Here is a 115,343-nt window from a genome sequence, read left to right as displayed (position 1 = left end):
CACCACCAGCCGCGGCGACGCGATGGGAAGCGGCGTCACCGCGGTGGAGAAGGTATCGCCGAGGCGGGCGAAGCGGTTGTCGAAGGCGAGTTCGCTCAGGCGTTTCACGACTGTCCTCCGGCGCTGCCTGGGTCAGCTCACCATAGCACGCGCGCCGCCGGAGTCACGCCTTGCCCGCCGGTTCGGGCCGCACCGTCTTGTCCGCGGCGGCGCCGAGGGCCGCCTGGACCTCGTCGCTCTCGAGCAGTTGCTCCTGGCCCTTGGCGTTCTTGACGAACACGTCGACCTGGCGGAAGGCGATGTCGATGTGGTTCTCGCGGAACAACTCGTCGATGCGCCGGTTGATCTCGTCGGTGGCACGGCCGCGGTCGCCCAGTTCGCGCACGTAGATGATCAGGTCGTGATCCAGGGTGCTGTCGCCGAAGGTCTGGAACAACACCAGCGGCGGCGGTTCGCGCAGTACCCTGGGGTTCTCGTTGGCCGCCTGGTAGAGCAGTTCGCGCACCCGATTCAGGTTCGAGCCGTAGCCGACGCCGACCTTGAGTACCAGGCGGGTGATGGTATCGGTCAGGGTCCAGTTGATGAGTTGGCTGGTGATGAAGGTCTTGTTCGGCACCACCACCATCTTGCGGTCGGAATCGACGATATGGGTGGCGCGGATATGGATGCGGTTCACCGAGCCGCTGATTCCGCCCACCGTCACCGTGTCGCCGATACGTATCGGACGCTCGAAGAGGATGATCAGGCCGGAAATGAAGTTGGCGATGATCTCCTGCATGCCGAAGCCGATGCCCACCGAGAGCGCTGCGACCAGCCATTGCAGCTTGTCCCAGCTGACCCCGAGGATGGACAGCGCGGTGACCAGGCCGAAGCCGTAGATGGTGTAGGAGAGCAGGGTGGTGGTGGCGTAGGCGCTGCCCTGGGCCAGTTTCAGGCGCGAGAGCACCAGCATTTCCAGCAGGCCCGGCAGGTTGCGCGCCAGGACCACGGTGATCCCGCCGATCAGCAGGGCGGCGAGCAGGTCGCGCAGGCTGATCGGCACCAGGCTGGCGGTGGCGCCGGTGCCTCCGGTGAATTCGTAGAGCACGATGTTGTCGAGGTAGTCGACCACCGTGATCAGGTCGGCCCAGACCCAGTACAGGGTGGTCAGCAGCAGACCGAACAGGGCCAGGCGGATCAGTCGCAGCGACTGCTGGTTGACCTGCTCGATGTCGAGCACCGGCTCCTCCGTCGTCTCGCCGGTCTCGCTGCCTTCCGCCGCGGTGGCCTGGCGCTTGGCCAACGCGCGCTGGTAGGCCAGCCGGCGCGCCGCGACCGACAGTCCACGCACCACGGTGGCCTCGATCAGCGCCCAGAACAGCAGCACGTAGAGGGTCTGCACCAGGCGGTCGCTGAGCCGCAGGGCGGTGTAGTAATAGCCGAGCACCAGACCGAGGATCAGTCCGACCGGCAGCAGGGTGAACAGCAGGCCGATCAGCAGGTTGATCGGCGAGGCGTTCTGGCTGGCCGGGCCGCGTAGCAGGAGCTTGCCCAGCAGCCAGGCCATCAGCACGTAACCGGAAAGCAGGACGAGGATGCCGAGCACGTCGTCGTCCAGCGCGCCCGGCTGGTTGCGGGCGAAGCCGACCACCCCGACCAGGGCCAGCACCACGATGGTGAAGCGACGCATCTGCTTGCGCAGGAAGGCGACCTGTGGCCGGGCCCAGCCGAAGTGCAGTTCGGCCACGCCGCCGGGAGCGAGGATCTTGTAGGTGCTGTAAAGCATCAGCCAGGCCAGCGCCATGTCGTTCAGCGCGATGCCCAGGTAGGGGTTCTGGCCACGCGCGTCCATCTGCAGGGTGTAGCCGCAGAGGGCGAGGAACAGGGTGCCGGGCATCGCCAGCAGCAGGTTGAAGAGCAGCGCCAGCGGGGTATGCCGCTGGCTGTCGCGGCGGTAGTGGCCGATGTCGGCGTGCAACGCGTCGAGCTTGCGGGTGATGGCCCCGCGCTGCCAGAGCAGCACGCCGATCAGCAGCAGCAGCGGCAGGAAGACCCAGGGGCGCTGGATCAGGCCGGAGCCCAGGTCTTTGAGGATGGTCGTCCAGGACGTGCCGGTGACCTGCTCCTGGAGGCGCTGCGGCGCCTCCTTCAGCCAGTCCACATCGAGCGGCTTGTTGCTGGGAATCCAGAACAGTTGCTCTTCCAGGGTGGCGCCCATCTTCTCGGCGGTGTCGAGCAACTGCTTCTGGTTCAACTGCAGGGTGATTTCCTCGTTGAGCAGCGCGTTGAGTTCGTGATCGAGCCGCTCGATCAGCTCGGCGCGGCTTTTCACCAGCGCCAGCAAATCGTTGCGCATCGCCGGATCGGCCGGCGCTTCCCCTTCGGCTACCTGTTTGGCCAGCAACTCGTCGACGTAGGCCTCGGGATCGGTGACCTTGCCGCGCGTCTGGCTGAGTTCGAACTGGTAAAGGCGGATGTCGGCGATTTCGTCGGCGAGGCGGCCGTCGATCTGCACCTGGGGCAGGGCGAGCTTCTGCTGGAAGAGAATCTTGGCCAGCAGCAGGCTGCCGCGCAGGACCTCGATCTGCTCCTCCAGGGTCTGCTCGTTCTGGCTGAGGTTGTCCAGGGTGTGCTTGGTTTCCAGGTTCTGCCGGGTGCGCTCGTTGAGGCGGTCGGTGGTGCGCAGCAGGGTATCGGACAGCTTCAGGTTGGCTGCGGTCTCCTTGGCCAGCAGGCTGTCGGAGCCGGCCGCGCTGGCATCGCGCGAAAGCTCGGCGAAGGTCTCTTCGGACATCGCCTTGCGCTTTTCATTGATCGTCGCCTGCAGGTCGGCGATTTCCGTGGCCAGGCGCTGGATGCGTTCCTGCATCAGGTCTCGCTGGCTGGTGCCCAGCTCCAGGAGCTGGCTATTGCCCGCCAGTTCTTGGCGGCGCAGGGCGGTCTTGGCTTCCAGGGCGGCCAGTTCGGCCTCCAGCAGGCCGCGGCCTTCCACGCTCAGCGGCTTGCCGCCCTGCTTGCCGCTTTTGAGGAGGGCGTTGATTTCCAGGATGCGGGTCTGGTTCGCGGCGATTTCCGTCTGCGCCCGCTCCGGACGGGTCTGCGAGCTGACCAGCAGGCTGTTGGCCTCGTTCAGCGCCTGCTGCCAGTCGGCCATCTGATTGTTGCGGGTGGTCAACTGGTCCATCAGGCGTGGCAGCGAAGTGTTGCCGTTCGGCTGGGCCACTGGCTTCTGCGCGGCCTCCTTGAGGCTCTCCAGCTCGCGCTGGGCGGACTTGATCTGCTGAGGCGCGGCGGCCAGGCGGCGCTTGAGTTCCTCCATGGCCTTCCCGCTCTCCTGAAGGAGATCGAGCTGGAGCAGGGTGTCTTCGAGCTGCTGCTTGATGACCGCTTGCTCGGCTTCCGGCAGCTTGCGTCCGGCCAGGTTGTCCAGGCTGGACTGCACGGCCTTGCGGCTGGGCGGTTCGGCGGCTTGAAGGGCGGGAATGTGGAGGCAAAGCGCGAGAAGAAGAACGCTGAACAGGGAACGCGAAACAGTCATGGCGTCTGGGTCTTTCGGCTGAAAAAGGCCCCAGTTTAACAAACGGAACCGTTTTCGCACCCCTGTCCGACGAACACGTTCAGATGAGCAAAATAGGTGCCGAACGGCTGCCATCCTCTGGAAACTTCAGGCCGACCTTGCGCACCCGGTCGCCTTCGGTGGCCGCCACGGTCCAGGTCATGCCGTTCCATTCCACCTGATCACCGACCACCGGATGGCCGCCGATCAGCCCGGCGATGAAACGGCCGAGCGACTGGTTGCCGTCGATGCCGTCGAGCTTCAGGCCGTAGAGCGCCGCCAGGGCGGCCAGCTCGGCATCGCCTTCGAGCACGAAGTCGCCGAAGAAGCGCAGATCCTGGCCGGTCTTGGGCGGCTGGCTGAACAGCTTGCCGAGACTCGGCAGATCCTCCTCGTGGCCGATCACACAGAGCAGGTCGCCAATCTCCAGGCGGGTACTGCCGGACGGATGGAGCAGTTGCCGGCCGCGGAACAGGGCGGCGATGCGCGTGCCGTCGGGCATCTTCAGGTCGCGCAGGGCGGCGCCGATGCACCACTTGTTGGCGCTCAGGCGGTAGATGAACAGTTCCCAGCGGCTGGTGGGGTGGATCTGCAGGCCGGTCCGCGAGATCGGCGTGGGCGAAGGCGGCACCTCGACCCTGGCCTTGCGCGCCGCCCAGCCGAGGGTGGTGCCCTGCAGCAGCAGCGACACCAGCACGATGAAGAAGGCCACGTTGAAGTAGAGGTTCGCCTGCGGCAGCCCGGCCATCAGCGGAAAGACCGCGAGGATCACCGGTACCGCGCCGCGCAGGCCGACCCAGGAGATGAACAGCCGCTCGCGCAGGTGGAAGTTGCGAAACGGCAGGAGGCCGAGGAACACCGACAGCGGGCGGGCGACGAGGATCATCCACAACGACAGGGCCAGTGCCGGCGCGGCGATGGGCAGCAACTGGCTGGGCGTGAGCAACAGACCGAGGGCCAGGAACATGCCGATCTGGCTGAGCCAGGCCAGGCCGTCGAACATGTGCAGGATGCCGTGGCGATTGCGAATCGGCCGGTTGCCCATCAGCAGGCCGCAGACGTAGACGGCGAGGATGCCGCTGCCGCCGATCGCGCCGGCGATGGCGTAGATCATGATGCCGCCGCTGACCGCCAGCAGTGGATAGAGGCCGTCGGCCACGTCGAGGTTATTGATCAGTTTCAGCAGCAGCCAGCCGCCGGCGAGGCCGAGAGCGATGCCGATGCCGAACTGCTGCAGCAGGCTGACCAGCACGCCCCAGCCGAAATCGCCCCGGCCGGAGGCGAGCATGTCGATCAGGGTCACGGTGAGGAACACCGCCATCGGGTCGTTGCTGCCCGATTCGATTTCCAGGGTGGCGCCGACCCGTTCGTTGAGCCCCTTGCCGTTGAGCAGGTTGAACACCACCGCGGCGTCGGTGGAGCCGACGATGGAGCCGATCAGCAGGCCCTGCATCAGGCTGAGATCGAACAGCCAGGCTGCGGCCAGCCCGGTCAGACCGGAGGTGACCGCCACGCCTAGGGTGGCCAGCGACATCGCCGGCCAGAGCGCCACGCGGAAGGTGGCCACGCGGGTGCGCATGCCGCCGTCGAGCAGGATGATCGCCAGGGCCAGGTTGCTGACCAGGAAGGCCAGGGAGTAGTCGTTGAAGACGATGCCGCCGATGCCGTCGACTCCGGCGAGCATGCCCACGCCGAGGAAGATCACCAGGATCGGGATGCCGAGCCTGGTGGACAGGGAGCTGAGCAGGATACTGGAGCCCACCAGCAGCGCGCCGATCAGGAACAGGGTGTTGATGGTGGCTGCATCCAAAGCGGGGGATCTCCAAGGCGGCCGGCGGAAGCATTCGTGCTTGCTATATATGCATCGGTCGTGCCAAGGGATTAAAGCCGCTGGCTTGGCCAACTGTCAAAAGATAATGTTCGCCGGTTCGGAGGGCGCGCATGGCGACCGGCGGCCAGCCGTTTCCGAGTTCGCGAAGAGGAGCCCGGAGCTGTCTGCGGCAGGGGCCGGCGGGCTATTCGCGAGACCGCCGGCGAGTCTTGCGGGGGTCAGTTCGGCTGCTGTTTTTCGCTGCGCCGGCGTTCGGTGACCGGGATGCCGCCGATACCCCAGTTGTCGGTGTCCACCTCGTCGATCACCACCACGGTGGTGGCCGGGTTCTTGCCCAGTACCTCGACCAGCAAGCGGGTGGCGCCTTCGATGAGGCGGCGTTTCTGTTCGGCGGTCGCGCCTTCGCGGGTGATCTTGATATTCACGTAGGGCATTGCTGGATTTCCTTGTGCGGGGTACGGATGGGGATCAGCCAGGTCCAGGCGAGCGCCCAGAGCAGGGCGCCGGCACCGAGGGCGAAGCTCTGCGTCAGGCTGCCGCCCTGGGCGACCCACAGCCCGGCCAGCCAGGGGCCGAGCAACTGGGCGCCGCCGTACAGGGCGATCAGCGCGGCCGACAGGCGCGGTCCCTGGTGCGGCTGCAGGCTGCGGGCCAGACGTTGGGTCAGCAGCACGCTGCCGACGAAGGTCCCGCCCACCAGCACGGCGCAGAGCAGCACGCCGGTGGCGCCCGGCCAGAGCAGCGGCGCGGCGGCGCCGAGGGCCTGCAAGGCGTAGCTGGCGAGCAGCGCGCGGCGGTCGCCCAGGCGGGTGCCCAGGTGGTTCCACAGCGGAATCGACAGCAGGCAGGCGATGGCGGTCCAGCGCCAGGCGCCTTCGAGCAGCGGATCGCCGGCCGGCAACTGCTCGCGGGCCAGGGTCGGCAGGAAGGTCATCGGCAGGATGTAGCCGAGACCGGCGCCGGCATAGGCGAGAAACAGCGGCGTGCTGGCGCGGTCGAACAATGACGTGGCGGGCGTCGCGCCGTTTCCGGCACTGTCGGTCTGGCGCGGCGACAGGCGCAGGCGGGCGAGCAGCCAGGCGCCGAGCAGGGCCAGCGGTACGGCCAGGGCGGCCATCGGCAGCCAGCGCCGGGGGCCGGCGAGCGACTCGGCCGGCCAGTTGGCCAGGCCGTTGGAGAGCAGAAGGCCGGCGGCGAAGCCGAGGTAGACCAGGCCGCTGAGCCCGGCGCGCTGCCGGCTGGCCAGCCATTCGAGGACCAGCGCCGGGGCGAGGACGAACACCACGCCGTTGCTGATGCCGTTGGCCAGGCGCAGGAGCAGCAGCAGCGCGTAGTCGCTGGCGAAGCACTGCGCCAGGGTCAGCAGGGCATTCGACAGCAGCGCTAGGATCAGGCCCGGATGCAGCCGCGCCGGGCTGTGGAGAGCCAAGGCGAGCAGGGCGCCGAGCAGATAGCCGACGTAGTTCCAGGTCGCCAGTCGCGAGGCCTGCTGCAGATCGAACAGGCCGTCGGCGAGAAAGTGCGGCAGCAGCGGGGTGAAGGCGAAGCGGCCGAGGGCGTGGACCACCACCAGCGCGGCGCTGCCGCCCAGCAGGGCGAGGAGGATCTGACGGGGCGGTGCGTTCATGGGCGGGGCTCTCTTTTTTCATCTACCTTAGCGATTGCCCGGCAAATACTTCCAGTGAAAAATACTGAAGCCGATTTTCACTTTTGATGTTGTCGAGGTGCCCATGTCCTCCTGGGAGCGATTCAATCCCCAACTGCTGCGCCATTTCCTCGCGGTCAGCCGCGCCGGTTCGCTGATCGGCGCGGCCCGGGAACTGCACTGCGTGCCCTCGAACGTCTCCGCGCGGCTGCGCCAACTGGAGGACCAGCTCGGCGTCGCGCTGTTCCAGCGCCAGGCCCAGCGTCTGCGCCTGACCCCGGCGGGCGTCCGCCTGCTGCCCCATGCCGAGCAACTGGAGCAGCTCTGTCTGGCGGCCTGGAGCTGCGTCCAGGAAGACCCGTGGGCCGGCGAATTGCGCCTGGGCGCCATGGAGACCACCGCCGCCGTGCGCCTGCCCGAGGTGCTGGCGGCCTTTCACCGGGAGGCGCCGCGCCTCGATCTGAGCCTGGTGACCGGCACCAGCGGCCACCTGCTCGGCGAAGTGCTCGCCGGGCGGCTGGACGCCGCGCTGATCGGCGGTCCCCATGAGGACCCCCGGTTGTACGGCGAGCCGATCTGGCACGAGGAATTGGTGCTGGTGCTGCCGGCGGGGAAAACCTCGGCGGAACTGTCGCAGGCGCCGGTGACCCTGCTCGGCTTTCCCTGCGGTTGCCATTACCGCGAACGGCTGGAGCGCTGGAGCGAGCGCCGCCGCCTGCAGATCGGCGCGCGGCAGAGCTATGGCTCGATAGACGCGATCCTCGGCGCCGCCGCCGCCGGGATGGGCGTCGGCCTGCTGCCGCGCAGTCTGGTGGAGCTGCATCCGCGCGGGAAGCTGGTCCGCTGGCAGCCGATCGAGGCCGACCTGGCGGCGGCGCCGACACTTCTGATGCGCCGCCGCGACGCGCCGGCGCACGCCGCGCTGGAGCGCCTGATCGAACTGCTGCGGAGCCTGCCCGCGCAACCGTCTGCTTGAGGCACGGCAAGCGGGTAAACTGTGCGGCCCGAGGAGTCCGCCCGCCATGAATTACCGCCATGCCTTCCACGCCGGCAACCATGCCGATGTCCTGAAACACCTGACCCTGGCCCGCCTGATCGCCCTGCTGGCGCGCAAGGAGAGCCCCTTCGCCTACCTCGACAGTCACGCCGGCGTCGGCCTGTACGACCTCGGAGGCGACGCGGCCAGCCGTACCGGCGAGTGGCGCGAGGGTATCGCCCGCCTGTGGGACGCGGCGGACCTGCCGGAGCCTGCCGCCGACTACCTGCGCGTGGTGCGCGAACTGAACGCCGACGGTGCGCTGCGCCACTACCCCGGCTCGCCCGAGCTGGCGCGCCGCCTGAGCCGTCCGCAGGATCGCCTGCTGCTCAACGAGAAGCACCCCGAGGACGGTCGCCTGCTCAAGGAAAACATGGCCGGTGACCGGCGCGTCGCTGTGCATCTGGGCGAGGGCTGGCATATTCCGCGGGCCCTGTTGCCGGTGGCGGAGAAGCGTGCCCTGCTGCTGATCGACCCGCCCTTCGAACAGCCCGACGAACTGGAGCGCTGCGCCCAGGCGCTGCAGGAGGCCATCGGGCGCATGCGCCAGACGGTGGTGGCGATCTGGTATCCGATCAAGGACTCGCGCCAGCTCGGACGTTTCTACCGGGACCTGCAGAAGAGCGGCGCGCCCAAGCTGCTGCGCGTCGAACTCCACGTGCATCCGGCCAGCGATGCGCAGCGCCTGAACGGCTCGGGCTTGGCGATCGCCAACCCGCCGTGGGGGCTGGAGGAAGAACTGCGCCAACTGCTGCCCTGGCTGGCCGAGCGCCTGGCGCAGACCCAGGGCGACTGGCGGCTGGACTGGCTGATCGAGGAACAGCCGGTCGTCGCCAGGCACGCCACCCCAGCGGCCGGACGCAAGGGGCGCAGGCCGCAGGGCAGGTGAAACCCGCCGACTCCGGTGCGGCTCGACAGCGCGGGTGGCCGGGCTTCCGGCTGCCTCCGGCAGGTCGCGACGGATGGTCGCCCCGCGGATAGCCGCCCCACGGATGGCCGTCCCACGGATGGCCGTCCCGATGATCCGCTCCCAGGAGCGCCACCTTGCAACGCCGGGCGTCCGGCACTTTCCCCGTGGCAGCGAATTCATTCGCGACCCGCGCCGACGGCGCGGCAAACGGAGGCTGGCCGTAGGGCGAGTGAAACACCCCAACCGTGGCAATGGCTCGCGCCCGAGCCGAAACCCGCCGAATTATGCCGATGGAGCGCACCCAATATCGGCGGATTGCATCCGCCCCACGATTTGCGGCGGCGATGGACGCTCGGGGCGCTTTTGTTGAGAAATATTCCTATTTTATAATCCGCGCCTTCCGGTGCCGCCGCCATCGGTGCCCGCACACAAGGGATTTTCCCGTGGCCGATGATCTCGATCGCTTGTTTCGCCTCTACCACCGTGAACTGCGGCAACTCGCCTATCGCCGGCTGGGCGATCCCGAAACGGCGGCGGATCTGGCGCAGGACGCTTTCGTGCGCTATGCCGGACTGATCCGCAAACACCCTCGCCAGGCCATTGCCAACCCGCAATATTTTCTCTGGCGCATCCTGCGCAACCTGATCATCGACCTGCGGCGCGGCCAGGCGCGGCGCGGCGAGCAGACTTCGCTGGACGAGGCGGAAAGCGAGCTGCACGACCAGCGGCCGGGGCCGGAACGCCTGCTGGAACTGCGCCAGCAACTGCAATTGCTCCACCGTGCGTTCGAAGAACTGCCCCCGGCCTGCCGCGACGCCCTGCTGCTCAATCGGGTCGAAGGCCTCAGCCACGCGGCCATCGCCGAACGCCTGGGCGTATCGCCGAGCATGGTCTGCAAATACATCATGCGCGCCCTGCGCCACTGCATCCGACGCCTGGGTCTGGCCGACGGAGCGAACTGACCGCCATGCCCGCACTTCCGGACGACGAACTCGACCAGCCGCTGCCGCCCCTGATCGAGGAGGCGCTGCAATGGCTGGTGCGCCTGCATGCCGGCGATGCCGCCGACAACGACTGGCTCGCCTACGAGCAGTGGTGCCGGAGCAGCCCCGAGCACCGGTCCGCGGCCCTGGTGGCCGAACGCCTGTGGCAGGAGCTGGGCAGCGTCCTGCGCCGCCCACCCCGGCGCATCGTCCCGATCGTGGGCGCGCTGCTGGCCCTGGGACTCGGCCTGGTCCTGTCCTGGCAAGGACACGAACGGGGCTGGATGGCCGATTACCGAACCGCCATGGGCGAACATCGGCACCTGGAACTGGCCGACGGTTCGCAACTGGAACTGGCGCCGGAGACGCGCCTCGACCTGGATTTCGACGCCCGGCGGCGCACTCTGCGCCTGTATACCGGGGAACTGTACGTACGGGTGGCGAGCGACCCCGCTCGGCCTTTCCTGGTCGAAGCGGCGGATGGCAGCATCCGCGCCTTGGGCACCGGTTTCGACGTGCGCCGCGATGGCTCGCGGGTACGCCTGGTGGTGACCGAACATGCCGTGCGCGTGAGCCGGGGCGACGAGCGGATCGACGTGCAGGCCGGGCAGAGCCTGGAATACGGCGAGCACGGACTGTCCGCGCCCGTGGCGGTGGACATCGACAGCGCCACAGCTTGGCGTCGCCACCGTCTGCTGTTCGATGGCCAGCCGCTGGGCGAAGTGCTCGATGCGCTATCGCGCTACCAGCCCGGCCTGCTGCTGGTGCGCGACGAGCGGCTGCGCCGGCTGCCGGTGACCGGCCTGTTCGACACCCGCGATCCCGATGCCCTGCTGGAACTGCTGGAGCGCTCGCTGCCGATCCGCGTCCGTCGTCTGCCCTGGGTGACCCTGATAGAGCCGGACGACAGCCGGCCTTGAGCCCGTCCGCGTTTCTCCAGCCACTCCGGCGCGGCGCGATTCACCTATTCGCCAGGGTCTTCGCGCCTTGCCGGTCGCCGCTAAAAAGACCAGAATTAAGTCCTTAAAAAGGAGTCTTTATCATGCAAAACGTATTGGCCGACAAGGCCGTCAGCGTGTCCGAACTGAAAAAGAATCCGTCTGCCGTGATCGGCAGCGCCCAAGGTGGGCCGGTAGCGGTGCTGAATCACAACCGGGTGATGGGTTACATGGTGCCGGCGGCGGTATTCGAAGCGATGATCGAGCGCTTGGAGGACTTGGAGCTGGCCGAACTGGCTCGTGCCCGCGCCAATGAAAAGCCCGTGCCGGTGAGCCTGGATGACCTATAGCCTGGAATTCCTGCCGTCCGCGCTGAAGGAGTGGGAGGGGCTGGGCCACACGTTGCGCGAGCAGTTGAAGAAGAAACTGCGCGAGCGTCTGGAGTTGCCCAGGGTACCGGCCGATGCCCTGCGCGACATGCCGAATCACTACAAGATCGAACTGCGCGCCGCGGGCTATCGCCTGGTGTACCGGGTAGAGGACGAGCGCGTGGTGGTGGTCGTGGTCGCTGTGGGCAAGCGCGAACGCAGCGCGGCCTATGAGAAGGCTAAAGGACGGTAGAAAGGGCTCCGGTATATCGGTGAACGGACAGTGAGGCGGGAAGAGGCACAAGCCTCCGCCAGGAGCCGGGGCCGTCCGGGATCGGCTGCGAACAAGGTATCGACCGGGATCGGGCTCGACCCTCGATTTGCCGAGCGTGTTGCGCGCCGCTGGCTTTGGTTGGCAGGCACGGGGGAGTCGAATCCTGCGCGAGCGTTGCGCGATGTAATTTTCAGGGCAGCCCGACTCCCTTCATGACGCCTGCGCTCGACGAAAAGGCTGCCTGCCAAGCTCGCAGCGGCCTGTCTGAAAAAAATTTCGCTCCCGCTGTCAGGTTTTCGCTCGCTGTCGTCTTCCCTGATTGAGATTAATTTTCAATTCGCTGATTTCAGCAGGGGGAGACACCATGCGGCGAGCATTCAGACGTACCCGCCTTTATCTGGCTCTGGCGACGGCCAGTGGCATCCTGATGGGCAACAGCCTTCCACTCCATGCCGTCGAACAGACGCAACCGGGCAGCCGGCACTTCGATATCGCCCCCGGGCCGCTGGGCCAGGCGCTGACTCGCTTCAGCGACCAGAGCGGCTTGCGCCTGATCGTCGCCAGCCAATTGCTCGCCGGTCACCGGAGCCCCGGACTGCAGGGCGAATACGATATCCAGCAGGGTTTGCGGCAACTGCTGGCCGGCAGCGGCCTGGTCGGTACGGTGAGCGGGGATACCCTGTTGATCGAGAAGGCCGCCCAGGGCGACGCCATGAGCCTGGATATCATGCGGGTGGAAGACAACGCGCTCGGCACCATCACCGAGCAGACCAAGTCCTATACGCCCGGTACCATTGCAACTGCTACTCGATTGGTACTGACCCCTCGCGAGACACCGCAGACCGTCACGGTCGTCACTCGCCAGCATATGGACGACTTCAATCTCACCAATATCAACAAGGTGATGGATCACACGCCAGGTATCACGCGGCATGGCACGGATAACTATCGATCCTATTACTATGCCCGTGGCTACGAGATTCGAAACTTCCAATACGATGGTATCCCTATCTTGTCTGATGGCGTCATTTTCTCGGGCGAGACCGCGAGTGATATGATCCAATACGACCGCGTGGAGGTCATCAAGGGGGCTAGTGGTTTGACCACTGGAGCGGGTAGTCCTGGTGCCACCATCAACCTTGTGCGCAAGAAACCTACCCATGAGTTTTCCGGACACGCCACGGCCGAATATGGTCGCTGGGATAACTACCGTACCGAATGGGATGTGGGTGGTCCCTTAGTCGAAAGCGGGAGTATTCGCGGTCGTTTTGCTACCGCCTTCCAGGATCAACAATCCTATATGGACCATTTCAAGGAGCAGAGGCGAGCACTATATGGCATCTTGGAAGTGGATTTGTCCCCCAAGACGATGCTGACATTCGGTGGCAACTACGACAAGACAACACCGACTGGTAGCAGTTGGGGCGGAACACCTTTTTTTGATAGCCATAACAATGAAGTTAATATATCCCGGTCTTTCAATCCTGGCGCAAGTTGGAGCCGTGCCGAGCAATTCAGTCATGCCTTCTTTAGTCAGCTTGACCATGAGTTCGATAATGGCTGGAGCGGTCGAGTCTATTACACTTTCCAGAGAAACGCATCCGATGGAAACTTGGGAAGCATTAAATATACCCCAGATGGTGATACTGGCAGCTCCGAATTGCTTAGTGGCCAATACAGGTACAAAACGAGAAGTCAGGCATTGGAGGCTTATGCCCGTGGTCCTTTCGAATTATTCGGCCGTACCCACGAACTGGCCGTAGGGGTCAGTGGCTATCATAACCATCTCAAGGGATCAGGACACAATGTTATTAGAGTGCCTGTTAATAATATCTGGGAGTGGAATGGACATGCAGAGCGACCGGACTGGGGCGGCATCCTTTACCGTGCCGAAGATCGCATCGACCAACGTGCCTACTACGCCAGTGGCCGCTTCAGCCTGACCGATGACCTCGCCGTGATTCTGGGCGGTCGGGTGACCAATTATCGCCGGGGTGGCGACAGCAATATGCGCGAAACGGGCGAGCTGGTTCCTTTCGCGGGTATCACCTACGACCTGAACGACAATTTTTCGCTGTATGCCAGCTACACCAAGATATTCCGGCCGCAAAGTGCTCGGGATGAAAGTTATGCCGTACTCGATCCGGACGAAGGCGATAGCTATGAGGGTGGACTCAAGGGCGAATGGTTCAATGGCCGGTTGAATGCCAGCCTGGCCTATTTCGAAATCCGCCAGGACAACCGTGCCGAGTTGCTGGGCTGGAATAGCGAACGAAACTACAGCATGTATGAGGGAAGGAAAGCCAAGACCAAGGGTATCGAACTGGAAATCAGTGGCGAATTGATGCCTGGCTGGAATATCCAGGCGGGCTTTACTCACCAAGTCATCCGGGACGATGAAACCAACGAGAAGCTGACGACTCAGGAGCCGGAAAACCAGTTCAAACTCTATACGACCTACCGGCTACCTGGCAGATTGAGTAAAATAACCATCGGTGGTGGCGGTACTTACCAGGGCACGACTTGGCGAGATGGTACGGATGCTCTGGGTAATGAACATCAATTCAAGAATGAAGCCTACTGGTTAGTTAACCTGATGGGTAGATATCAGATTACCGATAACCTTTCGGCTACACTGAATATCAATAACCTGTTTGATAAATATTACTACTCAAATTACGGGGAGCGCTGGACTGGCGTAGCCACCAAGACCTATGGCGAACCACGTAACATGATGCTGACGACACGCTGGGACTTTTAATCGTCGCTCTTTTCAACGTCGGTGGCTGTTGGATATCGAGTTCGACACAATCGCAGGCTTGAATCAAACACAACGGATACGATGCCATTGTTCGATCGGATATTCGAAGCCGAGGCTTTTGCACGGCCCGAGCGACTCCGTGCCGGCCGAGGTTACTTGACGAGCCGATCCGGATAATGGCAGCGTTCGTTGCTGCCGGGCTCCTGTCAATGTCGCGCAGCGGGGCGCTCAGGAAACTCGATATCGAATAGCTGCCAGACCTCAGGACATATGCCATGCATATCAATCCCGACAACTTTCTTGAAACTCCCGAAGGCCGAGTCGTTACGCCCGGGCGAAACCGGCTTGCCTGGCAGCAGTGCCATGCGGCACTGGAGAAGGCACTGGCAACGGCATCGGGCGAAAAGCACCTGTTCGTTCTCGTCGGACCTCAAGGCGCCGGTAAAACCACATGGGCCAGGGCGCTGCTTGCCCGGCTACCGGATGCCATCGTCTTCGATGCGATCCTGGTAAAGCGAACCGAAAGAGCCCCCTTGCTACGGGCCGCGAGGAAACACGGCGCGAGAACCACCGCTGTACTGTTCGAGACGACCCTGGAGGCGTGCATCGCCCGCAACGCCGGACGTCCGAGCGATCAGGTGGTGCCGGAACGGGCCATACGAAATGTGCATGCCGCGCTCGAGCGGCCGAGTCTTGAAGAGGGTTTCGGCGAACTGGTCGTTGTCGCCGGGCAGGAAGGCCACGATCCCCGCGCATGAGGCTTTCATTCCCATTCCGGCCGGTCGCATGCCTGGATACGACTATTGTGCTCGGTCACCAGTCGGTCCTCGTGCACGCGAGCCACGATCGTCGGTGAGGTCGGAGCATGAGAACGAGTTCGTCTCCGCCATCGGCTTGGTTCTTCCGGCCCGTCGATCGGGAAAACCTGCGAGTTTTTGAAAGGGCATGGTACCCGCGCGTTCATTCGACTCGACTCCGTCACGAGGCTCGGCTTGACTGAAGCCTCGAACAACACGGGAGGGCGGCGAATGGATCTTCTGGTCAATATCGACGTCGACGATCTCGAGAAGGCGGTTCGTTTCTACGGCACTGCCTTCGGGTTGAGTATCGGCCGTCGCTTCGGGGGCCTTGGCGTGGAAATGATCGGAGGCTCGGCCCCCATCTACCTGCTTGCCAAGGCGGCGGGGACGCCGGTATCGGATCTGACTTCGCAGGTTCGAAACTATGCGCGCCACTGGACGCCGACCCATCTGGATTTCGTCGTCGAAGAGATCGAGGGCGCCGTCGAAAGAGCGGTTCGGGCGGGCGCGCGGCTCGAGAGGCCCGTCGCGACGCATGAATGGGGCAGGCTGGCGCTCATGAGCGACCCATTCGGTCACGGGTTCTGTTTCGTGCAGTTCCTCGGCCGTGGCTACGACGAAATTGCGGACTGATGGGCATGGACCGAGGCTGCACAGGCCGCGTCGACGCACGACGCGGCATATATGAGTGACCCGCCAGGGGGACCGCACGCCCATCGCCGGCCTCAGGCCGGCGGCAGGCACACCCCGGTGCCGCCCAGTCCGCAGTAGCCGCCGGGGTTCTTCGCCAGGTACTGCTGGTGGTAGTCCTCGGCATAGTAGAAGGGCGGGGCATCGGCGATTTCCGTGGTGACCGGACCGTAGCCGGCTTTCGCCAGTTCCGCCTGGAAGCGTTCCCGGCTGGCTTCGGCGCTGGCGCGCTGGCTGGCGTCGAAGCAGTAGATCGCCGAGCGGTACTGGGTGCCGATGTCGTTGCCCTGGCGCATGCCCTGGGTCGGATCGTGGATTTCCCAGAAGACCTTCAGCAGCGTCCGGTAATCCGTTTCCTGCGGATCGAACACCACCAGCACCACTTCGGTGTGCCCGGTCAGACCGGAGCAGACCTCCTCGTAGGTCGGGTTCGGCGTGAGGCCGCCGGCATAGCCGACCGCCGTGGTCCACACGCCGGGCTGCTGCCAGAAGCGCCGCTCGGCGCCCCAGAAGCAGCCGAGACCGAACAGCGCCTGCCGCATTCCGGCCGGGAAGGGTGGTTTCAGGGGATGGCCGTTGACGTAGTGGGCCGCCGGCACCGGCATGGCTTCGGCGCGTCCGGGCAGGGCCCGGGCGGGATCGGGCAGGGCCAGTTCGTGGGCGGGAATCTGCGAGCGCAGCACCATGTGGGGAGTCTCCTTGGCTGGGCGACGAGGCGTCGTGGTTGTCCTGGGGCCGTTGAGGCACAGTTTTAGCACCGGGCCCGCGCCGATAGAATCTTTTCCGACCAGGACACCCGTCCCGCCTGCCTCGCGGCCTTGGGCACGGCCACGAGGGGGCCTGTCCGAACCAGCGGCGCAGCGGTGCGCGGGTCATGCCTTGGCGCGTGGTTCGCGCACCAGCAGCGTGTCGCAGGGGAGCCAGTCGAGCAGCTTGGCGGCGGTGCTGCCCAGCAGCAGGCTCATGATCCGGCTGCCGCCGTGGCTGCCCAGCGCCACCAGTTCGATCTCGTGCTCGCGCACGTAGCGCGTCAGCGTGCTTTCGACGGGGCCGTATTCGATCACGGGACGCACCTTCACGCCCGCGGGGAGCGCACTGGCGGCCAGGAAGGCGGCGCATTCGCTTTCCTTGGCGACGATGCCGTCGCCGGGGGACGGTGGAGCGTCGGCCAGTCCGGCCAGCGGGCTCGCATAGGCGTGGTACAGGATCAACTCGCGCCCCGGGAAGAGGCGGGCGGTGGTCAGCAGGGCATGGCGGGACGACTCCGAGAAATCGCTGGCCACGAGGATTCGCCGGTAGGCTTGGCGCGCCCGGTCGTGCACCACCAGCAGGGGCTGCGGGAGCGAGCGCGCCAGGTTTTCGACGGTCGAGCCCAGCAGCAGCCGCCCCAGCGCTTCGCTGCACGATACGCCGGTGATGACCAGGTCGGCCTGGATGGCTGTCGCGGTGTCGCGGATGGCGGCCGCCGCATCGCTGCCATGGACGATGCGCAGGGTCGCCGGAACGGGCATCGCCGCCAGATCGCGGGCAAGCTGCTTGCGGGCCATGTGCAGGAGCTGTTCTTCGTTCTCCCCGCTGGCCCAGGCCAACGCCTGGTCCGGAGCGGTGGGGGCGAGGACGTTCAGCGCGACCAGTTCTGCCTGCCATTCGCCGGTCAGTTGGGCGGCCCGGTCCAGGGCCCGGTCGCAACGCGCGCTGAAGTCGGTGGCCAGCAGGAGGTGACGGGGCGTGGCGTCGGTCGAGGAGGTTGCGGTCATGGCGATCTTTCCTTGGACGATTGAGATCTCACGCCTGATTCAGGCGTGAGGCCAGGCGGGTGCGCCGGATGACGAACTTTTCCAGTTCGGCCACGCAGAACACCAGCAAGCCGGCGGCCAGCACCTTGCCCCACTCCAGCGCCGTCAGGTCGGTCGAGCCGAAGATGGCCTGCATGACCGGCGTGTGGGTGAAGGCGATCTGCAGCGGGATGCAGGCGGCGATGGCCAGCAGGACGTAGCGGTTGCCCGTCAGTCCCTCCAGGCTGGCGACCGGCGAGAGGATGAAGCGGCTGTTGAGCAGGTAGAACATTTCCGATACGACCACGGCGTTGACGGCCATCGTGCGGGCGGTCTCGATGCCCGTGCCGCCGTTCAGCTCCCAGAGGAAAAGCCCCAGCGCGCCGGCCATCATCAGCAGCGAGACCATCAGCACCCGCCAGACGAAGAAGCCGGACAGCAAGGGTTCGCCGGGCGGCCGCGGACGGCGGTTCATGATGCCGCGCTCGGCCGGCTCGAAGGCCAGTGCCAGGCCGAGCGTGCTGGAGGTGACCATGTTGATCCACAGCACCTGGGCCGGCGTCAGCGGCAGGGTCAGCTCGAAGAGGATGGCGGCGATCACCACCAGCGCCTCGCCGCCGTTGGTGGGGAGCATGAACAGGATGAATTTCTTCAGGTTGTCGTAGACGGCCCGGCCTTCGCGCACGGCGGCGGCGATGGTGGCGAAGTTGTCGTCGGCCAGCACCATGTCGGACGCTTCCTTGGCGGCCTCGGTGCCTTTCATGCCCATCGCCACGCCCACGTCGGCGCGTTTCAGGGCCGGCGCGTCGTTCACCCCGTCGCCGGTCATCGCCACCACCTGGCCGTTGTCCTGGAGCGCCTGCACCAGGCGCAGCTTGTGTTCCGGGCTGGCCCGCGCGAAGACGTCCACTTCCAGCGCCACGCGGCGCAGGGCGGCATCGTCCATCATGGCCACTTCCGCACCCGTGATCGCGGGCTTGCCGACGCCGATGGCGAGTTGGGCGCCGATGGCGCGCGCCGTCTCGGCATGGTCGCCGGTGATCATCTTGACCCGGATGCCGGCGCGGTGGCATTCGCCCACGGCGTGCATGGCTTCCTCGCGGGGCGGGTCGATGATGCCGACCAGGGCCAGCAGCACATAGCCCGATTCCGTGTCGGCGAAGCTCAGGCCGCCGTCGAGCGGGGCCGCCTGCTTGCAGGCCAGGGCCAGCAGACGCAGGCCCTGGGCCGCTGTGTCGGTCGCCATGCGCCGCCAGTAATCGACCTCCAGCGGCCGCTCGCCATCGTGGTTCAACTGCGCGACGCACATGTCGAGAATGCGCTCCGGGGCACCCTTGATGAAGATCCACGGCGCGTCGTCGGCGTCCCGGTGATAGGTGGCCATGAAGCGGTGCTGTGACTCGAAGGGGATGGAGTCGAGCCGCGGCCATGCCTCGTCGCCCAGGCGCTGGGTGAAACCGGTCTTGCCGCCCAGCACCAGCAGGGCACCCTCCGTGGGATCGCCCTCGACCTGCCACAGGCCGCTCTCCTCGCGCAGGCGGGCGTCGTTGCACAGCACGCCGGCGCGGATGGCCAGCGCCAGCGCCGGGTAGTGCTCGGCCTCGACGATCCGCCCGTCGATGCTCAGGTCGCCCACCGGGGCGTAGCCCACGCCGCCGACGTCGAATACGTGTCCGGCGCAGACCATGCGTTGCACGGTCATTTCGTTGCGGGTCAGCGTGCCGGTCTTGTCCGAGCAGATCACCGTCACCGAGCCCAGGGCTTCCACCGCCGGCAGGCGGCGGATGATGGCATTGCGCCTGGCCATGCTCTGCACGCCGAGGGCCAGCGTCACGGTCATGATCGCCGGCAGTCCCTCGGGAATCGCCGAAGCGGCCAGGGCCACCACCATCATGAACATTTCCGAGGGCGCGTGGCCGCGCCACAGGGTCCCGAGCGCGAAGGTCGCGGCCGACACGCCGAGGATGGCCAGGGCCAGCACCCGGCCGAAACGGTCCACCTGGCGCAGCAGCGGCGTGGTCAGGCTCTGGATGCCCGCCAGCATCTGGTTGATCTTGCCGATTTCGGTGGCCGTGCCGGTCGTCACGACTATTCCGCAGGCCTGTCCGTAGACCACCAGCGTGCCCGAGTAGGCCATGCAGTAACGGTCGCCCAACGGGGCATCGGCGGCCACGGCTTCGTCATGCTTTTCGACGGGCAGGGATTCGCCGGTCAGGGCCGCCTCTTCGACGCGCAGGTCCTTGATCGCGACCAGGCGCAGATCGGCGGGTACCCGGTCGCCGGAGGCGACTACCACCAGATCGCCCGGCACCAGATCGGCTGCATCGATCTCGCGGTGGACACCGTCGCGGATCACGGTCGCATGCGTGGAGAGCATGGCGCGGATCGCATCGAGCGCCGATTCGGCCTTGCCCTCCTGGATGAAGCCGATGATGGCGTTGATGACCACCGCCATCAGCAGCACCCCCGTGTCGATCCAGTGCCCGAGCAGGGCGGTGATGACGGCCGCGCCCATCATCACGTACAGCAGGATGTTGTGGAATTGCATCAGCAGCCGTATCAGCGGCCCACGCCGTTTTGGTGGCGCCAAGCGGTTCGGTCCGTACTGGGCCAGGCGGCGGCGGGCTTCCGCTTCCGGCAGACCGCCCGTTCCGGTCCGCAGCATCTGCTCGATCCGTTCTTGCGACAGCGTATGCCAGTCGGCTGGTTGAGGCGTTTCCTGGGGAGCGGTGGTCGAGCGGTCGGTCATCGATACGGCCTGTCCGTGGTCTTGGTGGAGTGATGGTTGCAAGGTGTCGGATTGCGGAGTCTAGAAGAAGAATGCCAGGGACTCCGGCCGGTCATGGGCAGAGCGTCCGGGCCATCGGAACTTCCGGGGTGGGCGCTTGTCGGTGCGGGCCCATATGTCCTCCAGCGTGCGGCGGTGGCGCGGGCGATTGCAATGGCCGGTGGTTAACAAATTGTGTAAGGAGGGTGGGCGTGCGCAGGCCCGAGTCGCGGTTTCCTGGCGAGGGGCTGCCGCGAATGCTCCGCGAAACGCCCATCCGGCGGGCCCGCGACAGCCTGGCGAGGACGGCGCCGGGACACGAGTTCCAGGCGAGGTGTGCGGCGTTCGGTCCCAGCCGGCCGCTGGCGCGGACGGGCATAAAAAAGCCCCGCCACGAAGGGCGGGGCCGAAGATTAAAGAGCGTGGCGGGCTCGCTCTTTAAGGGAAGCTCACAGCAGGATGGCGCGGATATCCGCCAGCAGGTCGCCGAGACGCTTGGTGAAGCGCGCCGCGGCGGCGCCGTTGATCACCCGGTGATCGTAGGACAGCGACAGCGGCAGCATCAGGCGCGGCTGGAAGGCCTTGCCGTCCCATACCGGCTGCATGCTGGCCTTGGACACGCCGAGGATCGCCACTTCCGGGGCGTTGACGATCGGCGTGAAGGCCGTGCCGCCGATGTGGCCGAGGCTGGAGATGGTGAAGCAGGCACCCTGCATGGCGTCGGCGCCGAGCTTCTTGCTGCGCGCCTTCTCCGCCAGTTCGGCGGCCTCGGCGGCCAGTTGCAGCAGGCTCTTCTGGTCGACGTTGCGGATTACCGGCACCAGCAGGCCGTCCGGGGTGTCCACGGCGAAGCCGATGTGCACGTACTTCTTGCGGATCAGCGCCTGGCCGCTGGGTGCCAGGGAGCTGTTGAAGTCCGGCAGCTCCTTGAGCAGGTAGGCGCAGGCCTTGAGCAGCAGCGGCAGCACGGTCAGCTTGACCCCGGCCTTCTCGGCGACGGCCTTCTGCGCGACGCGGAAGGCTTCCAGCTCGGTGATATCGGCCGACTCGAACTGGGTCACGTGCGGCACGTTCAGCCAACTGCGGTGCAGGTTGGTCGCGCCGATCTGCATCAGGCGAGTCATCGGCACTTCTTCGATTTCGCCGTACTTGGCGAAGTCGACCGGCGGAATCGGCGGGATGCCGGCGCCGCTGGCCGCGCCGGCGGCCGGCGCCTCCTTGGCCTTCTGCATCATCGCCTTGACGTAGGCCTGCACGTCCTCCTTGAGGATGCGCCCGCGCGGACCGGTGCTGTTGATCGCCGCCAGTTCGACGCCGAACTCGCGGGCCAGTTGGCGCACGGCGGGGCCGGCATGCACCTTGGCGCCGTTGCGGCTCGGTGCGCCGACCGGGGCCGGAGCCGGGGCAGCGGCCGCCGGAGCGGCGGCCGGCTTGGCCGGGGCTGCCGCGGGCGCGGGGGCCGCTGCCGGCGCGGCGCCGGCGACGCGCAGGGTGAGGATCTGATCGCCGGTGCCGACCTCGGCGTTCAACTGGACGGCGACGCTTTCCACCACCCCGGCGGCCGGGGAGGGGATCTCCATGCTGGCCTTGTCGGATTCCAGCACGATCAGCGACTGTTCGGCCTGGACCTGGTCGCCGGCCTTGACCAGCACCTCGATGACCCGTGCCTTGCCGGCCGAGCCGATGTCCGGGACCTTGACTTCCTGGGGACCGGCGGCGGCCGGAGCCAGCGGAGCGGGTGCCGGGCTCGCGGCCGCGGCCGCGGCGGGCGCCGTAGGCTGGGCCTGGGCGCCGGTGGTGCGCAGGGTGAGGATCAGGTCGCCGGTGCCGACCTCGGCGTTCAACTGGATGGCGACGCTTTCCACCACTCCGGAAGCCGGGGAGGGGATCTCCATGCTGGCCTTGTCGGACTCCAGCACGATCAGCGACTGCTCGGCCTGGACCTGGTCGCCGGCCTTGACCAGCACCTCGATGACCCGTGCCTTGCCGGCCGAGCCGATGTCGGGAACCCGGACCTCCTGGCTGGCGGCGGCCGGCGCGGGCGTGGCGGAGGCGCCGGGAGAGGGCGCCTCGGCCTCGTCGACGGCCTGGGTCGGCGCGGCGGGCACGGCCGCCGCTTCGGCAGGTGCCGCCGCGGCACCGGCGGCAGGTTCCAGCTCGATGATCGCGTCGCCTTCCTTGAGCTTGTCGCCCAGCTTGACGCTCACGCTCTTGACCACTCCGGCCTTGGGACTGGGAACTTCCATGCTCGCCTTGGCGGACTCCAGCACCACCAGCCCCTGCTCGACCTCGATGAGGTCGCCGGTCTTGACCAGCAATTCGATGACTTCCCCATCGCCGCCGATATCGGGTACGCGGATGATTTCGCTCACGATGGCTCTCCTCAGCAGTCCAGGGGGTTGCGCTTGTCGGGATCGATGCCGAACTTGGCGATGGCTTCGGCCACCACCTTGGCTTCGATGTCGCCACGATCGGCCAGCGCTTCCAGCGCGGCCAGCACAACCCAGTAGCGGTCCACTTCGAAGAAATGACGCAGCTTCTTGCGGGTATCGCTGCGGCCGAAGCCATCGGTGCCGAGCACCTTGTACTCGCGGCTCGGGACCCACTGGCGGATCTGGTCGGCGAACAGCTTCATGTAGTCTGTGGAGGCCACCACCGGGCCCTTGCGGCCGTTCAGGCACTGCTCGACGTAGCTCTGCTCCGGCTTCTGTTCCGGGTGCAGGCGGTTGCGGCGTTCCACGGCCAGGCCGTTGCGGCGCAGTTCGTTGAAGCTGGTCACGCTCCACACGTCGGCGGCGACGTTGTAGTCCTCGCGGAGGATCTTCGCCGCTTCGCGCACTTCGCGCAGGATGGTGCCGCTGCCGAGCAACTGGACATGGTGCGCGGCGTCGCGCTTGTCTTCCTCGAGCAGGTACATGCCCTTGACGATGCCTGCCTCGGCCCCTTCCGGCATGGCCGGCTGGGTGTAGGCCTCGTTCATCGCGGTGATGTAGTAGAAGACGTTCTGCTGCTCCTCGGTCATCTGGCGGATGCCTTCGCGGATGATCACCGCCATCTCATAGGCATAGGTCGGATCGTAGGTGCGACAGTTCGGGATGGTCGAGGCGAGGATGTGGCTGTGGCCGTCCTCGTGCTGCAGGCCTTCGCCGTTGAGCGTGGTGCGGCCGGCGGTACCGCCGATCAGGAAGCCGCGCGCCTGGCTGTCGCCGGCCGCCCAGGCGAGGTCGCCGATGCGTTGGAAGCCGAACATCGAATAGAACACGTAGAACGGCAGCATCGGCTGGTTGTGGTTGCTGTACGCGGTCGCCGCGGAGATCCAACTGGACATGGCGCCGGCTTCGTTGATGCCTTCCTCGAGGATCTGGCCCTTCTTGTCCTCGCGATAGAACATCACCTGGTCCTTGTCCACCGGCTCGTAGAGCTGGCCGACCGAGGAGTAGATGCCGAGCTGGCGGAACATGCCTTCCATGCCGAAGGTGCGCGCCTCGTCGGGGATGATCGGCACGATGCGCGAGCCCAGCTCCTTGTCCTTGACCAGTTGCGCGAGGATTCGCACGAAGGCCATGGTGGTGGAGATTTCGCGGTCGCCGGTGCCGTCGAGGATCGCCTTGAGGCTGTCCAGCGGCGGGGTCGGGATGCTGATGCTCTTCCTGCGGCGCTGCGGCACGAAGCCGCCCAGGGCCTCGCGGCGGCTGCGCAGGTACTTCATCTCCGGGCTGTTCTCGTCCGGCCGGTAGAACGGCAGGTCTTCCAGCTCCTCGTCCTTCAGCGGGACGTCGAACTTGTCGCGGAACAGCTTGAGGCTCTCGACATCGACCTTCTTCACGTTGTGGGCGATGTTCTTCGCCTCGCCGGCGCCGGTGCCGTAGCCCTTGATGGTCTTGGCGAGGATCACGCTCGGCTGGCCCTGGTGGTTGACCGCCTGGTGATAGGCTGCGTAGACCTTGTAGGGGTCGTGGCCGCCACGGTTGAGCTTCCAGATGTCCTCGTCGGACATGTCCTTGACCAACTCCAGCAGCTCGGGGCGCGCGCCGAAGAAATGCTTGCGTACGAAGGCTCCGTCCTTGGCCTTGTAGTTCTGGTAGTCGCCGTCGACCACCTCGTCCATGCGCTGCTGCAGCAGGCCGGCATGGTCCTTGGCGAACAGCGGGTCCCAGAAGCGGCCCCAGACCACCTTGTTGACGTTCCACTGGGCGCCGCGGAACACCCCTTCGAGTTCCTGGATGATCTTGCCGTTACCGCGGACCGGGCCGTCGAGGCGCTGCAGGTTGCAGTTGATGACGAAGATCAGGTTGTCCAGCTTCTCGCGGCCGGCCAGGGAGATGGCGCCGAGGGATTCCGGCTCGTCGCATTCGCCGTCGCCCATGAAGCACCAGACCTTCTGCTTGCCGGCGGGAATGAAGCCGCGGTGCTCCAGGTACTTCATGAAGCGCGCCTGGTAGATCGCCTGGATCGGGCCCAGCCCCATGGAAACGGTGGGGAACTGCCAGAAGTCCGGCATCAGGTGCGGGTGCGGATAGGAGGACAGGCCGTCGCCGTCGACTTCCTGCCGGAACTGCTGCAGTTGCGCTTCGCTGATGCGGCCTTCGAGGAAGGCGCGGGCGTAGACGCCGGGAGCGGCGTGGCCCTGGAAGTAGATCAGGTCGCCGCCGTGTTCTGCCGTGGGCGCCTGGAAGAAATAGTTGAAGCCGATATCGTAGAGCGTGGCGCTGGAGGCGAAGGTGGAGATGTGTCCACCCAGGTCCGGGTCCTTCTTGTTCGCCCGCATGACCGTGGCCAGCGCATTCCAGCGCACCAGGGAGCGGATGCGGCGTTCCATGAACAGGTCGCCGGGCATGTGCGCTTCGTGGGTCACCGGAATGGTGTTGCGATAGGGGGTGGTGATCGCATAGGGCAGTTGGGTGCCCGTGCGAGTGGCCAGTTCGCCCATCCGGGTCAGCAGATAATGGGCGCGCTCTTCGCCTTCGTGGTCGAGGACTGATTCGAGCGAGTCCAGCCACTCCTGGGTCTCGATGGGGTCAAGGTCTTGCATGTCTTGCATGTCTTGCTCCATAGCGGAAGGCATCCCTGAGTTGGGAGCCCGGATACACAGCCGGCCTTATGGGCGGCTGCGGGATTGTTGTTAGTGGTCGGCGGGTGATCCGACTGTCTTGTAGTTTTACTACAAAACAATGGCGCTTTCAGCCCCCCTCCGAGGATTTTTGTAAAATTACCCCACGGGTCGGGCTCAACCGCTTTGGAAAGTCTGGCCGATATCAGGACACGAGCATGAGCCTACCTACGCTGATCGACCTTCCCCCCGCGCTGGAGACCCTGGGCAATCAGGCCCTGCAACGCTTCGGGGAGGCCGCCGGCACGCTCGGCGACAGTCCGGCGACGCCCTTTGCCGACTGGCCGCCGGCGCGGCGCGCGGCCTTCGCACGGGTCTGCGCGAACAGCGGGTTCGTCCTCGAACGGGCGCTGCGCGATCCGGCCATGCTGCTGCAACTGGCCGGCGACGGCAGCCTCGAGCGTTCCCTGGCGCCGGACGAGTTGTGCGGGCAGCTCGCCGCGCTGCTCGCCGACTGCGCGCAGGAGGAGGAGCTGGGGCGGCGGCTGCGGCGCTTCCGCCATCGCCAGCAAGTGCGCATCGTCTGGCGCGACATCATGCGCCAGGCGGATCTGGCCGAGACCTGCCGCGACCTCTCCGAACTCGCCGACGCCTGCATCGACCTGGCCTGCGACTGGCTGTACGAGCGCCTGCGCGCACGCTTCGGCACACCGCTCGGGCGTCGCTCCGGGCGGCCGCAGCGGCTGGTGGTGCTCGGCATGGGCAAGCTGGGCGCCGGCGAACTGAACCTGTCCTCGGACATCGATCTGATCTTCGCCTATCCCGAAGGCGGCGAGACGGACGGCGAGCGACGCAGCCTGGACAACCAGGAGTTCTTCGTCCGCCTCGGGCAGAAGCTGATCGGGGCGCTGGACGCCATCACCGTGGACGGCCAGGCGTTCCGTGTCGACATGCGCCTGCGCCCCTACGGCTCCAGCGGGCCGCTGGTCCACAGCTTCGGCGCCATGGAACAGTATTACCAGGACCAGGGACGCGACTGGGAACGCTACGCGATGATCAAGGCGCGGGTGGTCGGCGGCGACCGCGAGGCCGGGCGCCAGCTCCTGGAGCTGCTGCGGCCGTTCGTCTACCGGCGCTACCTGGATTTCTCCGCGATCGAGGCGCTGCGCGACATGAAGCAACTGATCCGCCAGGAGGTGCGCCGCAAGGGCATGGCGGACAACGTCAAGCTGGGCGCCGGCGGTATCCGCGAGGTGGAGTTCGTCGCCCAGGTGTTCCAGTTGATTCACGGCGGCCGCGACCGCAGCCTGCAGCGGCGGTCGCTGCTCGAGGTACTGGCGACCCTCGAGGGGCAGGGCTACCTGCCGCCGGCGGCGGTGGCCGAGCTGCGCGAGGGCTATGAATTCCTGCGCTACACCGAGCATGCCCTGCAGGCCATCGCCGATCGTCAGACGCAGATGCTGCCGGATAACGAACTCGACCGGGCGCGGGTCGCCTGCATGCTCGGCTGCGCCGGCTGGGAGGCGTTTCTCGGCCGACTGGCGCACTGGCGCGAGCGTATCGACTCGCATTTCCGCCAGGTGATCGCCGTGCCCGGCGAGGACGAGGCATCCGAGGGGCGGCCGGTCGACGCCCAGTGGCTGCCGTTATGGGAGAACGGCGGGGACGAGGCGGCGGTCTGCCGGCAACTGGTCGAGGCCGGCTTCGCCGATCCGCAGCAGGTCCGCCAGCGCCTCGCGGCACTGCGCGGCGGCAGCCAGGTGCGCGGCATGCAGCGCCTCGGTCGCGAGCGCCTCGATGCCTTCATCCCGCAACTGCTGGCCCGGGTGGTGGAGCAGGACGCTCCCGACCTGGTGCTGGAGCGGGTGCTGCCGCTGGTCGAGGCGGTGGCGCGGCGTTCCGCCTACCTGGTGCTGCTCACGGAGAATCCCGGCGCCCTGCGGCGTCTGCTCAGCCTCTGTGCCGCCAGTCCGTGGATCGCCGAGCAGATCGCCCGCTTTCCCTTGCTGCTCGACCAGTTGCTCAACGAGGATCGCCTGTACAGTCCGCCGCAGGAGGCGGAACTGGTCGCCGAACTGCGCGAACTGCTGCTGCGCATTCCCGAGGACGATCTGGAGCAGCAGATGGAAGCGTTGCGCCATTTCAAGCTGGCCCACCGGCTGCGCGTCGCCGCCTCGGAGATCGCCGGCACCCTGCCGTTGATGAAGGTCAGCGACTATCTGACCTGGCTGGCCGAGGCGATCCTCGACCAGGCGCTGAGGCTCGCCTGGCGGCAGATGGTGGTTCGTCACGGCAATCCCAGGCGCAGCGACGGCAGCCCCTGCGAGCTGGATTTTCTCATCGTCGGCTACGGCAAGGTCGGCGGCATCGAGCTGGGGCACGGTTCGGACCTGGATCTGGTGTTCATCCACGACGGCAATCCGCAGGCCGAAACCGACGGCGCCAAGCCGATCGACGGCGCGCAGTTCTTCACCCGCCTGGGGCAGCGCATCGTCCACCTGCTCACCGCGCAGACCCCCTCCGGGCAGCTCTACGAGGTCGACATGCGCCTGCGCCCGAGCGGCAACGCCGGGCTTCTGGTCAGTTCGCTCGGCGCCTTCCGCCGCTATCAGGAGCACGAAGCCTGGACCTGGGAGCACCAGGCGCTGGTGCGCGCCCGCGCGCTGGTCGGCAGCCCGCGGCTGGCGGCGGCCTTCGCCGAGGTGCGCGCGCAGGTGCTGGGCCGGCCGCGCGACCTGGCGGTCCTGCGCCGCGAGGTCGGCGACATGCGCGCGAAGATGCGCGCCAGCCTGGGCACCTCGAGCACGGCCGCCGGCACGGCGGAGAACGCTTTCGAGGCGACGGTCTCCTTCAACCTAAAGCAGGATGCCGGCGGTATCGTCGATATCGAATTTATGGTGCAATATGCGGCCCTCGCCTGGTCGCACCAGCATCCCGAGCTGTTGCGCTACACCGACAACATCCGGATTCTGGACGGCCTCGCGCAGGCTGGCCTGCTGCCGTGCGACGAGGTTCGCCTGCTGCAGGAGGCCTACAAGACCTATCGCGCAGCCGCTCACCGCCTGGCCCTGCAGAAGCAGCCGGGCGTGGTGGGCGGCGATCGGTTCCGGGACGAACGTCGTGCGGTGATGCGAATCTGGCGGGAGCTGGGATTGAGCTGAGCGGGGCGCCTGCGGGGGCCTGCCGAAGGGGTGGCGCCGGGGCGCCGCCCGATCTGGGTGTATTAGGTATCGAATTCTTGAGGAGCAGGCTAATTATGTCGATGGCCGACCGTGATGGTGTGATCTGGTACGACGGCGAGCTGGTGCAGTGGCGCGAGGCGACCACCCATGTGCTGACCCACAGCCTGCACTATGGGATGGGCGTGTTCGAGGGCGTGCGCGCCTACAACACGCCGCAGGGCACGGCGATCTTCCGCCTGCAGGCGCACACCGACCGCCTGTTCGATTCGGCACACATCATGGGCATGAAGATCCCCTTCACCAGGGAGGAGATCAACGAGGCGACCCGCGCCGCGGTACGCGAGAACAAGTTGGACAGCGCCTACATCCGCCCGCTGGCCTTCTACGGCTCGGAAGGCATGGGCCTGCGCGCCAGCGGCCTGCGGGTCCGCGTCATCGTCGCCGCTTGGCACTGGGGCGCCTACATGGGCGAGGACGCGCTGGAGCAGGGCATCAAGATCCGCACCAGTTCCTTCACCCGCCACCATGTGAACATCACCATGACCCGCGCCAAGTCCAGCGGCGCCTACGTCAACTCCATGCTGGCCCTGCAGGAGGCGATCTCCGGCGGCGCCGACGAGGCCCTGCTGCTCGATCCGGAAGGCTACGTGGCCGAGGGTTCGGGGGAGAACGTCTTCATCGTCAAGGACGGCGTGATCTACACCCCGGAAGTCACCGCCTGCCTGAACGGCATCACTCGCGGCACGGTGCTGACCCTGGCCCGCGAGCTGGGCATCCCGTACGTCGAGAAGCGCATCACCCGCGACGAGGTGTACATCGCCGACGAGGCCTTCTTCACCGGCACCGCCGCCGAGGTCACCCCGATCCGCGAGGTGGACGGCCGGCAGATCGGCATCGGCCGCCGCGGCCCGGTCACCGAGAAGCTGCAGCGTGCCTACTTCGACCTGGTCACCGGCAAGACCGACGCCCATCCCGAGTGGCGTACCCTGGTCAAGTGACGAGGCGCAGGGTGGGGCGGGCCGTGACCCACCATCCGGCCCCAATGGGGCCGGCCGATGCGACATCGACGGCGGCTCGCGCCGCCATCGCGGCCAACCCGTCCTGCAGTCCGGCTTTCCGTTCATGAATATTCTGATCATCGGCCCGAGCTGGGTCGGCGACATGGTGATGGCGCAGACCCTGTTCGTCTGCCTGAAGCAGCGCCATCCCGACTGCGCGATCGACGTGCTGGCGCCCGACTGGAGCCGGCCGATCCTCGAGCGCATGCCCGAGGTGCGCCGCGCGCTGAGCTTCCCGTTCGGCCACGGCGTGCTCGACCTCGCCGGCCGCCGCCGCATCGGCAGGTCGCTGGCCGGGCAGTACGACCAGGCGATCCTGTTGCCCAACTCGCTGAAGTCGGCCCTGGTGCCGTTCTTCGCCGGTATCCCCAGGCGCACCGGCTGGCGCGGCGAGATGCGCTACGTCCTGCTCAACGACATCCGCCGGCTGGACAAGAAGCGCTATCCGCTGATGATCGAGCGCTTCATGGCCCTGGCTTTCGCGCCGGGCACCGAGCTGCCGCGCCCCTATCCGCGCCCGGCCCTGCGCATCGAGCCGCAGAGCCGGGCGGCGGCGCTGCGGAAATTCGGCCTGCGCCTCGGCCGGCCGCTGCTGGCGCTCTGTCCCGGCGCCGAATTCGGCGAGGCCAAGCGCTGGCCGGCCGAGCACTACGCCGCGGTGGCCGAGGCCAAGCTGCGCGCCGGCTGGCAGGTCTGGCTGTTCGGCTCGAAGAACGACCATCCGGTCGGCGAGGCGATCCGCTCGGCCCTGGCGCCCGGGCTGCAGGAGGCGGTGGCCAATCTGGCCGGGGAAACCAGCCTCGCCGAGGCGCTCGACCTCTTGTCCTGCGCCGACGCGGTGGTGTCCAACGATTCCGGGCTGATGCACGTGGCCGCCGCGCTGGGCCGTCCGCTGGTGGCGGTGTACGGCTCCACCTCGCCGCAGTTCACCCCGCCGCTGGCCGAGCAGGTGGAGATCGTCCGCCTGGGCCTGGACTGCAGTCCCTGTTTCGAGCGCACCTGCCGCTTCGGCCACTACGACTGCCTGCGCCAGTTGGCGCCCCGGGCAGTGCTGGACGCCCTCCAGCGTCTCGCCGGCGATCCTCTGCCCGCCCCCCGGCCGCAGGAGCACTGAGTGCGCGTACTGCTGATCAAGACCTCCTCGCTGGGCGATGTCATCCATACCCTGCCGGCCCTGACCGACGCGGCGCGGGCGCTGCCCGGCATCCGTTTCGACTGGGTGGTGGAGGAGGGCTTCGCCGAGATTCCCGCCTGGCATCCGGCCGTGGAGCGGGTGATTCCCGTGGCCATCCGCCGCTGGCGCCGGAGTCCCTGGCAGGCGACCACCCGTGACGAATGGCGGCGCTTTCGCCAGACCCTGGGAGAGGGCCGCTACGACCTGGTGATCGATGCCCAGGGGCTGTTGAAAAGCGCCTGGCTGACCCGCTTCGGCGGCGCGCCGGTGGCCGGGCTGGATCGCCGTTCGGCGCGCGAGCCGCTGGCCAGTCTCCTCTATGGGCGGCGCTATCCCGTGCCTTGGGGACAGCACGCGGTGGAGCGGGTGCGCCAGTTGTTCGCCCAGGCGCTGGGCTATCCGCCGCCGACGGCGGTCGGCGACTACGGACTGGACCGCCACCGCTTGGCCGTGCCGGACGGCGCGCCCTACCTGCTGTTCCTGCACGGCACCACCTGGGACAGCAAGCACTGGCCGGAAAGCTACTGGCGCGAGCTGGCCGAACGCATGGGCAGTGCGGGCTGGGCGGTGCGCCTGCCCTGGGGCAATGCGGTGGAGCGGGACCGCGCCGGGCGCATCGCCGAGGGGCTGGCGTCGGTCGAGGTGCTGCCCCGGATCAACCTCGCCGGCATCGCCGGGATTCTCGCCGGGGCCAGCGCCTGCGTGGCGGTGGACACCGGCCTCGGCCACCTGGCGGCGGCGCTGGATGTGCCGACTGTCTCCCTCTACGGCCCGACCGATCCGCGCCTGACCGGCGCCTACGGTCGTCACCAGCGCCGCCTGACCAGCGACTACCCGGCCTGCGTGCCCTGCCTGCGCAAGACCTGCGGCTACCGGCCGACCGAGGAGGACCGCCGCCGGCTGGATTTGAGCCGCGAGCAGCCGGTGTGCTTCAGTCGCATCGATCCGCGGCGGGTGGCCGGCGCCTTGCAGGCGCTGCTGGACGAGGCGGCCTGCCGATGCTGAGCGGGCCGGCTCCTCGCGTCGCGCCCGCGCGCCCGGCGCCGATCCATGTTTCCATCGACAGGACTCGCTGATGCAGCTGGCCTTCATCCTCTACAAGTACTTTCCCTTCGGCGGGCTGCAGCGCGACTTCATGCGCATCGCCCTGGAATGCCAGAAGCGCGGACACGCCATCCGTGTCTACAGCATGTCCTGGGAGGGCGAGACCCCGCCGGGCTTCGAGGTGCTGATCGCGCCGATCAGGGCGTTGTTCAACCACCGCCGCAACGAGAAGTTCACCGCCTGGGTGCGGGCCGACCTGGCGCGGCGTCCCGTGGACCGGGTGGTCGGCTTCAACAAGATGCCCGGGCTGGACGTCTACTACGCCGCCGACCCCTGCTACGAGGACAAGGCGCAGACCCTGCGCAACCCGCTCTATCGCCTGTGGGGGCGCTACCGGCATTTCGCCGGCTACGAGCGCGCGGTGTTCGCGCCGCAGGCGAAGACACGCATATTGATGATCTCCGAAGTGCAGCAACCATTGTTCGTCAAGCATTACGGCACGCCGGCGGAGCGTTTCCACCTGCTGCCTCCGGGCATCTCCGCCGACCGCCGCGCGCCGCCCGATGCGGACGTGATCCGCGCCGACTTCCGCCGCGAGTTCGGCCTGGCCGGGGACGACCTGCTGCTGGTGCAGATCGGCTCCGGCTTCAAGACCAAGGGGCTGGACCGCAGCCTCAAGGCGCTCGCCGCGCTGCCCGGCGCCCTGAAGAAGCGCACCCGGCTGATCGCCATCGGCCAGGACGATCCGCGCCCCTTCCAGTTGCAGATCAAGGCGCTCGGCCTGTCCGGGCGGGTCGAGATTCTCAAGGGGCGCAGCGACATCCCGCGCTTTCTGCTCGGCGCCGATCTGCTGATCCACCCGGCCTACAACGAGAACACCGGTACCGTGCTGCTCGAGGCGCTGGTCGCCGGACTGCCGGTGCTGGTCACCGATGTCTGCGGCTATGCCCACTACATCGCCGAGGCGGGTTGCGGGCAGGTGCTGCCCAGCCCCTTCGAGCAGGAGCGCCTGAACCGGACGCTCGCCGCGATGCTCGAAGACGATGGGCAGCGAGCGCTCTATCGGCGCAACGGCCTGGCCTACGCCGGAACCGCCGACCTCTATTCCATGCCGCAGCGGGCCGCCGATCTGATCCTGACGGAGCAGGGCGCGTGAAACCTTCGTCCGATCGCGGGGCCAGCGCGCTGGCGGTGGCATGGTGCGCTGCGGATCGCCGGCAAGCTGGCTCCTACAGGGATGTATATCCATGCAGTTGATTCTTTCCGAGCCCTTCGAGTCCCTCTGGGCCGGGCGCGATGCCTTCGTCGAGGTCGAGCGTCTGCAGGGCCGGGTCTACCGCGAACTGGAGGCTCGTCGCACCCTGCGCGTCGAGGTGGCCGGGCGCGGCTACTTCGTCAAGATCCACCGCGGCACCGGCTGGGGCGAGATCCTCAAGAACCTGCTGACCGCCAAGGCACCGGTGCTCGGCGCCGCCCAGGAGTGGACGGCGCTCCGGCGCTTGGCCGAGGCGGGGGTGCCGAGCATGACGCCGGTGGCCTTCGGCGAGCGCGGCGGCAACCCGGCGTGCCGGCACTCCTTCCTTATCACCGAGGAACTGGCGCCGACCGTCAGCCTGGAGGATTTCTGCCTCGACTGGCCGAGCCGGCCGCCGGCACCGCGCCTGAAGCACGCGCTGATCGCCGAGGTGGCGCGGATGACCGCCGACATGCACCGCGCCGGGGTGAACCATCGCGACTGCTATATCTGCCACTTCCTGCTGCACACCGACCGGCCGATCGAGCCCGGCAGCCTGCGTCTGTCGCTGATCGACCTGCACCGCGCGCAGACCCGGGCGCGCACGCCGCGGCGCTGGCGCGACAAGGATCTGGCCGCCCTGTATTTCTCGGCGCTGGACATCGGCCTGACCCGGCGCGACAAGCTGCGTTTTCTGCGCGGCTATTTCCGCCGGCCGCTGCGCCAGGTGCTGCGCGAGGAGGCCAGCCTGATCGCCCGCCTGGAAGTCCGGGCCGGGCGGCTGCTGGCGCGTTTCCGGCGCAAGGCGGCGGAGGGCAATCCGCTATGAGCGCCTGGCAACTGGACCCCGCTCTGGAGCCCGCGGCGGCCGCGGCCTTCGCCAACCTGGACGCGGTCTTCGCCCTGGAGGGCGAGCGGGTTTCGAAAGATCCCTTGTCCGACGTGATCCGCGTCGAAGTCGCCGGCGTGCGCTATTACGTCAAGCGTTACCGTTCGGCGGGCAAGGGGCTGCGCCGCTACCTGGGGCGGCCGCGGGTCAAGGCCGAATGGCAGAACCTCAAGCGTTTCGCCAAGTGGGGCATTCCGGCCGCCTCCCCGGCCGCCTGGGGGCTGGAGCGCGACGGCGGGGGGGCCTTTCTGCGTGGCGCCCTGATCACCCGCGAGCTGCCGGACACCCGGGATCTGGCCCGGCTAGCCAGGGACAAGGACCCGCGCCTGGCCGATCCGCGCTGGGTGGATATCGTCAGCCGCCAACTGGCCAGGGCGACCCGGACCATGCACGACCACCACTTCGTCCACAACGACCTGAAGTGGCGCAACCTGCTGGTCGACGACGAGGGCCGGCTGTTTCTCATCGACTGCCCGATGGGCGGCTTCTGGTGGGGCCACTGGCTGTGCTGGCGGATCGTCAAGGACCTGGCCTGCCTGGACAAGGTGGCCAAGTACGAGCTGTCGCGCACCCAGCGCCTGCGCTTCTATCTGCAGTATCGCCGGTGCCGCCGGCTGGCCGATGGGGACAAGGCGCGCATCCGGCAGATCCTGAAGTATTTCGAGGGGCGCGAATGAGCGAGCGTAGCGCCTTCGCGCCGGACCGGGGACAGGGAAGGCTGTCGGGGCGACAGCATGGAAAGGAGTATCACGCATGAATCTGCGCCAGTTGAGAAAGGCCGGCCGCCAGCCGGAGCTGCCACTGTTCGTCGAATTGGCCGACGCCGCCGGACCGGCCGACTTGCGTCTGGACAGCCTGCTGCGCGTGCTGCCGGGACAACGCTATGTCGGTCGCGGCGAGTGGCGCGGCCAGCGGGTGCTGGCCAAGCTTTTGGTCGGCGACAAGGCGTCGCGGCATTTCCAGCGCGAGCTGAAGGGTGTGCACCTGCTCGCCGCCCAGCGGCAGGCCACGCCGCGCCTGCTCGCCGAGGGGCTGGCCGAGGGCGAGGGCGGCTGGCTGCTGTTCGAGTATCTCGAAGAGGCCCAGGGCCTGAACGAGGCCTGGCAACGGGTGGAGGACGAGCCGCTGCTGTCCGACGGCCAGCGGGCGGTACTCGGCGAGGCTCTGGCCGCCATCGCCGGCCTGCACGCCGCGGGACTCTGGCAGGCCGACATGCACCTGGACAACCTGCTGCGCCACGCGGGCCGGCTGTACGTGGTCGACGGCGCTGCGGTGCAGGCACAGACGCCCGGCAGGCCGCTGTCGCGCGAGCGGGTGCTGGAGAACCTCGGCGCCTTCTTCGCCCAGTTCCCGGCCGAGCTCGAGCCCTTCATCGAGGAACTGCTGGTGCACTACCTGCTGGTCAACGGCGAGCACGCCCTGCCGCTGGAGGCGCTGCTCAAGGAGGTTGCCAGGGTGCGCCGCTGGCGCCTGCGCGACTTCCTCGCCAAGCTCGGCCGCGACTGCACCCTGTTCAGCGTGCAGCGCGGGCCCATGGGGCTGCGCGCGGTGCGCCGCGACAGCGAGGCCCTGCTGCGCCCGCTGCTGGCCGCCCCGGATGCGCTCATCGAGCGGGGACACATCTACAAGACCGGCGGGGCCGCCACCGTGGCACGGATCGAATCGTGCGGCCGGACCCTGGTCGTCAAGCGCTACAACATCAAGGGCTTCGCCCACTGGCTCAAACGCTTCTGGCGGCCCAGCCGTGGCTGGCGCAGTTGGGTCGCGGGCAATCGCCTGGCTTTTCTCGGCATCCCCACGCCGCGCCCGCTGGCGGTGCTCGAACGGCGCTTCTGCGGGCTGCGCGGGCGCGCCTACCTGATTGCCGAATATTGCGGCGGGCAGGATATACTCGCGCGCTTTCGGCCGTACCTGGACGGCGCGCCGCCGGAAGAGGAGCTGCTGGCGCTGGAGCGGCTGTTCGCCGCCCTGCTGCGCGAGCGCATCAGCCACGGCGATCTGAAGGGCAACAACCTGCTCTGGCAGGACGGCCGCTGGCTGCTGATCGACTTGGATGCGCTGGAACAGCATCAGGGCGGCGCCCGCTTCGAGCGCGCCTTCGCCGAGGACCGTGCACGCTTTCTGCGCAACTGGCCGACCGATTCGGCCCTGCACCGGCTGCTCGACCAACGCTTACCTCGGGCAGCGGATGCCCGCACCACCGAAGAGTAAAGAGGCTAGACCCTGTGGCACTGACGATTCTCGGCCTTTCCGGCGCCCTCAGTCACGATCCTTCCGCCGCCCTGTACATCGACGGCAGGCTGGTCGCGGCCGCCGAAGAAGAGCGCTTCGTGCGCGACAAGCACGCGAAGAACCGCATGCCCTACGAGTCGGCCCGGTTCTGCCTGGAACAGGCCGGGGTCAAGCCCGCCGATGTGGACGTGGTGGCCATTCCCTTCGCGCCGATCAGCCTGTTCGACAAGGCCCGCTGGCACTACGCCAGGCGCTACTGGTACGCCCCGGACCGGGCGCTGGACGCCATCCTGATGGGCAACCGCCGCTACAGGCGCTACCGCACGCGCATCCAGTGGTGCTTGCAGCAGCTCGGCTTCGACCTGAAGAAAGTGCGGATCGAGGCGGTCGAGCACCACCTGGCGCACGCTTCCAGCGCCTACCATTGTTCGGGCTTCGAGGAAAAGACCGCGATCCTCGGCATCGACGGCAAGGGCGAGTACGCCACCACCTTCTTCGGCTGGGGCGAGAACGGCCGAATCCACAAGATCAAGGAGTTCTACGACCCGGATTCGCTCGGTGGGCTGTACGGCGCGATCACCGAGTACCTCGGCTTCGAGATGCTCGACGGCGAGTTCAAGGTGATGGGCATGGCGCCCTACGGCGATGCGGCCCGCTACGATTTCTCGCGGCTGGCCAAGTTCGAGAACGGCGAACTGAGCATCAACACCGATTACGCCAACGTCATCGGCTTTCGCCGCTACAAGGACAAGGGCAAGGGCTACTATTTCTCGCCGAAGCTGATCGAGTGGCTCGGCCCCAGGCGCGAGGGCGACGTCGCCGACGAGCCCTACGTCCACTACGCCGCGAGCATGCAGGCGCTGTTCGAGAACCTGGCGCTGCAGATGATGGATCACTACCTCGGCGACATCATCCGCGAGACCGGACGGATCGCCTTCTCCGGCGGCTGCGCGCTGAACGTCAAGCTGAACCAGAAGATCATCGCCCGCCCGGAGGTGAAGGAGCTGTTCGTCCAGCCGGCCTCCGGCGATGCCGGCACCGCGGTCGGCGCCGCCGCCTACGTCTCGGTCCAGCGCGGCGTGCCGGTGGAGAAGATGGAGCACGTCTACCTCGGCCCGTCCTACTCCAATGAGGAGGTGATCGCCGCCTGCGCGCGGCACCCGCAGAAGCCGCTCTGGAAGAAGATCGACAACGTCGAGCAGCGCATCGCGAAGATCATGGTCGACGGCCATCCGGTGGCCTGGTTCCAGGGCCGCATGGAGTTCGGCCCGCGCGCCCTCGGCGGGCGTTCGATCATCGGCTGTCCGAGTGTGCCGGGCGTCGCCGACCGGATCAACGAGCAGATCAAGTTCCGCGAGCGCTGGCGGCCGTTCTGCCCGTCGATGCTCGACAGCGTCGCGCCGCAGATGCTCAAGGTCGACCACCCGTCGCCGTTCATGACCTTCACCTTCGAAGTCCACGAGGAATGGAAGAGCCGCGTGCCGGAAGTGGTCCACGAGGACGGTACCTCCCGCGCCCAGGTGCTGGAGCGCCGCCACAACCCGCGCTGGTACGACCTGATGAAGGAGCTGGAGAAGCTCACCGGCAACGGCGTGTCGCTCAACACCTCGCTGAACCGCCGTGGCGAACCCATGATCTGCTCGCCGACCGACGCCCTGAACATGTTCTATGGATCGGACCTGCGCTACCTGATCATGGAGGACATCCTGGTGGTCAAGGAGGGGATGGACTGGTATGACGCCGTCTGAGGAAGGGAGCGGTCGCCCATGAGCGAAAGGGATGCGGGGCGGGGCGCACGGCCCGTGGCGGGCGGGCCGGAGGGCGCCGGGCAGCGTGGCCATTCGCCCGCGCAGCCATGGGTGCTGCAGTTCTGCCATGGCTACGACGGCCCCTTCCTCGACTGCGCCCGGCAGTACGCGCGACTGTTCGCCGGCACGCCGTACAGGGTCGCCACCGTCTACCTGACCGGCGAGCCATCCAGCGAGGCGGAGCTGGGCAGCGCCTCGGACGAGGTGATCTTCCTCGGCCATTCGAGCCGGGAGGTGCGCGGCCTCAAGCTCGCCGCCATCCGCGAGCTGAGGCGCATCCTGCGCGGGCGCGATTTCCGCCTGTGCATCGCCCACCGCTTCAAGCCGGCCTACGTCGCCCTGCTGGCCGGCAGCCTGCCGGTGATCGCCGTGCACCATGCCTTCGACGACTACCGGCGGCTGTCGCGCCGGCTGTTCGCCGCCTGCTTCCGTCGGCGCCTGAGCCTGCTCGGCGTCTCGGACTCGGTGCGCGACGATATGCGCGCCTGCCTGCCGGCCTGGCCGGCCGAGCGCATCGAAACCCTCTACAACCGCATCGACGTGCAGGCCTTGCAGGCCACGCAACCGGATCGCCGGACGGCTCGCCAGGCGCTGGGGCTGCCGGAGGGCGCCTGGATCGTCGGCAACGTCGGCCGGCTGCATCCGGACAAGGACCAAGCCACCCTGCTGCGCGGCTTCGCCGAGGCGCTGCCGCGACTGCCCGCGGGCAGCCTGCTGGCGATCCTCGGCAGCGGCCGGCTCGAAGCCGAACTGAAGGCCCTGGCCGGCACGCTGGGCATCGACCGCCAGGTGCGCTTTCTCGGCCAGATTCCCGAGGCGCGGCGCTACTTCAGGGCCTTCGACGTCTTCGCCCTGAGTTCCGACCACGAGCCCTTCGGCATGGTGCTGCTGGAGGCGATGGCCGCCGGCGTGCCGCTGATCGCCACCGACTGCGGCGGCGGGCGGGAAGTGGTCGAGGGTGTCGGCAGGCTCTTTCCGCTGGGCGATGCCGCGGCGCTGGCGGCCGCGCTGGCGCAGCTCGCCGGCCTCGACGAATCCGCTCGCGACGCCTGTGTGCAGGCGATGGCGCGACGTCTCGAGGAGCGTTTCTCCGACCGGGCGGTGGCCCGGCGCTTCTGGGCGCTGCCGATGATCGCTCCCTTCCTGGCGAACTGACCTCATGGCCGATTCCATCCGCATCGAGTCGCCGGCCGAGGGCGCCTGGGCGCGCAAGGCCCGCGCGCTGGATCGCTACCGCTGGCGGCTGCTGCGCGAGCGGCACGCCTGGCCGGGCGCCGCGCTGCGCTTCTGCCGCGAGGCGCTGCTCGATCTGGCGTTCGGCATCCGGGCGCGCCTGGGGCTGGCCAGGGCTCGCGGTGAAAGCGAGTCCTGCGACTTCCTGCTGCTGCAGGGCGCGCCCAAGGTGATCCCGCTGCAGCGCAAGAAGCACCTGATCGAGGCTTTGCGCGGCGCCGGCCACCGCCTGCTGGAAACCGCCCAGGAAGAGCCGCGGGCGGTCATCGCCGGATGCATGCTGGCACGTCCGCCGCAGGCGGTGCCGCTGCGCTATTTCGGCTATGCCGCCTACGCCGAATGGCTGGTCGGGCGCTACGGGCCTCGCCTGCTGATCAACGACCGCAACGGCAGCCTGTACAGCCCCTTCCTGCGCCTGTCGCTCAACCGGCGCGGCCGTCCGCTGGTGCACCTGGCCCATGCCACCACCCTGGAAAGTTCCCGGCGCCTGGGCATGACCGACTACGACTATTACTTCCTGTTCGGCCAGAGTTCGCTGGATGCGCTGCGCGCTCGGCCCCTGCGTTTCGGCGACACCCGGGCGGTGCTCTCCGGCTCGCACATGATCGACCGCGCCTACGACCTGCCGCCGGCCGATGCGGCGTTGCGCACCCTGCTGGTCCTGGGCGTCGGTCCCGACAAGGAGAAGGAGGCCGGCTACCGGCGCACCTATGCGCTGCTCAGGGACTGGGCCGCGGGCAATCCGCAGTACCGGGTGCTGGTCAAGGCCCATCCGCGCAGCAAGGTGCCGTTCTGGCGGGAAGCGGCCGCGCAGCATGGACACATCGAGGTGCTGCCGGCCGATTGCAGCCTGGCCGAGGCTCTCGGGCGGGCCAGCGTGGTGGTCAACATCATGTCCAACGCGGTGGTCGAGGCGGCGCTGGCGCGGCGGCCTATCATCTATGTCAACGCCGGCGACGACCATGACATCTTCGCTCAGGAGCGCTTCTTCGGCGGGCGGATCGATTCCGTCGCGGAATTGACGGCGCGCGTTTCGTGGGCTGAGAATCATTATCATCTTTGCCTCGAAAAGGCGCGTGAATTCGCCGAATATCACCTGGCCCATGGGGTGCGCGGCATGGAGCAGACCATCGAACTACTTGGCCGCCTCCTGCGCGGGGAGGCCGTTCCGGGGCAGCCGCTCGGCGGCTCCGTTTCATGACCGGACTTTATCGAGGATCACACAGTGAGCTGGCCGTTTGACTTCGCCTGCGTCATCAATCTGGACAGCAGGCCGGACCGTTGGGCTCGCATGGAGGACTCCTTCCGCGACATGGGGGTGCGGGCCGAGCGTTTTTCCGCGGTTTCCCTGCACGAGCTGGGCGACGACCAGCCGTCTCCGGCCCTGTGCGAGTTCCTGCTGCGCGTCGATGGCGAGCATCCCGGCTTCGAGCGCAAGCTGCTGGGTACCTGGGCCTGCATGCGCAGTCATCTGGGGGTGATCGCCCATGCCAGGGACAACGGCTGGCCGGCGGTACTGATCATGGAGGACGACTGCGAGTTCGAGCCCTATACGCTGGCCGTGCTCGAGCGCGTGGCGTCCCAGTTGCAGGGCCTGGACTGGGACCTGCTGTACCTGGGCGGTACTTTCAAGAAGGGCGGAGAGAAGCGCAAGGTCGCGCCGAACCTGCTGTCGGTGACGCGCATGCGCCTGACCCACGCCTACATGGTCAGGGCGGCGCTTTACGAGCGGATTCTCGCCGAGGCGCCCCTGTCGGGGCTGCCGCTCGACTGGTACTACTCCGAGGTGCTGCTGCCGCAGGTCCGGGGACTGATGGTGAAGCCCACCCTGGCGCGCCAGCGGCTCATGGACCCGAGCGACATCGAGCAGGTGATGCGCAAGCCCAGGTTCAAGTCCCGCCAGTTTCTGGAGCGCCTGTTCGCCAGGCTTCGCTATGGTGCGTTTTGAAAACCGGGTCGCTCTTCCCGGCATCGTCGTGCCGGATGCTCGCCGCCTGTTCCAGAGCCCGTTCCGTCGGCGGCTCGGGAAAAGATGCTCCCTTCGATCCGGCGGGTCGATGCGGAGCTTCGGGCCGATTGCTCGCGGCCATTAATCAAAGTCTTTCCGGCGCTCCGTCCGGACTGCTTGCGTGAATTCAGAGGTAACGGAAAGTCATGTCCGACACCGCCACAAGAAACTCGGATGTCCTGCATATCGCTTTCGGGGTGGACGAAAACTATTTGCGCCCCATGGGAATCACCATCGTCTCGATCATCGAGAACAATCCCGGGCTGGAGCTGGTCTTCCATGTGTTCATTTCCAGCATCTCATCGGCCAGTCGTGTGCGCCTGGACCGCTTGGAGCGGATGTTCGCGAGGCCGGTCAACCTGCATCTGGTCGATGAAATGCTGGACGTCAAGGACCCGGCTTCGGGCAAGGGGCAGGCCCATATCTCGAAGGCGGCCTACATCCGGCTGCTGATTCCCGAGGCACTCAGGGACTTCACGGACCGGGTGCTCTATCTCGACGCGGACATCCTGTGCGTCGGCGATATTTCCGGGCTGCTGCACCTGGATATCGATGGGCGGACCGCCGCCGTGATCCGCGACGCCGGCGCGGAGTCCAAGCGGGCCGGATTGGTCAAGAAAGGGCAGACGCTGGACAACTATTTCAATTCCGGGGTCTTGTATATCGACATCCCGCGCTGGATCGAGCGGGCCGTGACGAGCCGGGCCCTGGAAAAGATCGCCGATCCGGTCCTGGACCTCCGCTATTCCGATCAGGATGCCCTCAACCTGGTGCTCGATGGCGACGTGCGCTTCATCGACAAGGGCTGGAATCATCAGTACGGTCTGACTGGCAAGCTGAAAAAGGGCAGGGTCGGCATGGATGTTCCGTCGGATACCAAGTTCGTCCATTTCATCGGGCCGATGAAGCCCTGGCGCAGTTGGAACCCTCATCAGTCGAAAGAACTGTTCCTCAGGTACCAGGCCCTGTCGCCCTGGGCCGGGGAGGCGCTGGACGACAATTTCTCCCCTCGGGAGATCTACGTCTATTCGCGCTTCATGTACCGATCGATGTTCCAGCAGGGACGCTGGCTGAGCGGGCTGATCTGGTACGGTAAATTCCTGCACAGGAAGCACAAGGAGGGCTGACCGGTGCAGTGGCATCCGTTTCCCGCGCCTGGCTTTTCCCGGCGCTGGATGCCGGGGAAATCCGAGCCTACCTTTTATCGAGCGTCGGCATCCTGGAATCCTGAGTTCGACCGCTTCGGGAACCGATGCCGCCCAGGCTCGGGTCGATCTCGTTGCTCGTGAATGGCGATCGATCGTGACGAAAAAAGTATTGGTGACCGGCGGTGCCGGCTATATCGGCTCGCATGCGGTCCTGGCCTTGCTGGAGGCCGGTTTCGATGTCGTGGTGCTGGACAATCTGCGCAACGGCTCGGCCGAGTCCCTGGCCCGGGTTGCCGCTATCTGCGGCAGGGCGCCCGGGTTCATCGAGGGCGACGTTCGCGATGCCCGGTTGCTGGATCGGCTGTTCGCCGCTCACGAAATAATCGCCGTATTGCATTTCGCCGGGCTCAAGGCCGTCGGGGAAAGCGTGCGCGAACCGCTGGACTATTACGAAAACAATGTGGCCGGCAGCCTGAGCCTGTGCCGGGCCATGGAGCGCGCCGGCGTCTTTCGCCTGGTATTCAGCTCTTCCGCGACCGTTTACGGCGAGCCGGCCGAACTGCCGCTTTCCGAGGACAGTCCGATCGGTTTGCCGAGCAGCCCGTATGGCCGTTCGAAGCTGATGGTCGAGGAGGTGCTGCGCGACCTGGTGGTTTCCGATCCGCGCTGGAGCGTCGCCGTGCTGCGTTACTTCAACCCGGCGGGGGCGCATCGGAGCGGTCTGATCGGGGAGGACCCCCGCGGCGTTCCCAACAATCTGCTGCCCTATATCGGCCAGGTAGCCATCGGCAGGCTCGGCGAGCTGGCCGTGTTCGGGGGGGATTATCCCACCCCGGACGGGACGGGCGTGCGCGATTACATCCATGTGCTCGATCTGGTGGACGGCCATCTGGAGGCGCTGCGCGCGATCGGACGGCAGACCGGTCTGCGGGTCTGGAACCTCGGTACCGGCAAGGGATACAGCGTACTGGAAGTGATCCGGGCCTTCGAGCGGGCCAGCGGTCGCCCCATTCCCTACCGCATCGCGGCGCGTCGGCCGGGAGATATTCCAGCCTGCTGGGCCGACCCCGCCAGGGCGGAGCGGGAACTGGGCTGGCGGGCGAAGCGGAGCCTGGCCGACATGATGGCCGATACCTGGCGCTGGCTGTCGGCGAACCCGCAGGGATACGATCCGGCACCGTATTCGCTCCGACCGCCATCGGGCTCGCTGGAAAACGATTTCGAATGACTATGAATGGAGTCGCCGTGATTCACGTTCGATGGTCGGGCTTCCTGTCCCGGCTTTCCCGGTACTGGCCGTATATCCTCGGCGCCGGTGTGCTGGTGCAACTGACCGGCCTGCTGTTCAACAACGATGGCAGCCGTTACGCCACCCAGCTCTATCTGCTGCTGTTCGCCCCCGCGCTCCTTCTGCTGCTGTCGCGGCGTCTGTCCGTGGAAACCTGGCGCCAGTTGCCGGCGTGCCTGCTACTGGGGCTGTGCGCCTGGGTGCTGCTCTGCGGCTGGCTGCATCCGGGCGTCGCCAAGGGCGTCGGCTACTGGTTCAAGATCACCGGCCTGCTGCTGCTCTACGTGTTCGCCGTGGCCAGCCTGGTCCGGCAGCCGCGGGTCTTCGTGGGCGTGCTGACCGCCGCCATGGCCATGGCGGTCCTGTTCGCCTGGCTGACGCTCTATTACCAGTTCGGCGTGCTCGACAAACCGTTGGACTATCAGGCCATGCGTTTCGCCGGCCGCCTGAGCGAACTGGGCTGGAACGGTTTCGCCAATCTGAAGCACCCCATAGTCGCCGGCCTGTACTACGGCGTCTTCGCCACGCTGGCGATCGGGCTGCTGGCCGGTTTCCCGCTGCGCACCTGGCAGGCGGCCCTGCTGGCTGCGGGCATATGCGGGCTGTTCGCCTATATCCTGCTCACCTTCTCCCGCGGCGCCTGGTTCTCCACGGCGACCGGCTGTCTGGCCATGCTCCTGCTGTTTCCCTCGCGCCGGTCGAGGCTCCTGCTGGGCGCCGGGGCTCTGCTGCTGCTGGTCGCCCTGTTCGTCTTCTGGCCGGAAATCCGGCACGAACGCCAGGTGGGATTGAGCAGCCGTGGCCTGATCTGGGATGAATGGGCCAGGCGCTTTCCCGTCTTCTGGCTGACCGGGGCCGGAGCCGGAGCGAATTTCGCCTTCACCTTCCCGCCGCCTTTCGACTGGAGCGTCAAGCATGCGCACAGCCTCTATCTGCAGCTCTGGTACGAATACGGCATCGTCGGCATCCTGCTGTTCGTCGCCCTGCTCGCGAGCCTGCTGTGGAAGGGCTGGACGTGCAGGACGGAGCCGCTGGCCCGCGTCGGGCTGGCGCTGCTGGCGTTCGCCATGGTGGCGATGATTTCGGACGTCTACGCCATCTTCCATCGCCCCAGTCCCTACTGGGTGGTGTTCTGGCTACCGGTCGGCATCCTGCTCGGCGTGCGGAAACCGTCGTCCGCGAGGGAAACGGCTTGAAGCCGTTCGCAATGGCCGGCTACTTCGCCTTGCCCGATGTCGCGAGGGCGTCGGGGCCGTGCTGGCCGTGGGCCGGATGGCCGTAGAGTTCGTACAGCGCGTCGAAGGGAAAGTCCGTCAGCTTGCGCCGTTCCAGATAGCGGCGCAGATGGGCGAAGTTGCGCTTGACCTGCCAGGCGCCGAGCGCGCCCTGCCGGCAGCGCAGGTCGAGGATGTCGATCAGGCCGAATTGGCCGTCGGGCATGCGGATGATGTTGCCCAGGTGCAGCGAGCGGAAGTAGACCCCGTGCTCGTGCAGGCAGCGGATGAAATCCGCCAGGGCCGGCAGCAGCTCGGCGATCTTCTGCGGTTCCTGGCGGTACAACTGCTCCACGGAGATTCCCGGAAGCGGCTGGTAGAGGCAGCCGCTCAGTCCCGTCTCGCGGTCCAGCCAGAAGAGGTCGACGACCCGCGGCGCGCGGATGCCGCGCTGCGCGAGTCGTTCGGCATTGCCAAAGAAGCGCCGGGCGGCGGGCCGCAGGCGGGCGAGCAGAGGATGGCGACGGGTGTGGAAGATCTTCAGGAAGCGGCCGTCGTCCAGGGCGACGACCTTGGGGCCGCGCCCATCCTTTTCCAGGACCCGGCCGTTTCCCAGCCATTTTTCCAACTGCTGCGCTGATACAATCCGCATCCTGTTCCTCAATCGATGTTCGAGGCTCGCCATATGGCCAACCCTGTTCAGCAATCCAGCCTGAAAGTCTATTTGCGATTGCTGAGGTACGTCCTGCCCTATGCGAAGGCTTTCATCCTGAGCATCGTGGGCTTCCTGCTGTTCGCATCGAGCCAGCCGATGCTGGCGGAAATGCTCAAGTACTTCCTGGACGGGCTGGAGGGGGCGGGTGGGGCCAGGCTGCTGGGCGTGCCGTTGCTGCATGGCGTGCCGCTGCTGATTGTACTCATTGCCCTTTACCAGGGCATAGGCTCCTTTCTCGGCAACTACTACCTGGCGAAGGTCGCCCGCGGCGTGGTGCACGACCTGCGCTGCGCGCTGTTCGACAACCTGCTGACGCTGCCCAACCGCTATTTCGACACCCACAATTCGGGCCACCTGATCTCCCGCATCACCTACAACGTGACCATGGTGACGGGAGCTGCGACCGACGCGGTCAAGGTGGTGATCCGCGAGGGCCTCACCGTCCTCTTCCTGTTCGGCTACCTGCTGCTCAGCAACTGGCGGCTGACCCTGTTGCTGGTGGTGCTGCTGCCGATCATCGCGCTGATGGTGACCGCGGCCAGCAGGCGCTTTCGCAAGCAGAGCCGGAAGATCCAGGATGCCATGGGCGATGTCACCCATGTCGCTTCGGAAACCATCCAGGGCTACCGGGTGGTGCGCAGCTTCGGCGGCGAAACCTACGAGCAGGAGCGCTTCCACAAGGCCAGCGCGCTCAACATGAACCGCAGCCTGAGCATGACCCGCACCCAGGCGGTCTACACGCCGCTGCTGCAACTGGTCATCTACAGCGGCATGGCCGTGCTCATGTACATGGTGCTCTATCTGCGCGGCAACGCCTCGGCGGGCGACCTGATCGCCTACATCACCGCGGCCGGCATGCTGCCCAAGCCGATCCGCCAGTTGTCCGAGGTCAGCGCCACCATCCAGAAGGGGCTGGCGGCGGCCGACAGCATCTTCTCCCAACTGGACGAGGAGGCCGAGGTGGACCGCGGGCGCATCGAGCGCGAGCGGGTCGCCGGCCGTCTCGAGGTGCGCGACCTGAGCTTCGCCTACCCCGGCAGCGAGCGGCCGGTGCTGAACGGCATCGACTTCAGCGTCGAGCCCGGACAGATGGTCGCCCTGGTCGGCCGCTCCGGCAGCGGCAAGTCGACCCTGGCCAACCTGATCCCGCGCTTCTACCAGCATCGCCAGGGGCAGATCCTGCTCGATGGCATAGCGGTCGAGGACTACCGCCTGCGCAACCTGCGCCGGCACATCGCCCTGGTGACCCAGCAGGTGACCCTGTTCAACGACAGCGTGGCCAACAACATCGCCTATGGCGACTTGGCCGGGGCGCCGCGCGAGGCCATCGAGCGGGCCGCCGAGGCCGCCTATGCCCGGGAGTTCGTCGACAAGCTGCCGCAGGGCTTCGATACCGAGGTGGGCGAGAACGGCGTGACCCTCTCCGGCGGCCAGCGCCAGCGCCTGGCGATCGCACGGGCACTGCTCAAGGACGCGCCGCTGCTGATCCTCGACGAAGCCACCTCGGCGCTCGACACCGAGTCCGAGCGGCATATCCAGGCCGCCCTGGACCGCGTCATGGAAGGGCGCACCACGCTGGTCATCGCCCACCGGCTGTCGACCATCGAGAGGGCCGACCTGATCCTGGTGATGGACGAGGGGCATATCGTCGAGCGCGGCACCCATGCCGAACTGCTGGCGCTCGGCGGACACTACGCGCGCCTGCACGCCAAACAATTCAAGGAAACCGATGAAATGCTTTCTATGACAGGGGATGCCTGATGCTGCAGTTGTTGCGTGGCTGGCGCGAGCGCGGCTGGAATGTCATCGACCGGACGGCCTATGCGGAGACCTGGCAGCGTCACGGCGGCAGTGTGGCGACCCACCCCCACTTCGTCGAGCAACTGTCGGCGCTGGCGGAAATGCCCGTTCGTTACCTGGGCTGGGAGCGGGGCGGCGAGCTGTTGGCCGCCGTGCCCTGCTGGAGGCGCCACCTGGCGCTGTCCAAGGATGTGCTGAAGCAGGCCGGCAAGCGCCGGCTGTTCGACCTGGGCAACGCCGAGGTGATACTGCCGATCGCCGAGGCCGCCTGCGTGCCCGTGCGTCAGCAGATGCACTACGTCTCCGAACTGAACCACGGACGTATCGAGAATCTGCGCGAGCAGCCCGAGCAACTGGCCATGGCCCGCCCGCCGGAAAACTACAAGGGGCGCTATCGCTACAACCTGCGCCGCGACCTGCGTCTGCTGCAGGAGGCCGGCGGTCACCTGAAACCCATCGGCGAACTGACGCCGGCCGAGCGTGCCGCCATCTATTCCGAACTGTTCGAGCGCCGCTGGAATTTCGAGGTACCGGGCAAGCCCAGGCTCGCCGAGGTGTTCGAGCTGCTCGACGACTTCATGGCCGGCCAGGTGGTGTTTCTCGGCGAACGGCCCATCGCGATTCAGATCCTCTACCGGGTGGAGTCGCCCAAGTGGGTCTCCTACGAATACATCAACGGCGGTTTCGACCCGGATTGCGACAAGCTGGCTCCCGGCAGCGTGCTCACCTTCGTCAATACCCAGGACGCCTGGGCCGAGGCGCGGGCCAAGGACAAGCAACTGCGCTATTCCTTCGGCCGCGCCGATCGCGAATACAAGGATCTCTGGTGCCACCGGGTGCCGGTCTATCAGGTCTGACGCCATGACGGTCCGCAAGCAACGGTTGCTGAAGCGTCATCGCCAGCGCAAGCGCCTGTTCATGCTGGCCGCCCTGCTGGCGCTGGTCCTGCTCGGCGCGCTGGTCGCCTGGTGGCTGGTGCCGCTGGTCCTGGCGCTGGGCTGGATCGCCCACGAGGCCTGGTTCGCCGATCACCTGTTCTATCGCCCGCGGGACGATTACCGGCATGCCTTCCCACCCGACGTCCCGGCCCTGCCGGCGCGCCTGGAGCAGGGCCGGCTGCTGCTGGATGGCGATATCGGCGCGGCCGAGACCCTGATCCTCGAAGTGCGCGTCACGGCCGGCCCGCTCGGGCGGCTGTTCGATCCGCAGGTGTGGATCGGCGACGATCGCCAGGATTTCGAGCGCGGCGTCGACGGGCTGCGCTACCTGAACCTGTCCGGCCAGCAGGAGGCATTGCGCGCCGGAAGCCTGCGCATTCGCGGGCGCTTCTGCAAGCTGGCCGGCACTGCCACCCTGCATGTCCTGAGCAATCCGGATTATGCCGGGCGGCGTCTGCTGATCGTCGCTCCCCATGCCGACGACGCCGAACTGGCCGCCTTCGGCCTCTACAGCCGCTCGCCGGAGGTCGCCATCGTCACCCTGACCCAGGGCGAGATCGAGGCCGGGCGCTACCGGCGTTTCGGCCTCGATCCGGCGGCCGCGGCGCGCCTCAAGGGCCGCCTGCGCTGCTGGGACAGCCTGGCGGTGCCGCTGTGGGGCGGTGTGCCGCAGAGCCGTTGCGTGCAGCTCGGCTACTACTGCCTGCAACTGCCGGCGATGGCCGCCGAGCCGCAGCGGTCGTTCGGCTCGCGCGAATCCGGCGAGAGCGACATCCGCAGCGCGCGCCGGCACAACCCGCTGCCGCTGCCCGGCGATGCCGACGGTGCGCCGACCTGGAGCAATCTGGTCGCCGACCTGCGCGCGCTGCTCGAACACTTCCGTCCCGAGGTGGTGGTGACGCCGCATCCCGAGCTGGACCCGCACGCCGATCACGTGGCGGCCAGCCGCGCCTTGCTCGAGGCGGCCGCCGGCAGCGCCTGGCGTCCCGGAACCCTGCTGCTCTACGCCAACCACCTGCACGACAACGACCGCTGGCCGATGGGCCCGGCCGAGGGCGGCATCGCCCTGCCGCCGGTCATCGAGCCCCTGCCGGCCGATGGCCTGTGGAGCCCGTGCCTGGATGCCGGAACCCGGCTGGACAAGGCCGCGGCGCTGGCCATGCAGCATGACCTGCAGACGCCGCTGCCGGCGAAGAAGCGCCTGCGCCGGCTGATCCAGCGGTTCCTGGCCGGACGCCGCTGGCCGCTCACCGGGGAAGACGAATTCTTTCGCAAGACGGTGCGCCGGCACGAGTTGTTCTGGGTGCGCCCCTGCACGGCCGACGCACCGGCCATGCATGCGCACGGCCCGGAGCAGACGGGCGACCAGCCCTTGCATGCGCTATGATCGCCGCCGATTTCCACACGTTCGCGGAGACTCCATGAAGCTGTCCATGCCCCGTTTCGATCGCTCCCCCGTGCTGGTGGTCGGCGACGTCATGCTCGACCGCTACTGGCATGGCTGCACCACGCGGATTTCCCCGGAGGCGCCGGTACCGGTGGTGAAGGTCGAGCAGATGGAGGACCGCCCGGGCGGCGCGGCCAACGTCGCGCTGAACATCGCCGCCCTGGGCGGCGCGGCCACCCTGGTCGGGGTGACCGGCGCCGATGAGGCGGCCGACAGCCTGGCCCGGAGCCTGGCCTCGGCCGGCGTGGACGTGCATTTCCAGCGCATCGCCAGCCAGCCGACCATCGTCAAGCTGCGGGTGATGAGCCGTCATCAGCAATTGCTGCGCATGGATTTCGAAGAGCCGTTCGCCACCGACGCCGCGGCCCTGGCCGCCGAGGTCGAGGGATTGCTCGCCGGCATCCGGGTGCTGGTGCTCTCCGATTACGGCAAGGGGGCGCTCAAGAACCACCAGGCGCTGATCCAGGCGGCGCGTGCCCGTGGCATCGCGGTACTGGCCGACCCCAAGGGCAAGGACTTCGGCATCTACCGCGGCGCCGACCTGATCACGCCGAACCTGGCCGAGTTCGAGAATGTCGTCGGCCGCTGCGCCGACGAGGGCGAACTGGTGGCCCGTGGCGCGCGACTGATGGCCGACCTCGAACTCGGCGCCCTGCTGGTGACCCGCGGCGAGCACGGCATGACCCTGATGCGCCCCGGCCATCCGCCGCTGCACCTGCCGGCGCGGGCCCGCGAGGTGTTCGACGTCACCGGCGCCGGCGACACGGTGATCTCCACCCTGGCCGCGGCGCTGGCCGCCGGCGAGGAGCTGCCGCAGGCGGTGGCCCTGGCCAACCTGGCGGCCGGCATCGTGGTCGGCAAACTGGGCACCGCGACGATCAGCGTTCCCGAACTGCGCCGCGCGGTACAGCGCGAGCAGGGTTCGGAGCGCGGCGTACTGGGGCTCGAGCAACTGCTGCTGGCCATCGAGGACGCGCACGCCCAGGGCGAGAAGATCGTCTTCACCAACGGCTGCTTCGACATCCTCCACGCCGGCCACGTGACCTATCTGGAGCAGGCTCGCGCCCAGGGCGACCGGCTGATCGTGGCGGTCAACGACGATGCCTCGGTGACCCGCCTGAAGGGGCCGGGCCGGCCGATCAACACGGTGGACCGGCGCATGGCGGTGCTCGCCGGGCTCGGCGCGGTGGACTGGGTGATCAGCTTCGCCGAGGACACTCCCGAGCGCCTGCTTGAACAGATTCGCCCGGACGTGCTGGTCAAGGGCGGCGACTACGGCATCGATCAGGTGGTCGGTGCCGATATCGTCCGCGCCCATGGCGGCGAGGTGCGGGTGCTGGGGCTGGTGGAGAACAGCTCCACCACCGGCATCGTCGAGAAGATCCGCCGGCAGCCGTGACGCGGAAAAACCTTTCTCGAATCCATCGCGCCGCCCTGCCCGAAGCGTGCGGTTCGCAAGTTCTCGTGGAGGAGGGATGTCGCTCGACATTTTGGCACCGACTGCAGGAGCCCAGGCGTTCCGCCGTGACATAAACGGATTGCGCGCCTGGGCCGTGACGGCCGTGGTGCTGTACCACTTCGGCCTCGCCGGGTTCGACGGTGGCTTTGTCGGCGTCGACATGTTTTTCGTCGTCTCCGGCTTTCTGATGACCGGCATCATCGGCAAGGGACTGCAGCGGGGCGATTTTTCCCTCTGGAATTTCTACCTGGCCCGCGCCCGGCGGATTCTTCCGGCCTTGATCGCGCTGGCAGCGGTGCTGCTGGCGGCCGGTTGGTTCTTCCTGATGCCCAGGGAGTACGAGGCGCTCGGTGGGGATGCCCGGCGAACCCTGCTCTTTGCATCCAACCTGCGCTACCTGCGGGAGTCCGGCTATTTCGACGAGGAGGCCCACGAGAAATGGCTTCTGCATAGCTGGTCGCTGTCCGTGGAGTGGCAGTTCTATCTGCTGCTGCCCGTACTGCTGCTGGCCGTCTGGCGGTTGTTTCCGGGGCGGCGGGCAATGGTCCTGGTCCATGTCCTGTTATTGCTCGTCTCCTTTGGCGTCTGCGTCGCACTGACCCTGAGCGAGCCGCCCAAGGCGTTCTACCTGTTGCGGTCGCGGGCATGGGAGTTTCTGGCTGGCGGCCTGCTCTTCCTGTTCGCTGAGAACCCGAGGCTTTCCGCCCGTACCAGGCTAACTCTGGAGTGGCTTGGCCTGCTCTCGATCGTCTGTGCCGTGGTCTTTCTGGACTCGTCGAGCCGCTGGCCGGGTTGGCTGGCGCTGGTGCCCTGCATCGGGACCCTATCGGTACTGCTGGCACGGCGCGAAGCTTCGCCCTGGACCGGCAATGCCGTGGCCCAGTGGCTTGGCACCCGCTCGTACTCGATCTATCTGTGGCATTGGCCGCTGGTCGCGGGCCTTGCCTATTGCGAGAAGCTGGACAGCCCGGCCTGGGTCCTGTCCGCGCTCTTCGCGACCCTGCTGCTTGGCCAGCTTTCCTATGCCTCGATCGAGCTTCCGGCACGGCGTGGCTTGCACGGGCAGGCGCCCCGATGGGTCGCCGCCGCTCTGCTAGAGCATTTTTACCTTATCCCGATTCATATCCGGCTGCCTCGAAGTAGTGCCTGCAGTCCTGTGCAGAGAACTGCGCAATCGCCTCGCCAATGCTCTGCCACAGCTCCGGCACGGTCCGCGCCGCCGCCTTTCTCAGCAGTGCCTTGAGCTTGGAGAAGGCCATCTCGATCGGGTTCAGGTCGGGGCTATAGGGTGGCAAGTAGCGCAGGGTGGCTCCTGCGCCTTCGATGGCCTGGCGTACCCCCGCCACCTTGTGGGCCGGCAGGTTGTCCATCACCACGATATCGCCGGGCGTCAGCTCGGGTACCAGGACCTGCCCGACATAGGCCAGGAAGACCGGGCCGTTCATGGCGCCATCGAGCACCAGCGGCGCGCTCAGGCCATCCACCCGCAGGCCGGCGGTAAAGGTCGTGGTTTTCCAGTGGCCGTGGGGGATCGCGGCCCGGCAGCGCTCGCCGCGAGGGGCCCAGCCCCGCAGGCGGGCCAGGTTCGTCGAAGCGGCGGTTTCGTCGACGAAGATCAGCTTGCGCCAATCGAAACCGGACTGCTCCTCGATCCATCCCTGTCGGGCTGCCTGGACGTCCGGCCGTTGCTGCTCGGCTGCATGCGCGGTCTTTTTTTGAACGTCATGGCGTGCCGGTCGAGAAACGTCCACACCGTCGCCAGGCTGACACGGACGCCACGCTCCCGTTCGAGGGTCGCGGCGAGTTCGGCCAGCGTCAGGTCGGGGGTCTGCTCGAGCAGGCCGAGCAGGTAGTCCGCATGGGGATCGAGCCGCAAGCCCCGGGGCTTGCCCTGTCGGCGGGCGACGAGTTCCCCGCCTTCCCGGAAGCGCCGCACCCAGACGATCGCTGTTGCCGTCCCGACGTCGAATCGCTCGGCGGCCTGCCGAGCCGATAGCCCACCCATGGCCGCGTCGACGACGCGCCGGCGAAGGTCAATGAAATGGACTCCCCCCTCCTACGGCGTCAATGCACCAGACTGAAGTTGCTGGAAACAGCAGTCACCAGAGGAGAGCGTCCCCATGAAACTCAAGCGGATAGGCGTCGATTTGGCAAAGCAGGTGTTCCAGATTCATGGCGTCGACAGCCACGAGCAGGCGGTCTGTCGCAAACAGCTCAAACGCTCGCAAATGCTGGACTTCTTTCGTCAACTCGAACCCTGCACGGTGGCGATGGAGGCCTGCGGCAGCTCCCATTACTGGGCGCGCGAGCTGAGAGTCCTGGGACATGAGGTGCGACTGATCGCACCGCAGTTCGTCAAACCCTACGTCAAGAGCGGCAAGAACGACGCCAATGACGCCGAAGCGATCTGCGAGGCGGCCAGTCGACCGAACATGCGTTACGTCGAGGTGAAGAGCGCCGAGCAGCAGGCCGGCCAGGCCCTGCACCGGATCAGGAGCCGCCTGATCCGGGCGCGGACGGCGCTGGTCAACGAGATTCGCGGGTTGCTGGGCGAGTTTGGCCTGGTCGAGAGCCGGCACGGCGTGGCGGCTACCCGCCGACTGGCACAGGCGGCCTTGGCGGATGCCGAGAACGGCCTGCCGGGCCAGATGCGCGGGTTACTGGTGGAGTTGCAAGGCGAATTGGTCGAGCATGAAGCGCGCTTGTCTCGTCTCGACGAAACGATCCAGCGCCAGGCTCGCGAGGACGAGCGGGTGGAACGCCTGATGCTGGTCGAGGGCATCGGTCCGATCACGGCCACCGCCCTGGTGTCGGCCGTGGGCGATGCTCGCCAGTTCCGCAGCGCCCGGCAGTTCGCTGCCTGGCTGGGGTTGGTTCCTCGCCAACACTCCAGCGGCGGCAAGGAGCAGCTGGGCCCGATCAACAAGCGAGGCGATACTTACTTGCGCACGCTGCTGGTTCACGGAGCCCGAGCGGTGCTCAGGCACTGCCAGGACAAGGCGGATCGACGCAGCCAGTGGCTCCAGCGCTTGCTGTGTCGACGCAACCCGAACATCGCCACGGTCGCTTTGGCGAACAAGAATGCCCGGATCGTCTGGGCGATCCTCAGTCGGGGAGATTGCTATCAACTTGGCTGAAAATAAAATCGCAGGCTGCACAGCCTGCAAAATGTTGAGCAGTAACCAGTAGATCCACCCCGATTGCACAGTGACATGCAGCGATGACGAACCGGTCGAACCGGCATGTGTAAAGCCTGCACAGTGCGTCGGCCCCCTGCAAGCAAGGCCGCTAGATCAATCAGGCACACATGAGCGGATTTTCATCATGGCTCGGGGCAGCCAATGCCTCATCGGAAGCCGGATATACGCAAGCAGTCGTACCTACGTTCGTCGGCAGGGCAAATCACTGGCAAACCGGGGGGAGTCCATATACGCACTGTATGCCCGAGCCATTCTGGTCTCCTTGTCCGAGCGGGAGAGGAGAACCGAAATGACCAGGAAGAGCAACCCCTGTATGTCGAATTCGTATTTTCTAAAAATGCTCTAGTGGCGGCTTTTCCGCCCGTGCTGGCCGCCGTCTGGATACGCGAAACCGATGGTCTCCCACAGCGTCTGCCCGCCGCCGTGGGCGCGATCGAGGCCCAGGCCGACAATCGCAACCCACGGCAGGACGAATGCCTGGACAAGGGTGCCGCCTGCACCTTCGGTGGTCCTTCGATCGAGGCGCTGATGGTGGGCGACAGTCATGCCGATGCGGTAGTCATGGCGGCACAGGCCGCGCTGCCCGGTTCGCGACGAGGCATCCGGTTCCGGGCCGCGCCCCTGTGTCTGCCCGTCTTCGGCGCGCACGCGGTCGAGAAGACGTATGCGGCGCCCTGTCTGGCCCTGAAGAGGAGTCTGAAGGCCGAACTGGCCGATGCCTCCTCCGACGTGCCGGTTATCGTGATAAACCGCACCTCCGTGTATGCCATGGGCTACAACGAAGAGTTCGAGGGTGGGGAAACCGGCCGGCCCCTGGTGTTTTTTTCCTCGCCTGCCGACAGGGCCTCGCCCGAATATCTGGAGGAGTTTCGTCGGCATTATCTGGCGACCGCCTGTGAGATCGCCGGGCATCGGCCGCTGTTCCTGATGCGGCCCATTCCCGAGATGGCGATAGATGTGCCTCACTCCATGGCGAAAGCGATGCTGATGGGCGCTCCGCGGAAGGTCTCGATCACACTGGCGGAATACCACGCGCGGCACGCCTTCGTCTGGGGCCTTCAGGACGAGGCCCGCGAGCAATGCGGCGCCCGGATTCTGGACCCCTTGCCTTACCTGTGCGACGACAAGGTCTGCCATGGCAGCCGGAACGGCCGTCCGCTCTATGCGGACGACGATCACCTGAGCGAGTACGGCAATCGCCTGTTGGTGCCGATGTTCGCCAAGGCTTTCGCCTCCATGCAGAAAGAAGGCGAGGCCTTGGCGCCTCGGTACAAGGAGGCGAGGTAAAAGGGCACTGGTGTGCGTGCCCTCGGTGAGGGAAGCCGGAGAGGTCTTCCCGAGGGCTTCTCTCAGCCCAGGGCTCCGCTGCGCTGCGCTGCCGGCTTGGCGGCTTTCTGTTCCAGGGTGTCCCACAGGGACTGCCAGTCGCGCCAACTGATCCGTTCCTCGCGCACCACCCAGCCGTCCTGCGGGGCGAAACTTTCGGCCAGCCAGAGATCCCGGGTGTCGACCGGGCGCAGAAAGCCCTGCTGCAGGATGTAGAGTTCGTCCGCCGGGCGCCGGTTCTGGTCGAAGGGCAGCAGGTAGATGTCCGGGTTGTCGTGGTCGATGCGGGCGATCAGGGTGTCCTCGTGCAGGCACTCGTCGGCGTGCAGCAGGCTCAACTGGCGCAGTTTCTCCGGAAGTTCCAGGCGCATGTCGTAGACCAGTTGCAGCGAGGCGGTGGGCAGGTGCACGTAGGCCCGCGGACGCTCCAGCAGGGGCATGCTGCCGCAAGACACCGGGCGGGCTGCGCCGGAAAGCGGACTCAGGCGGAAGGAGGTGTTGTCGCAGTAGTGCAGGACATTCTCGTAGGGCGCCGGCAGCCAGGTATCGCCGAAGCGTCCGGTCAGCCAGCACTGCGGGGTCTGCAGCAGGCATTCCTCGGCGACCTCCTGGATCGCCGTGAGCAGCGGCAGGTTCAGTTCGTGGGCCGGTACGTAGCCGGAGATCGGCTTGAGCACCACATCGCCGCGATCCTGGCGCTGCTGGCGCACCAGCACCCAGTAGTCGCGGCCCTGCCAGGAGAGGGTCAGGCGCACGGAGACGCCCAGGTTGGCCAGTTCCAGGGCGAAGCGCTGGGTATCGGCGACCTCGACCGGACGGCGCCGCTCGAGCATCTGATTGAAATTCAGTGGTTGGCCGAGAGCCTGGTAGCTGAGTCCTTCGGGAGTGGCTTCCACGAACAGGGGAAGGGTCTTGAAGGCGCGCGGGTTGCGCTTGGCGATGATGGTCGACATGGCGGCTCCTTAGTCCTGGGCCGGCCGCGTTGGCGGCCCTTTATTGTCTTTCTTGGCGGATGACGGCTGCTGCTGCCGAGATGTTATCCGACAAGTGTAGTGGGTTAATAGTTCCGATGATCGCGCTGGCGACACCGGGATGCTGGAATAACAACTCGAAGCTGGCGCGAACCGGATCGGTGCCGCCATCCAGGCAGACATGCCCGCTGGCCAGGGCCTTCTTGACGAGAATGCCCTTGCCATGGATCGCGGCGTAGTCGGCCACCGGCCGTTCGCGCTGGTCGTTCAGGTTCAGGGTGATCATGGCGCAGTCGCCTTGCTGGAGGGCCAGCAGGCCGCCCTCGACGGTCTTTCCGGACAGCCCGAAGGCGCGGATCTTGCCCTCGCGCTTGAGTTCGGCGAGGGTCTGGTAGACGCCGCTCTCCCGGAGGATGGCGACGTCGTTGCCGTCCGAGTGCACCAGGATCAGGTCGATGCGGTCGGTTTCCAGGCGCTTCAGGCTGCGCTCGACGGAAAAGCGGGTGTGCGCCGGGGAGAAATCGAAGCGCGAGCGGCCGTTCTCGAATTCCTCGCCGACCTTGCTGACGATCACCCAGGCGTCGCGCTGGCCGCGCAAGAGCGGGCCGAGGCGTTCCTCGCTGACCCCGTAGGCCGGCGCGGTGTCGATCAGGTTGATGCCCTGCTCGCGGGCCAGGGCGAGCAACCGGCGGGCCTCGGCGTCGTCCGGGATGCGGAAGCCGGTCGGGTACTTCACCCCCTGGTCGCGGCCCAGCTTGACGGTACCCAGGCCCAGCGGGGAGACGCTCAGGCCGGTGCCGCCCAGCGGACGGTGCAGGTCGTGGAGGGTGGCGAGGCTCACGGCAGCAGTTCCTCCCAGGCCGGTCGCGCCAGCGGCGGACGGGGCAGGGCGGGCAGCGGCGGATGCGCCGCCGGGCGCACGGCGTCCCGTTCGAGGCTGGCGAAGATTCGGTCGGCCAGGTCCGGGGCGAGGGCCAGCTTGGTCGGCCAGCCGACCAGCAGGCGGCCCTGTTCGGCGAGGAAGGCGTTGTCCGGACGCGCCAGGGCCGACTGCGCCGGCTCGGCGCGGTCCACCCGCAGGGTCGCCCAGCGCGCCTGGCTCAGGTCGATCCAGGGCAGCAGGTCGTTCAGTTCGTGGCGGGCCGTGACGATCTGCCGGGTCTCGTCGCGGGCTACGCCCTCGGCCTCGGCCAGGTCGCCGCCCAGATACCAGACCCACTGGCCGTCGGCGGCCGGATGGCTGGTGACGGTCAGTCGCGGCTTGACGCCGCCGCCCAGGCAATGGGCATAGAGCGGTTCGAGGCTCGGTGCCTTGAGCATGACCATGTGCAGCGGGCGCCGCTGCATGGCCGGCTGGCTCAGGCCGAGCGCGGCCAGCAGTTCGGCGTTGCCGGCGCCGGCACAGAAGACGATGCGCTGGGCGCGGATTTCCCGGCCGTCCACGCTCAGGCCGACCAGTTCGCCGGCTTCGCGCAGCGGGGCGATCTCGCGGGCGGCCAGCAGAGCGTCACCGGCCAGCTCGGCGAGGCGGCCGATCAGGCTGGGCACGTCCAGCACCAGTTCGTCGAGTCGATAGACGCTGCCGCGGAAGGCGGGATCGCGCAGCGCCGCGGGCAGGGCGCCGTCCTTCACCTGCTCGACCCGCGCGCGAACCGCCTTGCTGGCGAAGAAGCTGGTCAGCTTGCCGGCCAGGGTGCCGGGCGACCACAGATAATGGGCATCGGACAACAGGCGCACGCCGGAGAGGTCCAGCTCGCCGTCGCCGGCGAGCGCCCGGCGCCAGCGCCGCGGCATGTCGGCGATGGCCTCGGAGGCGCCGGTCAGCGCGCCGTGCAGGGCGTATTTGGTGCCGCCGTGGATGATCCCCTGCGACTTGACGCTCTGCCCGCCACCGAGGCTGGCGCTCTCCAGCAACAGGGTGGCGTAGCCGGCCTGGCGCAGGCGGGCGTTCAGCCAGAGGCCGGCGATACCGCCGCCAACGATCAGGACGTCCGTGCCGAGGGTTGGGAGCATACAGGGTCTCGTTGAGTAAAAGAGTCGGATTATAGCGGCTGATTCGAGGTCGTGGAGCCTATATCCAACGGGCTTGGATTGGGACCATAGGAGATAAAGGGGCGGCAGTTTATTGATCTCGGTCAGCATGAAGCATGCCATTCGTCGGTCTTTTGCCATCGACTCGCCCACGACTTTGGTCGTGCAGTCGTGACAATGTCATGAACCTTGCGACCGTCGGACGCTTTGTTAAGCTGCGCCGCCATGAACCGGACCCTCTATAGCCTGCTGCTGCATCTCGCCCTCCCGCTGATCCTCCTGCGCCTGGCCTGGCGCGCCTGGCGCGCGCCGGCCTACGCGCGGCGCATCGGCGAGCGCTTCGCCCTCGGCCTGCCGGCGCTGCGCCCGGACGGCATCTGGGTGCATGCGGTATCGGTCGGCGAGAGCATCGCCGCCGCGCCGCTGATCCGCGCCCTGCAGGCGCGCCATCCGGAGCTGCCGCTGACCGTCACCTGCATGACGCCGACCGGCTCCGAGCGCATCCGCGCGCTGTTCGGCGACAGCGTGCAGCACTGCTACCTGCCCTACGATCTGCCCTGGGCCGCGGCGCGCTTTCTCGACCGGTTGCGGCCGCGCCTGGCGGTGATCATGGAGACCGAGCTGTGGCCCAACCATGTGCACCAGTGCGCGCGGCGCGGCATCCCGGTGGCGCTGGCCAACGGCCGGCTGTCGGCGCGCTCGGCGCGCGGCTATGGGCGCTTTCCCCGGCTCACCGCGCCGATGCTCGCCGAGATGAGCTGGCTGGCGGTGCAGAGCGAGGCCGAGGCCGAGCGATTCCGCGCGCTGGGTGCCGGCGGCGGGGCGGTGACGGTGACCGGTTCGATCAAGTTCGACCTGGCCGTCGATCCCGGACTGCCGCCACGTGCGGCGGCGTTGCGTGCGCAGTGGGGCGCGGCGGATCGCCCGGTGTGGATCGCCGCCAGCACCCACGCCGGCGAGGACGAAATCGTTCTCGCCGCCCACCGCCGGCTGCTGGCGCGCTTTCCCGAGGCGCTGCTGATCCTGGTGCCGCGCCATCCCGAGCGTTTCGCCCAGGTCTTCGAGCTGTGCCGCCGCGAGGGCTTCGCCTGCGTGCGGCGCTCCGGCGGCGAGGCGGTCGGGACGCGGACCCGGGTGCTGCTCGGCGACACCATGGGCGAGATGCTGTTCCTCTACGCCCTGGCCGACGTCGCCTTCGTCGGCGGCAGCCTGGTGCCCGGCGGCGGGCACAACCTGCTGGAGCCGGCGGCGCTGGGCAAGCCGCTGCTGAGCGGGCCGCATCTGTTCAACTTCCTCGACATCGCCGCGCGGCTCGCCGAGGCCGGCGCCCTGCGCCAGGTGAGCGACGCCGGCTCGCTGGCTTCCTCGGTCGATGCCTTCTGGCGCGAGCCGGCGGCCGCCGCGCGGGCCGGCGCGGCCGGCAAGGCCGTGCTCGAAGCCAACCAGGGCGCGCTGGCGCGATTGCTGGAGGGGCTGGAGCGGTTGCTGGCGCGATAGCCGTCTTTTCCGACGGGCCGGCATGCGCCTGTTGGTGTTCTGCGCGCAGCTTGTTTAGACTCAGCCGGTACTTGTCGGGGTGCCCCTGTGGGGGCTGAGATCGGCCGAGGCCGGGTCCCGTTGAACCTGATCAGGGTGACGCCTGCGTAGGGAACAAGACGTCCTCGCTGTTCGGCGGGGATTTCTCCATGCTCCGGCATGCCCGCGCTCGCTCCGATCGACCCCGACAATCCATACCCCGGACGAGATGGAGTGCCTTGATGAACGTGACAGAACAACAGAAGAACCTGAGCGAGTCCGCCCAGGTCGACCAGCAGTCCGTACAGCCCTTCCCGCGTTCGCGGAAGATCTACGTCACCGGCTCGCGCCCGGACATCCGCGTGCCGATGCGCGAGATCGGCCTGGACGTGACACCCACCGCGTTCGGCGGCGAGATCAACCCGCCGGTCACCGTCTACGACACCTCCGGCCCCTACACCGACCCGAACGTCGTCATCGACGTGCGCAAGGGGCTGGCCGACGTGCGCAGCGCCTGGATCGAGGATCGCGGCGACACCGAGAAGCTGCCGGGCCTGACCTCGGAGTTCGGCCAGCGCCGCCTCTCCGACCCGGAACTGGCCGCCATGCGCTTCGCCCACGTACGCAACCCGCGCCGCGCCAAGGCCGGGCACAACGTCACGCAGATGCACTATGCCAGGAAAGGCATCGTCACCCCGGAGATGGAATACGTCGCCATCCGCGAGAACATGAAGCTCGCCGAGGCGCGCGAGGCCGGCCTGCTCGCCGCGCAGCATCCGGGGCAGAGCTTCGGCGCCAGCATTCCGAAGGAAATCACCCCCGAGTTCGTCCGAGCCGAAGTCGCCCGCGGCCGCGCCATCATCCCGGCCAACATCAACCACGTGGAGCTGGAGCCGATGATCATCGGCCGCAACTTCCTGGTGAAGATCAACGGCAATATCGGCAACTCGGCGCTGGGATCGAGCATCGAAGAGGAAGTGGCCAAGCTGACCTGGGGCATCCGCTGGGGCTCGGACACCGTGATGGACCTGTCCACCGGCAAGCACATCCACGAGACCCGCGAGTGGATCATCCGCAACTCGCCGGTGCCGATCGGCACGGTGCCGATCTACCAGGCGCTGGAAAAGGTCGGCGGCATCGCCGAGGACCTGACCTGGGAGCTGTTCCGCGACACCCTGATCGAGCAGGCCGAGCAGGGCGTGGACTACTTCACCATTCATGCCGGCGTGCTGCTGCGCTACGTGCCGCTGACCGCGAAAAGGGTCACCGGCATCGTCTCCCGCGGCGGTTCGATCATGGCCAAATGGTGTCTGGCGCATCACCAGGAAAACTTCCTCTACACCCACTTCGAAGACATCTGCGACATCATGAAGGCCTACGATGTCAGCTTCTCCCTGGGCGACGGCCTGCGCCCCGGCTCGGTGGCCGATGCCAACGACGCCGCCCAGTTCGGCGAACTGGAAACCCTCGGCGAACTGACCAGGGTCGCCTGGAAGCACGAGGTGCAGACCATCATCGAAGGCCCCGGCCACGTGCCGATGCACATGATCAAGGAGAACATGGACAAGCAGCTCGAATGCTGCGACGAGGCGCCGTTCTACACCCTCGGCCCGTTGGTCACCGACATCGCCCCCGGTTACGACCACATCACCTCCGGCATCGGCGCGGCGATGATCGGCTGGTTCGGCTGCGCCATGCTCTGCTACGTGACGCCCAAGGAGCACCTCGGCCTGCCGAACAAGGACGATGTGAAGACCGGCATCATCACCTACAAGATCGCCGCGCACGCCGCCGATCTGGCCAAGGGCCATCCGGGCGCGCAGATCCGCGACAACGCGCTGAGCAAGGCGCGCTTCGAGTTCCGCTGGGAGGACCAGTTCAACCTCGGCCTCGATCCGGACACCGCGCGTGCCTTCCACGACGAGACCCTGCCCAAGGACTCGGCCAAGGTGGCGCACTTCTGCTCCATGTGCGGGCCGAAGTTCTGTTCGATGAAGATCACCCAGGAAGTGCGCGACTACGCCGCCGAGCACGGCCTGTCCGAGGAAAGCCAGGCCGTCGAGGCCGGTTTCCGGGAGCAGGCCGAGCGCTTCCGCGAAGAGGGCTCGGTGATCTACAAGCAGGTCTGAGCTCTCCACCCTCTCCCCGGCGGGGAGAGGGTGCTTCGCGGCCCTACCTGCCGCGCGGGAAGAATTCCGGCCTGAGGATGCCGTTGAGCTGCGGGTAGGGCACCACCACCAGCGGATGGCCCATGGCGTAGGGGGCGATGCGGTAGGTGTCGTACATCAGCAGCACGCCGACTTTCGCCAGGGCGATGTGGTGGGTCTGCTGGAACGGCCAGGTGGCGATGAACTCCGCATCCTCGCCGACGCCCTGGGCCGTCAGCCAGCGCTGGTGCGCCTGCCCGGCCTTCGTCCAGAAGGCTTCCTCCTGTCCCGGCAGCAAGAGATCGCGCAGCTCCAGGGCCTTCTTCCGACCGCGGTCGAAGTCGATGAAGGCGCGCCGCGGCATGCCGTGGGCGCCGCCGGTGAAGCGGTAGCTCGACAGCTCCACGAGAATGCGCCCGCCGTTCTGCTCCAGCACCTTGGCCTGCAGGTAGCTGCTCCAGCCGGGCCTGGCGCCGGCCAGGAAGTCCCGTTCGTGGCTCTGCAGCGAGGCCGGCAGCGGCATGCCCTCGGACTCGCGGGTCAGCTCCAGCAAGCCGCGGTCGATCAGCCGGTTCAGCTCCGGCTCGTCGGGAAAATTCACGGTGTCGATGTTCACCAGCGGGCAATCGCTGCCCTGGCATCCGGGCTGCTGATGTTCCCAGGCCGTGCGCTGATAGACGGCCGGCCGGCTCGAAGGGGACAGGCTCTGGCAGGCGCCCAGGAGCAGGACGAAGGCGGCGAGGGCGAATGATTTCATGGGGGATACAGCGTTCATCGGGGCTTTCGGCGTCGTTGAGGGAGGCTCCGCCGGACGTCCGGAGCGGGCGCCGGCGGACTGGCTAGGGTCGCAGGTCCTCGGCCTTCTGCAAAGGGGCTGCGTCGTTCGATGGGGCGGGTTAGGATGGCAACCGACTTCGGTTCACTAGGCGAGCGTACAGGATGAACGAATTCTTCAAACCGGACCCGGATGCCGTGGAAATCGTGCGGCGCGAGGCCTGTTTCACGGGCTTCTATCAGCTCGAGCGCGTGCACCTGCGGCATCGCCAGTTTTCCGGCGAGATGGGGCCGGTGCTCAGCCGCGAACTGTTCGTGCGTCACGACGCGGTCTGCGTGCTGCCCTACGATCCGCAGCGCGACTGCGTGGTGCTGAACGAGCAGTTCCGCGTCGGGGCGATGGACAAGTCGACCAATCCCTGGATGCTCGAAATGGTCGCCGGTCTGATCGACAAGGACGAGGCACCCGAGGAGGTCGCCCACCGCGAGGCCCTCGAGGAGGCGGGGCTCAGGCTCGAAGCGCTGTGGCCGGTGACCGTCTACTACCCGTCGCCCGGCGGCAGCAACGAGAAGGTCTACCTTTATGTCGGTCGCTGCGATAGCCAGGGGGCCGGCGGCGTCCATGGATTGCCCGAAGAGGGGGAGGACATCCGCGTGCACGTGCTGTCTTTCGAGGACGCGCTGCAGGCGGTCAGGGATGGCAGGATCAACAATGCCGCCAGCATCATTGCCCTGCAGTGGCTGGCGCTGAACCGTATCGAGGTACGAGGATTGTGGGCGTAAGTCTGATGCGCGAGCGTTACCGGGTCGACCTGGTCGACCTGCAGGCGACCTGCGAGGCCAACTACGCGCGGCTGATGCGCCTGCTGCCGGAGATGCGCAGCGTGCCCGCGGCGGCGCGGCGGGTGGGGGTGAGCCAGGGCGAGCGGTTGCTCGGCGTGCTGGCGCTGGAGGTGCTGGAGGACTGTCCCTACACCACCACCCTCAAGGTCTGCCAGGAGCACAGCCTGCCGTGGCTGCCGGCGCCGCGGATGGAGGTGCGGGTCTACCACGACGCGCGCATGGCCGAGGTGGTCGGCGCGGAGCAGGCCAGGCGCCTGCGCAGCCGCTACGTCTACCCCAACGCGGCGATGCACCAGCCGGACGAGAAGAGCCAGCTCAACCTGTTCCTCGGCGAATGGCTGAGCCACTGCCTGTCCTGCGGCCACGAGGTGGAGCCGGTCGTCTGATCGAGCCACGGTCGTTCCGTCGCCTCCCGTCGTTCCGGGACGACGACCGCCTGTCGGGACAGGGCCCCTTCCGCTCCGAATTCCCTTCGCGCTTTCTTCCCGCCGGCCACCGCTGCGGTGCCTGTGCCGTGCCCGAGCATTTCCATCGGCGTTCCCGCCCGCTTTTTGAGACGGACGGCATGCTCGGATTTCTCGTCTCTCCCATGCCCGGGAGAGGAGCAGGGAGAAGAAAGTCTGGTCGCAGGCCAGACCCGAATGCCGGACGCGCGCTCTTTCGCGCGGCGAGCAACAAGCTAAGGTGACTCGGGCGTAGCCCGGAACAGAGCGTGTCGAAGCTCTCGGCAAGCAGCCGCCGAGGACAACGCCAGAAACCCGATCTTGCCAGTCCGATCTCCGCCCCGCGCCGCTTCATGCGATTGCCCTGAAGGGGAGAGGGAAAATGTGCTCGACTTCCGGCGCTGCGCGTTTTGGCGCAGTTGGCGCTGTTCGCTGTGGCGATTCGCGCAGCGGGACGGCCGCGACTTTTCCGAAGATTTCTGGTCGATTTGAAAAATATCATTTAAATCAATTATTTATATTTATTTTCAGGCTCTGGAACGGCTCTTGCTGATATGGGCTTCAGCACTTGGGGACGGATCGCCTTCGCGCTCCGCCCGTTGCAAGGGGAAATCGTCATGCCTGTGAATGCCAGCCGTCGATCGGCGCTCAAGACTCTCGCCCTGCTCGGATCGGCGGGCGCTGCCAGCCTCCTGCTGCCCGGCTGCTGGAAGAAGGAAGAACAGGGAGCCGCCGGGTCGGCGGGCGCGCCGGCCGTGGTGAAGGGCGTCGGCGATCCGGTGGTGGAGTTCAAGTATCCGGACAACCCCACCTTCGACCTGATTTACCTGGCCGAGGCGCTGGGTTATTTCGAGGGCAGCCGGACGCGTCCGAAGTACGTCGGCAAGATCGCTGCGCCGCAGATCATTCCGTTGGTCGGCACCGGCGAGATCGATTTCGGTACGCGCATGGTGCCGCTGGTCATCTCGGCGATCGCCAGCGGCCTGGACATCAAGGTGGTGTCCGCCGGCGGCAAGACCCTGCAGGAAGCCCCGCACATGAAGTACTTCGCGCACCGGGAGTCGGGCATCCGCACGCCGAAGGACCTCGAGGGCAAGACGGTGGGCTTCAACAGCTTCGGTGCCTGCGCCGAGTTCGTCACCAAGAAGTACCTGCGCGCCCAGGGCGTCGACGTGAACCGTATCAACTGGCTGGTGGTGCCGGACAACCAGGCCGAGCAGACCCTGGCGACGCGCAACATCGACGTGGCGATCATCCACCCGCCACATTCCGGCGGCGCCGAACAGAACCCCGCGCTGGTCAAGCTGTGGAGCGACTACGACCTCGACGGCGGACTGGGCGGCATGGCCCCCTACAGCGTGTACGGCCGCTTCGCCCGCGAGCATCCCGAGGCCACCCGCGACCTGGTGAGCGCCATCGCCCGGGCGGCCAACTGGGTCAACGCCAACCCCGACGAGGCGCGCAGGATCACTTCCGAGCGCATCGGCATGGAGCTGCGCCTGGTCGAGCGTTTCGCCTATGTCGAGAACCTGGTGGTCAGCGAGCCGCCGATCCAGTACTACATCGACATCCTCGAGGCCGAGGGCAAGATTCCGTCCGGCAAGGTGCGGGTGAAGGACGTCTACACCAACGAGTTCAATCCCTTCGCCAGCCCGGAGGCTCTGGCGTGAGCAGCATAGTCGCGCGCGACCTGCGCATGGAGTTCACCTCCCGGGACGAGAGCGGCCGCGCCGAGCGGGTCGTGGCCCTGGAGCACTTCGACCTGGAGGTACGCGCCGGCGAGTTCCTCTCGGTGCTCGGCCCGTCCGGCTGCGGCAAGTCGACCTTCCTGAGCATCCTCGCCGGGCTGGCGCAGAAAAGCGGTGGCAGCCTGCTGGTCGACGGCCAACCGCTGGAGGGTATCAACGCCCGGCAGGGTGTGGTGTTCCAGGGCTACGCCCTGTTTCCCTGGCGCACCGTGCTGGAGAACATCGAGGTGGGCCTGGAGATCCGTGGCGTCGGCAAGGCCGAGCGCCGCGAGCGGGCCCGCGAGTACCTGGAGCTGGTGGGCCTGGGCGGTTTCGGCGCGCGCTATCCCCACGAAATTTCCGGCGGCATGCGCCAGCGCGTGGCCATCGCCCGTTCGCTGGTCTACGAGCCCGAGGTGCTGCTCATGGACGAGCCGTTCGCCGCGCTGGACGCGCAGACCCGGGAGATCCTCCAGGGCGAGCTGCTGCGCATCTGGGACCGGCACAAGAAGACCATCGTGTTCATCACCCACAGCCTCGACGAGGCGATCTTCCTCTCCGACCGCATTGCGGTGATGACCCACCGGCCGGGAAGGATCAAGGAGATCATCGAGGTGCCGCTGCCGCGTCCGCGGCTCGCCGAGCTGCGCAACTCCGAGGATTTCGTGCATCTGCGCCAGCGCGCTTGGGAAGTGCTCAAGGACGAGGTGCGCTTCGCCACGGCTCCGGTGCCGGCCGCGACCTCCACGCGCGCGGCCGATTGGCCGGCGAGCGCGCAGGCCGGCCGGCGGCTGGCCAAGGGATAGGGAGGCGCCATGGGGATTTCCGCCAAACTCTCCGGCCTGTTCCAGCGCAGCCTGGGCATTCTCGTCTTCGCCCTGCTCTGGGAGCTGCTGCCGCGCAGCGGCCTGGTCAGCGCCGCCTACCTCAGCCCGCCCTCGGAGGTCCTGGGGGCCATCGCCGATCTGGTTTCGTCGGGCCTGCTGTTCAAGCATCTCGAGGCCAGCCTCTACCGCTCGTTGGCCGGCCTGCTGCTGGCGATCGTCAGCGGGGTCGGCCTCGGTCTGCTGATGGGCGGCTTCAGGCGCCTCGAGGCGCTGGTCGATCCGCTGTTGCAATTATTCCGGCAGACCTCGGCGCTGGCGCTGTTCCCGGTGTTCATCCTGTTCTTCGGGATCGGCGAGCTGTCCAAGGTGGCGATCATCTTCTGGGCCTCGTTCTGGCCGATCCTGCTCAGCACCATCAGCGGTGTGAAGCAGGTGGACCGGCTGTTGATCGACTCGGCCCGTTCGATGGGCGCCTCGCGGGCTTTCCTGTTCGTCAAGGTGGTGCTGCCGGCGGCCGCGCCCTCGATCTTCACCGGCGTCCGCCTGGCCGGCGCCTACTGCGTAACCGCGCTGGTGGCCGCCGAGATGATCGGCGCGCACTCCGGCCTGGGCTTTTTGACCCTGAATTCTCAGGAAGTCTTCCAGGTGCCCAGCATGTACGCCGGCATTCTCCTGCTGGCGCTGGTGGGGCTTTTGCTCAATGCCGTCCTCGCCCTGATCGAACGGCGCTGCACCCGCTGGCGCAGGGGGCTGCGCGCCGATGCCTGACCTGCTGATGCCGGCCTGGCTCGGCGAACTGCGTCCGCTGCGCGAAGCGCTGCCGGTTCGCCGACCCGGCCCCTGGCCGGGCGTGGCGCTGCTGCTGACGGCGCTGCTGCTCGCCGGCATCGGCCTGGCGACGCGCGAGGAGCTGCCCGATCCCGGGCGATTGTCGCCCGGCCCGCGCCTCGAACAGGCCCAGGCCCGTGGCCGGCTGATCGTCGGCGTGCGCGCCTATCCGCGTCCGGCGCTGCCCGGCGCGCCGGTACGGGCCGAACCCGATCCTTTCGATGCGGCGCTGGCGCGGGCCCTGGGCGACTACCTGGGCCTGCCGGTGGAGCTTCTCGGTCTCGCACCCGAACAGCGCGAGCTTGCGTTGCGTGAAGGGCGGATCGATCTGCTGGTCGCCGGCGCTGCCACGCCGGACGGTGCCGGCAGCACGGCGATCCCGGCGTCGAAACGGCAAGGGGAGGGGGCGCTGATCGTCTTGCGCGGGCTCGACATCCACGATGGCGAAGGGCTGCGCGGTCGCAGCCTGTGCCTGGCCGAGGGCAGTCCCTATCGCCGCCCGCTGGCGGAGCGCCATGGCGTCCGGCTGCGCGAGTATCCCTCGGCGGTCCACGCCATCGCCGCCTTCATGGCCGGCGAGTGCCAGGCGCTGGCCGAGGCGCGCGGTCTGGTCGACTGGCTGTTGCAGCAGCCCGACTGGCGTTTCTACCGGCGCCTGCCGCTCGAACTGCGCGCGCCGGCCGCCGGCCATGTGCGCCTGGCGGAGGGCGAGCCGCAGGCGCAGGCCTGGCTCGCCGCGGCCCTGGGCGACTGGCAGCGCCGTGGCGCGCTGGACGCCGTGCTGGCGCAACGCACCGGCGAGCTGGCCTTCGACGCGCTGAAGCTCGAACAAGGGCTGATCTGCCACTGAACCCATCACGACTTTCATCACGACCCGTTACCGACATGTCCCACGATCTGCACACCCTGCTCGAACGTATCAAGGCCAGCGCCGTCGAGCGCGACGCCCGCGGCGGCCATGCCGCCGAGGAAAAGGCGCTGCTGCGCGACGCCGGCCTGCTGCTGCTGGCCATTCCCCGCGATCTGGGCGGCCAAGAGCGCAACTGGCAGGAAATCTTCGCCCTGGTGCGCCAACTGGCCGCCGTCGACAGTTCCCTGGCGCACATCCTGGCCTTCCACCAGTTGCAGGTCGCCACGCTGCTGATCTACGGCAACGAAGAACAGCAGCAGCGCCTGCTCCGCCACACCGCCGAGCACCAGTGCTGGTGGGGCAACGGCATGAACCCGCTGGACCGCCGCCTGGTCGCCACGCCGGCGGCCGAAGGCTTCCTGCTCGACGGCAGCAAATCCTTCTGCTCGGGCACCGTCGGCTCGCACTTCATGACCCTCTCGGCGGTGCTCGGCGAACAGGCCCAGCCGCTGCTCGGCGTGGTTTCCACCGAGCATCCCGGCGTGCAGGTCGTCGACGACTGGGACCCGATCGGCCAGCGCCAGACCGACAGCAACACCATCGCCTTCGCCCGGGTGCCGCTGGAGGCGCGCAACGTGCTGCGCGCGGCGGACGCCACGCCGAGCGCCTTCCATACCCTGCGCAACTGCTTCGGCCAACTGGTGCTGACCAACCTTTACCTCGGCATCGCCGAAGGCGCCTTCGCCGAGGCCCGCGACTACGCCCACGGCCAGGCGCGGCCCTGGCTGACCTCGCCGGCCGCGCAAGCGGTGGACGATCCCTTCACCCAGAACCGCTTCGGCGAAATGCATGTGCAGATCGCCGCCGGCCGCGCCCTGGCCGAGCGCGCCGCCGAACTGATCGACCGGGCGTTTTCCCGCGGGCCCGCGCTGACCGCCGCGGAGCGCGCCCGGGTGGCGGTCGCGGTGGCCGAGGCCAAGGTACTGGCCCATCGCGCCGGACTGTTCGCCAGTCAGGAACTGTTCGAGGTGGTCGGCGCCCGCGGCACCCGCGCCTCGCTCGGTTTCGACCGTTTCTGGCGCAACGTGCGCACCCACACCCTGCACGACCCCATCGACTACAAGCTGAACATGCTCGGCCGCTGGGCGCTCAAGGACGAGGCGCCCGACCCGGCGAACTACACCTGAGCGGGGCCGCGATCTCCCGTTTCCTCCACGCCGACGCAGCGGAGAAAAGTGTTCAGGCAGGGATTTTCGTTGCGGGGATTCCAGATCACCCCGTATTCGACCGGCGGGGAGCGGTCGATCGCCTTGAACGCCACGCCGGGCATCCGCATCTTGCGCATCGATCCGGGTACCACGGAGACGCCCAGGCCCTCGGCGACGAGGTTGACGATGGTCTGCTGGAGATGCGTTTCCAAGCGTATCTTCGGCTCGAACCCGGCGCGGCGGCAGCAGCTCATCACCGCCTCATGCAGGGCCGGGGCGGTTTGCCGGGGGAAGGTGATGAAGGGTTCGTCCGCCAGTGCCGCGATGCTGAATTCCGTCGCGGCGGCGAGCGGATGGCTGGCCGGCAGGACGGCGCAGAGCGGTTCGCGGCGCAGTGCCCGGTAACACAGGGATTTCGATCCCGAAGAGGGAAAGGTCAAGGCGATATCCGCCTCGCCGCGTTCCAGGGCCGGGCCGAGGTCCCTGGGCAGTACCTCGTTGAGCGCCAGGCTCACGTCCGGATAGGCATCGCTGTACGCCTTGAGCAGTTCGGGCAGCAGAATCCACGCGGCGACCATGGTGAAGCTCACGCGCAGCTCGCCGCGTTCCCCGCGGGCGCTGGCGCGGGTCGAACGGATCGCGAGATCCAGTTCCGCCAGGGCGGTCTTCGCATGCTGCTGGAAGTCGCGGCCCGCCGCGGTCAATTCGACCGACCGCGAGTGCCTGGAAAACAGCACGACGCCGAGATCGGCCTCCAGGGCCGAAATCTGCCGGCTCAGGGGCGGCTGGGTGATGTGCAGGGACTCGGCGGCCTTGCCGAAGTGCAGATGTTCGGCCAGTGCCATGAAGTAGCGCAGTTGGCGAAGCTCGATCATCGATTCCGTTTCCGTATGGATGTGGGCGGGATTAAGCATTGGATCGGAATGGATGCACAACCCTAATCTTGTGGCTCCGCAAACCGATCGGAGTCGCCATGTCGTCCGTCCTGGCCGTTCTGCTGCCCATTTTCGCGTTCATCCTCGCCGGCTTCGTCTGTCGCCGCAGCAATCGCCTGGGGCCTGGCGCCGCGAGCGAAATGAACAGGTTCGTCGTCTGGCTCTGTCTTCCCGCCCTGCTGTTCAGGGCTACGGCGACATCGAGCTGGGAGGCGTTCTGGCATCCCGGATTCCTGGCGGCCTTCGCCGGAGGGTGCCTGCTGATTTTCCTGGCGACGCTGCTCTGGCGTCTCTCGCAACGGCGCTCGCTGCCGGCCGCGAGCGTCGACGCGCTGAGCGCTTCCTATGCCAACACGGGCTACATGGGAATCCCCCTGTGCCTGCCCGTGCTGGGCGACGCCGGGCTGGAGCCCGCGCTGATCGCGACCCTGGTGGTGGTCTGCATGCTGTTCGCGATCGCCGTGATCTGCATCGAGGCCGGCCTGCAGAACGAGAGAGCCCTGGGCCGCGCACTGCTCAAGGTGCTGAAGGCCCTCGCCGGCAATCCGCTGGTCGTGTCGCCCCTGGCCGGCGTCCTGTGGGCCGCCACCGGTCTGGAGGTGCCGGCGACGATCCTGCGTTTCCTCGATATGCTCGCCGCCGCCACCGCCCCGTGCGCCCTGGTGGCGCTCGGGCTGTTCCTGGCGCAGAAACAGGAAGGCGAGGCGCGGGGCGTCTGGCCGCTGGTGCTCGTGAAGACGGTCGGCCAGCCGTTGCTGACGGGATTCCTGGCCTATCGGGTGCTCCAGTTGCCGGCGCTCTGGGCCAACGCGGCCTTGCTGCTGAGCGCGCTGCCCACGGGGACGGGCCCGTTCATGCTGGCCGAATACTATGCGCGCGAGGCTCCCGTGGTTTCCCGCACCATCCTGATCTCGACGCTGTGCTCGCTGCCGACCCTGTCGGCCTGCATCTACTGGATCAGGAGCGGCGCTTGAGGCTGCGCAGCGCATCCCTCTCGCCCGGTCGCCGGCGGTCTCGGCACCGGCTGGAATGATCCGATGCCTGCCGCCATCGCAGCACTGGCGGCATCCGGGCGTTCAGGGGGGACGGCAGGCCCCGTGCCTTCAATGCGTTCGGTCAGAGGTACGGGGAGGCGTTCGCCCATATAATCCACGGCCTGACAGGGCTGCGGTTTCAGGCGAAGGCGTGAATGGTGGGAGCGGATCGGCGCGCGCGGCGCGAGCATTGGGCCAGATTGCTGGTGGTGGGAGGACTCGGCGGGGTGCTTTCGGTGATCGCCTACCTGTACAGTTCCACGCTGGAGCGGCGCGTACAGGTGGCCGAGTTCCAGCGCCTGGCGCATGTCCAGTTCCATGGCGTCCAGGATTTTCTGGAGCATTCGCCGCAGGTCTTGCTGGCCTTCCGCGGCCTCTTCATGTCGGCCGAGACGATCGAGCGCGAGGAGTTCGCCAGCTTCGCCCGGGAGGTGCTGCCGAACTATCCGGAAATCCTGGCCGTGCACTGGGCGCCGAAGATCGCCGCCGAGCAGCGCACCGAATTCGAGTGGAAGCTGTTTCCCTGGCAGGAGCGCCCGCTCGGCATCTTCGACCTGGGCAGCGACGGCCGGACCCCCGTTCCGGCGCCCGCCCGCGCGGAGTATCTGCCGATGGGCTACGTCGAGCCGCTCCAGGCGAATCGCCAGGGGCTCGGCTTCGACGTCCTGGCGAGTCCCCATGACCGGGAGACGGCGCTCGTCTCCGCCCGCCTGGGCCTGCAGCGGGCCACCCCGGTCTTCCCGCTGCCGCAGGATCCGGACGGAGCGCCGGTGGTCGCCATCTATCAGCCGCTGTATCGCAAGGGTATGCCGGTGCTGACCGACGAGCAGCGCTGGCGGGCCCTGGAGGGCCATCTGATCCTGCTGCTGCAGCCCGGTGTGCTGCTCAGGCGCCTGTCGTTCAGTCAGCGGCAGGTGGAGGTGCGCCTTTACGAGCTGGAGGATGGGCGGCCGCTGGCCATCCAGCCGCGCGGCGCGGTTCCCCACGAGCCCGGCGACGGCGTGGTCCAGTACGAGCTGGTCATTCCCGGCCGGCAGTGGCTCATCGAATTCGTCGCTTCGCGGGACAGCCTGCCGGCCAGTGCCCAGCCCCTGCTGCTGATGCTGTCGCTGCTGGCGCTGACCCTGGTCCTGCTGCTCTTCCTCGACCGCTCCTGGCGTGGCGCCATCGCTCTGGCGCGACTCAATCGCGAGCTGATGGAACGGCAGGGGGAACTCGACGGCCTGGTCTATCGCGACGCCCTGACCGGTCTGCCCAACCGCCGGCTGCTGTTCGATCGCATCTATATGGCTATCGGCCAGCAGCGCCGGCAGGGCGGCCGGCTGGCGGTCTGCATGCTCGATCTGGACGGCTTCAAGACGGTCAACGACCGTTTCGGCCACCAGGCCGGCGACCTGCTCCTGAAGGAGGTCGCGCAATGCATGCAGGCCGTGCTGCGTCCTTCCGACACGCTCGCCCGCTTCGGCGGGGACGAGTTCGTGGTGGTGCTGCCGGGGGTGGGCGACGGGAAGACCCTCGACGGTATCCTGAAGCGCCTGATCGAGCAGGTGAGCCAGCCCATGGCGCTGGACGGCGGACAGTCCTCGGTCGCCGTTTCCGCGAGCATCGGCGTGGCCTTCGCCGGCGAGCGCAGCGACATCAACGAACTGCTCCGCGAGGCCGACCAGGCCATGTACGAGGCCAAGCGCGCGGGCAAGGCCTGCTACCGGATCTTCGGGACGGGGCAGGCGGCGAGCGCCTGAGCCGGGTTACTCAGGCGACGCGCCCGAACAGCCTTTTGATCCGCCGGGACAACTGCTTGAGCGGGCGGTGTTCGTCGATGACCACGATGAAGACCTTGCGGTAGTGGTCCGGCGGGCAGGTGAGTTCGCGCACCCCGTGCCAGGAGTTGCCGCGTCGGCAGAACAGAAAGCTGTGGTTGCCCAGCGCCCGGGACTCGATGATGCGCTCGAAATCCTCGAAGGCCGGCGCGCTCTTGCTGTCGAAGCGGCCGCCGTCGTCCAGCACCAGGGTCTGCCCGCCCCACTCGGCTTGCCAGTCGTCCTCGGTGTTGAAGTAGAAGATGTGCGATCCGAGCTTTTCGCGGGCGTCGCAGTGCGGCGAGACCGAGCAGCCGGCCGGCGTGTAATGCCAGTGATAGCGCAGCCGGAAGGCGCGCGTGCCGAGCATGCGGGTCAGGAACTGCCGGTAGCGGGGGCCGTTCAGCTCGTCCAGGAAGGCCTGCCAGTGCGGCGAGAGTTCGAGTCCCGGCGCGTATTCCAGCGCCAGGCGGTCATGGGATTGTTGGCCGTAGCGGCGCACCTTGCCGACTACCTCCGTGAAGCGTTCGGCGGAAGGCAGGCTGTCGCGCAGCGCCGCGTAGCCCTCGGCGGTCAGCAGGCCGGCCGGATTGGCCCAGGGGTAGGGGTGCTGTTCCTGAAAGGCCCGGGCGTCCAGGCGCTCCAGGGCCTCGAAGTCCAGATAGCGCATGTCACGCTCCTCATGGCTGGTTCGGTGGGGAATCTGTTCGTGCCGGCTCAGGTCGCCAGCGGACGGGGCGTGCGCAGGAAACGCAGGAACGTCGCCGGCAGGCGCCTGGCCAGCGGCGAGCGCAATAGGCGCAGGTAGGCGCCCGGCCCGAGCTGGCGGCGCGCCTGCAGGCACAGTTGTACCCAGCGCTCGGTCATGACGCGCAGCAGCGCCTCGGGCACATAGCGCTGCGTGCGGCGGTTGGCGACGTCGAGCCGGGCCAGCCACTGCTCGGTCCAGTCGAGATAATCCCGGTCCAGTTCGGCGCCGAGCTCCTGGGGGCGCGACAAGGCGTAGTGGCGGTCGAGGTCCGCCTCGCTCGGTTCGATGCCGAGTTCGAGCAGCGCCCGCCGGCAGATCTCGCGCTTGCGGTCGACGCCCAGCGCCCGGTTGTTGCGGGTGAAGCGGCCGGGGTGTTCGCGCCCGCAGACCAGTACGTCCGGGAGATTGGCCATGCGCCAGGTACGCGCCAGCCGCTGGTGCAGTTCGTAGTCCTCGCAGCTCGGGAAGTCCTCGCTGTAGCGGTATTCGCGCAGGATGGCGGTGCGCCCCATGATCGTGCGGTTGGTCAGGGCGCAGTAGAACGCCAGGCTGGCATCCACCTCGTCGGGAGCCAGCGGCCGGCGGCGGACCCGGTCGAGGCGCCGGCCCTCGGCGTCCATGAAGTCGCAGGCGCTGCCGATCTGCACCAGCTCGGGGTGCCGATCGAGCACCTCGACCTGGCGGGTGAGGCGCTCGGGCCAGGCCTTGTCGTCGCTGTCGAGCAGGGCGATGTATTCGCCGCGGGCCAGTTCCAGGCCGCGGTTGCGGGTTCCCGGAAGGCCCAGGTTGCGCGGGTTGCACTCCACGCGCAGGCGCGGGTCCCGGTAGTGCGACAGCACCTCGAGGGTGGCGTCGGTCGAGCCGTCGTCGACGACCAGCAGTTCGAAGTCCCCGAAGGTCTGCGCCAGGATGCTGTCGACGGCGGTGGCGATGTAGCGTTGACGGTTGTGTACCGGAATGAAGACCGTCACACGCGGTGTTCGAGACATGGCGAGATTCCCAGGACGGATGAGCCGGCGCTGAAACCCCGACCAGCACCGCAAACCCCGCCAGAGTAACCCAATGGGGCGACGAAGTGGCCTTTCGCGGCATATCCTCGGGCGGATTCATGGCAGCGGGATGGAGCGAATGAGGTTTCATGCAGAAGGCTTCGGTGCGGGCTGGCCGAGGCCGCACTTTCTGGGCGCCCGGTTTTCCGGTCCGCTGGTGTTTTCCGGATCGGGGTGGCGCTGGTGGCTGGCCGACGAAGCCGCGCAGGTTCCGGCCCGCCTGCTCGACCGTTTCCTGCAGGACGGCGATCCGGCGGGGATCACGCTGCTTCGCGAAAGAGCGGAGAAACACAAGTCGCGGCGCATCTACCGGCTGCAGCCGCCGGAGTCGCCGGACTCGCCCGGCTATTTTGTCAAGCAGATGGCGCTGACTCCGCGCAAGCGTCTCGGCGCTTTGCTGGGTTGCAGCAGTCCGCTGGTGGGCGTGAGCCACGGCACCGCCGAGCTGGCGCACAACCTGGCGCTGAACGAGCGTACCGTGCACGGGGTCGGGACCTTCGCCTTCGGCGAGTATTTCCGCTGCGGCCTGCCGGTGCAGCAGATCCTGCTGCAGGAGTATCTGGCCGGCTGGCAGGCGTTCAGCGATGTCTGGCTGGCGCACGAGGACGACGCCGCGCGCCGCCGGACGCTGCTTCGGCAGTTGATGGAGGTGCTGACGGCGCTGCGCGGGGCCGGCATCTGCCATCTCGACCTGCATCCCGGCAATGTCATGGTCTCGCCCGAGCCGCGAGCGCCGTTGCGGGTGATCGATTGCGGGCAGATGGCCATGGGCACCGATGCGGCGCTCTCGACGGCGTTGCACCTGGGCGTGTTCCTGCACGAGCTCAACGGCAAGCGCAGCGCGCCATCGCCGCGGCTGGCGCAGGCCGCATGCCGGCTGTTGCGACGCCTGATCGGAGACGAGGCCAGTCTGGCCGACGCCGAGCGGCTGTTGCCGCTGCTGATCGACCATTCGACCAAGAAACCGTTTTCCAGGCGTCGCCTGCTGGAGCGACGGGCCGCCCTCGACCCGGCCGGCCTCGAAAGGCGCCTGCAGGAGCTGGCGCGGAATCGGCCTTCCTCCCACCTGGCCAGCGAGACTCCGGACCTCGGCGAGCGACGGGAGCGGCGACTGATCGCATCCATCGAGGACATGCTGGCGACCCCGGACTGAACGGGTTTCCGGCCCGCCCGCATCCGGGGTCAGCGGGCCGGCCAATGCAGGTCGAAATGCGCCTCGGGCACGAAGCGGCCGGTCGGCGGATGGTAATCCCAGCGCTCGACCCGTACCCGTCTGTCCGGGTTCTCGCCGAGGTGCAACCGGTTGAACGAGTTCGGCAGGTTGCCGCGCAGCCGCGAGGACAGCGCGGTACCGGCCTGCACTGTCCAGATCTCCCGCGCCAGTCCGGGGTACTGGCCGCTCAGCGGCAGGACGTAGGGCAGGTGGATGTGCCCGCCCATCACGATGTCCAGGCCCGCCTCGGCCCAGCGCGTCAGTGCCGTCTCCGCGCCATGCTGCAGGTTGCTCAGGTCTGACGGCAGCATCGCGCCGAAGGGCTGGTGGGCCACCACGATGCGCAGCTTGTCCGGGTCGCTGCGGCGCAGGCGCTCGCAGACCGCCTGCACCTGGGCATCGGTCACCCGGCCATCCTTGCGGCGCCTGGGATGGGTCGTGTTCAGGCCGATGACCAGCAGTTCGTCGTTCTCGAAGGTCGGCTCCAGTTGCCAGCCGAAACAGCGGCGGTAGTTGCCGTAGGGCAACAGGAATCGCGCCAGCAGGTTGTGCAGCGGCAGGTCGTGGTTGCCGGGGATCACCAGGCTGCGGGGAATGCCGCAGTCCTCCAGGCGCCGGACGAAGGCCACGGCCGCGTCGAACTGTTCGCGGCGCGCGCGCTGGGTGATGTCTCCCGACAGCACCAGCAGATCGGCGCCCTGTTCGCGTACGTGCGACTCCAGGGCCTCTATCACGGGTTGCTGTTCTGTGCCGAAATGGGTGTCGGAAATGTGTAAGATGCGCGTCATGGTGCCGGGAGCCGCCCGAATGCAGGGGGAAATCGAGCGCACCTGCCGGGATGACATGGCCGTGCCCCGCGAGGGGCGCCCGGAGCATCGCCACCTGTGCGCGCAATGAGTGAACCATACATTCGGCGGAAGTAGCCAGGCCAAGGCTCGGCCGCCGTACTCGCGAGGGATGAGAGGACGCATGACTTTCTTTGCACTGAAAATCGACAAGGCAGTGCGGAAACTCCTTGGTTTCCACCACCGGTCGCCGGACTCTCGCCCGCAGTCCGCCGCTTCCGGGGCGGCCGCCGAGGGCGAGCCGCCGGCGGTGCCGCGCATCGTCCCCGTCGTGCTGGAGGCCCGGCCCGGCGCGCCGGAGGCGCCGGCGGTGCGGATCTTCCTCGGCACCGAGCCGGCGCAGCATCGCGCCGAGCGCATCTTCTTCTATTCCCTCGAACGGGTGCGCGACCCGCTGCGGCGCTACGAGGTCTACCGCATGACCGGCCTGCCGGGCTTCGACCGCAAGGGCTGGCGCACCAACTTCACCAACTTCCGCTTCGCCATCCCGGACCTCGCCGGACGGCAGGGCCGGGCGATCTACACCGACGTCGACCAGATCTTCACCGCCGATCCCGCGGAGCTGTTCGACCAGCCCATGGGCGAGCACGGCTACCTGGCGCTGCTGCCCGAGGACACCGCGGTGATGCTGATCGACTGCGAGCGGATGATCCGCTGCTGGACCTACGCCAAGGCCTGCCGCGAACCCAAGAAGGCCCTGTGCGCCGAGGCGGCCGCCGAGCCGGGGCGCTGGGGCGCGCTCGATCCCCTCTGGCACGCCCGCGACTTCGAGTTCCGCCCGGGCGAGACCAAGCTGCTGCACTACACGGCCCTGCACCTGCAGCCCTGGCGTCCCACCCCCGAGCAGTACTCGTACCAGATCCATCCCCTCGCCGAACACTTCCTCAGTCTCGAACAGGCGGCGGACCGCGAAGGCTATGAAATCTACGCGGCGACGAGCCCCAGCCCCGGTTTCGCCGCTGGCTGCGAGCAGGCCGCGCGGCTGCCGGCGGAGCCGGCGGCGGACCTGCTGCGCCAGGCGCGGGCGCTCGGTGCCGGGCAAGCGGCGCTGGTCGGCGCCTGGAGCGCCGCCGACGAGCCGTCGCTGCCGCGCTGGTCGCTGGAGCAACTCGGCCGCGACGACCTGCCGGTGCAGGACGCCGTGATCGCGAACGGCCTCGAACGGCTGCCGGTGGAGGATCTGCCCTGGTTGCTGGATCGCCTGTTCCGGCTCGGCTGCCAGTGGGTGTTCGTCAAGGCGGAACTGGGCGCCGAGGGCTCCATGATCGGCAGCCTCGACGGCTGGCGGACGCTGGTGCGCCGGGTGGCGCTGCGCTACCCGGATCGTTGCTGGCAGCTCGATTGCCGGGATCGCCGGGGGCGCACGCAGCGCTTCCGGGCGGACTTCGCGCAGCGCACCGGGGGCGGACGGGAACTGCCCAGGGTCTGGGTGCTGCAGGGCGCGCGCGCCGGCGACAACGCCCAGTTGACGGACATCGCCGAGGCGCTCGGCTGGCCCTACGAAATCAAGCGGGCGGATGCTTCCGGCTTCGCCCTGTCGCCGCCCTGGCCGGACCTGGTGCTCAGCGCCGGCCGGCACACCGCCGTCGTGGCCCGCCAGATCCAGCGCCAGTCGCAAGGCCACGCGCGCCTGGTGGTGCTGGGCCGGCCGCGCGCGTCGCTGGACCGCTTCGACCGGGTGGTGACGACCCCGCAGTACGGCCTGCCGCTGCGCGGCAACGTCGTCGACCTGCCGGCCCCCTTCATCGGCGAGCACCCGCTCGACGAGGCGACGCTGGACGCCTGGCGGCAGCGTTTCGCCCACCTGCCGCGGCCCTGGATCGCGCTGCTGGTGGGCGGCGACACGATTCCCTACCGGCTCGACGAGCGGACCGCCACGACATTGGGCCGGGAGGCCGGCGCCGCGGCCAGGACCCGCGGCGGCTCGTTGCTGGTATCGACCAGCCCGCGCACCTCCGCGGACGCGACCGACGCCCTGCTGGCGGCCATCGATGCGCCGTTGTGGAGCTATCGCTTCGGCAGCCCGGACGATAATCCCTACCGGGCGCTGCTGGCGCTGGCCGATGCCTTCGTGGTGACCGGCGAAAGCGTCTCGATGCTGACCGAGGCCTGCATGACCGGCCGGCCGGTGGCCGTGTTCCCGCTGCCGCTGCAGCGGCATCGCAAGGCGCGCCTGCAGCATGCGCTCGAACGGCGGCTGGGCGTCATCGAGCGGGTCGCCGGCAGTCGTGGCGTGCCGAGACAGCAGAACCGGCTCGGGCGCCTCTATGACGAGGTGGTCGCGGCGGGTTGGGTCAAGCGCGAGCGTTGCGTCGAGCAGGTGCACCTGGCCCTGGGCGTGGCGCCCCTGCCGGAAGGGCTGGATCATCCGCCGGGACTCTCACCGGCGCTGCTTGCCGCCTCTCGCGAACGCGCCCTCCAGGCGATCCGCGAGGTTGTGCAAGCGGAGCGCCCCGTTTCTTGAGCGGCGGGCGCCCGGGCCGCTCCGCCCGGTCGCCCGCCGCGTTCCACAGCCTGCAATCAGGACGCCTGCATGAGTGAAATGGCTTCAGCCGAGGTAGTGAAAGACAAGGTCAAGCGCAGCGCCTTGTACCGGACCGGCAAAAAACTGCGCCCGTTGATCAACCGCTTTCTGGCCCGCAATTCCCTGGTGGGCGATCCGGAGTTCTTCGACAAGCGGTTGTTTCCCTGGATAGCCGAGCTGGAGGCCGCCTGGCCGGTCGTGCGCGCCGAGCTCGACCGGCTGCTCGAGCAGGGCACGCCGATTCCGGCCCTGCGCGATATTTCTCCGGATCACCGGCGCATCGCCACCAGCAAGGTCTGGCAGTCGTATTTTCTCTGGGGCTACGGCTACCGGATCGACAGCGGCTGCCAGCAGTGTCCGGAAACGGCGCGGATCCTGTCGGCGGTGCCCGGACTCAACAGCGCCTTCTTCTCGATCCTGGGGCCCGGCGCGCACATCCCGCGGCATACCGGGGTGACCAAGCGCATCCTGACCTGCCACCTCGCGCTGGTGACGCCGACGCCCGGCGAGCGCTGCCGCATCCAGGTCGGCGAGCAGACCGCCAGTTGGAAGGAAGGGGAGTGCATGGTCTTCGACGACACCTATCCCCACGAGGTCTGGAACGACACGGAGCAGACCCGCGTGGTGCTGCTGATCCAGTTCAAGCGCCCCTTGCGCCTGCCCGGACGCCTTCTGGGTGACCTGTTTCTCGGTGCGGTGCGGCGCAGCCCGTTCGTTCAGGAGGCGCGCAGCAACCTGGCCGCCTGGGAGAAGGCGCACAAGCTGCTGGACGACTGAGCGGGAAAGGAGCGAACCCCGGCGGGGAATCCTGTTCCCCGGAAGCGGGCCGACGGCCCGCTTCGTGCGACCGGCTCAGTGCACCGAGCCGTAGCCCTTCATGACGTCCGCCATGCTTTCATAACGCTCGTCCGGCATTCGCTTGAGGGTGTCGAGCACGTCTTCGTCGGCGCCATTGCGTTCGGCCTGTTTCAGCAGGTCGTGCCTTCCCGCCGGAAAGTCGATGCCTTTCAGATGGTGGGATATGTTGGATGGGGAATGACCGCCCATGCCTCTGCTCATGATTCACCTCCGTTAGGCGCTGCCATCGTTTCCTGGCACGCCAGGACGCATGTCCCGGTATTCTCGAGGGGCGGTTCAGGACTCGTCTTCCCGGCGCTTGCTTTCTTCGATCAGCTCGCGGACGCGCTGACCGCCCTTCTTGCCACCTGCCTCGCCGCCCTTGTGGCCGATTTCCTCGTAGAACTCGCGGCCGTGGGTCGCCGCGGTAGCTTCACCGCCCTTGCGGCCCGCTTCGCTTACGCTCATGTCGCGTTTTTTCTCCGCCATATTCTTCTCCCGCTCTTTCGTCGTGATTGCCATCCGGACGGACTTTCCGGGCATGGCTCGTTCGAAAAGAACCTTCAAGGTTTGAGAAGGCGGTGCAAATCAGGAGTTCATGGCGCCGGGATACCCGCCGCTTGCCGCCGACGAATGGACGAACCACGGGAAAGTCGTCGAGATTCCCGGCGACCGATAGCGCGTGGTTTTCCTGACCGCCGGCAGATGAGCCCTCGATGGCGGTCAGGGCGGGTGGCCGGGAGAGGCCGCTCTTCGGCAAGGAGCGGGGCCTGTCCCGGTGAACGCGGTTAGCGCTCCAGTCCCTCTTCCCAGGCGCGGTGGTTGCGCCGCGCGTCCTGGATGAAGGGCGACCAGCGGATGAGCTGGAGAACCAGCTTGTTGAGCAGCCTGCCCGGCCAGGCCAGCGGCCGCTGCACGTCGAGGAACAGCACGACGCGGGTGCCGTCGGTTTCGTTCCACACCTGATGCCGGTAGGTGTCGTCGAAGATCATGCACTTGCCGGGTTCCCACTGGCGGATCTGGTCGCCCACCCGGATCCGGCAGTTTTCCCTGGGTTCCGGCACTATCAGCCCCAGGTGGGCACGCAGCAGACCGTTATAGGGGCCGCGGTGCTCGCGGATGGTCTTGCCGGGCGCCAAGATCGAGAAGAAGGCGGTGTACATCCCCGGGATCGACTCGACCAGCCTGGTCGTCTCCGGGCACAGCTTGCAGTTGCCTTCCATCTTGTAGCCGTAGCCGTAGAGGAAGAAGGTCTTCCAGAGGTCGTCCTGGGTGAGGCTGCGCTGATCCTTGGAGATGTCCTGGAAGTTCGGCAAGCGTTCCCGATCCTGGAGAACCTGTTCGAGTTCGCGGCGCACGACCTCCCAGTTGGCCTCCAGCGTGGGGACCCAGGAGAAGTCGCGGGTATCGAAGAACGGCGGATTGCCGAGGATCGAATAGCGTCTGATCAGGTTCTCCAGGCGCTTGATGATCCAGAAGCCGATGGCGACGCTGGGACGATGCTTTCGTTTGCGTTTGGGCTCCACGGCGATCTCTTCTTTGGTCTGTCCCACGTAGTACCTCCTTACCGGAATGAATGAGCCGAGTCGGCGATATGTAAGGCGTTTATGCAAGTATGGCGGCGTTCCCGGCGCTAGCGCAGGCGCCGTTCCCGCAGCAGCCGCCAGAGCAGCGGCCAGCCGAAGATCAGCGGATGGCGGCGCAGGCGGGGGCTGACCTCGATGGGTTGCCCGAGATGCCGCTGCAGCTTCCAGACGACGTAGTCGACGCCCTGCTCGAAGGTGAAGGAGGCCTTCACCAGGCGGACCACGTTCAGCAGCCGTCCCTGCAGGCGCCTCAGTCGCCAGCGCCTGCGGCCCTGCCGGCAGGCGGCGGCGGACAGGCGATTGCAATACAGGTCGGTTTCGCCGGCGACGGCTTCCAGGCCGGCCAGGGCCGGCGCGGCGGCTCCAGTCAGGCGCCGGTAATGTTCGCGGTCGTGGCGTACCAGCAGGGCCGGACGGTCGGCGGCTTCCGGGCGCAGTTCGCAGCTGTAGCTCAGCGTCAGCGCCCGCTGCCAGAGCGTCTCGCTGTCGAAGCGCGCCTCCAGGCAGGGCAGGGTCCGCTCCAGCAGGGTCAGAACGGCGCGGGCCAGCGCCGCCTGCACCCGTCGTTCGGTTGGCGCGTCCCGGCAATGGATCAGCCGCGCAGGCTGGGCGAAGCGCCCCCACAGGTAGCTCTGGAACCAGAGAGCGGTGCCCCGTTCGAGATCATCCAGCGACAGCACCGCGCATTTCGCCTGCAGGATGCGGCCGTCCGCCGCATGCGTGCGCAGCAGCAGGACATTGGGCGGCAGCCAGGCGTTGGCCAGGCGCAGCAGCGCTCTGGGGTGCGCGCGGGAATAGTCGTCGACGATCGCGTAGAGATCGACCAGGCCTTCGCCCGGATCGCCGCCGCGGAGGCAGGAGCCGTAGAACAGCAGTGCCACCAGGGCGTCGTCGAAGCGCGTGTGCACTTCGGCGACGAGTGGTTGCAGTTCTTCGCCGACCGGCAGGGCGCACTGGCTGGCGACCTCGGCGAGCAGGGCCGGCGGCGGTGCGGGCAGGAGTTGCGTATCGGGTATCGGCATCGGCCGGCCTCAAAAGGTCGAGAAACGCAGCGGGAGCGTGCTGGACAGGCGAATGGACTCCCGGGCCTCGAACAGCTCGCCGTCGAGCAGGAAGTCTTCGGGACCGCTCAGCTCGAGCGCATCGAGATTGCGGCTGAGATAGCCGTCGTGTTCGCGGGCGACCTTCGCGCCGCGTCCGCACAGCAGGGCTGGCAGCACCCGGAGCAGACGGCGCGGGCGATGGGCGAGCGCGGTGAAATGCACCGGGGCCCGGTCTTCGCCCCAATAGGGCCGGCAGCCGACCAGCAAGCGGTCCAGGGTCGAGGCCAGCACCAGCAGCCAGTCGTCGTGCCAGTCGTCGCTCGCCGTGCTCAGCCGGGCCCGCATCGCCGGCAGCAGCGGGTGCGGCCGGTTGCCGAGCAGCGAGAGCAGCATGCGGGCGAAGGCCAGCGCCGGCCCCAGTGCGCCGCGCACGCCGGTCGGCCGGATATGCCGGTGAAAGTAGCGCACGCCGCCGAGGATGGCGCCGGCACCGAAGAACATGCCGAACTGCGAGTCCCGGCCGGTTTCGCCGTCGATCCGCAGCACCGCCCGCTCCACCGTTCTCGGCGCCGGTCCGGTGCCCTGCAGCCAGGCGTGCAGGGCGTGCAGGGCGGCCTCGGGGCGCAGGCGGGCGCCGAGATCGCCCGCGCTCATGTTGGTCGTTCCCGCCGGCACCACCAGCAGGGCGGGCAGGTCGCCGGCCGACTTCCTGAGCAGCGCTGTCAGGGTGGCCTGCAGGGTGCCGTCGCCGCCCAGGATCACCACCAGGTCCTGCGCTCCGGCCTGCCAGAGCCGCAATGCCTGCTCGATTTCGCGGGGCCCGGAGACCTCCTGCAGCAGGGCGGCGGGCAACGCGGCGGCGATCCGGCGCAGCGCCGGCAGCCGCCGGCGGACGCGGCCGCTGTCGGGGTTCAGGAGTATGCCGATGCGTGCCGGCCGGGCTCCGGCCTCAGGCATCGCTCAGTCCGGAGCGCGGCGCGAACAGGCGGACGATCGGGCGATGGCCCTCGGCGCGCAGGTCGATCTGGCTCAGCCAGGGCTGCAGGTCCGCGCCGCGCCAGCGCAGCAGCAGCGCCCAGAGCACCCGTGCGCCCAGCACCAGGGTGGACACCACCGTCCAGAGTGCGACCAGCAGCAGGCCGACGTCGTCGGCGCCCAGCGCCCAGGCCAGGGTGAGGATCAGCAGGTTGGGGTTGCGGCGGGCGGTCACCAGGCGGTTGAGGGAGTCGAAGGGACGCCAGAGGAACAGCGAGAAGGGCGCGGCGAACTTGAAGGCGCCTTCGCACAGGCGGCCGGCGACATAGCCGGCGAAGATGATCCACAGCACCGTGGCCAGGGGGGTGTCGAAGCCCCAGGCCGCTCCCAGCCCCATCCCCCAGGCGACGTACCAGATCGGCGGATGCACCAGGTCCAGCGCATGGTCGAAGATGTTGCCGAAGCGGGTCGAGGTGACCGTGACGCGCGCCAGCTTGCCGTCCACCGTATCGAGGAAGGTCATGATCCAGCCGGCGATCAGGCCCGCGCCGTACTGCCCCTGCCAGAACCAGTAGCCGGCGAGGATCGCCAGCACATAGCTGGCGGCGGTGACCTGATTGGGGCTCAGTCCCAGCCGCACGCACCAGGCGGTGACCCAGCGCGCCGGCACCGGCCAGACGCCGCGGGTGATGAAGTCGGTGACGCCCTTGTAGGCGCCGTTGAACAGGGATTTTTCCAGGTGCTCGCGCTCGCCCTCGATGATGCGGGTGACCCAGGGCGGATCGAACTTGCGCAGTTGCGCCTGCAGGCCCGAGGCCACCGTATCCGGGCGTACCCGGCGCAGACCGTCGAGCGCCGGACCGTCGAGCCGCGGCGTTCCGGCCAGGCTCTCGGCGGCTAGGCGCGCCGCGACTATGCTTCCGTCGCGCGGGTCCTGCAGGGCGACCTCCTGCGCATCCAGGAGACCGCGCAGCACCCGGGGGTCGTACAGGTAGTCTTCGCGCAGGAGCAGTACGTCTCCGCTCTGCGGCAGGGCTTCATCCGGTCCGCACAGACGGGCCCTGGGGTGTTTGCGAAGCATTCGCTCGAGCCTTTCCCGGGAGCTCAATCCCCATAGATGTACGCTGCAACTGCCCACCAGATGGACGTATATCGTCATGTCTTTGCCTTGAACGGAGTGTCGGCTTCATAGAAGCATGCTTGGAGTTTTCGGTGCCTGCACGGCGATCGCCGTCAGGGTTTGCCCCGGTCGAAGCGGCGCACCAGGGCCAGGGCCATGCCGAGCAGGACGAGTGCCGGCAGCAGCCCGACCAGCATGGCGTTCAGCTTGAGCAGTTGGCCCAGGCTGACCAGGCTCTCGTTGCCGATGTAGACCAGCAGTCCCATGACCGCGCCGAGCGCCAGCCGGCTGCCGAGTCCTGTGGAGCGCACCGGCGCGAAGGTGAAGGGGAGCGCGAACAGGATCATCGCCAGGGTCAGGATCGGCACGCCCAGCTTCTGCCAGAGGGCGATCTCGAACTGGATCGACGGCTGCCCGGTATTTTGCAGGAAGTGCACGTAGCCGCGCAGTTGCCGTGCCGAAAGGCTGGCGGGCGGCAGGGTCACTTCGTCCAGGCGGCTGTCGGGCAGGATGGCGCGCCATTCCAGCCGTTCGAGCCGCTCGACGCTTTCTCCCTCGTCGCTCCAGCGCTTCAGGCGGACGTCGTGGAGCTGCCAGAGCCCGCCGGGCTGGATCTCGGCGCGGTCGGCGAGGATGTATTCCTGCAGGCGATTGCTTTCGTCGAAGCGGAAGATTTCCAGGTGGTTGGGGACGCGCCCGGTGGCCAGGCTGCCGATGCGCACGACCTGACCGTCCTTGCGCGCCCAGATGCTGTCGTCCTTGTCGTTGTCCGGCTTGGCGTACGCCCGCAACTTTATGGCCTTCTGCTGCAGGGGCGAGGCGACGAACTCGTCGAGCGCGCCGAGCCCTCCGGCCAGCAGCGTGCCGGCCAGCAGGGCGGTGAGGCCTATGCGGGTGGCGGAGACGCCCGCCGTGCGCAGGACGCTGAGTTCCTGGCTCATGGAGAGCTGGCCGAGGGCGGCGATGCCGCCCAGCAGGGCGATGAAGGGGCCGAGCTCGACGGCGCGACGCGGCAGGGTCATCAGCGTGACCTGGAGCGCCTGCCCCAGGCGATAGCCCGCGTCGCCGATGTCGTCGAGTTCGCCGACCAGGTCCAGGGTGCTGAACAGCGGCAGCAGCAGGGCCGCCGCGGCCGCGAAACCGAGGAGGAGGTTGCCCAGCAGGTAGCGTTCGAGAATCCTCATCGGCTCTTCACCCGGACGATGGCCCGCTCGCGGACGATCAGGGCCAGCAGGACCAGTCCCATGGCCAGGGGCACCAGCCAGAGTCCGGGCGTCAGGGGCAGCGAGCCGTTCCCCACCAGGCTCTTGCAGATGTCGCCGGCGTAGAAGATCACAGCGTAGACGGCGGTGACCGGCAGCAGGGTGGCGAAGCGGCCGCGGCGGGGCGCGGTGCGACTGAGCGGAATGGCCAGCAGGGCCAGGATGAAGGTGCTGACGCCGCGGGATTCGCGCCATTGCAGCTCGGCCTGTTCGGGCAGCCCGGCGGAGGCCTCGAGCGTTTGCCAGGAGGCGGCCTTGCGGCGGGATTCCATATTCGTCTCCAGCGGCTGGAGGTGGATGTTCAACCGCTTGAACTCGATCCGCTTGTCCTGGGTGCCGTCGTGCTGCAGCGAATAGGCGGTGCCGTTGGTCATCTCCACGACCGGATCGTCGGGGTCGGGATCGGCGATCCGGGCTTCCTGGGAGCGGTACAGGCGGGTCCGGCTCTCGCCGCCGTCGAAGATCAGGACGTCCTGCAAGCTGTCGGTCGCGCGGTCGACGCGCTCGGCGAGGATCATCCGGCCGTTTTCCGCGTTGATGTTGAAGCGTTCCGCCAGCAGGTGGTCGATGTCCAGTTCGGTCTTGGATTCCTGTTCGAGCTGATAGGCATTGGCGTAGGCCCAGGGCCGCCCATACAGGGACAGGGCGGTCACGCCCACGGCGATCGGCAGCGCCAGGATGGCCACCGCTCCGTAGAGCCGCAGCGGGCTCATGCCCGCGGCGGCCACGGCGGTTATTTCCGAGTCGTGATACAGGCGACCCAGACCGAGGGCCACCGACACGTACAGCGCCACCGGCACCAGTACCTCCAGGGCGATCATGACCTTGTATACGACGATGTCGAAAACCACCTCGGGGGACAGGGTGCCGTTGGCGGCCTCGCCCAGATAGCGCTCGGCGGAATAGGCCGCGAAAATGGAGGTGAGGATCCCCAGCATGACCAGCAGCGGCCGGCGTGCCTCGGAAATGACGTAGCGCTCGATCAGAAGCATGAATACTCGAACCTTCTCCTTGCCAGTCGTCTCATGCGCCCGGCCATGGAAGATAGGCTATCCTGAAACCCCCCTTCCATTCGAGAGGCGCGACCCCGTCGCCCGGCAGGAATGGATCGGTTTTTCAAACGATTACTGGAGATGGCATGAATCTTTTCAAGCGGAATGGGCTCCGTCGGGCGGTCGTGTTGAGCGCCGGCCAGGGACGTCGGCTCCTTCCCTTCACCGAAAACAGCCCCAAGTGCCTGCTCGATGTCGCCGGGCGCAGCGTCGTCGAGTGGCAGGTCGATGCGTTGCTGAGCGCCGGCGTGGGGCAGGTCACCGTGGTCGTGGGCTACGGCGCGGACCAGGTCGAGCGCGTGCTGGGCGAGCGCTATGGGACGGACGGCGCCGTCACGACGCTGTACAACCCCTTCTTCGAGGTGGCGGACAATCTGGCCAGTTGCTGGATGGCCCGGCAGGCCATGCAGGACGAGTTCCTCCTCCTGAACGGCGACACCCTGTTCGAGCTGGCGGTCCTGGAGCGCCTGCTGGAGGCTCCGCCACGGCCCATCACCCTCGCCATCGACCGGAAAGCCGGCTACGACGGCGACGACATGAAGGTCTGCCTGGACGGCGATCGGCTGACGCGGGTCGGCAAGACGCTGCCGCTGGCGCACATCGATGGCGAGTCCATCGGCATGATGTACTTCCAGGCCCAGGGCGCGGCGCTGTTCCGCCGGACACTCGAGGAGCAGATGCGTCGTCCGGAGGCGCTGCAGCGCTGGTACCTGAGCATCATCGACCAGTTGGCGCAGGACACGGGCCAGGTGTTCGTGCAGTCCATCGAGGGGCTGAGCTGGGGTGAGCTGGATTTCCCGGCGGACCTGGAATCCGTCCGGGCCAAGGCCCGTCTCTGGGACATACCGAAGGGCGTGATTCAGGGCTGAACGCTCCTCTCGGTTTCCGCGGTCCGCTGCGCCAGGATCCTTTCGACCAGGGCGAGATCCGCCCTGGAGTCGACGTCGATGGCCGCTTCGGCGAAGGGCAGGACGACGGCGCCTATCTTCATGTCCAGCTTGCGCGACAGCCGCGTCAGGGCCTGTTCCAGGGTCAGGCGGCCGAGCAGGTAGCGCAGGGTGGCCAGCGGCCCCAGCGCGCCGGCGATCACCCGCCAGGGACGCTTGCGCTCCTGCTCGATCCGCCGCCAGAAGACCGCCAGTTCGCGGCCTCGCGGACTGGCGAAGGCGAACAGGTTGCAGCCGCAGTACGGGCCGCCGCGCAGCCGGATGGCGGTGCGCCGGGTGTCGGGATAGCGCGCCTGGACGGTGTCCAGGCGCGCCACGCCGACGACGAAGTCGCAATCGCCCGCCAATGCCCGTTCGAGAAAGTGATCGACGATGGCCGGGCTCAACAGGGCATGGTCGGCTGTGGTCAGCAGTACCGGCTGCCCGGGGGGCACCGCTTCCAGGGCGCGCGCCGCGCTGGCGCTCGGCGAGCCGGCGTTCTCCAGCCAGCCCAGCGTGCCGTCGCCCAGGTCGCGTTCGAGTTCGGCATCCCGACGCAGCAGGTCGCGGGCCGGGCCGACCAGGGCGATCCGGCCGACCAGGCGGCTCGCGCGCAGGCTCCGGATGACCCGCCGGACCATCGGCATGCCGCCGACCGGCGCCAGCGCCTTGCAGGCGACACCGGTCGCGCTCGCCACGACGTCGCCCGCATGGCGGTCGGCCGCCAGCACCAGCGTGGCGCAGCGTCCGGCCTCAGATTCGCTTTTCATAGACTCGATATCTCTTGTAGGGATAGGCGCCGATGCGTTCGAGGATGTTTCGCATGCCGCGATTGCTTTCCAGAATCCATGACATCTCCAGCGCCTCGAGCCCGTGCTGGACGAAGGGCGGCTTGAGCGCCTCGATCAGGCGCAGCGCCAGCGCCGAGCCCAGGCGGCTGCGCTGATGCGCCCGGCGCACGCCCATCAGCGGGACACGGGCGGTGCGCAGGCCGCGGACCTTCAGCCACCAGAGCAGGCGGAGCCAGCCGAAGGGCAGCAGGCGTCCCTGCAGGGGGGCGATGGCCTCGTTGAGGTTGGGCAGGGCGACGATGAAGGCGTCGGGCTCGCCGTCGACCTCGGCGATGTACAGCAGGTCTTCCGGCACCAGCAGCCTGAGGTTGTTGCCCATGGCCTCGAACTCTTCCGCGGTGAAGGGGACGAACCCCCAGTTTTCCGCCCAGGCGTCGTTGAAGATGTCGCGCAGCAACTGGATCTCCTCCGCGTAGCGGCGACGGTCCAGCGGCCGGATGCGCACGCGGTCCTGCCAGCGGTCCATCAACTGGCGCAGCGGGGGAGGGAAGTGCAGCTCGTCCGTGCGCATCCAGTAGGCCAGCAGGTCCGTGGCCGGACGATAGCCCAAGGCCTCGACCCGGGCGCCGTAGTAGGGCAGGCCATGGCCCATCATGATCGACGGCGGTCGCTCGAAACCCTCGACCAGCAGGCCGCTTTCCTCGTTGATGGTCAGGTTGAACGGGCCGGTTATCCAGAGCGCTCCCCGCTCCCGCAGCCACTGCTCGGCCGCCGCCATCAGGGCGGCGAAGACGGCGGGATCGTCGATCGCCTCCAGCATGCCGAAGTGGCCCGTGTCCGGGCCGTGCGCCTGGCGATGCAGCCGGTCCACCTGGGCGCTGATGCGTCCGACGGGCTCGTTGCCCGACCAGGCGATCCAGGCTTGCCAGTCGAGGTGGGCGAAGACCGGGCTCTTCGCCGACAGGTGGTCGCGGCGTTCGACGAGAAGGGGCTCCACCCAGTGCGGGTCGTCGCGGTGGAGCCTGCCCGGCAGGCCGATGAAGACATCGAGATCGGCCTTGCCCTGCACCGGCCTGACAACGAGCGATGCATTCCCTCTGAACGGAGGTTGATTCAATCCCGGGCTCCTAACGCTGGTGGCTGTTCCTGGCCGCTTGCCGACGGGACGCGAAACCGTGTGCTTCGCTGGTCGGAGCCGCATGCCGCCTGGGGGACATGGCGTGGCGGTTCCGGAAGCGCATGGCGTTTTTCATCCTTTCTGGAATGGTTATTCTGGGGCGGCGTTGAGTAAAAAAGAGGCAAGTGTAGTCGAAATTGAGGTATATAGGGCGCCTGAGTCGAAGCCGGGAGGGGTAACTTCCCGGTCATCATTTTGTCTACCCGACTGTTTGAGCGGTCGGAATGGACTACTCTGAGCTGATCGTGTTCAATCTCGCCCCGTTGATTTTTGTGATTCCAGATGCTGCAGGCCTTGCTGAACGGTCCGCTGCAAGGAACGGTTGTCGCGCTGAAAAATGCCAGGACTGGAATAATGGCCAAACCCGCTATGTCTGCAACTCCTACGCAAAACTCTCTGGCCCAGCGCCTGGCTGACTTTCCGACCCTTGCAGAGGCCCTCGATTACGCAGCCCAGGGACACACCGGCCTGAACTTCCACGACGGGCGCTGCCGCCTGACGGCCGTCGTCCCCTACGCCGAACTGCGGCGGCAGGCGCTGGACCTGGCCAGGCGCCTCCAGGGGGCCGGGCTGCGCCGGGGCGACCGGGTGGCCCTGATCGCCGATACCGAGCCGGGGTTCGTGGAGGCCTTCTACGGCTGCCAGTACGCCGGCTTCATTCCGGTGCCCCTGCCCATTCCGTCCGGACTGGGCAGCCACGCCGCCTATGTCGAGAAACTCGCCGCACTGCTGAAGAGCTGCGAGCCGGCCGTCGTCCTGGCCCCGGCCGCCTGGCTGCCGTTCGCGCAGGAGGCGGTCGGCTCCTCCCCCATGCGGTTCGTCGGTTCGGTCGAGGAACTGAAGGCCTGGGCCGTTCCGCAGGTGGAACTGGAGCCTTCGCGGCCGGACGAGGTCGCCTATCTGCAATACACCTCGGGGAGCACCCGCTTTCCGCGCGGGGTCGTGGTGACGCAGCGCGCGGCCATGGCCAACCTGCGGGGAATGATTCGCGACGCGCTGGACGTGCGTCCCGACGACCGTTGCGTTTCCTGGCTGCCCTTCTATCACGACATGGGGCTGGTGGGCTTCGTACTGGGGCCGATGGCCTTCCAGATGTCGGTGGACTACCTGCGCACCCAGGATTTCGCCATGCGCCCCCGCCAGTGGCTCAACCTGATCAGCCGGGGCCGTGGCACCATCTCGTTCGCGCCGCCCTTCGGCTACGACCTGTGCACCCGCCGCGCCCGGGAGAGCGAAGTGGGTCAGTTCGATCTGTCCAGCTGGCGGGTCGCCGGCATCGGCGCGGAGCCGATTCGCGCGGATGTGCTGGAGCGCTTCGCCGAGCAGTTCGCGCCGGCGGGCTTCGCGCGGACGGCCTTCCTGCCCTCCTATGGCCTGGCCGAGTGCACGCTGGGCGCCTGTTTCGGCCGCCTCGGCGCGGGGGTCCGGGTGGAGCGCATCGAGCGCCACGCCCTGGAGCACCGGTCGATGGCGGTACCCTTCGACGGCGAGGAAAGCTAGGCCAGCGCCTTCGTCAACTGCGGCGCCGTGCTTCCCGGGCACCGCCTGGAAATCCGCGACGAGGCCGGGCAGCCGCTGCCGGAGCGCCGGGTCGGGCGGGTGATGCTGCAGGGGCCGAGCATAATGTCGGGCTACTTCCGCGACGAGGAGTCCACGCAGGCGGCGCTGGACGACGGCTGGCTGGATACCGGCGATCTCGGCTACCTGAGCGGGGGCGAACTGTTCGTCACCGGCCGGCAGAAGGATCTTTTGATCGTGCGCGGCCGGAACATCTGGCCGCAGGACATCGAGTACCTGGTCGAATCCCAGCCGGAGATCCGTTCGGGCGACGTGATCGCCTTTCTCGTTCCCGCGTCTCCCGATCCACAGGTCGTGGTGCAGGTCCAGTGCCGGCTCCTCGACCCGGAGCGGCGCGAACGGCTGGTACGCACGCTGGTCGGGCTGATCAGCAGCGAATTCAGCCTCTCCGCCCTCGTGGAACTGGTACCGCCCCACTCCCTGCCGCGCACCTCGTCGGGCAAGCCCTCGCGAGCCGAGGCACGCAAGCGTTTCCTGGCGCAGGCACAGTCCGCGTCCGGGCTGTCCGTGGTCTGCGGGTAAGCGGACCGTGGCGTACACCGTTGCCCTGACGGGGGCGACCGGCTTCATCGGCAGCGTCCTGCGCCGGCATCTGACCCGGGCGGGCGTGCCGCTGCGCGCCCTGAGCCGCCAGCGGGACGGCTTCGAGGACGGTACCGAGTGGGTGCGCGGAACCCTCGAGGACGAAGACGCCCTGGCCAGGCTGGTCGCCGGGGCGGATGCGGTCATCCATTGCGCCGGTGCGGTGCGCGGCGCTGCGCCCGGGCATTTCGAGCGGGTCAACGTCGACGGCAGCCTGCGCCTGATCGAGGCAGCCCGGAACGGCGGCCGTTGCGAGCGCTTCCTGTTGCTGTCGTCGCTGGCGGCCCGGCATCCGCACCTGTCCTGGTATGCCCGCTCGAAGTTCGAGGCGGAGCGCCGGGTCGGGCAGGCGGCCGGGGAGATCGCCGTGACGGTGTTCAGGCCCACGGCGGTGTACGGTCCGGGCGACCGGGAGATGCGCCCCATCTTCGAGTGGCTGCTGCGTGGCTGGCTGTTCACGCCGGGACAGGACGGCGCGCGGCTCAGCCTGCTGCACGTCGAGGATCTGGCATGCGCCGTGCGGAAGTGGCTGGAGTCGCCGCAGGCGCCTGCCGCCACCTACGAACTGAACGATTGTCAGCCGGACGGTTACGATTGGAACAGCATTGCCGCCATCGCTGCGGAGATTCGCGGGAACCCGGTGCGCCGGATCAGGGTTCCGATGCCACTCCTGAAGGGGCTCGCCCAAGCCAACCTGCTCGTTTCGCGCCTGAGCGGCCGTGCCCCCATGTTGACACCGGCGAAGGTGGGAGAGTTGACCCATCCCGATTGGTCCTGCAGCAACGAAGCCGTTCGCCAGGCCTTGGGATGGGAGCCCCGGATAGTGCTGCAAAACGCCTTGCGAGAGCACTGGTTCTAGTCTGGCGAGAAGCATCTCCAGAATCGATAGAGGTTTGACCATGATTTCCCAGGAACAAATACTGGAGCGGCTTTTGGCCTATCTGAGACCCATGGCTCCGCCCGGAACGCCATTGCACCCGGATATCGACCTGCGGCAGGAACTTGGCCTGGATTCCATCAAGGTCATGGACCTGCTGATGGAACTCGAGGACGCGTTCGATATCTCCATTCCTTTGAACATCCTGGCAGACGTGCATACTCCCGCCGAACTGGCACGGGCTGTCTTTTCGCTGACGGAGCATGCCGATGGCCTTGTTCGATAAGTTCGGGAAGTTGGCGCAGGCTCGCGCCGACCTGATGCAGGGACGTCTCAATCCGTTCGGCACGCGCATCGACGAAATCCTTTCCCCCACCGAGGGACGTATCGGCGATCACCGGGTGATCCTGGCCGGTACCAATAACTACCTGGGGCTGACCTTCGACCCCGACTGCATCCAGGCGGCGCAGCAGGCGCTCGAGGACCAGGGAACCGGGACCACCGGTTCGCGCATGGCCAATGGCAGCTATGGCAGCCACATGGCCCTGGAGGCCGAACTGGCCGACTTCTTCGCGCGCCGTTCGGTGATCGTCTTCTCCACCGGCTACATGGGGAACCTCGGCGTCATCGGTGCCCTGGCCGGTCCGGAGGATATCGTGCTGCTCGACGCGGACTGCCATGCGAGCATCTACGATGCCTGCAAGCTGGGCGGCGCCCAGGTCATCCGCTTCCGCCACAACGATGCGGCCGACCTGGAGCGGCGCATGCGCCGGCTCGGCGAACGCGCCCGCACCGCCCTGATCCTGGTGGAGGGCATCTACAGCATGCTGGGCGACCAGGCGCCCCTGCGGGAGATCGTCGAGATCAAGCAGCGCCTGGGCGGTTACCTGCTGGTCGACGAGGCCCACTCGGTCGGCGTGCTGGGCACCCATGGCCGTGGCCTGGCCGAGGAGCTGGGCGTCGAGGCGGAGGTGGACATCGTCACGGGCACCTTCAGCAAGAGCCTGGGGGCGATCGGCGGCTTCGCGGCCAGCCATCACCCGGACATGGACCTGCTGCGCTGCGCGAGCCGCCCGTACATCTTCACCGCCTCGCCGTCGCCTTCGGCCATCGCCTCGGTGCGCGCCGCCCTGCAGGCGCTGCGCAGCCGCCCGGAGTTGCGCGAGCGCCTGTGGAGCAACGCGCGGCAGCTGTACCGGGGGCTGGCGGCCCTGGGATACCGGATCGGTCCGCAGCCGAGCCCGATCGTCCCCGTGCTGCTGGGCTCGCCCGAGGAGGGCGTGGCCTTCTGGGAGAACCTCATCGAACGGGGTGTGTACGTGAACCTGGTGCCGCCTTTGGCGACTCCCGGCGGCCAGGCGCTGGTGCGTTGCAGCGTCAGCGCCGCGCACACGCCCGAACAGATCGAGCGCATCATCCAGGCCTTCGCCGCGCTGCGAGCCCCCGCCGCCAAGGCTATGGCCGGCGCCTGAAGGGGCCGGCCTCGCCGGCCGCCCTGGCTTTTCCCGCGGATACCGGCTGCGCGTCGAGCAGCCGGGATGCTTTTTTTCTGAAGGATGACCATGCGTATTCTGCTTGCCTTTGGTCGAACCTATCCCGCGCGTACGGCGCTCATGCTGATCAGCCTGTTCCTGGCCGGTCTCGCCGAAGGCGTCGGCCTGACCACCCTGCTGCCCCTGCTGTCGGTGGCGTTGGGCGATGAGACGCACTCGGAGTTTTCCCTGGAGGTCATCGCCATCCTGCAGTTGTTCGGCCTGGAGCCGACCGTCGTGACCATGATGAGCGTGATGGTGCTGGGCATGGTCATCAGCAGCGCGCTGGTCCTGCTGGGCAACCGCCAGGTCGGCTATACCGTGGCGCATGTCGCCACCGACCTGCGCGTCGCCCTGATCCGCGCCCTGCTCGGCAGCCGCTGGGAGTATTACCTGCGCCAGCCGACGGGTGCGCTGGCCAACTCCGTCGCCACCGAGGCCTCTCGCGCCTCCACCGCCTACGAGCACGCCGCCAACGCCCTGGCCCTGTTCATCCAGGCCATGGTCTACATGGTCATCGCCCTGTTCGTGTCCTGGCAGGCGGCCGTCCTTTCCCTGATTCTGGGCGTCTTCCTGCTGCTGGCCCTGCAGAAGCTGGTGAAGACCTCGCGCCATGCCGGCAAGAGCCAGACCCGCCTGATGCGCGAGTTGCTGGCGCACCTGACCGACACCCTGGGCTCGGTCAAGCCGCTCAAGGCCATGGCCCGCGAGGACATCGCCGACTCGCTGCTGCGGCATCGGGTCGACCAGCTCAACGAGGCGATGGAGCACGAGGTCATGAGCCGCGAGGCCCTCAGGGCGCTGCAGGGGCCGATGCTGGCGATTCTCGCGGCGGGCGGGCTCTATGCGGGGCTGGTCGTGCTGAAGCTGCCGCTGTCGTCGGTGATGGTGCTGATCTTCCTGGTGGTGCGCATCCTCAGCCTGCTGCACAAGGTCCAGCAGCGCTACCAGCGCGTCGCTTCCCAGGAAAGCGCCTACTGGGCGCTGCAGAAAGCGATCGAAACCGCCCAGGCCGACGCCGAGCCGGGCGGCGGCAAGCGGGTTCCCAGCCTGCGGGAGGCCATCGTCTTCGAGCGCGTGTCCTTCGACTATGGCGAGCGAACGATCCTCGACGGGGTCGACCTGAGGATTCCGGCAGGCAGCTTCACCAGCCTGGTCGGGCCCTCGGGGGCGGGCAAGACCACGCTGCTCGACCTGCTCTGCGTGCTGCTGGCCCCGCAGTCCGGCGGCATCCGGGTCGACGGCGTTCCCCTGGAGGAACTGGACCGCCAGCGCTGGCGGCGGCTGATCGGCTACGTGCCGCAGGAAACCCTGCTGCTCCACGACAGCATCCTGGCCAACGTGACCCTCGGCGATCCGGCCCTGACGATCGCGGATGCGGAGCGCGCCCTGCGCCAGGCCGGCGCCTGGGAGTTCGTGGAAAAGTCTCCCCAGGGCATGCAGACGATTGTCGGCGAGCGGGGCGGCAAGCTGTCCGGCGGCCAGCGCCAGCGCATCGTCATCGCCCGCGCGCTGGCCCACCGGCCGCGGTTGCTGATCCTGGATGAAGCGACCAGCGCCCTCGACCCGGAGTCGGAGGAGGCGATCTGCCAGACGCTCAAGGCGCTGACCCCGGCGATCACCGTCATCGCCGTCTCGCACCGGCCGGCGCTGATCGACATCGCCGACCAGGTTTACCGCCTGCAGGACGGACGGCTCTCGTGCGTCAAGGGGCCGCGCGGGACGGACCGGGTCCCGGCCGAAACGGCCATCGCCAGGCCGGGCAGCGACGCGCCCGCGCACTGACCGACGCCCCGCCGGGCGTCCCCGGAGCCTTCGGGCGGCGGGACGCCCTCAGTCGTCCCGCGTCAGCACTTCCAGTAGCTCGATCTCGAAGATCAGGTTCGAGTTCGGCTTGATCTGCGCACCGACCTGCCGCTCGCCGTAGGCGAGGCGGGCCGGCACGAAGAGCCTGCGCTTGCCGCCGACCCGCATGCCCATCAGCCCCTGGTCCCAGCCCTTGATCACGCGGCCGGTGCCGATCACGCACTGGAAGGGCTTGCCGCGATCGTAGGAGGAGTCGAACTTGGTGCCGTCCTCCAGATAGCCGTTGTACTGGGTGGTGATCAGGGCGCCCTTGACCACTGCCTTGCCGTCGCCCGGCTGGATGTCCTCGATCTGCAGTTCGCTGCTCATCGCTCGCTCTCGTTCAGTCGGCGGCCCGTTAGGGGCTGCCCCGGTAGGCGGCTTTTTCTCAGGAGTCGCCGGGATTGGCAATCGCCGGCCTGAACTATGCTCTATCAGCCCCCAGAAGCCCCAGCGGAAGCATTCGGTCCGACTCTCGACGAGTCGCCCAGACCGCCCGGACAGGACGCGCCGTGCAGCCACGAAAGGGACTTTTCATGTCGCCGAAATCCCCTGCCGACCGGCAATGCTCCGGAAACCGGCCCTAGGCGCTCGCCGTTCGCTCGACCCCGCCGACATGAAGCTCTGGCGCAGCCCCTCGCTGCTGCTCGCGGCCTCTGTCCTGGGCGGCTGCATCCGTCTGGGACCGGACTTCCAGTCGCCCCGCGAAGCCTGGGTCGATCACTGGGACAGCGAGATGCTGGCCCGGGCCAGCGCCATGCGCGTGCAACCAGACAACCGCCAGTGGTGGACGGGCCTCGGCGATCCGTTGCTCGACCGGCTGATCGCCCATGCCGATGAGCACAATCCGGACCTGCGCATCGCCGGCCTGCGCATCCTGGAAGCCCGGGCGCGGCTCGGTATCGCCCTGAGCGGCCTCAGTCCCCAGTTGCGCCAAGTCACTGCCGAGGCGCTCTACCTCGACCGTCACCAGTATGGCGGCCGTCTGCCGCAGGACCGCCATGCCTGGCAGTACGACGCCGGCTTCAGCATCGGCTGGGAACTCGACTTCTGGGGCCGCTACAGCCGCGCCATCGAGTCCGCCGACGCCGCCTACTTCGCCGCCCAGGCCGACTATCAGGACGTCCTCGTGCTGCTGCGTGCCCAGGTCGCGCAAACCTATTTCGTCCTGCGCACCGCCGAGGCCCGCCTGCGCATCGCTCGCGAAAACACCGAGCGACAGAAGCGCAGCTTCGAGATCACCGAGCGCCTGTTCCTGAGCGGCAACAGCGACGAGCTCGACCTGCAGCAGGCCAAGACCCAGTACCTCGGCACCCTGAGCACGGTGCCGGAGTTCGAGGCCCTGGTGCGGCAGACGCGCAATGCCCTCTCGGTACTGGTCGGGGAGCCGCCCGATGCGCTGCCAGAACTCACCCGGCAGACGGGACTGGTGCCCCTGCTCGACCGCGCCCTGCTCGACGACGTGCCCGCCAACCTGCTGCTGCGTCGCCCGGACGTGCGCGCCGCCGAGCTGCAGGTGGCCGCGCAGTCGGCCCAGGTCGGCCTCGCCGAAACCGACCTCTACCCGTCCCTGAGCCTGCTGGGCAGCATCGGCTGGTCGGCCAGTTCGCTGGACGGCAGTTCGGATACCCGCGATTTCATCGGCGGCCCCAGCCTGCTGTGGAACGTCTTCGACAACGGCCGCATGCGCAACAACGTGCGCGTCCAGGACGCCCGCCTGCAGCAACTGATCGAGGTCTACCGCGACCGGGTGCGCCAGGCCGCGCGTGAGGCTGACGACGCCGCCACCGGGCTGGTCAAGGCGCTGGAGCGCGAGCGCATTCTGCGCGAGGCGTCGATCAGCGCCCAGCGCGCCTTGACCCTGGCCAGCGCGCAGTACCGCGAGGGCTACACCGACTTCCAGCGTGTACTGGACGCCCAGCGCGCCCTGCTGGCCCAGCAGGACAGCTACCTGGTCACCCGCAACTCCGCGATCAACAGTCTGATCGACCTCTACAAGGCCCTCGGCGGCGGCTGGTACAGCGAGCGCCCGCCCATCGACGCGGCCAGCCGCGAACAGATGGCCGAACGCACCGACTGGGGCGACCTGCTGGACGAGGTAAGCCCCTCTTCCGACAAGGCGGACAGCCATGACTGAAGCCTCGCAGCCCCCCATCGAGACGCCCGCGCCGCCGCCCGCCGCCCCCGAGCCGGCCGATCCCAGCCGTCGCGGCGTGCGCTGGACTCTCGCGCTGATCGTCCTCAGCCTGCTCTGGTATCTGTTTGCCGACCGCTACACCCCCTACACCCAGCAGGCCCGGGTAGAAGCGCTGGTGGTCGGGGTCGCGCCCGAAGTGGCCGGCCGCGTGATCGGCGTCGCAGTACGCGACAACCAGCACGTGGAGGCCGGACAACTGCTCTTCGAACTGGATCCGGAACCCTACCGGATCGCCGTCGAACGGGCGCGCGCCGAACTGGAGAACGTGCGCCGGCAGGTCGGCGCCGGCACCGCCGGCATCGACGCCGCGCTGGCCGGGCTGCGCGCCGCGCAGGCCAACGAGGTCAAGGCCCGGCAGGACAGCGAGCGCCTGGAACGGCTCTACCGCGAGGACCCGGGCACCATCTCCCTGCGCCGCCTGGAGGTCGCCCGGGCGACCCTGGAACAGGCCGTCAGCCAGGTCGCCGCGGCCCATGCCGAGGTCCAGCGCGCCCGTGAGCAGGAGGGCGGTAGCGGTGCGGACAACGCCCAACTGCGCAGCGCCGCCGCCGCCCTGGAGCAGGCCGAGCGCGACCTGGCCAATACCCGCGTGCGCGCCAGCTCCGCCGGCCTGATCACCGACCTGCGCGCCGAGGTCGGCCAGTACGCCGGTGCCGGCAAGGCGGTGCTGACCCTGATCGCCATCGACGACCTGTGGATCAGTGCCGAGATGACCGAAAACAACCTGGGCCATCTCGAACCCGGCACGCCGGTGGCGATCGTCCTCGACGCCCTGCCCGGAACCCTGTTCGAGGGCCGCGTGCGCAGCATCGGCTTCGGCGTCGGTGTCGGCCAGGACAATCCGCCCGGCAGCCTGCCGACGGTGCAGAACGAGCGCGACTGGCTGCGCGCCGCCCAGCGTTTCCCGGTGATCGTCGAGTTCGCGCCGGGCGAGCTGAGCGATCGCCGGGCGCTGCGCATCGGTGGCCAGGCCGAGGTGATGGCCTTTCCCCGCCGCGGCAATCCGCTCAATCCGCTCGGCCGCGCCTTCCTGCGCCTGATGAGCTGGCTGTCCTATGCCTACTGAAGCGCCCGTCCACCGTATCGATCCACGCCCCCGGCGCGCCCTGCGCCTGGCCTTCGGCACGGCCGCCTGCCTGGGCGCGAGCTTTGGCCTGGCCCTGCCGATTCCCTTCCTGCCGCCCGTGTTGACGCTGTTCTTGCTGGCGATGCGCAACCAGCCGCTTTCCCTTAAAGCCGGTTTCGCCCTGGCCGCGCTGGCGGCCGTCACCACCGGCGGTGGCCTGTTGCTGATCCCACTGCTGCGCTACTTCCCGGCCAGCGGCGTGCTGCTGGTCGCACTGTGCCTGTTCCTCAGCTTTCTCCAGGCGCTGCGCGGCGGCAATCCCCTGGTGACGATCTTCCTGGTCATTGGCCTGACCCTGGTCTCCGCCACCGGGGCCACGGACTTCGCCATCGCCCTGACGGTCATCGAGGCGCTGGTCAAGGGCCTGCTGTTGACCACCCTTGCCGTGATCCTCGGCCACTGGCTGTTTCCCGAGCCCGCAGGCCCCGCCGAGCCACCCCCCAGGCCGTCGCCCGATCCGCGCCGGATCGCCTGGATCGCCCTGCGCGCCACCCTGGTGGTGATCCCGGCCTTCCTGCTCGCCCTGATCGACCCTGGCAGCTATGTGCCGCTGGTGATGAAATCGGTGAGTCTCGGCCAGCAGGTATGCGCCACCAGCGCCCGCGATGCCGGGCGCGAACTGCTCGGCTCGACCCTGCTGGGCGGCTTGCTGGCGGTGGGGTTCTGGTCGGCGCTGAGCCTGCTCCCGCACCTGTGGATGTTCTTCCTGTGGACGCTGCTGTTCGTCCTGCTGCTGGCGCGCCGCCTCTACCGCCTGAGCGCCACCCGGCAGACCCCGGGCTTCTGGCTGAACGGCGCCGTCACCCTGATCATCCTGCTCGGCCAGTCGGTGCAGGACAGCGCAGCCGGCAAGGATGTCTACACCGCCTTCGCGGTGCGCATGGGGCTGTTCGTCGCCGTCACCCTGTACGCCTGCGCGGCGGTCCGCCTGATCGATCGGCGGCAGCCGCGCCAGCCGCTCTCCAGCCCCTGAAAGGAGCCCGCCATGCTGCTCAACCTGTTGACCGGAATCGCCGCCATGCTGGTCTGCCTGCTGTTCCAGGCGATCTTCGTGGGCATCTGCGTGCGCCAGTACGTCCGCTTCCACCGTCGCCACGGGCTGCTGCTCGGGCCGCTGCAGGAGATCGCCCTGCTCGCCGTGGCGATGCTGCTGGCGATGTTCGGTAACTTCCTGCAGATGGCCGCCTGGGCCTGGGCCTGGGTGTTCGTGCTGGTCGGCGAGTTCGCCGATTTCGCCACCGCGCTGTACCACTCGGCGGTGAACTTCGCCACCCTGGGCTACGGCGACATCGTCATGTCCGAGCGCTGGCGGCTGCTCGGCGCGCTGGAGGCGGCCAACGGCATCCTCATGTTCGGCGTCTCCACGGCGATGATGACCGCGGTACTGACCAGGCTGATCCGGCTCGCCAGGCCCGAGCCGCTTGACGGGGCATGAGCCGCGGAGGAGCGGATGCCGGCGCCTGGACTATGCTCTATCGGCGCCCGGTTTCCTCAGTGGAAGCATTCGGCCCGACTTGCGTGCATGTTGAAGAGTCGCCCAGACCGCCCGGACAGGACGCGCCGTGCAGCCACAAAAGGGACCTTCCATGTCGCCGAAATCCGCTTCCGACCAGCAATTCTCCAGAAACCTGCTCGATGTGCTGATCCGTGCCGGCCTGGTCGCTGTGCTGACGATCTACTGCTACCTGGTCTTCCGGCCCTTTCTCGAGCTGATGCTCTGGTCGATGATCCTCGCCGTCATGCTCTATCCGCTGCAGCGCCGGCTCGCCGCCCGCCTGGGCCACCACGAAGGCCGGACGGCCAGCCTCATCGTGGTGGTCGGCCTGCTGATCCTGATGGTGCCGATCTACCTGCTCGGCACCTCGCTCGTCGACTCGGCGCAACAGGTGATGGAAACCGTCAGGAGCGGCTCCCTGCACATTCCGCCGCCGTCCGAGTCGGTGGCCAACTGGCCGGTGATCGGCCAGCCCGTGCACGACTTCTGGCAGCAGGCGGCTTCCGACCTGTCCGGTTCGATAGAGAAGTACAGGCCTCAGCTCCGCGAGCTGCTGCTCGGCCTGCTGGGCAAGATCGCCGGCATCGGCACCGGCTTTCTGCTCTTCATCGCCGCCCTGATCATCGCCGGCATCATCATGGCGTTCGGCGAGCTCGGCCATCGCAGCGCCCATCGCATCGCCGTGCGGATCGTCGGCCCGGAACGGGGCGAGTTGCTCGTCGAGCTGTGCACCGCCACCATCCGCACCGTGGCTCAGGGGGTGCTCGGCATCGCCTTCATCCAGATGCTGCTGGTTGGGGTCGGCTTCGTGCTTATGGGCGTCCCGGGCGCCGGCCTGCTGGCCCTGGCCGTCCTGTTGCTCGGCATCATCCAGGTGCCGGCGACTCTGATCACCGTGCCGGTGATCGTCTATGTCTTCTCCAGCGAAGGCGCCAGCCTGACGACCATCGTGTTCGCCGTCTACAGCATCCTCGCCGGCCTGGTGGACAACGTGCTCAAGCCGCTGCTGCTCGGCCGCGGCGTGGACGTGCCCATGCCCGTGGTGCTGATCGGCGCGCTCGGTGGCATGGTGGCCAGCGGCATCCTCGGCCTGTTCATCGGCCCTATCGTCCTGGCCGTGGGCTACCGCCTGTTCTGGCAATGGGTGGACGACCAGCCGGCCGGGGACGGCAGCGGCGGGACGGGGAGCGCCGGCTGACGCCGCTCAGGGCGGGCTGGCCGGGAGCGCGCGGGCGATGTCCCGGCTCAGCGCCGCCAGGGCCCGGTCGTGGGCCGCCACCAGAGCCTCGGTGCCGGCACCCCCGGGCGGTTCGCTGAGTGTCGAGCGACCCGCCTTGACCAGCGCGCCCCTGGCGCTTCTTATCGTCCACAGGACATCGAGGTCGGCCGCAGCGCCGGGCGCCGACTCGAAACGCTGCACGTCCAGCGTCACCCGGTAGTCGGAGGCCGTCGTGGCGCTCATGGGATGGGCCGCCACCCAGGCACCGCCCAGCAGTCGCGTCAGATTGGCGGCAACGACCTGGCCGATGCCGCTCTGCAGCGGCGTGGCCCAGCGCTCGTGCTCCATGATCGACACCCGGTTGGCGTCGAGCCGCAGCACCAACTGCGGGCGGTCCACCATCTCGGGCACGCCGACGGGGTCCACCGTCACGCTGTAGGCCCGAGGCTGTGTCGCCGGATCGGCCACGGCGACGGCGCTGAGGGTGTAGAAGCGCTCCACGGGGGCGCTGGCGCAGCCGCCGAGGGTCAGGCTGGCGACGAGAACTCGGGCAAGGCGTTTCACGGTTCGCTCTCCCGCTGTGGGTTCGGGGATGGACGCTCCGGCGCGAAAAGCGATGCGCCACCGTCCCGCTGGCGCTGGCGAGCCTGTTTCTCCGCCCTGCCTGTCCATTGGCGCGACTGTATTGCCGTGGGCACGCGGGGGTTGCCCGCCACGCATGGGAAAACAGTTTCCGGCAGAACAGATTTAGCTCCGGAGCGGGCTCTTGTCACGGACAGCGGATGAAAACGAGCCCTCTTGCAGAGCGATCCGATCAACGCTGATAATGAGATAAATTATCATTTGACGGCGCACCTTTCATGAGTAGGGTCCATTGAAAGCTGGTTGGCTGGTGGCAGAGCCTGACAGGTGTTTCGCTCCCATGGACTCATTCAGCCTCTGCGCCTGTATTGGGTAAAACGCTCTCACTGCTACGGAAAGTGTCGCCAATGTCGTCGCGGGACTCCAGCATCACTCATCTGTATGCCCAACACCAAGGCTGGCTCCAGGGTTGGCTGCGACGGCGGCTGAACGATTCCAGCGATGCTGCCGACCTGGCTCAGGATACCTTTCTGCGGGTCTTGCAACGTCGGCAGAACCTGTCGCTCGAAGAGCCGCGCGCCTACCTGCGCACCATCGCCCGTGGCCTGATGATCGACCTCTGGCGCCGTCGCGACATCGAGCGGGCCTGGCTGGAAACCTTGCAACAGTTACCGGAGCAACAGGCGCCGAGCCCCGAGGTCGGCGTCTTGATGATCGAAACGCTGGTAGCCATCGACAGTCTGCTCGACGAGCTGCCGCCGGCGGTGCGCGAAGCCTTTCTGCTGGCCCAGCTCGAAGGCTTGAGCTGCCCGCGCATCGCCGAGCGTCTTGGCGTGTCCCTCTCCACTGTCGAACGCTACATCGCCAAAGCGCTGCGTCACTGCTACCGCCTGGCGTTCGAGCAAGAGCCGTGAGCCGCACTCCGCAAGAGCCTCTGCCGGAGGCGGTGATCGAGCAGGCCATCGACTGGGCGGTCAGGCTGACCTACGGCGAAGCCGACGCCAGCACCCGGAGCGCCTTCCAGGTCTGGCATGAGGCCAGTGAACAGCACCGCCAAGCCTGGCAGCGGGTGCAGAGTTTGCAGGGCCGCTTCGCCGGCGTGCCGGCCGACCTGGCCATGCAGGCCCTGAGCAAGCTGCCAAAGGTCCATCTCAGACGTCGCCAGCTCGGCAAGCTGACGTTGTTGCTCGGCGCGTTGGGCGCCACCACCTGGGGCGCCGGCGAAGTCACCCCCTGGCAACGCCTGCTGGCCGATCACAGCACCGCCATCGGCGAACGCCGCCGCTGGCGGCTGGCCGACGGCAGCCAGCTCGACCTGAACACCGACAGCGCTGTCAGCCTGCATTTCGACAGCGAGCAGCGCCTGCTGCGCTTGCTACGTGGCGAACTGCACCTGATCAGCGGCAGCGATACCGGGCAGTTCGCCGAACGGCCGTTGCGCGTGCAAACCCGCGACGGCCTGCTGGAGGCTCTGGGCACCCGCTTCAGCGTGCGCCTGGATGAACAAGCGACGCGGCTGGCGGTGGAGGAGGGCGCGGTCAGCCTACGACCCGCCGACGGTAGCGAACTCCGAATCGCCGGGGCTGGCCAGCAATGGCTGCTGAACTCCGGCCTGGCCCTGCGACTGCCCCAAAGCCACAGCGCGCCGAACGGCTGGCTCGACGGCCAGTTGATCGCCCGCGAACTGCCGCTGGAAGAGCTGCTCGCCGAACTGTCCCGCCATCGCCACGGCTACCTCGGCTGCGACCCGGCCATAGCCCGGCGGCCGATCAGCGGCAACTTCCAGTTGAGCGATATCGACGCCACGCTCGATTTCATCGCCCGCAGCCATGATCTACGCCTGTATCGCCTGACCCGCTACTGGGTTCGTCTGGGCGCTACCTGAGCGCGGCAGGGCCAACAGCGAAAATAATTTTCCGGTAAGTGAAGGGATTTCGATTCTTATTCGGCATTCAGGTCGTGACATTTTGCTCACTGCCAACGAGAAGCCCTCCCTATGAACTTGCGCAAACAGCCGTTGCCCCATCGTTCCCGACCCGCCACCCTGGCCGCCGCGGTGCGCGGCGCCCTGCTGTATCTGCCGCTGGCGAGCGTGATCCTGAGCATGCCGCTCACCGCCATCGCCGAGCAGACCACCAACCAAGAGTTTTCCATCGCCCCCGGCAACCTGGATGCTGCTCTGTCCCAGTTCTCCCGCCAGGCTGGCGTGAGCGTCGCCTTCGACGCCAAACTGCTGGCCGGCAAAAGCACCCTGGGCCTGCAAGGCGCCTTCGCCCCGGACGAAGCACTGAACCGCCTGCTGGCCGGCAGCGGTTTGCAGGCAGAGCGGCAAGACCGTGGCGGATATGTGCTGGTGGAAACCAAGTCAGCCGGGACGATAAACCTGGATGCCATGCGAGTAGAAGACAACGCACTCGGCACCATCACCGAGCAGACCAAGTCATATACACCTGGCACTATCGCAACAGCCACCCGACTAGTATTGACCCCTCGCGAGACACCGCAGACCGTCACGGTCGTCACTCGCCAGCATATGGACGACTTCAATCTCACCAATATCAACAAGGTGATGGATCATACGCCAGGCGTCACGCGGCGTGGCACGGATAACTATCGATCCTATTACTATGCCCGTGGCTACGAGATTCGAAACTTCCAATACGATGGTATCCCCGTCTTGTCCGATGGCATCAATTTCATGGGCGAGACCACAAGCGATATGATCCAATACGACCGCGTGGAAGTCATCAAGGGGGCTAGTGGTTTGACCACAGGAGCGGGTAGTCCTGGTGCCACTATCAACCTTGTGCGCAAGAAACCTACCCATGAGTTTTCCGGACACGCCACGGCCGAGTATGGTCGCTGGGATAACTACCGTACCGAATGGGATGTAGGTGGCCCCTTGGACGAAAGTGGGAGTATTCGCGGTCGTTTTGCTACCGCCTTCCAGGATCAACAATCCTATATGGATCATTTCAAGGAGCAGAAGCGAGCACTATATGGCATCTTGGAAGTGGATCTTTCCCCCAAGACGATGCTGACATTCGGCGGCAATTACGATAAGACAATACCGACTGGTACCAGTTGGGGAGGAACACCTTTTTTCGATAGCCATAATAATGAGATCAACACATCGCGCTCCTTCAATCCTGGAGCAAGTTGGAGCCGCGCCGAGCAATTCAGTCATGCCTTCTTTAGTCAGTTGGATCATGAGTTTGATAATGGCTGGAGCAGTCGAGCCTATTACACTTTCCAGAGAAACGCATACGATGCGAACTTGGGAAGTATTAAATATACTCCAGATGGGGATACTGGCAGCTCCGAATTGCTTTCTGGCCAATATAGGTACAAAACGAGAAGTCAGGCATTGGAGGCTTATGCCCGTGGTCCTTTCGAATTATTCGGCCGTACCCACGAACTGGCCGTGGGGGTCAGCGGCTATCATAATCATCTCAAGGGATCAGGGCACAATGTTATTAGAGTGCCTGTTGATAATATCGGGGAGTGGAATGGACGTGCAGAGCGACCGGACTGGGGTGGCATCCTCTATCGTGCCGAAGACCGTATTAACCAGCGTGCTGTATATGCCAGTGGCCGTTTTAGTCTAAGCGATGATCTTGCCGTGATTTTAGGAGGACGAGTAACTAATTATCGCCGAGGTGGCGATAGCAATATGCGTGAAACAGGTGAAGTGATTCCTTTCGCAGGCGTCACCTACGATTTGAGCGACAATTTTTCGCTGTATGCCAGCTATACCAAGATATTCCGGCCGCAAAGTGTCCGGGATGAAAGTTATGCCGTACTCGATCCGGACGAAGGCGATAGCTATGAAGGTGGACTCAAGAGCGAATGGTTCAATGGCCGGTTGAATGCCAGCCTGGCTTATTTTGAAATTCGCCAAGATAACCGCGCTGAATCTATCGGCACTCTGACTAACAGTAATGGAATGACTTACTCTGCCTATAGAGGGACAAAAGCCAAGACCAAGGGCATCGAACTGGAAGTTAGCGGCGAATTGATGCCCGGCTGGAATATCCAGGCAGGGTTTACTCATCAGGTCATCCGAGAGGATGAAACCAACGAGAAACTGACGACCCAGGCGCCGGAGAACCAGTTCAAACTTTATACGACCTACCGGCTACCTGGCAGATTGAGTAAAATGACCATCGGTGGTGGCGGTAGTTACCAAGGCACGACTTGGCGGGATGGTACGGATGCTCTGGGTAATGAGCATCAATTCAAGAATGAAGCCTTCTGGCTAGTCAATCTGATGGGTAGGTATCAGATCACTAATAATCTCTCGGCCACACTCAATGTTAATAATTTGCTTGACAAGTACTACTACTCTAACTACGGGGATCGGTGGACTGGTATAGCCACCAAGATGTATGGAGAGCCTCGTAATATGATGTTGACGACACGTTGGGATTTTTAAATAAGTGGACTTGCCCCTATCAAACCGGACATCGCAACCCCGTTAAGTTGATGTTGTGGTCATCCGCCTAAACTCTCGAAGCAAGCGGTAGTTCAAGGCGCTGTGCGGATGCTCCTCATTATAATGCTGGAAGGCAATCTCCAGGTTGCACAGCGCCCTCAGGCGAGGCAGTCCTGCTTGGCTTGGCATGTGGGCGATGTAATCGCGCCTCATCGTTTTCACGAAGCTTTCGGCCATGCGTGGGCTGCGTTGCTCTCAGACCGGCGTGGTCAACGACAGCAAGCCAATCTCCCAGGCGAAGGCCCGGGTCTGCTCGGCGGTGTACGCCGAGCCGTTGTCGGCATCGGCCAGTTCCGAGGCGGGCACCACGGTTTCGCCGGCACTGGCTGCCGACAGGCAGCCATCTAGGGCCTGTTGACGTTTGGGCGTAGGCCCCGTCCCTGCGGGTGGGGCCGCCCAGGCTGCGCGTCAAATGCCGCCATGCGGCGTTGCGGGTCTTGGCAAGGGAATGACCATTGCCGGCGACCCGCGCCTTGCCGAACGCGGCCCGGCCTGGCGGCATTTGACGCGGCAACGCGGCTCACGCCCAAACGTCAACAGGCCCTAGGTAGAGCTTACGCCAATGGAACAACTGATTGGGATTGATGCCGTTGTGCCTGGCCACCACCGAGACGCTTTGTTCCGGCTCCAAGCTCTCGCGAACCATGGTGAGCTTCTTCTCGACGCTCCAGCGGCGACGCCGCTCCTGGCCGAGCACTTCGATGTGTCTGTCTTTGCTGGTAGTCATAAACACGACCGTTCGCCCATCCCTCATGGTAAGGGGGAAACGGTGTCCGGTGTTTCAGGGGGGCTCGTTCACAAATATTCGACGGCTCCCACGCTCCCGCGTAGGAGCCCGGGGCCGGACGTTCCGGCGTCGCAGGGACCCAGGAGGTGTCGCGCGCGAAGGAAAATGACTCGGCCGGGAGCCGGAACAGGGCGTGCCGATGCACTTGCCGGCGGCAGGAGCGGCCGCCTCATGGCTCGCTCTTCTTCTTGCCCCACAGCAACGCCTCGGGATGGCGTTCGAGATAGTCGGCCAGGGCGCGCAGGGATCTGGCGGTGCGCCCGAGTTCGCGGATGGCCTCGCGGGTGTCCTGTTGCAGGGGCTCGTCGGCGGCCATCATGTTCTGCGCGGTGTCCACGGCCTTGCGCGCCTCGCCCAGGGTGGCCACGACCTCCGGAGCGACCTGGGTGTCCAGCCGGTGCAGCAGGCGGCTGGTGGTCTGCAGGGTCTGCCGCAGGTCGGCGCCGATCTGCTCCAGCGGCAGCTTTTCCAGCCGGCCGGCGACCCGCTGCAGGGATGCCTGCAGCTCGCCCAGGCTGCCGCCCGTGGTGGGCAGTCCGGGCGGCTCGCTGTCCCAGTCGATCCGGGCCGTGGTCGCCTGGGGGAAGAAGTCCAGGCCGACGTAGAGCTGGCCGGTGAGCAGGTTGCCGGAGCGCAACTGGGCGCGCAGGCCCTTGGCGACCAGTTCTTCGAGAAAACGCCGGCGTGCCTCGCCGGAAAGCCGGGGCAGGTCCTTGTCCCGGGAGCGCAGCCGCAGTCGTTCCGGATAGAGGCTGATCTCGACCGGCATGACGATGCGCCGGCTGTCCGGCTCCAGCTCCACGCGGATGGCGGTCACCTCGCCGATGGCGATGCCGCGGAAATCCACCGGGGCGCCGGTCTCCAGGCCGCGCAGGGATTCGTCGAAGAGCAGGACCATCTTCAACACGTCGCGCTCGGGGTTGCGCATGGCCCGGGCACGGTCGGCGAACAGCTCGAAGGGGGTGTCGGGCGCGGCGCCCGGCAGGGCGACGGACTCCTCCGGCGTTTCGAAGGCCACGCCGCCCAGCAGCAGCGAGGCCAGCGACTGGGTATCCACCTCGATGCCGCCGGCGCCGAGCTTGACGTCGATCCCGCTGGCATTCCAGAAACGGCTGTTGTCGGTGACGAAGCGGTCGTAGGGCGCGTTGACGAAGAGCCTCAGGCTCACCCCGCGGCCGTTCCCGTCGAGCTGGTAGCCGACCACCTGGCCGACCTGCAGGCGCCGGAAGAACACCGGCGAGCCCATCGCCAGGGAGCCCAGGTCGGCGCTGCGCAGAACGAACTCCCGGCCCGGCGTGTCGAGCTGGATGACCGGTGGCACCTCCAGGGCGGCGAAGGTCTTCTGCGCGCGGGACGACTTGCCCACGTCCACCCCGATGTAGGCACCGGACAGCACGGTGCCGAGCCCCGAGACGCTGCCGCCGGAGATGCGCGGCTTGACCAGCCAGAAGCGGGTGTCCTCGACCAGATGGGGCTGGAAATCCTTGACCAGTTCCGCGCTGGCCAGCACCTGGCGGAGATCCCTGGACAGGCTCACGGCGGTGACCAGGCCGATGTCCACGTCCTTGTACTTGACCTTGGTCTTGCCCGCCTCCAGGCCTTCGGCGCTCTTGAAGACGATATCGATGACGGGGCCCCGGTCGAGGATCGACTTCACCGCCAGCCAGCCGCCGATGAGCGCGGCCACCAGCGGTACCAGCCAGACCAGTTGCGGCCTCCAGCGCGAGCGGGGCGCCGCTTCGGCCTCCGGCAGGGCGGACGGATCGGGGCGCGCCTCAGCCATCGTCCCGCTCCAGGACGTCCCAGATCAGGCGCGGATCGAAGCTCATCGCCGCGAACATGGTCAGCACCACCACGGCGCCGAAGGCCAGGGCGCCGCTGCCGGGGCGGATGGTCGCCAGGGCTTCGAGCTGCACCAGGGCGACCAGCAGGGTCACCACGTAGATATCGAGCATCGACCAGCGCCCGACCAGTTCCACCAGGCGATACAGGCGGGTGCGCTGCAGCGGCTGCCAGCGGGCGCGCGACTGCACCGACAGGGCCAGGATGACCAGAGCGATGAGCTTGGCCATCGGCACCAGGATGCTGGCGACGAACACCACCAGGGCCAGGTGCCAGGAGCCGGACACCCACAGGTACACCACGCCGCTCATGATGGTGTCCTGCTGGGCGCCGAACAGGGAGCTGGTCTCCATGATCGGCAGCAGGTTGGCCGGGACGTAGAGGATCGCCGCGGCGACGATGAAGGCCCAGGTACGGGCGATGCTGTCCGGCTTGCGTGCGTGCAGGGGCGTGCCGCAGCGCGGGCAGCGGGCGGCCTGGCCCGCGCCCGTGCGGCTCAGCAGGCCGCAGCCGTGACAGGTCGCCAGATGCCAGCGGGCGGCGCTCGCCGGGCCCTTCACCGCGCCGCCTCCAGCCGCGTCCACAGGTCGCGGGCGTCGAAGGAGGCGCTGGTCGCCGCCATCAGCAGCATCAGTCCGCCGAACGACCACAGGGCGACCCCGGGCACCACGCTGGCCAGGTGGGCGAGCTTGACCAGCGAGACCAGGATGCCGAGCACGAACACCTCCAGCATGCCCCAGGGCTGCACCAGGGTCAGGCCGCGGAACACCAGCCGGGCTCGCGGCGGCCGGCGTCCGAGGCAGGCCGGCAGCAGCAGGTAGAGCAGGGCCAGCAACTGCGCCAGGGGCGCGACGAAGGTGGTCGCCAGCACCAGGGCGGCGACCAGGCGCATGTCGTGGCGGTACATGGCCCGCGCCGCGCCGAGCAGGGAGGTCTGCACGAAGTCTCCACCGAGGCTGAGGCCGACGATGGGAAAGAGGTTGGCGATCAGGAAGAGGAGGAGGGCGCCGAGCCCGAAGGCCAGGGCGCGCTCGCTGCTCCGCGGGTGATTGCGCGACAGGATCGCCCCGCAGCGCCGGCAGCGGGCCACGCCGCCTTCGGGCAGCATCGGCTCGCGCTGCAGGAGGTCGCAGTCGTGGCAGGCCACCAGGGGGCTTTCCGTCACGCCCATCTCAGTCGTCCTCGCGCCGGCGTTGCGGCACGCCGCTCAGGTCGCCGCCCAGGGGCGCCGGCTCGGCGGGCGGCGCTTCCTGCTTCGCGGTGCCGCTCTTCTCGGAAAGCCGCTCGATCAGGTAGTAGAACAGCGGGATGAAGAACACCGCGATCACCGTCGCCGCCAGCATGCCGCCGATCACCCCGGTACCGATCGAGTGGCGGCTGTTCTCCGAGGCGCCGACGGCGATGGCCAGGGGCACGCAGCCGAGAATGAAGGCCAGCGAGGTCATCACGATGGGGCGCAGGCGTTCGCGCGCCGCGGTCATCGCCGCGTCGAACACGGACATGCCTTTCTCGCGGTTCAGCACGGCGAACTCGAAGATCAGGATGGCGTTCTTCGCCGCCAGGGCCACCAGCATGGTCAGGCCGATCTGGAAGTACACGTCGTTGACCAGGCCGCGCAACAGGATCGCCAGCAGGGCGCCGAACAGCGCGAAGGGCACCGCCAGCAGCACGCCGACCGGCAGCGTCCACTTCTCGTATTGCGCCGCCAGGATCAGGAACACCATGATCAGGCCGAAGACGAACACCTGGGCGCTGGTGCCGCCGGCCTTCTTCTCCTCGAAGGCCTCGCCGCTCAGGGCCAGGGCGTAGTCGCCGGACATGTTCTGCGCGGCCAGCGTCTCCAGGGCCGCCAGCGCCTGCCCGGAGCTGAAGCCCGGCGCCGCGTTGGCGGTGATCTTCACCGCCGGGAAGTTGTTGAAGCGGGTCAGCAGGTCCGGGCCGGTGACGTAGCGGGTGCTCAGCAGGGCCTTGAGCGGGATCATCTCGCCGCCGCGGTTGCGCACGTAGATCTGCTGCAGGTCCTCGACCCTGAGGCGGTAGGTCGGCTCGGCCTGCAGGATCACCTGCCACAGGCGGCTGAACTTGTTGAACTGCGACACGTACAACGAGCCGAACATGGTCTGCATGGTGCTGTACACGTCCTCCACCGGCACGCCCAGGGTTTCCGCCTTTTCCCGGTCCACGTCGGCCAGCAGTTGCCGCGAGGCGGCGTTGAAGGTGGCGGTGATGGCGCCGATCTCCGGTCGCTGGCGGGCCTTGGCGACGAAATCGTTCACTATCCCGGCGAGTTGGCCGACGCTGCCGTCGCCCTTGTTCTGGACCCACACCTCCATGCCGCCCGTGGTGCCCAGGCCGGGAATGGACGGCGGGTTGACCGGCACCACGAGTCCCTCGCGGACCCGGGAGAAGGCCTGGCCGGCGGCCGCGATGACCGCCGGGGCGCTCTGCGTACGGATGCTTTCGTCGTCCTTGTAGCGTTCCTCGAAGTCCTTGAAACCGACGAAGAAGGTGCCGGCGTTGTTCTTGTTCTGGCTGTCGAGCAGGCTGTAGCCGTTGACGATGGCCACCCCCTCGACGGCTTCGTCGCGCATGAAGTAGTCGCTGACCGCCCGGCCCACCTCGCCGGTGCGGTCCAGGCTGGCGGCGTCGGGCATGATCACCGCGCCGAGCAGGTAGCCCTGGTCCTCCGGCGGCAGGAAGGCGCCGGGGATGCGCTGCGCCATCAGCACGGTGAGCACGACCATCCCGGCGAACAGCAGCAGGGCGAGCAGGAAGCGCTTGATCATGAAGGCCACCGCGCGCGAGTAGCCCTCGGTCATGCGCTCGAAGTTGCGTTCGAACCAGCGGAAGAAGCCGCGCTTGCGCCCGTGGGCGGGCTTGATGAGGATCGCGGCGAGGGCCGGCGACAGGGTCAGGGCGACCAGGCCGGAGATCACCACGGAGATGGCGATGGTGATGGCGAACTGCTTGTAGAGCTGGCCGGTGATGCCGCCCATGAAGGCCACCGGGACGAACACCGCGCAGAGCACCAGGACGATGGCCACCACCGGGCCGGCCACCTCGTCCATCGCCCGCTTGGCGGCCTCCCTGGGCGGCAGGCGGTGGACCTGCATGTTGCGCTCGACGTTCTCGATCACCACGATGGCGTCGTCCACCACGATGCCGATCGCCAGCACCATGCCGAACAGGGTCAGCATGTTGATCGAGAAGCCCAGGGCGGTCATGCCGATGAAGGTGCCGACGATCGACACCGGCACTGCCAGCACCGGGATCAGGGTGGCGCGCAGGCTCTGCAGGAACAGGTAAACGACCGCCACCACCAGCACCAGGGCCTCGAAGAAGGTGTGCACCACCTCGGCGATGGAGGTGCGGGTGAAGGCCGTGGTGTCCATCACGATCTTGTATTCGATGCCGGCGGGAAAACTCTTCTCCATCTCCGCCAGGGTCGTCCTGACGGCGTCGGACACGTCCAGGGCATTGGCGCCGGGCTGCTGGTACACCGCCATCAGCGTCGCCGGCTTGCCCTGGTAGGTGCTGCGCAGGGAGTAGTCCTTCTGGCCCAGCTCGGCGCGGCCCACGTCGCGCAGGCGGACGATGGCCGCCCCGCCGCTGGCGGCGCGGATGATGATGTTCTCGAACTCCTCCGGCTCGGTCAGCCGGCCCTTGGTGGTGACGGCGAAGGACTGCTCCACCGCCTCGCCGGTCGGCGACTGGCCGATGCGGCCCACGGCGAACTGCTGGTTCTGGTTGGCCACCGCCTGCTGCACGTCGGCGGCGGTGATCTTCAACTGGGCCATGCGGTCGGGCTTGAGCCAGATGCGCATGGCGTAGTCCGGGGTGCCGAAGATGCTCGCCTGGTTGGCGCCGGGGATGCGCTTGATCGCGTCGAGAATGTACAGGTTGGCGTAGTTGGCGATGTAGGTGCTGTCGTAGCGTTCGTCCGGGGAGTAGACCGCGATGACCATCATGAAGGCCGAGGACTTCTTCTGCACCTGGATGCCCTGGCTCTGCACCGCCGAGGGCAGTTGCGGCAGGGCCAGGTTGACCCGGTTCTGCACGTCCACCTGGGCCAGCGAGGGATCGGTGCCGATCTCGAAGAACACGTTGAGGGTCATGTTGCCGGTCGCCGAACTCGACGAGTTCATGTAGATCATGTCGTCGGCGCCGTTGACCTGCTGCTCGATGGGCGCCGCCACGTTGTTGGCCACCACTTCGGCGTCGGCGCCGGGATAGGTGGCCGATACGGTGATCTGCGGCGGGGTGATGTCCGGGTACTGGGCCACCGGCAGGTTGAACATCGCCACTGCCCCGGCCAGGGTGATGACGATGGAAATCACCGAGGC

Annotated in this window: 95 protein-coding genes, 3 pseudogenes and 1 riboswitch (2 of these 99 cut by a window edge); of the genes and pseudogenes, 60 read left to right on the top strand and 38 right to left on the bottom strand. The window is 67.4% G+C overall.

Annotated features, from left to right (window positions below; translation table 11 throughout):
* From selO to AVCA_RS20515, 5 genes are all read right to left on the bottom strand, one after another.
* Positions 1–108 carry the 5' portion of a protein adenylyltransferase SelO gene (gene selO, locus AVCA_RS20535; RefSeq protein WP_012702993.1) on the bottom strand. 1,356 nt of this gene lie to the left of the window's left edge, so only the first 108 of its 1,464 coding nucleotides appear in the window; its start codon is at positions 106–108; its stop codon lies beyond the left edge, outside the window.
* Between the two features lie 55 nt (positions 109–163).
* Positions 164–3,517 carry a mechanosensitive channel MscK gene (gene mscK / locus AVCA_RS20530; protein WP_012702992.1) on the bottom strand — a complete coding sequence of 1,118 codons (3,354 nt, stop codon included), beginning with the start codon at positions 3,515–3,517 and terminating at the stop codon, positions 164–166.
* 79 nt (positions 3,518–3,596) lie between these two features.
* Complete coding sequence (locus AVCA_RS20525) at positions 3,597–5,345, bottom strand: potassium/proton antiporter (RefSeq protein WP_012702991.1); 1,749 nt, start codon at positions 5,343–5,345, stop codon at positions 3,597–3,599.
* A 239-nt stretch (positions 5,346–5,584) separates the two neighbouring features.
* Complete coding sequence (locus tag AVCA_RS20520) at positions 5,585–5,800, bottom strand: 2-hydroxymuconate tautomerase family protein (protein WP_012702990.1); 216 nt, start codon at positions 5,798–5,800, stop codon at positions 5,585–5,587.
* Positions 5,788–6,993, bottom strand: a complete 1,206-nt coding sequence (locus AVCA_RS20515; protein ID WP_012702989.1) for a YbfB/YjiJ family MFS transporter — start codon at positions 6,991–6,993, stop codon at positions 5,788–5,790. The genes AVCA_RS20520 and AVCA_RS20515 overlap by 13 nt, the downstream gene beginning before the upstream one ends.
* 103 nt (positions 6,994–7,096) lie before the next feature.
* Between AVCA_RS20515 and AVCA_RS20510 the strand changes: the two genes are divergently transcribed.
* From AVCA_RS20510 to AVCA_RS20470, 9 genes are all read left to right on the top strand, one after another.
* Positions 7,097–7,987: a LysR substrate-binding domain-containing protein gene (locus AVCA_RS20510; protein WP_012702988.1), complete on the top strand. Its 891-nt coding sequence runs from the start codon at positions 7,097–7,099 to the stop codon at positions 7,985–7,987.
* A 46-nt stretch (positions 7,988–8,033) separates the two neighbouring features.
* Positions 8,034–8,936 (top strand): 23S rRNA (adenine(2030)-N(6))-methyltransferase RlmJ, encoded by a 903-nt coding sequence (locus AVCA_RS20505; RefSeq protein ID WP_012702987.1) that lies wholly within the window; start codon positions 8,034–8,036, stop codon positions 8,934–8,936.
* A gap of 464 nt (positions 8,937–9,400) precedes the next feature.
* A complete protein-coding gene (locus AVCA_RS20500; RefSeq protein ID WP_012702985.1) occupies positions 9,401–9,919 on the top strand; it encodes an RNA polymerase sigma factor in 519 nt (172 codons plus the stop codon).
* A gap of 5 nt (positions 9,920–9,924) precedes the next feature.
* Positions 9,925–10,860, top strand: a complete 936-nt coding sequence (locus AVCA_RS20495; protein WP_012702984.1) for a FecR family protein — start codon at positions 9,925–9,927, stop codon at positions 10,858–10,860.
* A 122-nt stretch (positions 10,861–10,982) separates the two neighbouring features.
* Positions 10,983–11,228, top strand: coding sequence for a type II toxin-antitoxin system Phd/YefM family antitoxin (locus AVCA_RS20490; RefSeq protein ID WP_012702983.1), 246 nt, complete (start codon positions 10,983–10,985; stop codon positions 11,226–11,228).
* Positions 11,218–11,499, top strand: coding sequence for a type II toxin-antitoxin system RelE family toxin (locus AVCA_RS20485; RefSeq protein ID WP_012702982.1), 282 nt, complete (start codon positions 11,218–11,220; stop codon positions 11,497–11,499). The genes AVCA_RS20490 and AVCA_RS20485 overlap by 11 nt, the downstream gene beginning before the upstream one ends.
* A gap of 385 nt (positions 11,500–11,884) precedes the next feature.
* The gene (locus tag AVCA_RS20480; RefSeq protein WP_012702981.1) at positions 11,885–14,281 is read left to right on the top strand and encodes a TonB-dependent siderophore receptor; all 2,397 of its coding nucleotides are present in this window, start codon (positions 11,885–11,887) and stop codon (positions 14,279–14,281) included.
* A gap of 275 nt (positions 14,282–14,556) precedes the next feature.
* Positions 14,557–15,039, top strand: a complete 483-nt coding sequence (locus tag AVCA_RS25540; RefSeq protein ID WP_012702980.1) for an ATP-binding protein — start codon at positions 14,557–14,559, stop codon at positions 15,037–15,039.
* Between the two features lie 270 nt (positions 15,040–15,309).
* The gene (locus AVCA_RS20470) at positions 15,310–15,714 is read left to right on the top strand and encodes a VOC family protein (protein WP_041807414.1); all 405 of its coding nucleotides are present in this window, start codon (positions 15,310–15,312) and stop codon (positions 15,712–15,714) included.
* Between the two features lie 92 nt (positions 15,715–15,806).
* Here AVCA_RS20470 and msrA read toward each other — a convergent pair whose 3' ends face one another.
* The 5 genes from msrA to aceE all read right to left on the bottom strand — a co-directional run bounded on the left by msrA (position 15,807) and on the right by aceE (position 25,345).
* On the bottom strand, positions 15,807–16,457 hold the full coding sequence (msrA, locus tag AVCA_RS20465) for a peptide-methionine (S)-S-oxide reductase MsrA (protein WP_012702978.1): 651 nt from the start codon (positions 16,455–16,457) through the stop codon (positions 15,807–15,809).
* 186 nt (positions 16,458–16,643) lie between these two features.
* On the bottom strand, positions 16,644–17,528 hold the full coding sequence (locus tag AVCA_RS20460; protein ID WP_012702977.1) for a universal stress protein: 885 nt from the start codon (positions 17,526–17,528) through the stop codon (positions 16,644–16,646).
* 28 nt (positions 17,529–17,556) lie between these two features.
* Positions 17,557–20,295: a cation-transporting P-type ATPase gene (locus tag AVCA_RS20455; RefSeq protein WP_012702976.1), complete on the bottom strand. Its 2,739-nt coding sequence runs from the start codon at positions 20,293–20,295 to the stop codon at positions 17,557–17,559.
* 467 nt (positions 20,296–20,762) lie between these two features.
* Entirely contained in the window at positions 20,763–22,685 is a 1,923-nt protein-coding gene (gene aceF / locus AVCA_RS20450; protein WP_012702975.1) for a dihydrolipoyllysine-residue acetyltransferase, read from the bottom strand.
* 11 nt (positions 22,686–22,696) lie between these two features.
* Complete coding sequence (aceE, locus tag AVCA_RS20445; RefSeq protein WP_041807632.1) at positions 22,697–25,345, bottom strand: pyruvate dehydrogenase (acetyl-transferring), homodimeric type; 2,649 nt, start codon at positions 25,343–25,345, stop codon at positions 22,697–22,699.
* Positions 25,346–25,581: 236 nt separating this feature from the next.
* Between aceE and glnE the strand changes: the two genes are divergently transcribed.
* From glnE to AVCA_RS20370, 15 genes are all read left to right on the top strand, one after another.
* A complete protein-coding gene (glnE, locus tag AVCA_RS20440) occupies positions 25,582–28,524 on the top strand; it encodes a bifunctional [glutamate--ammonia ligase]-adenylyl-L-tyrosine phosphorylase/[glutamate--ammonia-ligase] adenylyltransferase (protein ID WP_012702973.1) in 2,943 nt (980 codons plus the stop codon).
* A gap of 95 nt (positions 28,525–28,619) precedes the next feature.
* Positions 28,620–29,543, top strand: coding sequence for a branched-chain amino acid transaminase (locus AVCA_RS20435; protein ID WP_012702972.1), 924 nt, complete (start codon positions 28,620–28,622; stop codon positions 29,541–29,543).
* 124 nt (positions 29,544–29,667) lie between these two features.
* Positions 29,668–30,717, top strand: coding sequence for a lipopolysaccharide heptosyltransferase II (gene waaF / locus AVCA_RS20430; RefSeq protein WP_012702970.1), 1,050 nt, complete (start codon positions 29,668–29,670; stop codon positions 30,715–30,717).
* Complete coding sequence (gene waaC, locus AVCA_RS20425) at positions 30,718–31,782, top strand: lipopolysaccharide heptosyltransferase I (protein WP_012702969.1); 1,065 nt, start codon at positions 30,718–30,720, stop codon at positions 31,780–31,782. It abuts the gene before it with no gap.
* 70 nt (positions 31,783–31,852) lie between these two features.
* Entirely contained in the window at positions 31,853–32,977 is a 1,125-nt protein-coding gene (locus AVCA_RS20420; RefSeq protein WP_012702968.1) for a glycosyltransferase family 4 protein, read from the top strand.
* 91 nt (positions 32,978–33,068) lie between these two features.
* The gene (gene rfaP / locus AVCA_RS20415; protein WP_012702967.1) at positions 33,069–33,884 is read left to right on the top strand and encodes a lipopolysaccharide core heptose(I) kinase RfaP; all 816 of its coding nucleotides are present in this window, start codon (positions 33,069–33,071) and stop codon (positions 33,882–33,884) included.
* A complete protein-coding gene (locus AVCA_RS20410; protein WP_012702966.1) occupies positions 33,881–34,621 on the top strand; it encodes a lipopolysaccharide kinase InaA family protein in 741 nt (246 codons plus the stop codon). The genes rfaP and AVCA_RS20410 overlap by 4 nt, the downstream gene beginning before the upstream one ends.
* 76 nt (positions 34,622–34,697) lie before the next feature.
* Positions 34,698–36,155: a lipopolysaccharide kinase InaA family protein gene (locus AVCA_RS20405; protein WP_012702965.1), complete on the top strand. Its 1,458-nt coding sequence runs from the start codon at positions 34,698–34,700 to the stop codon at positions 36,153–36,155.
* A 14-nt stretch (positions 36,156–36,169) separates the two neighbouring features.
* The gene (locus AVCA_RS20400; protein WP_012702964.1) at positions 36,170–37,924 is read left to right on the top strand and encodes a carbamoyltransferase family protein; all 1,755 of its coding nucleotides are present in this window, start codon (positions 36,170–36,172) and stop codon (positions 37,922–37,924) included.
* A gap of 54 nt (positions 37,925–37,978) precedes the next feature.
* A complete protein-coding gene (locus tag AVCA_RS20395; RefSeq protein ID WP_012702963.1) occupies positions 37,979–39,139 on the top strand; it encodes a glycosyltransferase in 1,161 nt (386 codons plus the stop codon).
* A 4-nt stretch (positions 39,140–39,143) separates the two neighbouring features.
* Positions 39,144–40,418: a polysialyltransferase family glycosyltransferase gene (locus AVCA_RS26215; protein ID WP_012702962.1), complete on the top strand. Its 1,275-nt coding sequence runs from the start codon at positions 39,144–39,146 to the stop codon at positions 40,416–40,418.
* Between the two features lie 24 nt (positions 40,419–40,442).
* Positions 40,443–41,165 carry a glycosyltransferase family 25 protein gene (locus tag AVCA_RS26210; RefSeq protein ID WP_139239928.1) on the top strand — a complete coding sequence of 241 codons (723 nt, stop codon included), beginning with the start codon at positions 40,443–40,445 and terminating at the stop codon, positions 41,163–41,165.
* A gap of 206 nt (positions 41,166–41,371) precedes the next feature.
* Positions 41,372–42,352 (top strand): glycosyltransferase family 8 protein, encoded by a 981-nt coding sequence (locus tag AVCA_RS20380; protein WP_012702960.1) that lies wholly within the window; start codon positions 41,372–41,374, stop codon positions 42,350–42,352.
* Between the two features lie 175 nt (positions 42,353–42,527).
* On the top strand, positions 42,528–43,601 hold the full coding sequence (galE, locus tag AVCA_RS20375) for a UDP-glucose 4-epimerase GalE (protein WP_302227403.1): 1,074 nt from the start codon (positions 42,528–42,530) through the stop codon (positions 43,599–43,601).
* 17 nt (positions 43,602–43,618) lie between these two features.
* Positions 43,619–44,857: an O-antigen ligase family protein gene (locus tag AVCA_RS20370; protein WP_236616288.1), complete on the top strand. Its 1,239-nt coding sequence runs from the start codon at positions 43,619–43,621 to the stop codon at positions 44,855–44,857.
* Positions 44,858–44,876: 19 nt separating this feature from the next.
* On the opposite strand, the gene AVCA_RS20365 is transcribed toward AVCA_RS20370, so the two are convergent.
* A complete protein-coding gene (locus AVCA_RS20365; protein WP_012702956.1) occupies positions 44,877–45,527 on the bottom strand; it encodes a phosphotransferase in 651 nt (216 codons plus the stop codon).
* A gap of 33 nt (positions 45,528–45,560) precedes the next feature.
* Between AVCA_RS20365 and msbA the strand changes: the two genes are divergently transcribed.
* From msbA to AVCA_RS26930, 5 genes and pseudogenes are all read left to right on the top strand, one after another.
* On the top strand, positions 45,561–47,351 hold the full coding sequence (gene msbA / locus AVCA_RS20360; protein WP_012702955.1) for a lipid A export permease/ATP-binding protein MsbA: 1,791 nt from the start codon (positions 45,561–45,563) through the stop codon (positions 47,349–47,351).
* Positions 47,351–48,247 carry a GNAT family N-acetyltransferase gene (locus AVCA_RS20355; protein ID WP_012702954.1) on the top strand — a complete coding sequence of 299 codons (897 nt, stop codon included), beginning with the start codon at positions 47,351–47,353 and terminating at the stop codon, positions 48,245–48,247. The genes msbA and AVCA_RS20355 overlap by 1 nt, the downstream gene beginning before the upstream one ends.
* A gap of 4 nt (positions 48,248–48,251) precedes the next feature.
* On the top strand, positions 48,252–49,715 hold the full coding sequence (locus AVCA_RS20350) for a PIG-L deacetylase family protein (protein ID WP_012702953.1): 1,464 nt from the start codon (positions 48,252–48,254) through the stop codon (positions 49,713–49,715).
* Between the two features lie 34 nt (positions 49,716–49,749).
* Entirely contained in the window at positions 49,750–51,174 is a 1,425-nt protein-coding gene (hldE, locus tag AVCA_RS20345; RefSeq protein ID WP_012702952.1) for a bifunctional D-glycero-beta-D-manno-heptose-7-phosphate kinase/D-glycero-beta-D-manno-heptose 1-phosphate adenylyltransferase HldE, read from the top strand.
* Positions 51,092–52,237, top strand: a pseudogene (locus tag AVCA_RS26930) (acyltransferase family protein); the annotation flags it as partial. The gene hldE and the pseudogene AVCA_RS26930, both read left to right, overlap by 83 nt.
* Before the next feature lie 106 nt (positions 52,238–52,343).
* On the opposite strand, the gene AVCA_RS25530 reads toward AVCA_RS26930, so the two are convergent.
* Positions 52,344–53,239 (bottom strand): IS630 family transposase gene (locus AVCA_RS25530; protein ID WP_236616287.1). Its coding sequence is split into 2 segments (ribosomal slippage): positions 52,344–52,945 and positions 52,945–53,239, totalling 897 coding nucleotides; the frame shifts between segments, so codons are not numbered across the junction.
* Between the two features lie 115 nt (positions 53,240–53,354).
* Between AVCA_RS25530 and AVCA_RS20330 the strand changes: the two genes are divergently transcribed.
* The gene (locus AVCA_RS20330) at positions 53,355–54,371 is read left to right on the top strand and encodes an IS110-like element ISAzvi2 family transposase (RefSeq protein ID WP_012702950.1); all 1,017 of its coding nucleotides are present in this window, start codon (positions 53,355–53,357) and stop codon (positions 54,369–54,371) included.
* A gap of 426 nt (positions 54,372–54,797) precedes the next feature.
* Positions 54,798–55,721 carry an SGNH hydrolase domain-containing protein gene (locus AVCA_RS20325; RefSeq protein ID WP_139239907.1) on the top strand — a complete coding sequence of 308 codons (924 nt, stop codon included), beginning with the start codon at positions 54,798–54,800 and terminating at the stop codon, positions 55,719–55,721.
* 62 nt (positions 55,722–55,783) lie between these two features.
* Here AVCA_RS20325 and AVCA_RS20320 read toward each other — a convergent pair whose 3' ends face one another.
* Genes AVCA_RS20320 through AVCA_RS20310 form a run of 3 tightly spaced genes read right to left on the bottom strand, consistent with a single transcriptional unit; the run spans position 55,784 to position 58,744 of the window.
* A complete protein-coding gene (locus AVCA_RS20320) occupies positions 55,784–56,713 on the bottom strand; it encodes a hypothetical protein (RefSeq protein ID WP_012702949.1) in 930 nt (309 codons plus the stop codon).
* Positions 56,714–56,753: 40 nt separating this feature from the next.
* A complete protein-coding gene (locus AVCA_RS20315) occupies positions 56,754–57,572 on the bottom strand; it encodes an aldo/keto reductase (protein ID WP_012702948.1) in 819 nt (272 codons plus the stop codon).
* Entirely contained in the window at positions 57,569–58,744 is a 1,176-nt protein-coding gene (locus tag AVCA_RS20310; RefSeq protein WP_012702947.1) for an NAD(P)/FAD-dependent oxidoreductase, read from the bottom strand. The genes AVCA_RS20315 and AVCA_RS20310 overlap by 4 nt, the downstream gene beginning before the upstream one ends.
* A gap of 243 nt (positions 58,745–58,987) precedes the next feature.
* Between AVCA_RS20310 and waaA the strand changes: the two genes are divergently transcribed.
* Together waaA and thiC are read left to right on the top strand one after the other, a co-directional pair.
* Positions 58,988–60,259 carry a lipid IV(A) 3-deoxy-D-manno-octulosonic acid transferase gene (gene waaA, locus AVCA_RS20305; protein WP_012702946.1) on the top strand — a complete coding sequence of 424 codons (1,272 nt, stop codon included), beginning with the start codon at positions 58,988–58,990 and terminating at the stop codon, positions 60,257–60,259.
* Positions 60,260–60,324: 65 nt separating this feature from the next.
* Positions 60,325–60,429, top strand: a riboswitch (TPP riboswitch).
* Between the two features lie 90 nt (positions 60,430–60,519).
* On the top strand, positions 60,520–62,406 hold the full coding sequence (thiC, locus tag AVCA_RS20300) for a phosphomethylpyrimidine synthase ThiC (protein WP_012702945.1): 1,887 nt from the start codon (positions 60,520–60,522) through the stop codon (positions 62,404–62,406).
* Between the two features lie 43 nt (positions 62,407–62,449).
* Here thiC and AVCA_RS20295 read toward each other — a convergent pair whose 3' ends face one another.
* Positions 62,450–63,181: a DUF3298 and DUF4163 domain-containing protein gene (locus AVCA_RS20295; RefSeq protein WP_012702944.1), complete on the bottom strand. Its 732-nt coding sequence runs from the start codon at positions 63,179–63,181 to the stop codon at positions 62,450–62,452.
* Positions 63,182–63,363: 182 nt separating this feature from the next.
* On the opposite strand from AVCA_RS20295, the gene AVCA_RS20290 reads away from it, so the two are divergent.
* From AVCA_RS20290 to AVCA_RS20260, 7 genes are all read left to right on the top strand, one after another.
* Complete coding sequence (locus AVCA_RS20290; protein WP_012702943.1) at positions 63,364–63,981, top strand: NUDIX domain-containing protein; 618 nt, start codon at positions 63,364–63,366, stop codon at positions 63,979–63,981.
* Positions 63,972–64,427 (top strand): DUF1249 domain-containing protein, encoded by a 456-nt coding sequence (locus tag AVCA_RS20285; RefSeq protein WP_085930856.1) that lies wholly within the window; start codon positions 63,972–63,974, stop codon positions 64,425–64,427. The genes AVCA_RS20290 and AVCA_RS20285 overlap by 10 nt, the downstream gene beginning before the upstream one ends.
* A 674-nt stretch (positions 64,428–65,101) precedes the next feature.
* Positions 65,102–66,154, top strand: a complete 1,053-nt coding sequence (locus AVCA_RS20280) for an ABC transporter substrate-binding protein (RefSeq protein WP_236616285.1) — start codon at positions 65,102–65,104, stop codon at positions 66,152–66,154.
* Positions 66,151–67,017 carry an ABC transporter ATP-binding protein gene (locus AVCA_RS20275; RefSeq protein ID WP_012702939.1) on the top strand — a complete coding sequence of 289 codons (867 nt, stop codon included), beginning with the start codon at positions 66,151–66,153 and terminating at the stop codon, positions 67,015–67,017. Before AVCA_RS20280 ends, AVCA_RS20275 begins: the two co-directional genes overlap by 4 nt.
* Positions 67,018–67,026: 9 nt before the next feature.
* Entirely contained in the window at positions 67,027–67,806 is a 780-nt protein-coding gene (locus AVCA_RS20270; RefSeq protein WP_012702938.1) for an ABC transporter permease, read from the top strand.
* Entirely contained in the window at positions 67,799–68,716 is a 918-nt protein-coding gene (locus tag AVCA_RS20265; protein ID WP_012702937.1) for a type 2 periplasmic-binding domain-containing protein, read from the top strand. Before AVCA_RS20270 ends, AVCA_RS20265 begins: the two co-directional genes overlap by 8 nt.
* A 35-nt stretch (positions 68,717–68,751) precedes the next feature.
* Positions 68,752–69,903 (top strand): acyl-CoA dehydrogenase family protein, encoded by a 1,152-nt coding sequence (locus AVCA_RS20260; protein ID WP_012702936.1) that lies wholly within the window; start codon positions 68,752–68,754, stop codon positions 69,901–69,903.
* On the opposite strand, the gene AVCA_RS20255 is transcribed toward AVCA_RS20260, so the two are convergent.
* Positions 69,894–70,799, bottom strand: a complete 906-nt coding sequence (locus tag AVCA_RS20255; RefSeq protein WP_012702935.1) for a LysR family transcriptional regulator — start codon at positions 70,797–70,799, stop codon at positions 69,894–69,896. The two genes, AVCA_RS20260 and AVCA_RS20255, sit on opposite strands and share 10 nt — an antisense overlap.
* Positions 70,800–70,897: 98 nt before the next feature.
* Between AVCA_RS20255 and AVCA_RS20250 the strand changes: the two genes are divergently transcribed.
* Together AVCA_RS20250 and AVCA_RS20245 are read left to right on the top strand one after the other, a co-directional pair.
* Complete coding sequence (locus AVCA_RS20250) at positions 70,898–71,833, top strand: AEC family transporter (protein ID WP_012702934.1); 936 nt, start codon at positions 70,898–70,900, stop codon at positions 71,831–71,833.
* A 215-nt stretch (positions 71,834–72,048) separates the two neighbouring features.
* Entirely contained in the window at positions 72,049–73,635 is a 1,587-nt protein-coding gene (locus AVCA_RS20245) for a diguanylate cyclase domain-containing protein (protein WP_236616283.1), read from the top strand.
* A gap of 10 nt (positions 73,636–73,645) precedes the next feature.
* Here AVCA_RS20245 and AVCA_RS20240 read toward each other — a convergent pair whose 3' ends face one another.
* Positions 73,646–74,362 carry a hypothetical protein gene (locus tag AVCA_RS20240; protein ID WP_012702931.1) on the bottom strand — a complete coding sequence of 239 codons (717 nt, stop codon included), beginning with the start codon at positions 74,360–74,362 and terminating at the stop codon, positions 73,646–73,648.
* A gap of 47 nt (positions 74,363–74,409) precedes the next feature.
* Positions 74,410–75,432, bottom strand: a complete 1,023-nt coding sequence (locus tag AVCA_RS20235; protein ID WP_012702930.1) for a glycosyltransferase family 2 protein — start codon at positions 75,430–75,432, stop codon at positions 74,410–74,412.
* A gap of 139 nt (positions 75,433–75,571) precedes the next feature.
* Here AVCA_RS20235 and AVCA_RS20230 point away from each other — a divergent pair, with 139 nt between their 5' ends.
* Positions 75,572–76,645 carry a phosphotransferase gene (locus tag AVCA_RS20230; RefSeq protein WP_012702929.1) on the top strand — a complete coding sequence of 358 codons (1,074 nt, stop codon included), beginning with the start codon at positions 75,572–75,574 and terminating at the stop codon, positions 76,643–76,645.
* Between the two features lie 29 nt (positions 76,646–76,674).
* Here AVCA_RS20230 and AVCA_RS20225 read toward each other — a convergent pair whose 3' ends face one another.
* A complete protein-coding gene (locus tag AVCA_RS20225) occupies positions 76,675–77,493 on the bottom strand; it encodes a metallophosphoesterase family protein (protein ID WP_175555892.1) in 819 nt (272 codons plus the stop codon).
* 181 nt (positions 77,494–77,674) lie between these two features.
* Here AVCA_RS20225 and AVCA_RS20220 point away from each other — a divergent pair, with 181 nt between their 5' ends.
* Positions 77,675–80,014, top strand: a complete 2,340-nt coding sequence (locus AVCA_RS20220; RefSeq protein WP_012702927.1) for an ELM1/GtrOC1 family putative glycosyltransferase — start codon at positions 77,675–77,677, stop codon at positions 80,012–80,014.
* Between the two features lie 69 nt (positions 80,015–80,083).
* Positions 80,084–80,851 carry an aspartyl/asparaginyl beta-hydroxylase domain-containing protein gene (locus tag AVCA_RS20215; protein WP_012702926.1) on the top strand — a complete coding sequence of 256 codons (768 nt, stop codon included), beginning with the start codon at positions 80,084–80,086 and terminating at the stop codon, positions 80,849–80,851.
* 75 nt (positions 80,852–80,926) lie between these two features.
* Here AVCA_RS20215 and AVCA_RS20210 read toward each other — a convergent pair whose 3' ends face one another.
* The 8 genes and pseudogenes from AVCA_RS20210 to lptF all read right to left on the bottom strand — a co-directional run bounded on the left by AVCA_RS20210 (position 80,927) and on the right by lptF (position 87,889).
* Positions 80,927–81,133 (bottom strand): DUF2795 domain-containing protein, encoded by a 207-nt coding sequence (locus AVCA_RS20210; protein WP_231876266.1) that lies wholly within the window; start codon positions 81,131–81,133, stop codon positions 80,927–80,929.
* A gap of 141 nt (positions 81,134–81,274) precedes the next feature.
* Positions 81,275–81,400, bottom strand: a pseudogene (locus AVCA_RS26925) (KGG domain-containing protein); the annotation flags it as partial.
* A 299-nt stretch (positions 81,401–81,699) separates the two neighbouring features.
* Positions 81,700–82,464, bottom strand: coding sequence for an aspartyl/asparaginyl beta-hydroxylase domain-containing protein (locus AVCA_RS20200; RefSeq protein WP_012702923.1), 765 nt, complete (start codon positions 82,462–82,464; stop codon positions 81,700–81,702).
* A gap of 80 nt (positions 82,465–82,544) precedes the next feature.
* Positions 82,545–83,519 carry a hypothetical protein gene (locus AVCA_RS20195; protein WP_012702922.1) on the bottom strand — a complete coding sequence of 325 codons (975 nt, stop codon included), beginning with the start codon at positions 83,517–83,519 and terminating at the stop codon, positions 82,545–82,547.
* Between the two features lie 9 nt (positions 83,520–83,528).
* Positions 83,529–84,497, bottom strand: coding sequence for a diacylglycerol/lipid kinase family protein (locus tag AVCA_RS20190; RefSeq protein WP_012702921.1), 969 nt, complete (start codon positions 84,495–84,497; stop codon positions 83,529–83,531).
* Positions 84,490–85,596 carry a CDP-alcohol phosphatidyltransferase family protein gene (locus AVCA_RS20185; RefSeq protein WP_236616280.1) on the bottom strand — a complete coding sequence of 369 codons (1,107 nt, stop codon included), beginning with the start codon at positions 85,594–85,596 and terminating at the stop codon, positions 84,490–84,492. Before AVCA_RS20185 ends, AVCA_RS20190 begins: the two co-directional genes overlap by 8 nt.
* Positions 85,597–85,748: 152 nt before the next feature.
* Positions 85,749–86,819 carry an LPS export ABC transporter permease LptG gene (gene lptG, locus AVCA_RS20180; protein ID WP_012702919.1) on the bottom strand — a complete coding sequence of 357 codons (1,071 nt, stop codon included), beginning with the start codon at positions 86,817–86,819 and terminating at the stop codon, positions 85,749–85,751.
* On the bottom strand, positions 86,816–87,889 hold the full coding sequence (gene lptF, locus AVCA_RS20175; RefSeq protein ID WP_012702918.1) for an LPS export ABC transporter permease LptF: 1,074 nt from the start codon (positions 87,887–87,889) through the stop codon (positions 86,816–86,818). The genes lptG and lptF overlap by 4 nt, the downstream gene beginning before the upstream one ends.
* A gap of 146 nt (positions 87,890–88,035) precedes the next feature.
* Here lptF and AVCA_RS20170 point away from each other — a divergent pair, with 146 nt between their 5' ends.
* Positions 88,036–88,818 carry a phosphocholine cytidylyltransferase family protein gene (locus tag AVCA_RS20170; RefSeq protein ID WP_050764402.1) on the top strand — a complete coding sequence of 261 codons (783 nt, stop codon included), beginning with the start codon at positions 88,036–88,038 and terminating at the stop codon, positions 88,816–88,818.
* Here the strand turns inward: AVCA_RS20170 and AVCA_RS20165 are convergent.
* Positions 88,809–89,645 (bottom strand): nucleotidyltransferase family protein, encoded by an 837-nt coding sequence (locus AVCA_RS20165; RefSeq protein ID WP_012702916.1) that lies wholly within the window; start codon positions 89,643–89,645, stop codon positions 88,809–88,811. The two genes, AVCA_RS20170 and AVCA_RS20165, sit on opposite strands and share 10 nt — an antisense overlap.
* Positions 89,629–90,783, bottom strand: a complete 1,155-nt coding sequence (locus tag AVCA_RS20160; RefSeq protein ID WP_236616279.1) for a GNAT family N-acetyltransferase — start codon at positions 90,781–90,783, stop codon at positions 89,629–89,631. The genes AVCA_RS20165 and AVCA_RS20160 overlap by 17 nt, the downstream gene beginning before the upstream one ends.
* Before the next feature lie 414 nt (positions 90,784–91,197).
* Here AVCA_RS20160 and AVCA_RS27165 point away from each other — a divergent pair, with 414 nt between their 5' ends.
* The 6 genes from AVCA_RS27165 (at position 91,198) to AVCA_RS20135 (ending at position 97,197) form a co-directional block, all read left to right on the top strand.
* Complete coding sequence (locus AVCA_RS27165) at positions 91,198–92,343, top strand: AMP-binding protein (RefSeq protein WP_330218070.1); 1,146 nt, start codon at positions 91,198–91,200, stop codon at positions 92,341–92,343.
* 27 nt (positions 92,344–92,370) lie between these two features.
* A complete protein-coding gene (locus AVCA_RS27160) occupies positions 92,371–92,943 on the top strand; it encodes a hypothetical protein (RefSeq protein WP_330218069.1) in 573 nt (190 codons plus the stop codon).
* Positions 92,944–92,950: 7 nt separating this feature from the next.
* Positions 92,951–93,862 carry an NAD-dependent epimerase/dehydratase family protein gene (locus AVCA_RS20150; RefSeq protein ID WP_012702914.1) on the top strand — a complete coding sequence of 304 codons (912 nt, stop codon included), beginning with the start codon at positions 92,951–92,953 and terminating at the stop codon, positions 93,860–93,862.
* A 40-nt stretch (positions 93,863–93,902) separates the two neighbouring features.
* The gene (locus AVCA_RS20145) at positions 93,903–94,166 is read left to right on the top strand and encodes an acyl carrier protein (protein ID WP_012702913.1); all 264 of its coding nucleotides are present in this window, start codon (positions 93,903–93,905) and stop codon (positions 94,164–94,166) included.
* Complete coding sequence (spt, locus tag AVCA_RS20140) at positions 94,150–95,352, top strand: serine palmitoyltransferase (protein WP_041807412.1); 1,203 nt, start codon at positions 94,150–94,152, stop codon at positions 95,350–95,352. The genes AVCA_RS20145 and spt overlap by 17 nt, the downstream gene beginning before the upstream one ends.
* Positions 95,353–95,442: 90 nt before the next feature.
* Positions 95,443–97,197, top strand: a complete 1,755-nt coding sequence (locus tag AVCA_RS20135) for an ABC transporter ATP-binding protein (RefSeq protein WP_236616277.1) — start codon at positions 95,443–95,445, stop codon at positions 97,195–97,197.
* 48 nt (positions 97,198–97,245) lie between these two features.
* On the opposite strand, the gene AVCA_RS20130 is transcribed toward AVCA_RS20135, so the two are convergent.
* Positions 97,246–97,587: an FKBP-type peptidyl-prolyl cis-trans isomerase gene (locus AVCA_RS20130; protein ID WP_012702910.1), complete on the bottom strand. Its 342-nt coding sequence runs from the start codon at positions 97,585–97,587 to the stop codon at positions 97,246–97,248.
* Between the two features lie 286 nt (positions 97,588–97,873).
* Here AVCA_RS20130 and AVCA_RS20125 point away from each other — a divergent pair, with 286 nt between their 5' ends.
* From AVCA_RS20125 to AVCA_RS20105, 5 genes are all read left to right on the top strand, one after another.
* Complete coding sequence (locus AVCA_RS20125) at positions 97,874–99,394, top strand: TolC family protein (RefSeq protein WP_012702909.1); 1,521 nt, start codon at positions 97,874–97,876, stop codon at positions 99,392–99,394.
* Positions 99,387–100,520, top strand: a complete 1,134-nt coding sequence (locus AVCA_RS20120; RefSeq protein ID WP_012702908.1) for an HlyD family secretion protein — start codon at positions 99,387–99,389, stop codon at positions 100,518–100,520. The genes AVCA_RS20125 and AVCA_RS20120 overlap by 8 nt, the downstream gene beginning before the upstream one ends.
* Positions 100,510–101,553 (top strand): DUF2955 domain-containing protein, encoded by a 1,044-nt coding sequence (locus AVCA_RS20115; RefSeq protein WP_012702907.1) that lies wholly within the window; start codon positions 100,510–100,512, stop codon positions 101,551–101,553. Before AVCA_RS20120 ends, AVCA_RS20115 begins: the two co-directional genes overlap by 11 nt.
* A 12-nt stretch (positions 101,554–101,565) precedes the next feature.
* Entirely contained in the window at positions 101,566–102,015 is a 450-nt protein-coding gene (locus AVCA_RS20110) for a potassium channel family protein (protein ID WP_012702906.1), read from the top strand.
* A 151-nt stretch (positions 102,016–102,166) separates the two neighbouring features.
* Positions 102,167–103,273: an AI-2E family transporter gene (locus AVCA_RS20105; RefSeq protein WP_012702905.1), complete on the top strand. Its 1,107-nt coding sequence runs from the start codon at positions 102,167–102,169 to the stop codon at positions 103,271–103,273.
* Between the two features lie 6 nt (positions 103,274–103,279).
* Here the strand turns inward: AVCA_RS20105 and AVCA_RS20100 are convergent, their stop codons facing one another.
* Positions 103,280–103,858, bottom strand: coding sequence for a PqiC family protein (locus AVCA_RS20100; protein ID WP_012702904.1), 579 nt, complete (start codon positions 103,856–103,858; stop codon positions 103,280–103,282).
* A gap of 425 nt (positions 103,859–104,283) precedes the next feature.
* Between AVCA_RS20100 and AVCA_RS20095 the strand changes: the two genes are divergently transcribed.
* The 3 genes from AVCA_RS20095 (at position 104,284) to AVCA_RS20085 (ending at position 108,311) form a co-directional block, all read left to right on the top strand.
* The gene (locus AVCA_RS20095; RefSeq protein WP_012702903.1) at positions 104,284–104,790 is read left to right on the top strand and encodes a sigma-70 family RNA polymerase sigma factor; all 507 of its coding nucleotides are present in this window, start codon (positions 104,284–104,286) and stop codon (positions 104,788–104,790) included.
* On the top strand, positions 104,787–105,761 hold the full coding sequence (locus AVCA_RS20090) for a FecR domain-containing protein (RefSeq protein ID WP_012702902.1): 975 nt from the start codon (positions 104,787–104,789) through the stop codon (positions 105,759–105,761). The genes AVCA_RS20095 and AVCA_RS20090 overlap by 4 nt, the downstream gene beginning before the upstream one ends.
* A 111-nt stretch (positions 105,762–105,872) precedes the next feature.
* A complete protein-coding gene (locus AVCA_RS20085) occupies positions 105,873–108,311 on the top strand; it encodes a TonB-dependent siderophore receptor (protein ID WP_012702901.1) in 2,439 nt (812 codons plus the stop codon).
* 42 nt (positions 108,312–108,353) lie between these two features.
* On the opposite strand, the pseudogene AVCA_RS26920 reads toward AVCA_RS20085, so the two are convergent.
* The 6 genes and pseudogenes from AVCA_RS26920 to AVCA_RS20055 all read right to left on the bottom strand — a co-directional run.
* Positions 108,354–108,650: pseudogene (locus AVCA_RS26920) on the bottom strand (integrase core domain-containing protein); the annotation flags it as partial.
* Positions 108,651–108,891: 241 nt separating this feature from the next.
* Complete coding sequence (locus AVCA_RS20075; RefSeq protein WP_012702899.1) at positions 108,892–109,098, bottom strand: transposase; 207 nt, start codon at positions 109,096–109,098, stop codon at positions 108,892–108,894.
* A 229-nt stretch (positions 109,099–109,327) separates the two neighbouring features.
* Complete coding sequence (locus AVCA_RS20070) at positions 109,328–110,941, bottom strand: PqiB family protein (RefSeq protein WP_012702897.1); 1,614 nt, start codon at positions 110,939–110,941, stop codon at positions 109,328–109,330.
* A complete protein-coding gene (locus AVCA_RS20065; RefSeq protein ID WP_012702896.1) occupies positions 110,934–111,560 on the bottom strand; it encodes a paraquat-inducible protein A in 627 nt (208 codons plus the stop codon). Before AVCA_RS20065 ends, AVCA_RS20070 begins: the two co-directional genes overlap by 8 nt.
* A complete protein-coding gene (locus tag AVCA_RS20060) occupies positions 111,557–112,171 on the bottom strand; it encodes a paraquat-inducible protein A (protein ID WP_012702895.1) in 615 nt (204 codons plus the stop codon). The genes AVCA_RS20065 and AVCA_RS20060 overlap by 4 nt, the downstream gene beginning before the upstream one ends.
* A gap of 1 nt (position 112,172) precedes the next feature.
* Positions 112,173–115,343: the 3' portion of an efflux RND transporter permease subunit gene (locus AVCA_RS20055; RefSeq protein ID WP_012702894.1), read on the bottom strand. Its footprint extends 39 nt past the window's final position; only the last 3,171 of its 3,210 coding nucleotides appear in the window; its start codon lies beyond the right edge, outside the window; its stop codon occupies positions 112,173–112,175.

The sequence above is a fragment of the Azotobacter vinelandii CA genome (genome assembly GCF_000380335.1).
GTDB lineage: Bacteria > Pseudomonadota > Gammaproteobacteria > Pseudomonadales > Pseudomonadaceae > Azotobacter > Azotobacter vinelandii.
The sequence above is the reverse complement of the archived record's forward strand: the minus strand, read 5'-3'. Positions and strand labels throughout refer to the sequence as shown.

Excerpts from the sequence above, each read along its gene's own strand:
- AVCA_RS20085 (WP_012702901.1), top strand. The coding sequence starts at position 105,873 with ATGAACTTGCGCAAACAGCCGTTGCCCCATCGTTCCCGACCCGCCACC.
- AVCA_RS20105 (WP_012702905.1), top strand. The coding sequence starts at position 102,167 with ATGTCGCCGAAATCCGCTTCCGACCAGCAATTCTCCAGAAACCTGCTC.
- AVCA_RS20260 (WP_012702936.1), top strand. The coding sequence starts at position 68,752 with ATGTCCCACGATCTGCACACCCTGCTCGAACGTATCAAGGCCAGCGCC.
- AVCA_RS20420 (WP_012702968.1), top strand. The coding sequence starts at position 31,853 with ATGCAGCTGGCCTTCATCCTCTACAAGTACTTTCCCTTCGGCGGGCTG.
- waaF (WP_012702970.1), top strand. The coding sequence starts at position 29,668 with ATGAATATTCTGATCATCGGCCCGAGCTGGGTCGGCGACATGGTGATG.
- AVCA_RS20250 (WP_012702934.1), top strand. The coding sequence starts at position 70,898 with ATGTCGTCCGTCCTGGCCGTTCTGCTGCCCATTTTCGCGTTCATCCTC.
- AVCA_RS20510 (WP_012702988.1), top strand. The coding sequence starts at position 7,097 with ATGTCCTCCTGGGAGCGATTCAATCCCCAACTGCTGCGCCATTTCCTC.
- AVCA_RS20165 (WP_012702916.1), bottom strand. The coding sequence starts at position 89,645 with ATGAAAAGCGAATCTGAGGCCGGACGCTGCGCCACGCTGGTGCTGGCG.
- lptF (WP_012702918.1), bottom strand. The coding sequence starts at position 87,889 with ATGCTTCTGATCGAGCGCTACGTCATTTCCGAGGCACGCCGGCCGCTG.
- AVCA_RS20380 (WP_012702960.1), top strand. The coding sequence starts at position 41,372 with ATGTCCGACACCGCCACAAGAAACTCGGATGTCCTGCATATCGCTTTC.
- AVCA_RS20320 (WP_012702949.1), bottom strand. The coding sequence starts at position 56,713 with ATGTCGACCATCATCGCCAAGCGCAACCCGCGCGCCTTCAAGACCCTT.
- AVCA_RS20405 (WP_012702965.1), top strand. The coding sequence starts at position 34,698 with ATGAATCTGCGCCAGTTGAGAAAGGCCGGCCGCCAGCCGGAGCTGCCA.
- AVCA_RS20125 (WP_012702909.1), top strand. The coding sequence starts at position 97,874 with ATGAAGCTCTGGCGCAGCCCCTCGCTGCTGCTCGCGGCCTCTGTCCTG.
- AVCA_RS20460 (WP_012702977.1), bottom strand. The coding sequence starts at position 17,528 with ATGACCGCAACCTCCTCGACCGACGCCACGCCCCGTCACCTCCTGCTG.
- AVCA_RS20210 (WP_231876266.1), bottom strand. The coding sequence starts at position 81,133 with ATGAGCAGAGGCATGGGCGGTCATTCCCCATCCAACATATCCCACCAT.
- AVCA_RS20230 (WP_012702929.1), top strand. The coding sequence starts at position 75,572 with ATGAGGTTTCATGCAGAAGGCTTCGGTGCGGGCTGGCCGAGGCCGCAC.
- AVCA_RS20485 (WP_012702982.1), top strand. The coding sequence starts at position 11,218 with ATGACCTATAGCCTGGAATTCCTGCCGTCCGCGCTGAAGGAGTGGGAG.
- AVCA_RS20505 (WP_012702987.1), top strand. The coding sequence starts at position 8,034 with ATGAATTACCGCCATGCCTTCCACGCCGGCAACCATGCCGATGTCCTG.
- AVCA_RS20215 (WP_012702926.1), top strand. The coding sequence starts at position 80,084 with ATGAGTGAAATGGCTTCAGCCGAGGTAGTGAAAGACAAGGTCAAGCGC.
- AVCA_RS20110 (WP_012702906.1), top strand. The coding sequence starts at position 101,566 with ATGCTGCTCAACCTGTTGACCGGAATCGCCGCCATGCTGGTCTGCCTG.
- AVCA_RS20195 (WP_012702922.1), bottom strand. The coding sequence starts at position 83,519 with ATGCCGATACCCGATACGCAACTCCTGCCCGCACCGCCGCCGGCCCTG.
- AVCA_RS20075 (WP_012702899.1), bottom strand. The coding sequence starts at position 109,098 with ATGACTACCAGCAAAGACAGACACATCGAAGTGCTCGGCCAGGAGCGG.
- AVCA_RS20225 (WP_175555892.1), bottom strand. The coding sequence starts at position 77,493 with ATGACGCGCATCTTACACATTTCCGACACCCATTTCGGCACAGAACAG.
- aceE (WP_041807632.1), bottom strand. The coding sequence starts at position 25,345 with ATGCAAGACCTTGACCCCATCGAGACCCAGGAGTGGCTGGACTCGCTC.
- thiC (WP_012702945.1), top strand. The coding sequence starts at position 60,520 with ATGAACGTGACAGAACAACAGAAGAACCTGAGCGAGTCCGCCCAGGTC.
- AVCA_RS20280 (WP_236616285.1), top strand. The coding sequence starts at position 65,102 with ATGCCTGTGAATGCCAGCCGTCGATCGGCGCTCAAGACTCTCGCCCTG.
- spt (WP_041807412.1), top strand. The coding sequence starts at position 94,150 with ATGGCCTTGTTCGATAAGTTCGGGAAGTTGGCGCAGGCTCGCGCCGAC.
- AVCA_RS20115 (WP_012702907.1), top strand. The coding sequence starts at position 100,510 with ATGCCTACTGAAGCGCCCGTCCACCGTATCGATCCACGCCCCCGGCGC.
- rfaP (WP_012702967.1), top strand. The coding sequence starts at position 33,069 with ATGCAGTTGATTCTTTCCGAGCCCTTCGAGTCCCTCTGGGCCGGGCGC.
- AVCA_RS20410 (WP_012702966.1), top strand. The coding sequence starts at position 33,881 with ATGAGCGCCTGGCAACTGGACCCCGCTCTGGAGCCCGCGGCGGCCGCG.
- msrA (WP_012702978.1), bottom strand. The coding sequence starts at position 16,457 with ATGGTGCTGCGCTCGCAGATTCCCGCCCACGAACTGGCCCTGCCCGAT.
- AVCA_RS20255 (WP_012702935.1), bottom strand. The coding sequence starts at position 70,799 with ATGATCGAGCTTCGCCAACTGCGCTACTTCATGGCACTGGCCGAACAT.
- AVCA_RS20185 (WP_236616280.1), bottom strand. The coding sequence starts at position 85,596 with ATGCTTCGCAAACACCCCAGGGCCCGTCTGTGCGGACCGGATGAAGCC.
- AVCA_RS20310 (WP_012702947.1), bottom strand. The coding sequence starts at position 58,744 with ATGCTCCCAACCCTCGGCACGGACGTCCTGATCGTTGGCGGCGGTATC.
- waaA (WP_012702946.1), top strand. The coding sequence starts at position 58,988 with ATGAACCGGACCCTCTATAGCCTGCTGCTGCATCTCGCCCTCCCGCTG.
- AVCA_RS20135 (WP_236616277.1), top strand. The coding sequence starts at position 95,443 with ATGCGTATTCTGCTTGCCTTTGGTCGAACCTATCCCGCGCGTACGGCG.
- AVCA_RS20520 (WP_012702990.1), bottom strand. The coding sequence starts at position 5,800 with ATGCCCTACGTGAATATCAAGATCACCCGCGAAGGCGCGACCGCCGAA.
- AVCA_RS20480 (WP_012702981.1), top strand. The coding sequence starts at position 11,885 with ATGCGGCGAGCATTCAGACGTACCCGCCTTTATCTGGCTCTGGCGACG.
- AVCA_RS20270 (WP_012702938.1), top strand. The coding sequence starts at position 67,027 with ATGGGGATTTCCGCCAAACTCTCCGGCCTGTTCCAGCGCAGCCTGGGC.
- AVCA_RS27165 (WP_330218070.1), top strand. The coding sequence starts at position 91,198 with ATGGCCAAACCCGCTATGTCTGCAACTCCTACGCAAAACTCTCTGGCC.
- AVCA_RS20490 (WP_012702983.1), top strand. The coding sequence starts at position 10,983 with ATGCAAAACGTATTGGCCGACAAGGCCGTCAGCGTGTCCGAACTGAAA.
- AVCA_RS20290 (WP_012702943.1), top strand. The coding sequence starts at position 63,364 with ATGAACGAATTCTTCAAACCGGACCCGGATGCCGTGGAAATCGTGCGG.
- AVCA_RS20095 (WP_012702903.1), top strand. The coding sequence starts at position 104,284 with ATGTCGTCGCGGGACTCCAGCATCACTCATCTGTATGCCCAACACCAA.
- AVCA_RS20435 (WP_012702972.1), top strand. The coding sequence starts at position 28,620 with ATGTCGATGGCCGACCGTGATGGTGTGATCTGGTACGACGGCGAGCTG.
- lptG (WP_012702919.1), bottom strand. The coding sequence starts at position 86,819 with ATGAGGATTCTCGAACGCTACCTGCTGGGCAACCTCCTCCTCGGTTTC.
- AVCA_RS20330 (WP_012702950.1), top strand. The coding sequence starts at position 53,355 with ATGAAACTCAAGCGGATAGGCGTCGATTTGGCAAAGCAGGTGTTCCAG.
- AVCA_RS20170 (WP_050764402.1), top strand. The coding sequence starts at position 88,036 with ATGAATCTTTTCAAGCGGAATGGGCTCCGTCGGGCGGTCGTGTTGAGC.
- AVCA_RS25540 (WP_012702980.1), top strand. The coding sequence starts at position 14,557 with ATGCATATCAATCCCGACAACTTTCTTGAAACTCCCGAAGGCCGAGTC.
- AVCA_RS20265 (WP_012702937.1), top strand. The coding sequence starts at position 67,799 with ATGCCTGACCTGCTGATGCCGGCCTGGCTCGGCGAACTGCGTCCGCTG.
- mscK (WP_012702992.1), bottom strand. The coding sequence starts at position 3,517 with ATGACTGTTTCGCGTTCCCTGTTCAGCGTTCTTCTTCTCGCGCTTTGC.
- AVCA_RS20365 (WP_012702956.1), bottom strand. The coding sequence starts at position 45,527 with ATGCGGATTGTATCAGCGCAGCAGTTGGAAAAATGGCTGGGAAACGGC.
- AVCA_RS20145 (WP_012702913.1), top strand. The coding sequence starts at position 93,903 with ATGATTTCCCAGGAACAAATACTGGAGCGGCTTTTGGCCTATCTGAGA.
- AVCA_RS20235 (WP_012702930.1), bottom strand. The coding sequence starts at position 75,432 with ATGTCTCGAACACCGCGTGTGACGGTCTTCATTCCGGTACACAACCGT.
- glnE (WP_012702973.1), top strand. The coding sequence starts at position 25,582 with ATGAGCCTACCTACGCTGATCGACCTTCCCCCCGCGCTGGAGACCCTG.
- AVCA_RS20070 (WP_012702897.1), bottom strand. The coding sequence starts at position 110,941 with ATGGCTGAGGCGCGCCCCGATCCGTCCGCCCTGCCGGAGGCCGAAGCG.
- AVCA_RS20245 (WP_236616283.1), top strand. The coding sequence starts at position 72,049 with ATGGTGGGAGCGGATCGGCGCGCGCGGCGCGAGCATTGGGCCAGATTG.
- AVCA_RS20295 (WP_012702944.1), bottom strand. The coding sequence starts at position 63,181 with ATGAAATCATTCGCCCTCGCCGCCTTCGTCCTGCTCCTGGGCGCCTGC.
- AVCA_RS20495 (WP_012702984.1), top strand. The coding sequence starts at position 9,925 with ATGCCCGCACTTCCGGACGACGAACTCGACCAGCCGCTGCCGCCCCTG.
- AVCA_RS20355 (WP_012702954.1), top strand. The coding sequence starts at position 47,351 with ATGCTGCAGTTGTTGCGTGGCTGGCGCGAGCGCGGCTGGAATGTCATC.
- hldE (WP_012702952.1), top strand. The coding sequence starts at position 49,750 with ATGAAGCTGTCCATGCCCCGTTTCGATCGCTCCCCCGTGCTGGTGGTC.
- AVCA_RS20350 (WP_012702953.1), top strand. The coding sequence starts at position 48,252 with ATGACGGTCCGCAAGCAACGGTTGCTGAAGCGTCATCGCCAGCGCAAG.
- AVCA_RS20130 (WP_012702910.1), bottom strand. The coding sequence starts at position 97,587 with ATGAGCAGCGAACTGCAGATCGAGGACATCCAGCCGGGCGACGGCAAG.
- AVCA_RS26215 (WP_012702962.1), top strand. The coding sequence starts at position 39,144 with ATGGCCGATTCCATCCGCATCGAGTCGCCGGCCGAGGGCGCCTGGGCG.
- AVCA_RS20060 (WP_012702895.1), bottom strand. The coding sequence starts at position 112,171 with ATGGGCGTGACGGAAAGCCCCCTGGTGGCCTGCCACGACTGCGACCTC.
- AVCA_RS20190 (WP_012702921.1), bottom strand. The coding sequence starts at position 84,497 with ATGCCTGAGGCCGGAGCCCGGCCGGCACGCATCGGCATACTCCTGAAC.
- AVCA_RS20455 (WP_012702976.1), bottom strand. The coding sequence starts at position 20,295 with ATGACCGACCGCTCGACCACCGCTCCCCAGGAAACGCCTCAACCAGCC.
- AVCA_RS20470 (WP_041807414.1), top strand. The coding sequence starts at position 15,310 with ATGGATCTTCTGGTCAATATCGACGTCGACGATCTCGAGAAGGCGGTT.
- AVCA_RS20240 (WP_012702931.1), bottom strand. The coding sequence starts at position 74,362 with ATGCGCTATCTGGACTTCGAGGCCCTGGAGCGCCTGGACGCCCGGGCC.
- AVCA_RS20515 (WP_012702989.1), bottom strand. The coding sequence starts at position 6,993 with ATGAACGCACCGCCCCGTCAGATCCTCCTCGCCCTGCTGGGCGGCAGC.
- msbA (WP_012702955.1), top strand. The coding sequence starts at position 45,561 with ATGGCCAACCCTGTTCAGCAATCCAGCCTGAAAGTCTATTTGCGATTG.
- AVCA_RS20120 (WP_012702908.1), top strand. The coding sequence starts at position 99,387 with ATGACTGAAGCCTCGCAGCCCCCCATCGAGACGCCCGCGCCGCCGCCC.
- AVCA_RS20220 (WP_012702927.1), top strand. The coding sequence starts at position 77,675 with ATGACTTTCTTTGCACTGAAAATCGACAAGGCAGTGCGGAAACTCCTT.